We start from the raw sequence: 110,810 nt of genomic DNA, 5'->3' as shown, positions 1-110,810 counted from the left end.
CGCCGGGCTTGGTCACCACCAGGTCGGAAGCCGTCATCAGCCGGTCCATCTCGGTGGTGAAGCCGATGGGCAGCAACCGGCCGGCGTGCTGCGCGGCCAGCGCCTGCAACTGCGCATGGGCCTCGGCATTGCGGCCGGCCACGGCGACGAGCTGGAAGTCCTGGCCCGGCAATGCGAGTACCCGCCGCGCCATGCTGGGCAGGTCGCCCACGCCTGCGCCGCCCGAGACCATCAGCACCACGCCGCGCGCGGTGTCCAAGCCCAGGCTGCGTACGGCCGCCTCGCGCTCGGCGGTGGCCACGTCGAAGGCCGGCATCACCGGGATGCCCGTGACATGGATGCGTGCCGCCGGAAGGCCGCGGGCGCGCATGCGGAAAGCCACCTCTTCATTGGCCGCGAAGTAGCCGGCCAGGCCCGGCACGATCCACATGTTGTGCAGGTCGTAGTCGGTCACCTGCAGCCACAGCGAGGCCGCGAGGCGCGCGCGTTGCTGCTCGCGCGCCAGCAGCTCCGCCGGCAGGAAGTGGGTGCAGACGATGGCATCGGGCCGCTCACGGGCGATCTGGCGCAGCAGGTCGCGGGCGCTCAGCCGCTCGATGCCGCGGCGCAGGCGCTGCGAGGCGGCGCTGTGCGGCGTGGCGTCGGCCTTGCCGTGCAGGTACGACCACACGTCGGGCGCGCGATTGACGAGCCTGATGTACCAGTCGGTGTAGACCTTGCGGAAGCCCGCGGCCACATGCGCCATCGCGTCGATGTGCACGCATTGCCAGCCGGGCCAGTGCAGCTGCGCCGTGGCCGCGAGGGCCTGCGCGGCACGGACATGGCCGTTGCCTGCGCTGACGCTGAGGATGAGAAGCTTGCCGGGTTGCTGAGGTGTCATGGTTCGGTGTTCTGGCGGCGCGCCGCGCGCCGTCCCTGTGGGGCGCGTCCTCCCTGCCGCAGCGCGGGCAGGTCGAGCACCCGCAGTCCACCGTACTCTACGTGTATGACACCTTGTGACGAGAGCGCCATCAGCGACTCGTTGACCCGCTGGCGTGACAAACCCACGAGATACGCGAGTTCCTGCTGCGTGATACGCAGCATCTCGCCCACGCGCGGGAACAGCACCGGGTTGAACAGCGCCGCCAGGTTGCGCGCCACGCGGGCGTCGGTGTTGTTGAGGCGGTCGATCTCCACCGCCGCGATGAACTGGCCCAGCCGCTCGTTGAGCTGGTTCATGACGAAGCGGTTGAAGCCGATGGAATGGTCGAGCAGCCAGTGGAAGCTGTCCAGCGGCAGGCCGGCCACCACGCTGCGCCGCAGCGCGCTCACGTTGTAGCGGTAGGGTTCGCGCTTGATGGCCGTGCCCTCGCCGAACCAGCCGCCCGGCGACAGGCCGCTGTAGGTGACCTGGCTGCCATCGGCGCGGTCGTTGCTCATCTTGAGCAGGCCCTCGATCACCCCGAACCAGTAGGTGGGCGCGCGACCCACGCGGCAGACCTGCTCGCCCACCTCGGCCTCGCCCACCACCAGTGCGGACTCGGCCCGGCGGCGTTCCGCGGGCGCCAGCGCATCGAGCCAGGGAATCGCCTGCAGTTCGGCCTCGGTGGCAGGGCGCACCCGGTCGCGGATCCCACGGACAGTGGCCTTGACGCTGCGTTGGCTTCGTTCGCCCATGGGGAAAGTCCCGAGAGTGGAGTCCCTAGGATTGTCGTCACAACGACACCACGACGTCAAAGTGGCGCCTAAATTGCGCGGCGTGGAACCTCAAGCCAACACCTTCCCCCGCCTGCTGATGGCGCATGCGCGCCAGCGTCCGGATGCGCCCGCCGTGCGCGAGAAGGACCTGGGCATCTGGCAGACCTGGAACTGGTCGCAGGCCGCGACCGAAGTGCGCGAGCTGGCCTGCGGCCTGGCCAGCCTGGGCTTTGCGGCCGGCGCCAACCTGGCCATCGTGGGCGCCAACCGGCCGCACCTGTACTTCGCGGTGGTGGCGGCCCAGAGCGTGGGCGGCGTGCCGGTGCCGCTCTACCAGGACGCCGCGGCGGCCGAGATGGTCTTCATGCTGGACGACGCCGGCATCGAGTTCGTCTTTGCCGAGGACCAGGAGCAGGTGGACAAGCTGCTCGAATGCCGCGAGCTGCAGCAGGCCGCCAAGCCGGGCAGTGCCGGCCTGCGCACCATCGTCTACGACGACCCGCGCGGCCTGCGTCACTACGACCAGCCCGGCCTGATGAGCTACGAGCAGCTGCGTGCGCTGGGCCGGGCCTTCGATGCCGCCACGCCCGGTTTCTTCGACCGCGCGGTGGCGGCCGGCCAGCCCGACGACGTGGCCGTGATCCTCTACACCTCGGGCACCACCGGCCGGCCCAAGGGCGTGTGCCAGACGCACGCCAGCTTCATGTCCGCGGGCCGCGGCGGCGTCGAGACCGACCGCCTGGGCCCGGGCGACGACATCATGAGCTACCTGCCCATGGCCTGGGTGGGCGACCACCTGTTCTCGGTGGCGCAATGGCTGGTGGGCGGCTTCACGCTCAACTGCCCCGAGTCCACCGCCACGGTGATGAACGACATGCGCGAGATCGGGCCCAGCTACTACTTCGGCCCGCCGCGCACCTTCGAGGGCCTGCTCACGGCCGTGTCGATCCGCATGGAAGACGCCGCCGCGCCCAAGCGCTGGATGTATGCGAAGTTCATGGCCCTGGCCCGCCGCGTGGGCGCCGACATCCTGGCCGGCCGGCCGGTGGGCTTGGCCGACCGGCTGATGTATGGGCTGGGCAACCTGATGGTCTACGGCCCGTTGCGCAACGTGCTGGGCATGAGCCGCATCCGCGTGGCCTACACCGCCGGCGCGGCCATCGGGCCCGACCTGTTTCGCTTCTACCGCTCCATCGGCGTCAACCTCAAGCAGTTCTACGGCCAGACCGAGACCTGTGCCTATGTGTGCCTGCAGCGCGACGGCGACGTCAAGCTCACCAGCGTGGGCACGGCCGCGCCGGGCATGGAGCTCAAGATCGCCGACAGCGGCGAGGTGCTGGTGCGTGGCGTCTCCGTGCTCAAGGAGTACTACAAGCGCCCCGATGCCACGGCCGAGGTGCTCGATGCCGAGGGTTACTTCCACACCGGCGATGCCGGCGTGATCGACCACGAGGGCCACCTGCGCATCATCGACCGCGCCAAGGACGTGGGCCGCCTGGCGGGCGGCGCGATGTTTGCGCCGAACTACATCGAGAACAAGCTCAAGTTCTTCCCGCAGATCAAGGAGGCCGTGTGCTTCGGCCATGCGCGCGAGGAGGTCTGCGCCTTCATCAACATCGACTACGAGGCCGTGGGCAACTGGGCCGAGCGTCGCGCGCTGCCCTACGGGGGCTATGTGGACCTGGCGGGCAAGGCCGAGGTGCTGCAGCTGGTGCGCGAATGTATCGAGCAGGTCAATGCCGATCTGGCCGCGGAGGAGGGCATGGAAGCCACGCAGATCGCGCGCTTCCTGGTGCTGCACAAGGAGCTGGACCCGGACGACGACGAGCTCACCCGCACCCGCAAAGTCCGCCGCGGCTTCATCGCCGACAAGTACGCCGTGCTGGTCGAGGCGCTCTATGCCGGCAAGACCGAGCAGTTCATCGAGACCCAGGTCAAGTTCGAGGACGGTCGCACCGGCAGCGTGAGCGCCACGCTCAAGATCGTGGAAGCGCGCTGCTTCCCCTCCATGAAGGCTGCTGCATGAACGCGACGACCGCCCAGGAGCTGGCCATGGCCGCCAGCGCACCCGCCCAGGGACGCCGCATCGGGGACGTGATCCTCGACGTGCAGAACATCACCCTGCGCTTCGGCGGCGTCAAGGCGCTCACGGACATCAGCTTCGATGTGCGCGAGCACGAGGTGCGCTCCATCATCGGGCCCAACGGTGCCGGCAAGAGCTCGATGCTCAACTGCATCAACGGCGTCTACCAGCCGCAGGAGGGGCAGATCACCTTCCGCGGCCAGACCTTCCGCCACATGAACTCGCGCCAGGTGGCCGAGATGGGCGTGGCCCGGACCTTCCAGAACCTGGCCCTGTTCAAGGGCATGAGCGTGCTGGACAACATCATGACCGGCCGCAACCTCAAGATGAAGTGCGGCCTGCTCGCCCAGGCCTTCCGCCTGGGCCCGGCCGAGCGCGAGGAGATCCGCCACCGCGAGTTCGTCGAACGCATCATCGACTTCCTGGAGATCCAGGCCTGGCGCAAGACGCCGGTGGGCCGCCTGCCCTACGGTCTGCAGAAGCGCGTGGATCTGGGGCGCGCCCTGGCCATGGAGCCGCAGGTGCTGCTGCTGGACGAGCCCATGGCCGGCATGAACGTCGAGGAGAAGCAGGACATGAGCCGCTTCATCCTGGACGTGAACGACGAGTTCGGCACCACCATCGTGCTGATCGAGCACGACATGGGCGTGGTGATGGACATCAGCGACCGCGTCGTGGTGCTGGACTACGGCAAGAAGATCGGGGACGGCACGCCCGACGAGGTGCGCAACAACCCCGAAGTGATTCGGGCCTACCTCGGAGCGGAGCATTGAGATGGGGTTCTTCCTAGAGACTCTTTTCGGCGGCCTGATGGTGGGCATGCTGTATTCGCTGATCGCCCTGGGCTTCGTGCTCATCTACAAGGCCAGCGGCGTCTTCAACTTCGCGCAGGGCGCCATGGTGCTGTTCGCGGCGCTGGCCATGGCGCGCTTCGCGGAGTGGTTTCCCAAGCTGCTGGGCTTCGACAGCCTGCTGCTGGCCAACCTGCTGGCCTTCGTCGCGGCCATGGGCGTGATGGTGATCGTGGCCTGGCTGATCGAGCGGCTGGCGCTGTCGAAGCTGGTCAACCAGGAGCACATCACGCTGCTCATGGCCACGCTGGGCATCACTTACTTCCTCGACGGCCTGGGCCAGACGCTGTTCGGCAACGACATCTACAAGATCGACGTCGGCATGCCCAAGGACCCGATGATGCTGTTCGAAGGCACCTTCGAAGGTGGCCTGCTGGTCAGCAAGGAAGACCTCATCGCCGCGGGGGTGGCCGCCGCGCTGGTGCTCGCGCTGAGCCTGTTCTTCCAGAAGACCTCCACCGGCCGCGCGTTGCGCGCCGTGGCCGACGACCACCAAGCCGCGCAGTCCATCGGTATTCCGCTCAACCGCATCTGGGTGATCGTGTGGTCGGTGGCCGGCTTCGCGGCGCTGGTGGCCGGGATCATCTGGGGCTCCAAGCTGGGCGTGCAGTTCTCGCTGTCGCTGGTGGCGCTCAAGGCGCTGCCGGTGGTGATCCTGGGTGGCCTCACCTCGGTGCCTGGCGCCATCATCGGCGGGCTGCTGATCGGCGTGGGCGAGAAGCTGTCCGAGATCTACCTCGGCCCGATGCTGGGCGGCGGCATCGAGATCTGGTTCGCGTATGTGCTCGCGCTTGTCTTCCTGCTCGTGCGGCCCCAGGGCCTGTTCGGCGAAAAGATCATTGATCGCGTCTGAAGGACCGTCATGCTGTACAGAGAGAACGGACAGTTCAAGTCAAGCTATAGGGCCGACCAGCAGATCTTTCCGATCCTGCAGGACCGCGTCGCCATCCTCGCGCTGCTGGTGGTGGCCTTCGCCGCGGTGCCGGCGCTGGCGTCAGAATACTGGCTGCGCGCCATCCTCACGCCCTTCCTCATCCTCTCGCTGGCCGCGCTGGGGCTGAACATCCTGGTGGGCTACTGCGGGCAGATCTCGCTGGGCACCGGGGCCTTCATGGCGGTCGGCGCCTATGCGGCCTACAACTTTCATGTGCGCATCGAAGGCATGCCGCTGATCGCCTCGCTGCTGCTGGGCGGGCTGTGCGCCACCGGCGTGGGCGTGCTCTTCGGCATACCCAGCTTGCGCATCAAGGGCCTGTACCTCGCGGTGGCTACGCTGGCCGCGCAGTTCTTCACCGACTGGGCCTTCCTGCGCATCCAGTGGTTCACCAACAACTCGGCCTCGGGCTCGGTGAGCGTGGCAGGACTCAACGTGTTCGGCCTGCCGGTGGAGACGCCGGCCCAGAAGTACCTGCTGTGCCTGGCCTTCGTCAGCGTGTTCGCGCTGCTGGCCAAGAACCTCACGCGCAGCAGCATCGGCCGCGAGTGGATGGCCATGCGCGACATGGACGTGGCCGCCGCCGTCATCGGCATCCGGCCGGTCTACGCCAAGCTCACCGCCTTCGCGGTCAGCAGCTTCATCGTGGGTGTGGCGGGCGCGCTGTGGGGCTTCGTGCACCTGGGCGCGTGGGAGCCGGCGGCCTTCAGCATCGACCGCTCTTTCCAGCTGCTGTTCATGGTGATCATCGGCGGCCTGGGCTCGATCATGGGCAGCTTCTTCGGCGCGGCCTTCATCGTGCTGCTGCCCATCTTCCTGAACCAGTTGCCGGGGTGGTTCGGCCTGTCGATGTCGACGGCGCTCGCCTCGCACCTCGAATTCATGATCTTCGGCGCGCTGATCGTGTTCTTCCTGATCGTGGAGCCGCATGGCCTGGCTCGGCTGTGGTCCACGTTCAAAGAGAAATTGCGCCTGTGGCCCTTCCCGCATTGAGTTCCCGTCGTTCATGCCCAACCAGAAGGAGACAACCATGAAGCTGAAATCCCTCGTCCTGGCCGCAGCGGCCTTCGCTGCCCTGGCGGGCACGGCCGGCCAGGCCCTGGCGCAGGCCAAGGAGCAGTTCTTTCCGCTGCTGGTCTATCGCACGGGGCCCTACGCGCCCAACGGCACGCCGTGGGCCAATGGCAAGCAGGACTACATCAAGCTGGTCAATGCCCAGGGCGGCATCAACGGCGTGAAGATCGCGTACGAAGAGTGCGAGACGGGTTACGCCACCGACAAGGGCGTGGAATGCTATGAGCGCCTCAAGGGCCGTCCGGGTGTGGCGGTGTTCGATCCGCAGGCCACCGGCATCACCTTCGCGCTGACCGACAAGGTGCCGCAGGACAAGATCCCGCTCATCACGCTGGGCTACGGCCTGGGCGCGTCGCAGGACGGCAATGTCTTCAAGTGGAACTTCCCGCTCATGGGCAGCTACTGGACCGCGGCCGACATCCTGATCCAGCACCTGGGCAAGAAGGAAGGCGGGCTCGACAAGCTCAAGGGCAAGAAGATCGCGCTGGTCTACCACGACTCGCCTTTCGGCAAGGAGCCGATCCCGTTGCTGCAGGAGCGCGCCAGGCTGCATGGCTTCGACCTGTCGCTGATCCCGGTGACGGCACCGGGCGTGGAGCAGAAGTCGGCCTGGCTGCAGGTGCGCCAGCAGCGGCCCGACTTCGTGCTGCTGTGGGGCTGGGGCGTGATGAACTCCACCGCCCTGAAGGAGGCCGTGGCCACCGGCTACCCGCGCGAGAAGATGTACGGCGTGTGGTGGGCCGGCGCCGAGCCCGATGTGCGCGACGTGGGTGCCAACGCCAAGGGCTACAACGCGCTGGCGCTCAACACCTCGGGCACCGAGCCCAAGGTGATCCAGGACATCCTCAAGACCGTGCACGACAAGGGCCAGGGCACCGGCCCGCGCGACGAGGTGGGCTCGGTGCTCTACACCCGCGGCGTGATCATCCAGATGCTGACCGTCGAGGCCGTCAAGCGCGCGCAGGAGCGCTTCGGCAAGGGCAAGGTCATGACCGGCGAGCAGGTGCGCTGGGGCCTGGAGAACCTGGCGCTCGACCAGAAGAAGCTGGACGCGCTGGGCTTTGCGGGCGTGATGCGACCCATCAGCACCAGCTGCCAGGACCACATGGGCTCCAGCTGGGCCCGCGTGCACACCTGGGACGGCGCCAAGTGGGGCGGCATGTCCGACTGGTACCAGGCGGACGAGGCCATCCTGAAGCCTCTGGTCAAGACGACGGCGGACAAGTACGCGGCGGAGAAGAAGCTGACGCGGCGGGACGCCGCTGATTGTGGCGCCTGAACGGCGCCACAAACTGCGGTGCTCGGCGCACGCGCCGGCACTGAGGCACCCTCCCCTGCCCCTCCCGCCGGGCGGGAGGGGTGGCCTGCCAACCGGCTAGACGACGCGGGCGCTTTTGGTCGCCGTCCGCATCCCTGATGCCCGAAGGAACTTCATGAGCCAAGGCAATCCTCTCCTCGACGTCAACGGCATCGAGGTCATCTACAACCACGTGATCCTGGTGCTCAAGGGCGTCTCGCTGCAGGTGCCCGAGGGCGGGATCGTGGCGCTGCTGGGCGGCAACGGCGCCGGCAAGACGACCACGCTGCGCGCCGTCTCCAACCTGCTGGCCGGCGAGCGCGGGGCGGTGACCAAGGGCAGCATCACGCTGCGCGGCGAGCGCATCGAGGCGCTGTCGCCGGCGGCGCTGGTCAAGCGCGGGCTGGTGCAGGTGATGGAAGGGCGCCACTGCTTCGCGCACCTGAGCATCGAGGACAACCTGATGACCGGCGCCTACACCCGCACCGACGGCAAGGCCGCGGTGGCCGAGACGCTGGAGAAGGTCTATGCCTACTTCCCGCGGCTCAAGACGCGCCGCACCAGCCAGGCGGCCTACACCTCGGGCGGCGAGCAGCAGATGTGCGCCATCGGTCGCGCGCTGATGGCCAACCCCAGCATGGTGCTGCTGGACGAACCCTCGATGGGCCTGGCGCCGCAGATCGTCGAAGAGGTCTTCGCCATCGTGAAGGACCTCAACGAGAAGGAGCGCGTCACCTTCCTGCTGGCGGAGCAGAACACGCGCATGGCGCTGCGCTTCGCCAACTACGGCTACATCATGGAAAGCGGCCGCATCGTGATGGATGGCCCCGCCGACAGCTTGCGCGAGAACGAGGACGTGAAGGAGTTTTACCTCGGCATGGGCGGCGCCGACCGCAAGAGCTTCCGCGACGTCAAGAGCTACAAGCGCCGCAAGCGCTGGCTGGCCTGAGAAGGTGTGAACGGACCCGTCATGCCCGCTCGGCCATGCCGGATCCATTCACACCTTCTGAGACCCGACGCCACCCCCGACCTTGCCGCCAGCCTGTCATGACCGACTTCTACGACGACCTCGAAACCCGTGCGCCTGAAGTGCGCGAAGCCGCCCTGCTGGCCGCGTTGCCGGCACAGATCCGCCACGCGCAGCAGAAGGCGCCCGCCTTCGGCCGCATCCTGCAAGCGGTGGATGCGGCCGCGGTCGACAGCCGCGCCGCCCTGGCCCGCTTGCCCGTGACGCGCAAGAGTGAGCTGCTCGCGCTGCAGCAGGCAGGGCGGGCGGAAGACGCCTTCGGCGGCTTTTCCGCCGTGGCGCGTGGCCCGGCCATGCCGCGCGTCTTTGCCAGCCCCGGGCCCATCTACGAACCGCAGGGGGCCCATGGCGACCATTGGCGCGTGGGGCGGGCACTCTTCGCGGCCGGCTTCCGTTCGGGCGAGCTGGTGCACAACAGCTTCAGCTACCACATGACCCCGGCAGGCGCCATGATGGAGAGCGGCGCCCAAGCGCTGGGTTGCAGCGTCTTCCCCGGTGGCACCGGCCAGACCGAGCAGCAGCTGGAGGCGATGGCCGACCTGCGCCCCGATGGCTATGCGGGCACGCCCAGCTTCCTCAAGATCCTGCTGGAGAAGGCGGCCGAAAAGGGCCTGCGGCTGCCATCGCTGACCAAGGCACTCGTGTCGGGCGAGGCCTTTCCACCGAGTCTGCGCGCACATCTCGCAGGCCTGGGGGTGCAGGGCCTGCAGTGCTACGCCACGGCCGACCTGGGCCTGATCGCCTACGAGACGCAGGCCCGCGAAGGGCTCGTGGTGGACGAGGGCGTTCTGGTCGAGATCGTGCGGCCGGGTACCGGCGACCCGGTGCCCGACGGCGAGGTGGGTGAGGTGGTCGTGACCACCTTCAATGCCGACTATCCGTTGGTGCGCTTTGGCACTGGCGATCTGTCGGCGGTCATGGCCGGACCCTGCCCGACGGGTCGTACCAACCAACGCATCAAGGGCTGGATGGGCCGCGCCGACCAGACCACCAAGATCCGTGGCATGTTCGTGCACCCGGGGCAGGTGGCCGACATCGCGCGGCGCTTTCCTGAGATCGGACGCGCACGGCTGGTGGTCGAGGGCGCCACGGGCGACGACCGCATGACGCTCAAGGTCGAATGCGGCCATGCACCCGAAGGGTTGCAGGAGCGGGTGGCCGCTGCCATCCGCGACGTGACCAAGCTGCGTGGCGATGTGCTCCTCCAACCGCCCGGCAGCCTGCCCAACGACGGCAAGGTCATCGAGGACGCGCGCAACTACGAATGAACGCACAAAGGCCGCCTGGTGTTTGCCAGGCGGCCTTGCTGAGGGTGGATGTGCCGTCGAGCAGGAACCCGTCTTTCTACGCGCGGGCGTCAGGCGTCTGCCAAGGCGGCGGCGAACAGCTTCACCATCTCCCGGTTGAAGGCTGGAATGTCCTTGGGATTGCGGCTCGTGAGCAGCTGGCCGTCGACGACGGCCTCCTGGTCGACCCAGCGCGCGCCGGCGTTGGACAGATCGTTCTTCAGCGACGGCCAGGACGTCATCTGCTTGCCCTTGACGGCGCCGGCATCGATCAGCGTCCAGGGGCCGTGGCAGATGGCGGCGATGGGCTTGCCGGCGTCGGCGAAGGCCTTGATCAGCGCGATGGCCTTCGGCTCCAGCCGCAGGGCGTCGGGATTCACCACGCCGCCGGGCAGCAGCAGCGCGTCGAAGTCATCGGCCTTGGCGCCATCGAGCGCCACATCGACCGGGAACTTGTCGGCCTTGTCGTGGTGATTCCATCCCTGCACTTGGCCCTTCATCGGCGAGACGATCTGCGTCTTCGCGCCCGCCTGGTCCAGCGCCTTGCGAGGCTCGGTCATCTCGACCTGTTCGAAGCCATCAGCGACGAGGATGGCGACCTTGAGGTCCTTGAGGGAATCGGTCATGGGGTGTTCCTTTCGTGTGTGGGTGGGAGTACGAAGGGTTCACCCTAGGTGCCTGCGCGCCGAGCCCCATCGGCCGGAGGCCGCAACCCATGTCGGACAGGTCGACGGGCGTGGGGGCCCGCAGATCAGTAACGCATCTCGATCAGCCGCTCGCGCATGGCCTGCAGCGCCGCGCGCATCCGATCCACCTCGGCTGGCGCGCAGACCGAGAGGATCTCGTCGGTGAGGGCGCTCACCGCCTTTTCCGCCCGTGCGTAGAGGCGCCTTCCCTTGGCTGAGATGGCCACCATCACCGCCCGGCCGTCGTGCTCGGCACCTCCCCGCGTCACCAGGCTGCGCTCCTCCAGCCCGTGCAGCATGCGCGTCAGCCGGGTGCGCTCGTAGGCTGTCCACTGGGCCAGTTCCTGCATGGCCATGGGCCCGCGGCTGTGCAGCGTGCCCAGCGTGCGCCATTCGGTGGTCAGCAGGCCGTAGGGGCGCAGCACATCCTGCAGGGCGCGGTCTCGCCGGTACACCACCTGGGTGCAGAGAAAGAAGATGTGGTCTTCGAGTTCCATGGGGCCGTGCCTCCGGTCGCGGCCCCGCCAATGTAGCCGCGACAGTGGCGCCCGCCATCCTCTTTGTGTGCATATGCACGCAGTGGCACGCTCTTTGCTCGATTTGACCTGACGACGTGTCCAGCCCAGGGTCCGTGCGCCAGATCCGTGCATCCGCACGCAGATGGCGCCCGGCGACTTGAACCGCCCCGCAGCGACGGCGCCACAACCTCAACCGACTGTTTGTGGAGAAGCCACGCATGCATGACACCGCCGCCTTCCTGGCCGCGCTGGGCGATGTGCCCGCCATTTCCGATCCCGACGTCGTCCGGCGCAAGAGCCGCGACATGACGGCCAACTTCAGCCCCGTGATGAAGGACGACGCCCTGCGCCACGTCGCCGACGTGCTGGTGCAGCCGCGCGACCGCGCGGACGTGCTGCGCGTGGCCTCGGCCGCGGCGCGCACCCGCATGCCGCTGGTGATGCGCGGGGCCGGCACCTGCAACTTCGGCCAGGGCATTCCGCTCGCCGGTGGCGCCATGGTCGACATGACGGCGCTCGACCGCGTGCTGGGCACCGACGGTCCGCGCGTGCGGGCCGAGCCCGGCGCGCGCATGGCGGCCATCGACGAGGCCACGCGGCCCGGCGGCTGGGAGCTGCGCATCCATCCTTCCACCAAGCGCGTGGCCACGCTGGGCGGCTTCGTCGGCGGCGGTCATGCCGGCGTGGGCAGCTGCGCCTGGGGCATCCTGCGCGACTGCGGCAACATCCTCGGTCTCGAAGTGGTGAGCGTGGAGGACGAGCCGCGCACCGTGCAGCTGCGCGGCGATGCGGTCAACCGCGTGCACCATGCCTACGGCAGCAACGGCATCATCACCGCCATCGAGATGCCGCTGGCGCCCGCCTGGGCCTGGCGCGAGGCGGTGGTGGTGTTCCCCGAATTCATGACGGCGGTGGAGTTCGCGCATGCGCTCTCCACCTCCGACGGCATCGTCAAGAAGCTGGTCAGCGTTCTGGGCGGCCCCATCTGGCGCATGATGCGCATGCTCAAGGACCTGGGCGGCGCGGACAACGACGGCATGGTGCTGGCCATGGTGGCCGAGCCCTTCATGGAAGCCTTCGAGGCGTTGGTGGCCGAATTCGGCGGCCAGCTCGCCAGCGTGGCGGCCGAGGGCCAGGGGCCGTACCGCGTGCCCATCTACGAGCTGGCCTGGGGCCACACCCGCCTGCATGTGAATCGCGACCATCCCGAGGTGGTGAGCAACGTGGGCCTGTACCTCGACCCGGACCTGGTGGGCGCCATCCGCCGCAGCCACCGCCGCTTCGGCCATCTGCTGGGCATGCATTTCGAAGCCAAGCGCTTCGACGGCAAGCTGAGCTTCCAGGGCTCGCCTTTCTTCCGCTACGAGGGCGACGAACACCTGGCCGAGGTCATGCGCGGCATGGCCGAGGACGGCGCCATGGTGGCCAACAACCACACCTTCCTGGTCAAGGAAGGCGGCATGAAGTCGGTCGACGCCGAGGACCGCGCCTTCAAGCAGGCCATGGACCCGCACGGGCTGATGAACCCCGGCAAGCTGCGCTTCGACGAGGCCGCCGCGCGCGAGAGCACCGGAGGCGATCTGCCCAGCGCCGGCTGGCGTTTCCGTGGCGCCCAGGCCGCCGAGCCCGCCGACGCCTGATGCGCGCGCCCCTCCCATCCATCATCCCCGTCCGAGGACTTCTGCCATGAACGCCCCCCACACCCTCACCCGCCGCAAGACTCTGGCCGCCCTCGGCGGCGCGGCGCTCGTCTCCGGCATGCCCGCCTTCCTGCCGCGCGCCAATGCGCAGGGCCTGACCAAGGTGAGCTTCCAGACCGGCTGGCTGGCCCAGGCCGAGCACGGCGGCATGTACCAGGCCGCCGCCACCGGCATCTACAAGGAGCATGGCCTGGAGGTGGAGATCCGCCCCGGCGGTCCGCAGGTCAACACGGTGCAGCTGTTCATGGCCGGCAGCTCCGACTTCGCCGAGGCCGACGGTTTCCGCGCCTTCGCCTATGCCAAGGACAAGCTGCCGGCCGTGGCCATCGCCGCCTTCTTCCAGAAGGACCCGCGGGTGCTGATGTCGCACCCGGGCACCGGCAGCGACACGCTGGCCAGCCTGAAGGGCAAGCCGCTGTTCGTCGCCACCACCGGCCGCCAGACCTACTGGCTGTGGCTCAAGGCCAAATACGGCCTGACCGACGACCAGCTCAAGCCCTATGCCTTCAGCCTCGCGCCCTGGCTGGTCGACAAGCAATCGACCGTGCAGGGCTACCTGACCAGCGAGCCCTTCAACGCCCGCAAGTCCGGCGTGGAGCCCGTGGTGCACCTGCTGGCCGACCAGGGCTTCGACAACTACGCCAGCGTGGCGATGGCCACGCCCAAGATGGTCAAGGAGCAGCCGGAGTTGGTGCAGCGCTTCGTCGATGCCACGGCCAAGGGCTGGAAGAGTTACCTCAATGGCGACCCGGCGCCGGGCAACGCCCTGATCAAGAAGCACAACCCGCAGATGGGCGACGACGTCATCGCCTATGCCATCGGCGCCATGCGCCAGTACGGCATCGTCGAGACGGCCGAGGCGCAGGCCGGCGGGGGCATCGGCGCCATGAATGCGGCGCGCTGGCAACGCTTCTACGATGCGATGGTCGCCGCCGGCGCGCTGGCGCCGGGGCTGGACGTCAAGACCGCCTACACGATGCAGTTCGTGAGCGGCAAGCGGGCGTGAAACACCCCCATGCCGCTTCGCGGCTCCCCCTCTCTTGCGCCTTCGGCTTGGAGGGGGCGCACCCCGCGGCCTGGCATAGCCAGTTCCGCGGGTGCACGGGCATGGCCTGCTCCGCGGCCCTTCGATCCTTGCGGCCATGCTGACAGCAACGGAGACTCGATCGACATGACCCACGCCTTCTTCACGCCGCCCGAGGGCGGCACCTACGCCCTGCGCCACGTGCGCGCCCCGCGTTGCCTGATCGACGACCCGTCAGCCGACCGCCTTGCGCCGGCCGGCGATGGCGATCTCGTCGCGCTGGACCTGGCCATCGAGGCCGGCCGCATCGCCGCCATCGCGCCCGCCGGCAGCCTGGCGCCCGAACGCGGGCCGCACCTGGACGACTCGCTGGCGCTGCCCTGCTTCGTCGACCTGCACACCCACCTGGACAAGGGCCACATCTGGCCGCGCAAGGCCAACCCGACCGGCGACGGCGCGGGCGCCTCACGCGCGACGATGGAGGACCGCACGAAGAACTGGCATGCCGAGGATGTGCGCCGGCGCATGGACTTCGCGCTGCGCACGGCCTATGCCAAGGGCGTGTCGGCCATCCGCACGCACCTCGATTCGCTGGCGCCGCAGGCAGACATCTCCTTCCCGGTGTTCCGCGAGATGCGCGAGCGCTGGGCGGGCCGCATCGCGCTGCAGGTGTCGTCCATCGCGCCGGTGGACATCTTCCTGGGCGACGAAGGCGTCCACCTGGCCAACATCGTTGCCGAAAGCGGCGGCAACCTCGGTTGCGTGACCAAGTCGCAGCGCCACCCGGCCGAGGCCACGCCGCCCGAGATCGACGAGGGCATCGCGCGCCTTCTGACGCTGGCCACCGAGCGCGGCCTGGACGTGGACCTGCACGTGGACGAATCCACTGACCCGCGCGCCCGCTCGCTGATCCGCATCGCCAGGGTGGCCATCGCGCAGGGCTTCAAGGGCCGCATCCTGTGCGGGCACTGCACCGCGCTGGCGCTGCAGACGGACGCGTTCATCGCCGAGACCATCGCCGCGTGCCGCGAGGCCGGCATCGCCATCGTGAGCCTGCCGACGGTCAACATGTACCTGCAGGACCGCAGCGTGGAGGCCACGCGCACGCCGCGCTGGCGGGGTGTGACGGTCATGCACGAGCTCAAGGCGGCCGGCGTGCCGGTAGCCGTGGCCGGCGACAACTGCCGCGACCCGTTCTACGCCTACGGCGACCACGACATGCTGGACACCTACACCCAGGCGGTGAAGATCCTGCACCTGGACCATCCCTTCGCGGACTGGATCCGCGCCGCCAGCGCCACGCCGGCGCAGATCATGGGCCTCGACGGCTTCGGAATGCTGCGCGTGGGCAACCCGGCCGACCTGACGGTGCTGCGTGCGCGCAGCTATTCGGAGCTGCTGGCCCGCGCGCCCTTCGACCGCGCCGTCATCCGCGCGGGCCGTGCCATCGACACCACGCTGCCCGACTACCGCGAACTGGACGACCTCGTCATGCCGCGCTGAGCGGCGCGACCGCTGTCGCCGCACCGGCGTCGCGCACGCCTGGCAGGGCGCGCAGGTGGGTGGCGATGGCCTCGATGGCATGGCGCACCTTGGCCGGCTGGCCGTCGCGCTGCGGCGTCACGGCCCACACGGGCAGGGCGGGCGGCTGCCACTGCGGCAGCACGGGCACCAGGCGGCCGGCCTGCAGGTCGTCTTCCACGTCCGCCCGAACCGCCAGCACCAGACCCAGACCGCTGGTGGCCATCTGGTGCAGGCTGAGCTGGTTGTTGCTGGTCACGCGCACGGGCAGGGTGTGCTCGGCCAGAGCCCCGGCCGGGCCGGTGAGCGAAAGCGCCAGCGTGCGGCCGTCGCGCGGGGCGCCCACCCATTGATGAGCGGGCAGGTCCGCCGGCGTGTGCGGCACGCCGGCCGCGGCCAGGTAGCCCGGCGCGGCGCAGATCAGGCTCTGGAAGTCGCACAGCCGCCGTGCCGCCCAGCCCGAATCGGGCAGCCGGCCGGCGCGCAGGGCCAGGTCGATGCGCGCGTCCACCAGGTCGATCATGGCGTCGTCGACCTGCAGCCGCAGCTGCAGCGCGGCATGGGCCGCCAGGAGGGGCGCCAGCGCGGGCGCCAGATGCCGGGCAAAGCCCACGGGCGCCGAGACGCGCAGTTCGCCTTCCGGCGCCTCGCGCGCCAGCGCGAGCTGGGCGCGGGCCAGTTCGGCCGCCTCGACCATGCGCTGGCAGTGGGTGGCAAAGCGCGCGCCGGCATCGGTGAGTGTCAGCTTGCGCGTGGTGCGGTGGAGCAGGGTGACGCCGTGGGCCTGCTCCAGCGCGCGCAGCTGCTGGCTCACGGCCGAGGTGCTCACGCCCAGGCGGCGGGCGGCGGCGCTGAAGGAGCCGCTGCGCACCACCTCGGCGAAGAGCGCGAGCCGCTTGAGGTCGTCCATTGTGAAGCTGGGCTGAATGAAGTTGTCTGGATTCTCAGACTTCTGGCTGGATCGTGAAGTCCATAAGCTTCAGGACATCGTCATCCACACGGTGCCTCTCGCGCGCCATGAAAGGAAAGAACCATGAACGTCGCCCTGATCGGCGCCACCGGCTTCGTCGGTGCCGCCCTGCTCGAAGAACTGCTCGCCCGCGGACATCAGGTCCGCGCGCTGGCGCGCACGCCGTCCAAGCTGGCCGCGCGTGCTGGCCTGACGGTCGTCCAGGCCGATGTGCTGGATGCCGCCCAGGTCGCCAAGGCCGTGGCTGGCAGCGACGCCGTCGTCAGCGCCTTCAACCCGGGCTGGGAGCACCCCGACTTGTACAACCAGTTCCTCGCCGGCAGCAAGGCCATCGCCGAGGGTGCGAAGCAGGCCGGCGTGAAGCGCCTGATCGCCGTCGGCGGCGCGGGCAGCCTGTTCGTGGCGCCCGGCGTGCAACTGGTTGACACACCCGAGTTCAAGAACCATGTGCCGGCCAACGTGGTGCCGGGCGCCCAGGCCGCGCGCGACGAACTCACGCGGCTGCAGAAGGAAGAGGGCGCGCTCGACTGGACCTTCGTCTCGCCCGCGCCGATGCTGGCGCCCGGCGAGCGCACGGGCCGCTACCAGTTCGGCGGCGACGCCGTGCCGATGAAGGACGGCCAACTGGCCGGTATCACTTCGGCCGACCTGGCTGCGGCCATCGTTGACGTGCTGGAGCAGGGCCGCTACGTGCGCGAACGCTTCGTCGCGTACTCCTGACCCGGCTGCGGCCGCGGCGCCCTCAGCGCACCAGCGGATTGGGCGTGGGCGCCTCCACCCGGCGCAGCAGGTTGCGGTCGGTGTGGTGGAACGGCTCGGCCTGGCCCGCGATCTGCAGCACCGTGTCCTCTTCGTAACCCCAGGTGCCGTCGTCGTTGATCGTCACCTTGATGCGGAATTCGGTGGTGCGGAAGGCCTCCTGCAGGAAGGGCGCGGAGCAGATGCCCCAGGTCTCCAGCCCCTGCGTCGCGACCAGCTCGAAGCTGCGCGCATCGGCGGCCACGGTGCCGGCCGCCATCGCCACCTGGCCGCGCGGGATGGTCAGGGTGTGCATCACGCAGCCGGTGGCGGGCTCCCACAGCCAGTAGCCCACCTGCTCGTGGTAGGTCTTGACCTGGTCGGGCTTGGTGATGTGCGTGTGGTAGCGCAGGCCATAGAGCAGCTGGGGCCCGTTGGTCACCGGGTCGATGGGCTGCAGGCTGATGCGCTCGACGAAGGCCTGCTTCTTCGGCCCTTCGGCCTTGGGCTTGACGTCGAGCCCGCGGGTGCCCTCCCACACGCCGGCCATGGGCCCGAGCGGGCCCAGGTTGGCCAGGGTGTGCAGGTCGACGTCGCGGGGTTCGGTGTAGATGTCGCGGGCGGGAGCGTTCATGGCGTTTGTCGTGTTGCGGACGGAAAAGCGGCCGGGACTGTAGCGCGAGCACGCCCCGTGCCCGCCGCGACCTGCCCATGTCCTGTGATCGAACGGCCGCGGAGCAGGCCATGCGCGAACATCCGCGGAACCGGCTCCGCCGGGCCGCAGGTTGTGCCCCCTCGAAGGGAGGAGGCGGAGCGCGAAGCGCGCAGCCTGGGGGTGAGCTCAACCTTGTTTCCAGGGCAGGCCGCGCTTGCGCCAGCCGCCCTTGTTGCCCCTGTGGCCGTCGGCGTCCGGGTCGCCCTCGAAGCCTTCGAGGATGTTGTAGGCTTCGATGCCCAGCTCGGTGGCGCGCCGGGCCGCGGCCACGGAGCGCACGCCGCTGCGGCACAGCAGCACCACCTTGCCGCCCGGCGGCACGGCCGCGCGCAGGGCCTCGTCGAAGCCGGCGTTCATCGCCATGCCGGGCCACTGCTTCCAGGCTACAGCCACGGCGCCGGGGACGAAGCCCACCCATTCGCGCTCGGCGTCGGTGCGCACGTCCACCAGCACGGCCTGGCCGGTGGTCATCCAGCGGGCGGCGAGTTCGGGCGTCACGTCGCCCGCATAGCCCTCGGCGGGGCGGGGCTGGTTGTCATCGTGGGAGGCAGGGGCTTGGGTCATGGTCGGCAGTCCGGAAAAAGGGCGGCTGCTATTGTTCCTCCAAGCCCGCGGACCGCGCCGCCGCGGTCCTTTCCCGCCAACGCCTTGCGCCTGCCGCGCGTTGAAAGCCCACCATGCCGAACCGCCCCTGCCGACCTCTCATGCCTGCGCTGCTGGCCGTCTTCATGGCCGGAGGCGCCACGCTCGCCACGGCGCAGAGCACCGACACCCGCAAGCCCGGACCCTTCGAGCGCGCCCAGCAGCAGCGTTACGCCAACACGCCGTCGATGCGGGCGATCCAGCAGGGGGCGGACTTCAACACCCAGCAGCCGCCACCGCCGGTGGTGACGTCTCCGCCGCCGCGCTGGCACCCGCACCGGCCGCCCGTGGTGATCTACGAGGACAGCCGCTACGCCCCCTGGGGCAATGCGCCCGAGGCTGCACCGCAGCGCCCCGCCAGCCGGCAGGACACGCCGCAGATCTGGTACGGCGGGCCGCTGCAGCAATAGCCAACGCCCGCCTTGGCTACAGTGGCGCCTCCTGCAACCCTGGAGACGCGCCGCATGGCCTCGTCCACCCCTTCCTTCGACTTCGACCTCTTCGTCATCGGCGGCGGCAGCGCCGGCGTGCGCGCAGCCCGCATGGCCGGCCAGCGGGGCGCCCGTGTGGCCCTGGCCGAATGTGCCGAGCTGGGCGGCACCTGCGTCAACGTCGGCTGCATTCCCAAGAAGCTCTACAGCTACGCGGCCGGCTATGCCGAGGCCTTCGAGGAGGCGCCGGGCTATGGCTGGCACATCGACAGCGCGCCGCGCTTCGACTGGGGCCGGCTCAAGACCGCGCGTGCCAAGGAGATCCACCGGCTCAACGGCGTCTACCAGGGCCTGCTCGACGGCGCCCGGGTCACGCTGCTGCGCGGCTGGGCGCAGCTGGTGGACGGCCACACGGTGCAGATCGAGGGTCAGCGCCACACCGCGCGCCATGTGCTGATCGCCACCGGCGGCGCGCCCTTCCTGCCCGACGTGCCTGGCAAGGAACTGGTGAAGATCTCCGACGCCATGTTCGACCTGCCGGCCTTTCCACGCCGGCTGATGGTGATCGGCGGCGGCTACATCGGCTGCGAGTTCGCCTCCATCTTCCGCGGCCTGGGCGCGGAGGTGACGCTGCTGCACCGCGGCGCCCACATCCTCAACGGCTTCGACCATGACGTGCGCGAGTTCCTGGCCCGCGAGATGGGCCGCGCCGGCATCGACCTGCGCATGAACCAGGAGGCCGCGTCCTTCACGAGGGGCGAGGGCGGCGAGATCGTCGCCACGCTGGCGCGCGGCCAGCGGGTGGCGGCCGATGTGGTACTGGTGGCCACGGGCCGCCGGCCGCTCACGGCTGGCATGGGCCTGGAGGAAGCGGGCGTCAAGCTCGACGAACGCGGCGCCGTGGTGGTCGATGCCGAATACCGCAGCAGCGTGCCTTCGGTGCTGGCCATCGGCGACGTCTCCACGCGTCTGCAGCTCACGCCGGTGGCGCTGGCCGAGGCCATGGTGGTGGTGGATCGCCTGTTCGGCGAAGGCCGCCGCACGATGGACTACGAGTACATCCCGACCGCCGTCTTCACCCACCCCAGCGTGGGCACCTGCGGCCACACCGAGATGGAGGCGCGCAGCCGGTTCGGCGAGGTGCGCATCTTCAACAGCGAGTTCAAGCCGCTGCGCCACACGCTCTCCGGCCGCGGCGAGCGCTGCTTCATGAAGCTGGTGGTGGATGCGAAGAGCGACCGTGTGGTCGGGCTGCACATGGTGGGCGCGGACGCGGGCGAGATCGTGCAGGGCTTCGCGGTGGCCATGCGCGCCGGTGCCACCAAGGCCGACTTCGACCGCACCATCGGCATCCATCCGACGGCGGCAGAAGAGTTCGTGACGATGCGCGAGCCCACGGTCGGCTGAGGGTGCGCCGGGCCGCGCGCCGGACGTCGGCGACCGCAGGCCACGGAAGCGTCATGAGGCGCTGGCATGTGCATTGCAAAATGCCCGCATGCCCTACATGCCGCCATTCATCGCCCCCACCCGCTTCACCGACCCCGACGCGGCGCTGGCCCAGGTGCAGCGCATCTACCAGGAGGGCCTGGCGCACCTGCGCGAGTCGATGCAGCGCTTCGTGGCCGGCGAGACCCTGCCCGGCCGGGTGCGGGCCTGCTACCCCTTCGTGCGGGTGCACACCCACACCAACACGCGCTATGCCACGCCTGCCACCTCGGGCCTGAGCTACGGCTTCGTGGCCGGTCCGGGGCGCTACGAGACCACGCTGAGCCGCCCCGACCTGTTCGCCCGCTACTACCGCGAGCAGTTCCGGCTGATCCTCGCCAACCACCAGATCGAACTCGAGATCGGCACCGGCAGCGAACCGATCCCGATCCACTTCTCCTTCGCCGAGAACGAGCACATCGAGGGCAACCTGAGCGCCGAGCGCCGCGCCCTGATGCGCGATGTCTTCGACCTGCCGGACCTGGGCGCCATGGACGACGGCATCGCCAACGGCACGCACATGACGCGTCCCGGCGAGGCAGAGCCGCTGTCGCTCTTCACCGCCGCGCGGGTCGACTATTCGCTGCAGCGCCTGCGCCACTACACGGGCACGGCGCCGGAGTGGTTCCAGAACTTCGTGCTCTTCACCAACTACCAGTTCTACATCGACGAGTTCGTGCGCCTGGGCCATGAGGCGATGGACGACGAGGCGAGCGAATACATCGCCTTCGTCGAGCCGGGCAACGTGGTCACCCGCCGCCGCGGCCTCACGGCCGAGCAGTCGGGCGACCTCGCCGAGCGCATCGGCGCCATGCAGGGCACGCCGCCCGGGCGGCTGCCGCAGATGCCGGCCTACCACCTGGTGCGCGCCGACCGCAGCGGCATCACCATGGTCAACATCGGCGTGGGTCCGGCCAATGCCAAGAACATCACCGACCACATTGCCGTGCTGCGTCCGCACGCCTGGATGATGCTGGGCCACTGCGCCGGCCTGCGCAACACGCAGCAGCTCGGCGACTACGTGCTGGCACATGCTTACGTGCGCGAGGACCATGTGCTGGACGAGGAACTGCCGCTGTGGGTGCCCATTCCCGCGCTGTCGGAGATCCAGCTCGCGCTGGAGCAGGCCGTGGCCGAGGTCACCGGCTGCAGCGGTGCCGAGCTCAAGGCCATCATGCGCACCGGCACCGTGGCCACCACCGACAACCGCAACTGGGAGCTGCTGCCGGGCAACGAGCCCCAGCGCCGCTTCAGCCAGAGCCGCGCCGTGGCGCTGGACATGGAAAGCGCCACCATCGCCGCCAACGGCTTCCGCTTCCGCGTGCCCTACGGCACCCTCCTGTGCGTCAGCGACAAGCCGCTGCACGGCGAGATCAAGCTGCCCGGCATGGCCAACCACTTCTACCGCGAGCGGGTGGAGCAGCATCTGCGCATCGGCATGAAGGCCATCGACATCCTGCGAGTGGAAGGCACCACGCGCCTGCACAGCCGCAAGCTGCGCAGCTTTGCGGAGGTGGCGTTCCAGTAGCAGCCCGCCGGTTCAGGCCGCTGGCGTGAGCCAGTGGCCCGTGCCTTCCAGGTACGGCGAAGGCCGGGCGCTGCTCCAGCGCAGCGGCAGCGCCCCGCGTCGGCGCCAGCCGCTGACGATCAGCAGGCGCAGCACGCGGTCGACGCCCTCGAAGCCCAGTGCCTCGGGTGTGCCCGTCAGTACCTCTGCGCGCGCGGACAGCTGCAGCAGGTCGCCCCGCTCGAAGTCCACGAAGAGCAGTCCTGCCCACGGGTGCAGCAGCAGGTTGCCCAGGGTGTTGAAGAAGCGGTTGCCGTCGAAGTCCGGCACCGCCAGGCTGCCATCCGCCGCCACCTGCACGAAGCCCGGCCGGCCGCCGCGGTGGGACACATCCACGCCCTCGGCCGGCCGGGCCGGGTCGGTGGCATGCGGATGCGCGCTGGCGATGAACAGGGTGTCGGCCTGGGCGATCAGCGCGCGGGCGGACGCATCGAGGCCGGTCAGCGCCTCGGCCGCGGGCGGCGCGTGCGCAACGGTGTGCGGCGATGCTTCACGGGCCTGGATGTAGCGCGGGCAATTGCCGAAGCTCTGGCCCACGGCCAGCTCGAAGCCCGCGCCATCGACGGCAGTCACCCGGCCGTTGAGCCGGTTGCGCCGCCGCGTGTGCGGCTCGATGCCGAGCAGGCCCAGTGGCGCGTCCGGCCGCAGTGCCGTCGCCATCGGGTCGGCGCCATCGGGCAGGGCGTCGATGCGCAGGCTGCGCGGATCGGGTGAGTGCATGAAGCCCGGCGCGCCGGTCAGCAGGCTGGCCCACGGGCGCTGACGTTCGTCCAGGCTACCCACCACCACGAACGGCAATTGCGCGAAGAAGTCGCGGTGCTGCTGCGGCATGTGGTCGCGGATCACGCGCGGCCCCAGGGCGGCGAGCTGGGCATCCACGCCCTCCTGGCGTTGCAGGGCGATCTCGCCGTCGTGGAAGGTCATGGTGTGTCCCTCCGGGTGCTCAGGCCAGCAGGCCGATGCGCGAGCGCGGCATGGGCAGGAAGCCCGGCAGGGCCTCGATGCGGGCCAGCCAGGCCCGCACCTGCGGATAGGCGTCCAGCGCCACATGGCCTTCGGGCGCGAGGGCCACATAGGCGTAGTGGGCAATGTCCGCCAGGGTGGGGCGGGCGGCGGCCAGGAAGTCCTGCGTGGCCAGGTGGGCGTCCATCACCTGCAGCAGGGCATGAGCCCGGGCCACCGCGGCTTCGTCCGTGGGACGGCCCATCAGCAGGGCGATGCGCGCGGCGGCCGGGCCGAACGCCAGGGGTCCCGCCGCCAGCGACAGCCAGCGCTGCACCTGGGCTGCGCCGACCGGGTCGGCCGGCAGCCACAGGGTCGGATCGGGCGCATACCGGGCGTTGAGGTAAACGAGGATGGCGTTGGAGTCCGCCAGCACCACGTCGCCGTCCTGCAGCACGGGCACCTGGCCGAAGCGGTTCATCGCCAGGAAGGCCGGACGCTTGTGCTCGCCGGCCTTCAGGTCCACGACCTGGCTGTGCCAGGGCAGGCCCAGCAGCGACAGGAACAGGCGCACGCGATGCGCATGGCCCGACAGCGGGGCATCGTGGAGCACGAGGGCAGGGACGGCCGAGGCCGGCTCGGAGGCGGGGGTGTGTTCAGGCATGCGCCCATTGTTTTTTGATACGGCCGACGGATCAATGCGAATCCATGGAAGACATTGCTCCGATTTCCGGTGTAATCGCCGCATGGATCGACTCAAGGCCATGCAGGTGTTCGTGCGCATTGCGGAGCAGGGCAGCCTGACGCGGGCCGCGGATGTGCTCGGCAGCTCCCTGCCCGCGGTGGTGCGCACGCTGGCTGCGCTGGAGGCGCACCTGGGCGTGCGGCTCTTCCAGCGCAGCACGCGGCGTGTCGCACTGACCGAGGATGGCCGCCGCTACCTCGACAGCGCGCGCGAGGTGCTGGCCGCCGCCGACGCCGCCGACCGCGCACTGACCCAGGAGGCGGGCGAAGCGGCCGGCCAGCTCACGGTCACGGCGCCGGTGCTGTTCGGCCACATGTACGTCGCGCCCGCCATCGTGGGCTTCATGCGCGCGCATCCGCAGGTGCGCTGCCGCGTGTTGCTGCACGACCGGCCGGTGAACCTGGTGGAAGAGGGCATCGACGTCGGCATCCGCATCAGCCGGCTCGAGGATTCGTCACTGGTGGCGCAGCAGCTCGGCAGCATCCGGCGCGTGGTCGCTGCCAGCCCGGCGCTGCTGCGCGAGCGTGGCGTCCCCCGGCATCCGCGCGATCTGGCGAACGCGCCCGCGGTGCTCGGCCAGCTCGACGGTGCGCCCCACTGGTCCTTCGACGTGCCGGACCGGCGCGTGCCGATGCAGGTTCCGCTCGACGTGCGGCTGGCCTTCAACCATATCGCACCGGCCGTGGAGGCCTGCGCCGCGGGCATGGGCTTCGGCCGCTTCTTCTCCTACCAGGTGCTGGGCCATGTGCGGGATGGGCGCCTGCAGCTCGTGCTGGAAGACTTCGAGCCTGCGCCGCGGCCGGTGAGCGTGATCTACCCACATGCGCGCCTCCTGCCGGCCCGCACCCGGGCGTTCGTCGAATGGATGAAGAAAGCCTTCGACGGGCTTCGGCTGTGAGCGCCGCGCAGGCGCCATCGCCGCCCGGCGGATGAAGGCTCAGGCTCTCGGAAGGTGCGAATGAATCCGACGTGGCGGGCTCGCTCACCCCTTCTCAGTTCACGGCGCCACCGAACTCGGCGATGAAGGCTTCTGCAAAGGCGGCGCTGCCCGTGATCGACAGGCGGAAGCTGCGCAGCGCCGGGCCCTCCTGCCGCTCCTCCAGGTCGGCGTCCCAGTCGCCGCCCTCCTCCACCGGGCTGCGACGGCCACGGAAGCGGCGCGCGGCCCAGTCCATCACCGTCTCGATCTCGGCACGCACGGCGGCCTCGCGCTCGGGGCCGACGGTGGCCAGGGCTTCGAACAGGCTGCTGTCGTCGCCGCCGTCGCTGTGGTCGAAGAGCAGGTAGTCCAGCGTCATGGCTGCGGGTCCTCGGACGCAGAGGGCGCCGAGGGCGCAGCGGTGGCTGCCGCTGCAGCCGCGGGAGAGCCGCCGGCCGACTTGGCTGCTGCGGCGCGCAGCTTGTCCTTCTTGCTCGGCCGCTTGCCCTTGATGCCGCCACCCGCCGCCGGCGCATCGGCCGGCGCCGTCTCCTGCGGCTCGAAGCCCGCGATCTGCTCACGCGGCACGCGCAGGTCCTGGCGCTTCTCGATCAGGCGGAAGTGCGCCTCGGCCGCGGCCGGCACGAAGCTCACGGCCACGCCGCTGGCGCCGGCGCGGCCGGTGCGGCCGATGCGGTGCACATGGTCGGTGGGCGAGCGGGCCAGGTCATGGTTGACCACCGCCGGCAGCTGCGCGACGTCGATGCCGCGCGCCGCCAAGTCGGTGGCCACCAGCACCTGCAGCCGGCCGGCCTTGAAGTCGGCCAGCACTTGCGTGCGCTTGCCCTGGCCCAGCATGCCGTGCAGCGGCTCGGCCGCGAGGCCGCCCTTGCGCAGCTTGTCGGCCACGGTCTCGCAGGCATGCTTGGTGGCGACGAACACCAGCACCTGCGGCCAGGCTTCGGTGGCGATCAGGTGACGCAGCAGCGCGGTGCGGCGGCCCTCGTCCACCGCGATGGCGCGCTGGGCGATCTGCGGCAGCTCGGCCACCGGCGCGGGCGCCGTCACGGCCACGGGGTCGTGCAGCAGCGCATCGGCCAACTGCACGGTGCGCGGCGCGAAGGTGGCCGAGAACAGCAGGTTCTGTCGCTGCGCCGGCAGCGCGTCGAGGATGGCCTGCAGTTCGTCGGCGAAGCCCAGGTCCAGCAGGCGGTCGGCCTCGTCCAGCACCAGCACGGCGCAGTCCGAAAGGCGCAGCGCGTTGTGGCGCGCCAGGTCGAGCACGCGGCCGGGTGTGCCGATCACCAGGTCCACGCCACCGCGCAGGGCCATCAGCTGCGGGTTGATCGAGACGCCGCCGATGGCGCGCACCACCTTCGGCCGCTCGGGCAGCGTGGCCGCCAATGCGGCCACGGTGTCGGCCACCTGCGCCGCCAGCTCGCGCGTGGGCACCAGCACCAGGGTGTGCAGCGCGCGGCGCGAGCGGTGGCGTGGCGCCTCGTGCCAGCGCTGCAGCAGCGGCAGCACGAAGGCTGCGGTCTTGCCCGAGCCGGTGTGGGCCATGGCGCGCAGGTCGCGGCCCTGCAGCACCACGGGAATGGCCAGGGCCTGGATGGGCGTCGGCGCGGCATAGCCCTGCTCGGCAACGGCCTGCAGGAGTTCGGGGCGCAGGCCCAGGTCGGCGTAGGTGGAGGAGGAAGACACGATGCGAGGAAGGGCCGGAAGAGCGCCGAGGAAGGGCTGCGGATTGTCCGCCTTCAGGCCCGGCCTGCGGGCGTGTCGGTCAAGGCGCCGTGTGCGCGATGACGGCACGGGCCTTTGCCACAATGCCGCGTGCCTGCCGATCCGACCCCCTCCACCGCCGCCTCGACCGCGCCGCTGCTGCAGGCCCGCCACCTGCGCAAGCGCTATGGCGAGGCCACCGTCGTCGACGACCTGAGCTTCGAGATCGCGCCCGGCGAATGCCTGGGCGTCATCGGGCCCAACGGCGCCGGCAAGACCACCACCATCCGGATGTGCCTGGGCCTCACCGCACCCGATGCCGGCGAGATCGAGGCGCTGGGCGGCCTCCAGATGCCGCGCGATGCGCGCGCCATCAAGGCGCAACTGGGCGTGGTGGCGCAGTACGACTCGCTGGACCCGGACTTCAGCTGCGCCGAAAACCTGGTGGTCTATGCGCGCTACTTCGGCTTCTCGCGCCGCGAGATCGCACCGCGCGTGCCTGCGCTGCTGGACTTTGCAGCGCTGTCGCACAAGGCCGACGCCAAGCCGGGCGAGCTTTCGGGCGGCATGCGCCGGCGGCTGTCGCTGGCGCGCGCGCTGGTCAACGACCCGAAGCTGCTGATCCTGGACGAGCCCACCACCGGCCTCGATCCGCAGGCCCGCCACCTGATGTGGGAGCGGCTGCAGACCCTGCTGCAGCAGGGCAAGTCCATCCTGCTGACCACCCACTTCATGGACGAGGCCGAGCGCCTGTGCCACCGCCTGCTGGTGGTGGACCATGGGCGCAAGATCGCCGAGGGCCGCCCGCGCGAGCTGATCGCCGAGCACCTGGAGCCGCATGTGGTCGAGGTCTACGGCCAGGGCAGCGCCGGGTCGGCCCAGGCGCTCGCCGAATCGCCCGCCTTGCGTGCACTGGCGCAGCGCACCGAGCTGAGCGGCGAGACCGTCTTCTTCTACACGCGCGAGGCGCGTCCGCTGCTGGAGGCCCTGGGTACGCACGAGGGCCTGCGCACCTTCCACCGGCCGGCCAACCTGGAGGACCTGTTCCTCAAGCTCACGGGCCGGCAGATCCGCGAGGGAGGTTGAGGCCATGAACGACAACACGAAGCTGCCTTCCGTCTGGTCGCCGCCGGCCGTCACGCGCCGCTGGTGGCCCGTCTTCCTGCGCAACCTGCTGGTGTGGCGCAAGCTGGCCGTGCCCAGCCTGATCGGCAACATCGCCGAGCCGCTGATCTGGCTCGTGGCCTTCGGCTACGGCATGGGCGCGCTGGTGGGGCAGGTGAAAGTGGGGGGCGAGTCGGTGCCCTACATCCTGTTCCTGGCCAGCGGCTCGATCTGCATGAGCGCGATGAACGCGGCCAGCTTCGAGGCGCTGTATTCGGCCTTCTCGCGCATGCATGTGCAGAAGACCTGGGACGGCATCATGAATGCGCCGGTGGGTCTGGACGACGTGGTCTTCGCCGAGATGCTGTGGGCCGGCTTCAAGTCGCTGTTCACCGTCACGGCCATCCTGCTGGTGATGCTGGGCCTGGGCATCAGCCACAGCCCGAAGCTGCTGGTGGCCTGGGTGATCCTGGCGGGCGCGGGCATCGTGTTTTCGTCCATCGCGCTGATCTTCAATGCGCTGGCCAAGGGCTACGACTTCTTCACCTACTACTTCACACTGTTCATGACGCCCATGATGTTCCTGTCGGGCGTGTTCTTTCCGCTGGAGCAGTTGCCGGAGGTGGTGCGGGCGGTGGCGGCCTGGCTGCCGCTGGCCAATGTGGTGGCGCTGGTGCGGCCGCTCTTCATGGACCAGTGGCCCGCGCAGCCGCTAGTGCACCTGGGCGTGTTGGCCGCCTATGGCATCGCGGCCTTCTGGCTGGCGCTGGGGCTCACGCGTCGCCGCTTCCGCAGCTGAGCCTCGCGCCCCGCCCACCCCATCAGCGGCTGCTGCCGCCCGAGGTTCCGCCGCTTCCCGAGGCGCCGCCCGAACCCGAGCCGGCGCCCATGCTGCCCGAGCCAGAGGTGCCGGAGCTTCCGGAGCCCATGCCACTCGTGCCCGCGCCGGTACCTGCGCTGCCCGACCCCGAGCCGCTGCCCAGACCGCCGGGGCCGCCTGTGCCCGTGCCGGTCGGCCCCTTGCCCCCGCGGTTCCCCATGTCGCCGCTGCTGTTGCCCGATCCGCCGGTGGTGCCGGCATGGGCGCCCGAAGCACCGCTGCCACTGCTGCTGCCCTTGCGCCGGTCATCGTCGCGGTTGCCCATGCGCCCGGTGCTGGAACTGCCGCTCGCGCCGCCGCCGGACTGCTGCACCGTGCTACCGCCGGACGAACCGCCGCTGGTGCCCATGCCCCCTGACGAGGACGTCTGCGCAAAGGCCAGACCCGCACTGCACAGGGCGGCGGCGATCAGCATCGGACGAAAGGGGCGGAATGAAATGCGTGTGTCTTGCATGAGAGTCTCCTTGGGTGGGACGGCGCCGCAGCGATGCGGTACCGGCTCCGGACCCTCCAGCGACATGCCGGTCCTGGCCCAGGAACAACTCCACCGTGAGCCGGCTTGTTCCTGCGCCGGGTGGGGCCAGGCCGACCTGGGCGTAGGCCAAGGCGCCCCTCTGGCGCACGAAAAAAAACAGCGCCCCGTGGGCGCTGTCAGCACAAGACGTGATGGCGGTCCGGCTTATCCGGCGGCCTTCACCTTCAAGCGCCACGCATGCAGCAGCGGCTCGGTGTAGCCGCTGGGCTGCTCGACGCCCTTGAACACCAGGTCCTGCGCCGCCTTGTAGGCGAAGGAGGTGTCGAAGTGCCCGGCCATGGGCCTGTAGAGCGGGTCGCCGGCGTTCTGCTGGTCCACCACGGCGGCCATGCGCTCGAAGGTGGCGTTGACCTGCGCCTTCGTCACCACGCCGTGCAGCAGCCAGTTGGCGATGTGCTGGCTGCTGATGCGCAGCGTGGCACGGTCTTCCATCAGGCCCACGTCGTGGATGTCGGGCACCTTGGAGCAGCCCACGCCCTGGTCGATCCAGCGCACCACGTAGCCCAGGATGCCCTGCACGTTGTTGTCCAGCTCCTGCTGCTTCTCGGCGTCGCTCCAGTTGGGCGTGGCGGTGATCGGCACCTGCAGCAGGTCGTTCAGGATCGCGTCGCGCTCGGCCTCGGCGTCGATCTTCTCCAGCTCCTTCTGCACGTCGGCCACGCTGACCTGGTGGTAGTGCAGCGCATGCAGCGTGGCGGCGGTGGGCGAGGGCACCCAGGCGGTGTTGGCGCCGGCCTTCGGGTGGCCGATCTTCTGCTTGAGCATGTCCGCCATCAGGTCGGGCATGGCCCACATGCCCTTGCCGATCTGCGCCTTGCCGCGCAGGCCGCAGTTCAGGCCGGTGAGCACGTTGTTGCGCTCGTAGGCGGCGATCCACTTCGTGCCCTTGATGTCGCCCTTGCGCAGCATCGGGCCGCCCTGCATGGCGGTGTGCATCTCGTCGCCGGTGCGGTCCAGGAAGCCGGTGTTGATGAAGGCCACGCGCGCCGGTGCGGCGGCGATGCAGGCCTGCAGGTTGACGCTGGTGCGGCGCTCCTCGTCCATGATGCCCAGCTTGACGGTGTTGGCCGGCAGGCCCAGCAGCTGCTCGACGCGGCCGAAGAGCTCGTTGGCGAAGGCCACTTCGGCCGGGCCGTGCATCTTGGGCTTGACGATGTAGATGCTGCCGGTGCGCGAGTTGCGGATGCCGTTCTGGCCCTTGCCCTGCAGGTCGACCATGGCGATGGCGGTGGTGACGACCGCGTCCATGATGCCCTCGGGAATCTCCTTGAGACCGTCGGAAGAGCCCCACAGGATCGCCGGGTTGGTCATCAGATGGCCCACGTTGCGCACGAACATGAGCGAGCGGCCGTGCAGCGTGACCTGGCCTTTGCCGTCGGGCGCGGTGTAGACGCGGTCGGGGTTCAGGCGGCGCACGAAGGTCTTGCCACCCTTGGCCACTTCCTCGGTCAGCGTGCCCTGCTGGATGCCGAGCCAGTTGCTGTACGCCAGCACCTTGTCCTCGGCATCGACCACGGCCACCGAGTCCTCCAGATCGAGGATGGTGGACAGGGCCGATTCCAGCACCACGTCGGCCACGCCGGCCGCGTCGGTCTTGCCGATGGGCGTGCTGCGGTCGATCTGGATGTCGAGGTGGATGCCGTTGTGCCTGAGCAGCACCGACGAGGGGTTCGCCGCGTCGCCCTGGTAGCCGACGAAGGCCGACGGGTCCTTCAGGTGCGTGCTGCTGCTGTGCAGGGCGATGACCAGCTGGCCGTCCTTCACGCTGTAGCCGGTGGCGTCCTTGTGCGAACCGTTCACCAGCGGTGCGGCCTGATCGAGCACCTCGCGGGCGAAGGCGATGACCTTGGCGCCGCGCACCGGGTTGTAGCCCTTGCCCTTCTCTGCGCCATCGGTCTCCGGGATCGCATCGGTGCCGTACAGCGCGTCGTACAGCGAGCCCCAGCGCGCGTTGGCGGCGTTGAGCGCATAGCGGGCGTTGAGGATGGGCACCACGAGCTGCGGGCCGGCCTGCAGGGCCAGCTCGGCATCGACATTCGCAGTCGTGGCCTTCGTGCCCTTGGGCTGGGGCAGCAGGTAGCCGATCTTCTCCAGGTGGGCGCGGTAGGCCGGCATGTCGGCGATGGGGCCGGGGTGGGCCTTGTGCCAGGCGTCCATCTCGCTCTGGAGGCGGTCGCGCTCGGCCAGCAGGGCGGCGTTCTTGGGCGCCAGGTCGGCCACGATGGCGTCGAAGCCCTGCCAGAAGGCGGCGGGCTGCAGGCCGGCGGCGGGCAGCACCTGCGACTCGATGAAGCGGTGCAGTTCGGTGGCGACTTGCAGTCGGTGGACGGTGGTGCGTTCGGTCATGCGTGTTCTCGGGTGCGGCGGGGCCGCGAATGGGTTGCACGGGGGCGGGCGGTCGGCGTCAACGCACAAGCATGCGGCCAACGCTCGGGCTCCACTGTATTAGAGACAGGGCCGCAGATTAATCGCCGGATGAGGCGTTGATTCGTGACAAGAATGAGGGTAATTGCCGCGCGGGCGCGCGGCATTGGACCGGTGCAGGCTCACACCGCCGGACCCGCGCGCCGCGACTTTCAGGCTGAAGGAGGGGCCAGACTGGCGTCGATCCAGCCTTCGATGTCTTGGGCGCCGGCAGGCTCGGCCGTGAAGAGGAGCCGAAAGAGAAGCGGCGCCACCAGCCTGTCCATCACACGCTCGACGGGTGGCGCGGCCACGCCGCGCGCCTGGGCACGGGCCAGGAGCACCCCGATCTGCATCGCCAGGAAGCTCGCGCACCGGCAGGACGGGGGCTCCTCCGGCGACTGCGCGGACAGCACATCGCGCAGCATGCCGCGGCCGGGCTGCGAGGACATCTCCTCGTTGTACTGCTCGGCCCAGGCCAGCAGGTCGCCCCGCAGCGAGCCGGTGTCGGCCGGTTCGCCCTCGGGCCGCATGCGCTCGACCGACACATCGGCCAGCAGTTGGGCGAGGTCGCCCCAGCGGCGATAGATGGTCGATGGCGTGACCCCCGCGCGTGCGGCCACCATCGGAACGGTGAGCGCCTCGCGACCATGTTCCGCGGTCAGCTCGCGTGTGGCCCGGTGCACCGCCTCCTGCACGCGCGCGCTGCGGCCGCCGGGGCGGGGCGCGGTGCGGTTTCCAGGGATCGATGAAGCCATGCTTCCAATATTAACGCAAAGAATTTGCGTTAATGATCCGTGGCGCGCACAATCCGCAAACGCAAAGATTTTGCGTTAAAGGAGCTTTTCGATGCCTGCCCCCGCTCTTGCCCCGTCGGCGCCGGCCGCTGTTCGCCGCCTTCCGTCGCGCGCTGCCTTCGCACTGGTCGTGGCACTGGTGATCACCTTCCTGGCCGCGTCGAGCGCGCCCTCGCCGCTGTATGCGCTGTATCGGGAGGCCTGGGGCTTCTCGGCGCTGGTGCTCACCGTGGTGTTCTCCAGCTACGCATTCGCGCTGCTCGCGGCCCTGCTCGTCTTCGGCGCGCTGTCCGACCACCTGGGTCGGCGTACCGTGATCCTGGCCGCGCTGGTGCTGGAGATCGGGGCCGTCGTGCTCTTCTGGCAGGCCGGGTCGGTGGGCTGGCTGATCGCCGCCCGCGTGTTGCAGGGCATCGCCACCGGCATGGCCACGAGCGTGATGAGTGCGATGTTGCTCGACCTGAACCCGGTCCGTGGCGCGCTGTTCAACAGTCTCTCGCCCATGATCGGCATGGCGGTGGGCGCGCTGGGCGCCAGTGCGCTGGTCCAGTTCGCGCCCGAGCCCATGCACCTGGTCTACGAGGTGCTTCTGGTCGCGCTGGTGCTCCAGGCGCTGCTGGCGCTGCGCCTGCCGGAAACCGTCACGCCGCGGCCGGGTGCCTGGGCCTCGATGGTGCCGCGCGCGCACGTGCCGCCGCCTGCCCGCGCGCTGGTCCTGCGGCTCATGCCGCTCAATACCGCCGGGTGGGCGCTGGGCGGCTTCTACCTGTCGCTGGGGCCGACCCTGGCACGGCTCGTGACAGGCCGGGCCACGCCGCTGGCCGGCGGCGTGCTCATTGCCACGTTGGTGCTGACGGGAGCCGCCGCGATGTACGTGGTCCGCCAGCGGCCCGCGCGCCGCGTGCTGCGTGCCAGCGCCGCACTGCTGGCCGTGGGCCTCGCCGTCACCCTGTTCGGCGTGCATGCGCAGCAGGCCCTGCCCTTCTTCGGTGGCACGGTGGTGGCGGGCATGGGCTTCGGCGCCAGCTTCAATGCGGCCGTGCGCAGCCTGGTGCCGGTGGCCACGCCTCACGAGCGGGCCGGTCTCATGTCCAGCTTCTTCGTGCTGAGCTACCTGGCCTTCAGCGTGCCGGCCATCCTGGCGGGCCTGGCCGTGGGCACCTTCGGCCTGCATGCCACCACGCTGGGCTACGGCCTCGTGCTGGTGACGCTGGCGTTGCTGGCATGGAAGACGACGCACGAGCGGGCCTGACCCCGGGCCGCAGCAGGAGGCGCACGCCCGGCGCAGCCCTGCCAGCGCCGCTCCCGGCCACTGAGCGCCGATAACATCGGCGGTTTTTCGGAGCGCGCATGAACCCCGGCCAGGTGCCCATCGACCCCATCGACACAGGCGATGGCGTGCCACGGGCCAAGGCCGCCCGCTCCGCTGCCGCCGACGCGCTGCGCCGTGTTGGACCAGGAACGACCGCATGACCGACACCGCCCCACAGCCCTTGCCCTACACCGGGATCCGGGTCGTCGAGTTCACCCACATGGTCATGGGCCCCACCTGCGGCCTGCTGCTGGGCGACCTGGGCGCCGAGGTCATCAAGGTGGAGCCGGTGGCCGGCGACGACACCCGCCGGCTGCTGGGCGCCGGCGCCGGCTTCTACCCGGCCTTCAACCGCAACAAGAAGAGCGTGGCGCTCGACCTGAAGACGCCCGAGGGCCTGGAGGCCGCACGGCGGCTGGTGGCCACGGCCGACATCGTGAGCGAGAACTTCCGCCCCGGCACCATGAAGAAGCTGGGCCTGGACTACGAGACGCTGCGCCGCGACAACCCGCGCCTCATCTACGTGAGCCACAAGGGCTTCCTGCCCGGCCCCTACGAGAACCGCACCGCGCTCGACGAGACGGTGCAGATGATGGGCGGCCTGGCCTACATGACCGGCCGTCCCGGCGATCCGCTGCGCGCGGGCAGCAGCGTCAACGACATCATGGGTGGCCTCTTCGGCGCCATCGGCGCGATGGCTGCACTGCGCCGGCGCGAGCAGACGGGCGAGGGCGGCGAGGTGCAGTCGGCCCTGTTCGAGAACAACATCTTCCTGGTCGCCCAGCACATGCTGCAGTTCGCCGCCACGGGCGTCGCGGCCGATCCGATGCCGGCGCGCATCTCCTCCTGGGGCATCTACGACGTCTTCACGGTGAAGGACGGCCAGCAGATCTTCCTGGCCGTGGTGAGCGACAAGCAGTGGCCCATCTTCTGCCGCGCCTGCGGCCTGGAGGACCTGCTGGCCGACACGCGCCTGGCCACCAACAACGACCGCGTCCGCGCCCGCTCCTGGATGATGCCGATCCTGCGCGAGCGGCTGGCTGCCCGCAGTGCGGCCGAACTGACCGCGCTGTTCGAGCAGCATGCACTGCCCTTCGCGCCCATCGCCCGGCCGCACGAACTCTTCGAGGATCCGCATCTGGTGGCCAGCGGCGGCCTGGCGCCGGTGCGCATGAACGACGGCCACATGGCCCAGGTGCCGCTGCTGCCCTTGACGATCGACGGCGTGCGCCCGCCCCTGCGCCTGCAGCCGCCGGCCATCGGCGAGCACACGCGCGAGCTGCTGCGCGCCGCCGGCTATGCCGAGGCGCAGATCGAGGCCATGGTGGCAGCCGGCGCGGCCGCCGCCACGGCCGGCTGACCGACCGGTTGGCAAGGGGGCGCGACATGGACCGCCTCAAGCAGATGGAGACCTTCGTGGCCGTCGCCACGCGCGGCAGCCTCACGGCCGCAGCCAAGGCCGAGGGCGTGGCCGCCGCCATCATCGGCCGGCGGCTCGATGCGCTGGAGGAGCGCCTGGGCGTCAAGCTGCTGCTGCGCACCACGCGGCGCCTCACGCTCACGCACGAGGGCAGCGCCTTCCTGGAGGACTGCCAGCGCCTGCTGGCCGAAGTGGCCAATGCCGAGGCCAGCGTGAGCGCGGGCGGCGTCAAGGCCAGCGGCCATCTGCGGGTGACGGCGCCGGCCGGCTTCGGCCGCCGCCATGTGGCGCCGCTGGTGCCGCGCTTCCGCGAACTGCATCCGGAGGTGACCGTGTCGCTCAACCTCAGCGACCGGGTCATCGACCTGGCTGGCGAGCATTTCGACTGCGCGGTGCGCGTGGGCGACCTGCCCGATTCCTCGCTGGTGAGCATGCGCCTGGGCGACAACCGCCGCCGCTGCGTGGCCACGCCGGCCTATCTGCGTCGGAACGGCGTGCCGCGACATCCCTCGGACCTGGCGCGCTTCGATTGCCTCACGCTCAGCAGTGACGCCTCGCAGACGCGCGGCTGGGCCTTCCAGGTGCCGCGGCAGGATGGCGAGGGCGTGGAGGTGGTGCACCTGAAGCCCTCGGGCCCGCTGGACTGCACCGACGGGCAGGTGCTGCACGACTGGTGCCTGGCGGGCCTGGGCATCGCATGGCGCAGCACCTGGGAGGTGGAGGCGGAGATCGACGCTGGCCTGCTGGCGCCGGTGCTCGACGAATTCGCGGCGCCACCGAACGGCATCTACGCCGTGTTCCCCGAGCGCCGGCATCTGCCGCTGCGGGTGCGGCTGTGGCTGGACTTCCTCAAGGCCCAGTACGGCCGGGCCGACTACTGGGGGCGCGTGGGCTGAGGTGATCTGCGTTGGCTGCATCTCCCCTTGGGGAGAGGGGAGTGGATGCCCGGCGAATGCGCGGGCGACCGCCTATTTCTGCTTCTGATAGGCCTCGTGCGCCGCCTGGCCGCGGTCGGTGTCCTTGCGGCCGCTTTCCAGGTCGTCCAGGGCGCGCTTGCCGCGCTCGGTGGGCTGGCCGTCGCGCGCCTCCTGGCTGTCGGCGGACTGGTCGCGCTCGTGCGGCATGCGCGGCGCGTGGCCGTGGCTCTGCTTGGTGCGGGTCTGGCCTTCGCCAGCGGGATCGGGCTTTTCGGTGGGAGCGTTGCTCATGGGGGCGGTCTCTTGCTTTGGCGGGCGCGGTCGCGCCGCTCTTCGGCCCGATGGTGGCGCAGCGGCCCGCCGCCGCGGTAGGACGCCCCGGCCAGCCGCTGTAGGCCGGCTCAGTCGCGGGCGGCGTTGCCCAGGCGCCGGACCTGCGCCTGGTACTCCCGCTCCACGCGCGCGATGCGGCCTTGCCGCGCGTCCTCGCTCACCCACTGCGCCAGACGGGCATGGCGCAGCGCCAGGTCGCGCTGCATGCGCGCGGCCTCCAGCAGCGCGCTGTCGTCGGCGGGCTCGTAGCCCAGGTCGGCCTGCAGCGAGCGCAGCACCGCCCGCTCCGCGTCCGCGCCGGGCGCGCGGCCGTAGTCCAGCAGCAGGTTGCGCAGCCCGGCCTGCTGCTCGGCCGGCAGGTCGCGCCGTACGACGATCTGCGCGGGCGGGGTGGGCAGCGAGGTCCACAGCACCTGCAGTCGCCCCGCCTCGGCGGGAAACAGGGCCTGGAAGCGCTCGAAATCCGTGCTGTTGGTGGTGGCCACGTCGGCATCGCCATTGGCCACGGCCAGGGCGTTGTCCTGGTGGTTGCCCACCGTCTCGGCCTTGAAGCTGGTCTCGATGTCGACGCCATGCGGCAGGAAGAGCTCCGACTGCGGCACGATGAAGCCCGACACCGAGCGGCGGTCGCCGCGCGCGATGTGCCAGCGTTGGGGGTTCTGCAGCACGGCGTCCAGCGAGGCCGGGCCGCCGTTCAGGCGCCCCAGCAGCAGCGCCCGGTGCTCCACCTGCCGCGGGTCGCGCCGTCGGCGCACCTGCGCCAGCACCTGCATCGGGCCGTTCGTCACGGCGTCCAGCGCCATCTTGCCGGACAGCAGCGCGAAGTCGACGCGGCCGTGCTGCAGGGCGCGGTCCAGCGTGTCGTACTGGAAGGCGCTGAACACCGTCACCGGCCGCCGCAGCGTCGAGGCGATGGCCAGCAGCAGCGGCTCCCAGCGGCGGCGGCTCTCGACCGCGTCGCCCATCGGCAGCAGGCCGAACACCAGGGCGGCGGGCGCACCGGCGCGCTCGCCGCCGGGCCGCGCACCGGCCGCGAGTGCCGGCGCCAGTACCGCGCCGGCGCCCAGGGCGAGGGCACCGACCAGCAGCCGGCGGCGGCCTTCAGCGCCCGTCATCGCGCAGGGCGGCCATCTGTTCGGCGAAGGCCGCGTCCAGCCGCTGCAGCCGTGCCTGGCGGGCTTCCTCGTTCACCCATTGCGCGGTCATGGCGTTCTGGCGCGCCAGCTGGTAGGCCAGGCGGGCCGCCGGCACCAGCGAGCTGTTGTCCGCCGGCAGGAAGCCCGCCAGGTCGTGCAGGGACTTGAGCACCGCCCGCTGCGCCTCGCCGCGCGCGCCCGGCGCCTTGCCGTAGGCCACCAGGAAGGCCTGCACCTGGCCCCGCAGCGCGGGCGGGTAGCCGTTGCGCATGACGATCTGCGCATGCGGGATCAGGTCGGATTCCCAGATCACCCGCAGCCGCCGCGCCTCGGCCGGGAACTGCAGGCGGAAGCGCTCGAAATCCGCGGTGTTGTTGGTGGCCACGTCGGCATCCCCATTGGCCACGGCCAGGGCGGTGGCCTGGTGGGTGCCCACGGTCTCGCTGCGGAAGCGCTCCATGGCGATGCGGTTGGGCAGGAAGAGCTGCAGCTGCGGCACGATGTAGCCCGACACCGAGCGCGGCTCGCCGCGAGCCAGGCGCCAGCGCTCCGGCTCGGCCAGCAACGCCTCCAGCGAGGGCAGGGGCCCGCCCTCGCGCACCAGCAGCAGCGCGCGGTAGCCGGGCAGGCCGTCGTGGCGCGTCACCTGCGCCAGCACGCGCATCTGGCGCAGCGTCACGGCGTCCAGCGCCATGCGGCCCGAGAGGAAGGCGATGTCCACCTCGCCGCGCTGGATGGCCTGGTCCAGCGCCTCGTACGAGGTGACCGACAGCACCGTCACCGGCCGTCCGATGGCCCGCCCCATGTCCGCCAGCAGCGGCTCCCAGTCGTTGCGCGACTCGAAGGCGCCGCCCAGCGGCAGGATGCCAAAGCGCACCGGCGCGGCCGCCGGCGTCGGCGCAGTCGGCGGCAGCACCTGCTGCGCAGCCGACAGGCTGGCGGCCAGGCCGATCCACAGCGCGGCCAGGGCCTGCGCAGCCCGCCTCAGGGCGACGCCGGCGACAAGGCAAGGGCGCCGGAGGCGCCTCTGAGGCTGGCAGTCGGGACGGGCGGCGGCGAGGGGCGCGGGCATGGCTGACTGAACGGGTTAGAGCGAATGCGCAGTCGTGGTGCGGCTGCGGACAATTCACAATTAGAAAACATTCGACGTTTTTTCTGTGACGTTTCTCACATGAGCGCCCTGCCGGGCCGTTCCCAGCCAATGCGCACGGCCGCCGAAGCCGCCGACGGTCCGCCCCGGGCCGCCGCGGCGCGGCCCGTGCCGGCGGCGCACACCGGCCCCGCCACCAGCGCGCCACCGCCGCCGCGGCAGGGGCGCGGGGCGCGTTTCTCGCTGGCGCGGCTGTCGCTGGGCCAGCAGATGGTGCTGCTGGCCGTGTTGCCGGCCACCCTGGCCATGATGGGTGCCATCGGCGTGCTGATGCGCCAGTACCTGGACGGCATGACCGAGCTGGTGCGGGCGAATGCCCAGACCGTGGGCCTGCAGCTGGCCACCGCCGCGCAGGCGCCGCTGGCGCAACTGGACCGCCGCGCCCTGCTGCGGCTGGCGCAGTCCGGCATCGCCCAGCCGCATGTGCAGCAGGTGCAGGTGTGGTCGGACGACGGCGAGATCCTGGCCAATGCCGAGACGCAGGACCGCGCGCGCGGCGCCGGCCTGCGCGCCGTGGTGCCGGTGCCTGCGCTGGACGGTCGCGGTTCTGGCGGGCAGGTCATGGTGGAGATGAGCCTGGATGCCGTCGGCAGCGCCCGTCGGGCCGTCTGGCTCAACGTGCTGCTGGCCCTGGGCGCCAGCCTGGCGGGCGTGGCCCTGGCGGCCGGCTGGGCGGCGCGGCGCATCAGTGCGCCCATCCGCCGCCTGGCGCGCGCCGTCGACCGGCTGGGCGCGGGCGAGGAGGCCCATGTCGCCATCGAGGGCGCGGCCGAGGTGCGCCGGCTGCAGCACGGCTTCAACGCCACCGCCCATGCCCTGGCCGAGGGCCGCCGGCTGCTGCAAAGCCGCATCGAGACGGCCACGGCCGAGCTGGCCCGCAAGAACGCCCAGCTCGAAGTGGCCAGCCAGGCCAAGACCCGGCTGCTGGCCGCCGCCAGCCACGACCTGCGCCAGCCGCTGCATGCGCTCACGCTCTTCGCCGACGGCCTGGCCAATGGCGAGACCGATGCGGGCAAGCTGCAGCGCATCGCCCACATCCGCGAGTGCGTGGACTCGCTGGACCGGCTCTTCCTGGAGCTGCTGAACCTGTCGCAGCTGGACGCCGGCGTGCTGCAGCCCCAGTGGGCCGACTTTCCGCTGGATGCGGTGTTCGACGAGATCAGCCGCAACTTCCGCCCCGTGGCCGAGCAGCAGGAGCTGCGCCTGGTGGTGCGCAAGACCGACCTGTGGGTGCGCTGCGACCAGGTGATGCTCACGCGCGTGCTGTCGAACCTGGTCTCCAACTCGCTGCGTCACACGCCCGGCGGCGGCGTGCTGGTGGCGGCGCGGGGGCGCGGCCGCTCGGTGCGGGTGGAGGTGTGGGACACCGGCATCGGCATCGCGCCCGAGCATCAGTCGCGGGTGTTCGAGGAGTTCTACCAGGTCGATCCGCAGCAGTCGCGCGGCACCCGCGGCATGGGCCTGGGCCTGGCCACGGTGCAGCGGCTGGCGCGGCTGCTCAACACCCGGGCCGAGCTGCATTCGGTGCCCGGCCGCGGCACGCGCGTGCGGCTGCTGCTGCGGGCGGCGCATCCGCCGGCCCATGCCGTGGTGCGCCCGGCCGCCACGATCACCCAGCCGCTCACCCTCTCGGCGCCGTCCGGCGACGTGCGGCTGGACGGCCTGCGCATCCTGGTCATCGACGACGAGGCGGGCATCCTCGAAGGCCTGCAGGTGGTGCTGGGCGCCAGCGGCGCCACCGTGATGGCCGCGCAGGGCCGCGAAGAGGCCCTGGCCCTGGCCGACGCCTGGGAAGTGCCGCCCGACGTGGTGGTCAGCGACCTGCTGCTGCGTGCCGGTGACAACGGCCTGGCGGTGCTGGAGGCGCTGCGCCGGCATCCCAAGGGCATCGGCGACGACACCGCCTGCCTGCTGGTCACCGGCGAGACCAAGCCCGAGCGCCTGCGCGAGGTCGCCTCGGCCGGCGTGGCCGTGCTCTACAAGCCGGTGTCGCCCCGGCTGCTGCGCCAGGCGATCCAGGCCCAGGTGGTGGCGCGCGGCATCGCGCCGGACGGCGGCCCGCCTGCGCGAGCGGTGTAGGCCATCGGATATAGCGCCGGCCGCCTGCGGCGCCGGCAGCCCGCCTCGCTAGTCCCTCCGCCTTATCGCCCTCGGCGCGGGCGCTTCGTACAGTGGGCGGCCGCCCGTTCCTGCCCCCTCCATGCCCGTCTGCTCCCCCTTCCGCCAGCGCCTGCGGGCCGCCCTGCTGGGCCTGGCCCTGCTCGCCAGCCTGGGGCCGGCGCATGCGGCCGGCTGGACGGTGCTGCTGGCCGACGACGCGCCCGGCCATGCCGAATTCGCCCGCGAGCTGCGCGTGGCCCAGCCCTCGGCCGAACTGCTGCGCCTGCCGGCGGGTGCAGCGCCGGATCCGACCGAGGCCGAGGACGAGCGCACCGCCGCCAATGCCGGCGTGCGCACCCGCAGCCTGCGGCCCGCCGCCATGCCCGAGCGGCTGACCGTCGCCGTGGGCGCGGCGGCGGCCCGTGCGGCGCTGGACCGCGGCGGCAGCGAGCCGCTGCTGCTCGCCATGCTCAGCCGGCTGGACTACGAGGGCCTGCGTCCCTTGCCCGCCTTGCGCATGCCGGGCCGGCGCATCGGCGTGCTGCTGCGCGAGCCCTCCTTTGCCGACCAGCTCGCCCTGATCGACGCCGTGCTGCCCGGGCGCCGCCGCCTGGGGCTGGTGGCCACCGCCGAATCCGAGCCCATGCTGCGCGAACTGCAGCGCGCTGCGGCCGGCGGCGAATGGTCGCTGCAGGTGGAGCAGGCGCCCGATGCGCTGTCGCTGGCCGGCGCCCTGCGCGCCGTGCTGCCGCGCTGCGAGGCCCTGCTGGTGCTGCCCGACGCCATCGGCAGCAGCCAGGCCGCCACGCTGGCGGTGCTGCATGCCGGCGCCAGCGCGGGCGTGCCCGTCTTCGGCAGCAACGAGGGCATCGTGCGATCGGGCGCGCTGGCGGCGGCCGTCTCCACCCCGGCGCTGCTGGCGCGCCAGGCCCAGGCCATGGGCCGGCGGCTCGCCGCGGCGGGCGGTGTGACGCCCATGCCCGTGGTCGAGAGCGCCTCGCCCGCGGTGGCCCGGGTGAATCCCAATGTGGCCCGCAGCCTCGGGCTGGGGGTCCCGACAGAGCAGGCGTTGACTGAACGAATGGCCGGACAGAGATGAGAGCACCCCCCCATGCCGCTGCGCGGCTCCCCCCCTCTCTGGCGCCTTCGGCTTGGAGGGAGGGCGCACCCAGAGGCCTGGCGAAGCCAGTTCCTCGGGTGCCCTGGCGTGGCCTGCTCCGCGGCCTTCTGACCATTGAGGGTGCGCGGGTGTCCGGCGCGGTGGATCGTTGAAATGATCGTGGGCTCGCTTGCCGGCGGCGATCCGCGGCCGGCTGACACGGCATCCGGCCGGCTGCTCGTGGTGCGCGGCAGCCTGCAGCGCGACCTGGTGCGGCTGGGGCTGCTGCCCTGCGCGGTGGTGGCGCTGCTGCTCACGGGCTGGCTCACCCACAGCCGGCTCGCGATGCTGGACGACGTGTTCGCGGCCGAGGGGCGGGCCATCGCGCGGCAGGTCGCCGCCATGTCGGACCTCAGCCTCTATGCCGGCGACGTGGCCGCGCTGCAGAGCGTGGCGCAGGCCGCGCTGCGCGGCGGCCAGGCCAGCCGGGTGGAGATCAGCAATGGCGCCGGCATCCATGTGGTGGCCGCCGGCGCCGATGCCACCCACCCGGACCGCCTGCGCAGCTTCACCGCACCCGTGCTGCTGCGCGAGGCCTCGCGCACCATGGCCTTCGCGCCGCCGGGCGTCACCGCGGCCGGCGATCAGGCCATCGGCAGCGTGGTGGCCCTGCGCGACACCACGCAGCTGCGCCGCGCCCGCATCCAGTCGCTGCTGACCGGCATCGGCATCGGCCTGCTGGCGCTGGGCGGCGCCTGGCTGGCGGTGCGGCACATGGCGCGCGACATCGCCCGGCCGCTGCGCCGCGTGACGCAGACCGTCGCGGCGCTGCAGGCCGGCCAGTTCGACGCCCGCTGTGCCATCGCCGGGCGCACCCCGCGGCGCGGCCGGCCCATGCACGAGTTCGCCACCCTGGCCGACGACGTCAACCGCATGGCCGAGCAGTTGCAGCGCCACAAGCAGGCCAGCGACGAGCGTGTGCGCGAGGCCACGGCCGTGGCCCTGGAGCGCATGACCGAGGCCGAGCAGGCCGCGCTGTCGCGCTCGCGCTTCCTGGCTGCGGCCAGCCACGACCTGCGCCAGCCGCTGCATGCCATGGGCCTGTTCATCGACGGCCTGCTCACCGGCGCGGCCGAGACGCAGCGGCCCGCCCTGCTGCGGCTGCAGGAGAGCACGGCCTTCATGAGCCTGCTGCTGGACGACCTGCTGGAGATCTCGCGCCTGGACGCGCGCGTGCTCACGCCCGAGGTGGTCGACCTGCCGCTGGCGCCGCTCTTCGATGCGCTGGCCGCGCAGCATGCGGCCCATGCGGCGGCCGCCCGCGTGCGCGTGGCGTGGCGGGCCCGCGGGCTGGCCGTGCGCAGCGACGGCGGCATGCTCCAGCGCGTGGTCGGCAACCTGGTGGCCAACGCCATCCGCCATTCACCGCCGGGCGGCACCGTGCTGGTCACGGCGCGGCGGCGCGGGGGCGACCGGGTGCGCATCGAGGTGCGCGACCGGGGCGTGGGCATCGCGCCCATCCACCAGCAGCGCATCTTCGAGGAGTTCTACCAGGTGGCCAACGTGGAGCGCGACCGGCGCCAGGGCTTCGGCCTGGGGCTGGCCATCTGCGCCCGGCTGGCCACGCTGCTGGGCAGCCGCATCGGCCTGAACTCGGCGCTGGGCTGCGGCAGCACCTTCTCGCTGGCGCTGCCGCAGGCCCAGGCCGCCCCGCAGGTCGCGCCCGTGCCCGCGGCCTCGGTACCGCCCGGGGAACCGTCGCTTGCCGGCCTGCGCTGCCTGCTGGTGGACGACGACGCGCACATCCGCATCGCCACGGCCGAGCGGCTGGCCCAGTGGGGCTGCGAGGCCGTCTGCCTGGCCAGCGCGCGCGACGCCGTCGCCTGCCTCGGCGCGCCGGGCGAGCGCTTCGACCTGGTGCTGTGCGACCTGCAGCTGGCCGAGGGCGAGGACGGCCTGGACGTGCTGGCCGCCGCGCGCCGGCTGCAACCCGATGCGCTGGCGGTGGTCATCTCGGGCGCGACCGGTCCGCAGGCCCTGCAGCGGTTGCGCGCCGCGGGCGCGACCGTGCTGACCAAGCCCGTCGCGCCCGCCCGGCTGCGTGCGCTGCTCGCCACGTTGAAATGACGCCCCGATCCCCCTTGGAGCCCACTGCATGCGCGATCCCAGCGAACTGAGCGGCATCCGCCCCTTCATCGCCACGCCCTGCCATGGCGCGCAGGTGGGCAGCCTGTATGCGCGCAGCCTGCTGGGCCTGGCCAACCTGGCCTGGCAGCACGGCTTCGCCATGCAGACACGGCTGCTCGACGGCGACAGCCTGATCACCCGCGCCCGCAACCGGCTGGTGGCCGAGTTCATGGCCGACGCACGCTGGACGCATCTGTTCTGGATCGATGCCGACATCGGCTTCGAGCCCGAGGCGGCGCTGCGCCTGCTGCTGGCCGGGCGGCCGGTGGTGGCCGGCATCTATCCCTACCGCACCTCGGCCTGGCCGCAGCAGGGCCTGCCCCAGGCGCTGCCCGCGGGCAGCCGGCAGGCCGACTTCGACGCCCGTTACGCGCGCTATCCGCTCAACGTGGGCGACACGCCGGTCACGGCCGATGCCGACGGCTTCGTGCCGGTGCTGGACGCGCCCACCGGCTTCATGCTGATCGAGCGCCGCGTCTTCGAGCGCATGGCCGAAGCCATGCCCGAGCTGCGCTACACGCCCGACCCTGGCGACCATGCCAACGCGCACCTGCCGCACCACCGCTTCTTCGACGTCATGGCCGAGCCCGGCGGCGGCCGCTACCTGAGCGAGGACTACGCCTTCTGCCGCCGCTGGCAGCAGCTGGGCGGCACCGTCTGGGCCGACCTGCAGTCGCGGCTGTCGCACCAGGGCCAGCAGGTGCAGGTGGGTGACCTGGGGCGGGCGCTGGCGGCGCGCATGGGGCCGACCCCGCCGCCCGCGCCGGGCGACTGAAGCCGCCGCGCGTCCGTCACACCACCAGGTGCGCCTCCAGCGCCTCGCGGCCCAGGGCACGCATCTCGCCCTGCAGCACGCAGCGGCCATGGTCCAGCACCAGCACGTCGCTGGCGATGGCCTCCAGGAAGCTCAGGTTCTGCTCGACCACGATGAAGCTGCGGCCCTCGGCCGTGGCCTCGTGGATGCACTGCGCCATGCGGTCGATGTTCTCGGGCTGCACGCCTTCGGTGGGTTCGTCCAGCATCGTGAGCGGTGCTGCCAGTGCCATCGTGCGCGCGAAGGACAGCAGCTTGCGCTCGCCGCCGCTGAGCGCGCCGGCCCGTTGCGCCAGCCGTTCGCGCAGCCGGGGAAAGCGTGCGAAGAGCGTGTCGTAACGGGCATCGCGGCGGCGGCCGATGTGCAGCCACAGGTTCTCCTCGACGCTGAGCTCGCCGAACACCACGTTCTCCTGCGGCGCATAGGCGATGCCGGCCGCCAGCCGCGCATGCGGCGGCAGGGCGCGCAGGTCCTGTCCGGCCCATGCCAGCGTGCCGCCGGCCACCGGCAGGAAGCCGGCCAGCGCCTTGAGCAGCGTGCTCTTGCCGACGCCGTTGCGCCCCAGGATGCCCAGCACGCGACCGGGCGCGGTGCAGCCGGACACGCCGCGCACCACCACCGTGTCGCCGTAGCCGCACTGCAGATCGTCGAACTGGAGGACGGGAGGTTTCTTCATTTGCGGGCTCCGGCATAGACGGCGCGCACCGCCGGGTCGGCCTGGATCGCTGCCATCGGCCCGTGGGACAGCAGCCGTCCCTGGTGCAGCACCAGCACGTCGCCGCCCAGGGCGGCCACGGCGGCCAGGTCGTGCTCGATCAGCAGCGCTGCCGCGCCCAGTTCATGCACGGACTCGCGGATGACATCGATCATGCGGTGGGTCTCCGCCGGCGAGAGGCCGGCGCAGGGCTCGTCCAGCAGCACCAGCCGGGGCTCGGGCAGGAGCGTCATGACCAGCTCCAGTGCCTGGCGCTGCCCTTGCGACAGCTGGCCGGCGGGCAGGGCCTGCTGCGCCTGCAGCTCGGGAAAGCGCGCCAGCAGCCGGTGCAGCAGCGGCGTGTGCCAGCCCAGCGGCGCTGCGCCCAGCGCCGCCAGGGGCGCCAGGCGGCCGGCCCACAGGGCGACCTGCAGGTTCTGCGCCACGCTCAGTGCCGGGAAGACCGACGGGATCTGCAGCTTGCGGCCCACGCCGTGCCGGGCAACACGCCAGGCGTTCAGGCCGGTGATGTCGGCCTCGCCGAGCTGCACCGTGCCGCCGCGCACCGGCAGGCGGCCGGTCATGGCGTTGAAGGCCGAGGTCTTGCCGGCGCCGTTGGGTCCGATCACGGCCCGGATGCCGGGGCCCTCCAGCGCCAGCGAGAGGCCGTCGAGGATGCGCACCCCCGACTGGCTGCAGCGCACCGCGTCGAAGCGCAGCGCCGGCACGCCGGCCGGGCTCGCGGATGGCGGCGCGGCCACCGGGCGCGCGGGCGCGGGGGCGAGCCAACGGTCGGTCCAGCGCGCGGCCAGGCCGGCCAGCCCCTCGGGCAGGAAGCGCACCACGGCGATGAACAGCAGCCCGACCGCCACCTCCCAGTAGGCGAAGGCATCGCGCAGCTCCGACGACAGCCAGCCCACCGCCACCGCGCCGAGCAGGGCGCCCAGCGGGCTGGCCTTGCCGCCCACCGCAGCCCAGATCACGAACTCGGTGGACAGCACGAAGCCCATCGCCTGCGGCGTGACGATGCCCTGATGCGCCGCGAACAGCACGCCGGCCACGCTCGCCAGCAGCGCCGACAGCGCATAGGCCTTGGCCTTGATGCGGTCGGTGGCATAGCCGAAGAGCTGCATCCGGTCCTCGCTCTGCGCGATGCCCGACCACAGCGTGCCGATGGGCCGCCGCAGCCACAGCCCCAGCAGGCCGGTGGAGACCACGGCCGCCGCCGCCACCAGCCAGTAGAGGTGGCCGAAGCGGTCCAGGCCCGGCAGCTCGGGGATGTCGCCCAGGCCGTTGAAGCCGCCGGTGACGCTGCGCCACTGCAGCGCCGCCAGGCTGCCCAGCATGGCCATGGCGAGCGTGATCAGCGAGAAGTAGGGCCCGCTGCGCAGGCTGCGGGCGAACAGCAGCCGCGCCACGACCCAGGCCAGCAGCGCCGGCAGCAGCAGCGCCGCCGCCAGCGCCCCGGCGCCCGTCGGCGTCGCGAGCCCGGCCTTGAGCGCACCGCCGGCCAGGTAGGCACCGAGGCCGAAGTACAGCGCATGGCCCAGCGGCAGGAAGCCCAGCCGGCCCCAGCACAGGGCCACGCCCTGGGTGGCGATGCCGTAGATGAGGAACAGCGCCACCTGGTAGGCCAGGAAGTCGTTGCCGGCCAGCGGCAGGACCACGAGACCGGCAGCCAGCACGGCGGCGGGCGCAAAGGCGCCCAGGCGGCCGAGCGCTGCCGGCCCGCTGCGGGCGACGGCGGGACGGGCCAGGTCAGCGGCGGGCAAGGAGTCCATCGGGTTTGAGCCACAGGAAGAGGATCGAAAGCACCAGCACCACGGCGTAGCCGCTGGTCTGGCCGGCAATGCTGCTGACCACCGCCTGCGTGCCGCCGATGGTGCCGACGCCCCCCAGCAGCCCGCCCAGCGAGCCCAGCCCGCCCACCACCAGCACGAAGAAGGCGTCGAGCAGGTAATCCACGCCGATGCCGGGCTCCACGCGCACCAGCGGCGCCAGCAGCACGCCCGCCGCGCCGGCCAGCACCACGCCCACCACGAAGGTGCGCGAGGCCAGTCGGCGCGTGTCGATGCCCAGCGCCTGCGCCAGCACCGGGTTGCCCGTCATGGCCCGCACGCGCAGGCCGGCGGTGCTGCGGCGCCACCACAGGCCGATGGCGACCAGCAGCAGGGCCACCAGCAGGATCAGGCCCAGCCGGTAGGCCGGGTAGGCGGTGGCGCCCAGCATCAGCGGCTGCGCCAGCGGCGTGTCGAGCGTCTGGTAGCCCTTGCCCCAGATCGCCTCCACCGTCTTGCGCATCAGCATGGCCAGCGCCCAGGTGGCCAGCAGCGTGTCGAAGGGGCGGGCATACAGCGGGCGGATCAGCCAGCGCTCGACCGCCCAGCCCAGCGTGCCGCACACCACCACGGCCAGCGGAAAGGCGGCGGGCAGCGGCCAGCCCCAGCCCTGCACCGTGACCACGCAGTAGGCGCCGAGCATCACGAACTCGCCGTGCGCCATGTTCATCACGCCCAGCAGGCCGAAGACGATGGCCAGCCCCAGCGTGGTGAGCGTCAGCGTGGCCAGCTCGTAGACGATGTTCAGTCCGTGCAGGACCAGGCTGCCGTCCACCGTCACACCTTGCAGCTCTGGCCCGAGGCCACGCGCGGGAAGGTCTTGACCACGCGGAAGCCCTGCGCGTCCACATCGGCCAGGTAGATGTCCTGCTCCACATGGCGGTGGTGCATGGTGACCGCGCCGCGCGGGCCGGTGTAGCTGGCGCCTTCGCTGGCGGCGTCCATCTTCGCGGGATCGAGGCTGCCGGCCTTGCGGACGATGGCGTCCATCATGAGGAAGCCTTCGTAGGTGGATTCGGCCAGCCCGTTGAGCGCGGGCGCCTGCGCGCCGAAGCGTGACGCGTAGGCCTGGGCGAAGGCCTTGGCGCCGGGGGTGTCTATGCGCGCGAAATAGCCGGAGCTGGAGTACAGGTTGCGCGCATTGGCCACGCCGATGCCCGCCAGCGTGTTCTCTTCGATCAGCGTGCCCAGCCGCAGCACCTTGTCGGCCAGGCCGAAGCTGGCGAAGGCCTTGTTGAAGTTGACCGAGGCACCGCCGACCAGCGACACCAGCACCGCGTCGGCGCCGCTGTCGCGGATGCGGGCCAGCGTGGCGTCGAAGTTGTCCACGGTGAAGGGCAGGTATTCGTCGCCCACCACCTGCGCGCCGGTCTGGGCGATGTAGGTCTTGGCGGTGGCATTGGTGTTGCGGCCCCAGATGTAGTCGTTGCCCACCAGGTACCACTTGGTCGGCTTGCGTTCGGTGGCCAGCCAGGGGATGACGGGCTGCAGCTGCTGCTGAGGCGTCTCGCCGTTGACGTAGGTGGCGCGGGCGCATTCGCCGCCCTCGTAGATCGGCGTGTAGAAGTAGGGCACCTGCCCCTTGAAGAGGCCGACCAGCGCGCCACGCACGGCGCTGTCGTGCATGCCCACCACGGCGGCGGCGCCCGAGCCCTTCCACAGCTTGAGCGCGGTCTGCGCGGCCTCGGCCGGTGGCAGTCCGGCATCGCCGAACAGCAGCTCCAGCTTGCGCCCGAGGATGCCGCCACGGGCATTGAGCGTCTCGGCGGCCAGCTGGGCGCAGGCCTTGGCCGAGGGGCCGAACAGGCCGGCCGGCCCGCTCTGCGGGATGAGCACGGCCACCTTGAGCGGTGTTTCGGCCAGCGCGGGCGGCAGGGCCAGGGCAGCGCCGGTGGCTGCGCCGCTGCGGATGAAGTCTCGACGGTTCATGGAATCCTCCTCGTGAAGCCAGGGAAAGGGATGGCGCGCAACGACCTTCTCAGTCGAGCGGCGGCAGGGCGGGCGGGGGCAGCACGCGCTCGATCGCGGCGCCGATGGCGAGCACGCGGCGGTCGCTGCCGGCCGGGCCGTCCAGCGCCAGGCCCACGGGCAGCCCGTCGGGCCCCACGCCGGCAGGCAGGCTCAGCCCGGGAATGCCGGCATTGCTGCCCGGATCGGTGTTGCGGATGTAAGTCAGGAAGGCCGGCTGCGGCGTGCCCAGGAATTCCACCCCGCCGCCGGCCAGCAGTGGTCGCGCGGTCAGCGGCGCGGTGGGAAAGGCCAGCGCCTCCACCTGCGCCTGCGCGAAGGCCTCGCGGTAGAGCGCCTGCAACCGCTCGCGGGCGGCCAGGGCCTCGCGGTAGGCAGCCTCGGGCACGCCGTCCTTCAGCAGCGGCTGCAGCAGGCCGGCCACGTCGGGGCTGCCGATGCCGGCGAGCAGCGCGGGCAGGTCGACGTCGTGCCCGGCCTCGCGCAGGTAGCCGGGCATCTGCGCCATGAATTCGTAGAGCGCCACCGGGAAGCCGACGGCGTCGTTGAGCGCGTCCAGCTCGGGCAGGGCCACCTCGACCAGCACCACGCCGGCGCGCTCCAGCGCCTGCCGGGCCTGCGCCATCACGGCGGTGACCGAGGCATCGCAGGCATCCCAGAAGCGCTGCGTCGGCAGGCCCAGGCGCAGGCCGCGCAGCGGGATGTCGGCCAGCGGCGTGGCGTCCTGCGCCATCACGGCGTCCAGCAGGGCCAGGTCGTGCACGCTGCGGGCCATGGGGCCGGCGGTGTCGCGGGTGGCCGAGATGGGCGCGATGCCGCCGCCGGGAATGCGCCCCACCGTGGGCCGCAGGCCGGCGATGCCGCACAACGCGGCCGGCAGCCGCACCGAGGCGCCGGTGTCGGTGCCCAGGGCGGCGGGCACCAGCCCGGCACTCACCACCACGGCGCTGCCGCCACTGCTGCCGCCGGGGATGCGATCCGGCGCCCAGGGGTTGCGGATGCGGCCGGTGACGGCGTTGTCGCTGGAGATGCCGAAGGCCAGCTCGTGCATGCCAGCCTTGCCCGCTACGACGGCGCCCGCTGCGCGCAGGCGCCGCACCACCTCGGCATCGGCGCGCGGGCGGCGGCCGTGCAGCGCGCCCGTGCCGGCGCCGGTGGGCAGGTCGGCGGTGCCGATGTTGTCCTTGAGCGCGAGCGGGATGCCCGTGAGCGCCGGCGCGTCGCCGTGCGCCAGGGCTGCGTCGGCTTGCGCGGCCTGGGCGAGGAAGGGCGTCGGGTCGAAGGCCACGTAGCCGTTGAGGTGGGCCAACTGCTGCGTGCGGGCGGCGAGGGCCTGCGCCAGCTCAGCGGCGCTGAAGTGCTTCTGCGCGAGGCCCTGCTGCAGCGCGGCGATGCCGAGCCGGTGGAGCGGTTGCGGGTTTTCCATAGGCGGAGGGTGGGCGCACGGGGGTGCCGCGGGAGGGCCGGCACGCGTACGCTCGAAGGAGTTGATGCAGCGGAAGGCTACCCAGCAGCCGCTTGCCAGGCACCCGTCGAGATTGACGGGACGCGCAGTGGCGAAGATGGCTGCATCTGGCACGACCGTTGCTGCATCCGCTGCCACCGGCAGCGGCCGGCGTCCGACCCGCACCCTTTCACGCCCAGCACCAGCGATGTACCTCTCGAATGACCAAGTGGCGGCACTGTCCGAGTGCTACCGGGTGCTTGCGAGCGCGGACGACCTGCACGAGCTGCGGCACCTGCTGGCCCCCGCGCTGGCGCGGGCGCTCAGGGCGCAGTCGCTGGTGTCGCGCGACTACGACGCCGGCAGCCGCCGCTACGCCATCAGCTTCGCCCACAACCTGGATGAAGCGCACGCCCAGCGCTACGAGGCGCATTTCCAGTTCTGCGATCCGATCACGCCCGTGCTCCAGCCGCTGCGCTGCGGCGGCTTCGCGCATGCGCTGCCGCGGGCGCAGCTGGTGCGCACCGAGTTCTACAACGACTTCCTGCGGCCCTACGAGATGCACCGCGGGCTCAACCTCTACGCCTGCGACGGCGACACCTTCGTCGGCGACATGCTGGCCTTCCGCAGCGAACGCCAGCCCGAGTTCGAGGACGGCGAACTGGCCATCCTGCGGATGCTGGAGCCGTCGTTCACGGCGGCGCTGCTGCGGCTGCGCAAGGTCCGCACGGCGCCGCTGGCGACCGTGATGGACGACGCAGCGCTGCTGGGCGTGCTGGCCCGCCAGTCGCTGACGCCGCGCGAGGCGGAGGTGGCGCTGCTGGTGTTCCGCGGCTGTGCCGACAAGGAGATTGCCCGCAGCCTGCAGCTGCAGCCGACCACGGTGCGCTACTACCTCAACAACGCGGCCGAGAAGCTCGGCGCCCGGGGCCGGACGCGGCTGGCCCACCGTGTCTCGCAGCTCGCTGCGGCACCGGCGGCGGGTGGCGTCCGGACGCACTGACGCCGACGCCGCACGTCCGCACGCGGCGGCACAGCCCACCCGCGGCGCGGTCTTGTGCCCGCATCGGCCCGGTGCGCCACGGGCCCCTTCCATAATCGACCGGATGCCGATCCTGCACGCCGACGACCTGCTTCGCATCCACACCTACGCGGCCATCGAACCCGGCCCCCGGCTGTTGGTGATGGGCGGCGTGCACGGCGACGAGACGGGCGGCACGGCCGGCATCGAGCGCCTGAAGGCCGAGCTCGACAGCGGCGCGCTGGGCCTGGCGCGGGGCCGGCTCACGCTGGTGCCGGTGGCCAATCCGCTGGCGCGGCGGCTGATGCAGCGCGAGGGCGAGCGCAACCTCAACCGCGCCTTCCGCCCCCGCACCGAGCCGCGCGACTACGAGGACCGGCTCACCAACCTGCTCGCGCCGCTGATCGCGCAGCACGAGGTGCTGCTGGACCTGCATTCCTTCGAAAGCCCCGGCGAGGCCTTCGCCATGATCGGCCCGCGCGACAACCCGGGCCCGCTGGAGCCCTTCGCCCGCGCCGAGGAAGAAGGCCGCCTGGCCCTGCACATCGGCACGCCCACCATCGTGGAAGGCTGGCTGGACGTCTACGCCGCGGCCATCGCGCGCCGCGCGGGCGGCGTCGCGCCGTCCGAGGACGAGATCGACTACGGCCGCGGCACCAACGAGTACATCCGCAACTGCGGCGGCTACGGCGTGACGCTGGAATGCGGGCAGCACCGCGACCCGATGGCGCCCGAGGTGGCGTGGCAGGCCATCCGCCGCACGCTCGCGTTGCTGGGCATGGCGCCGCTGCCCGAGGGCCTGGCCGCGCATCCGCCGGCACGGCCGCGCCTGCTGCGGCTGCGCGATGTGACCGACCGGCTGCACGAGGGCGATGTCTTCGTGCGCGAGTGGGCCACCTTCGACGCCGTGAAGGCGGGCGAGCTCATCGGCCATCGCCACGATGGCAGCGAGGTGCGGGCCGCCGCGGACGGCCACATCGTGTTCCCGAACCCCGTCGCGCGGGTGGGCACCGAGTGGTTCTACTTCGCCACGCCCAGCGAGCGCCTGCTGGGTTGAGGCCCGTGCGGCTGGCGCTCAGGCGGCCGGCCGCAGCCGGGTCACCAGCGTCTGCAGCGCATGCCGCACGGTCGCCGCGCGCACGGCGGCGCGGTCGCCGGTGAACAGGCGCCGCTCCGTCCAGCACTGGCCGTCCAGCGACCAGCCGAACCACACGGTGCCCACCGGCTTCTCGGCCGAGCCGCCGCCCGGGCCGGCCACGCCGGTGACGGCCACCGCCGCCTGCGCGAGCGAGTGCGCGAGGGCGCCTTCGGCCATGGCCCGCGCCACCGGCTCGCTCACGGCGCCGTGGGCGGCGATGACATCGGCCGGCACCCCCAGCATCTGCGTCTTGGCCTCGTTGGAATAGGTGACGAAGCCGCGTTCGAACCAGGTGCTGGAGCCGGCCAGGTCGGTGCAGGCGCCGGCGATCAGGCCGCCGGTGCAGCTCTCGGCGGTGGCCAGCATGCGGCCGCTGGTGCCCAGCAACTCGGCCAGTTGGCGCACCAGCGCGGGCAGGTCGGGCGGCTCGTCGGCGGCGGGCGGGACGGGGGCGATGATCATGGTCGTCGGCCTGGAAGTCGGAATGCGGAAATCGGCGCGATCACCAGAACGCGCGCGCCAGCGCGATCACCAGCAGCGTGCAGAAGGCCGCCACCAGGTCGTCCAGCAGGATGCCCAGGCCCGATAGGGCCCAGCGCGGCGCCGTCGGGTCGTGGGGGATGAGCCGGTCGGCCCAGCCCACCGGGCCGGGCTTGGCGGCGTCGAACAGGCGGAACAGCGCAAAGGCCACGATCTGGGCCAGCAGCCCGGCCGGCAGCACCAGCCACAGCACGAGCCAGATGGCCGCGATCTCGTCCCAGACCACGGCGCCCGGATCGGGCACGCGCAGATTGCGCGCCGCCACCGTGCAGGCCCACCAGCCGACGGGCCAGGCGGCCAGCGTCACCACGCCGAGCGCGAAGGGCGACAGCACATGCGCCAGCACGACGAACACCGCCCATCCCCACAGCGTGCCGGCCGTTCCCGGCGCCACGCGCGAGAGGCCGGCACCGAAGCCGAGGGCGATGGCATGGGCCGGATGCGCGCGCAGGAAGGCCCAGGTGGGCCGCACCGGCGGCAGGGGCAACACGCCGGCAGGGGCAGCGGAGAAGGCGGGCGCGTCGGGGGGAGAAGACGGAGCAGCGGACATGAGCCGCCGATGGTAGACCCGGCCTCGCGGGATGCCCAGCCTGTCGCCTGCGTCGGTCGGACTGGCTCCCTCTCCCGCGAGGGGCGAGGGGCTCTGGATCCGCAGGCCGCGTGTGACGGCCCGCGAGGCGGCCCCTTCAGCCTGCGGCGACCGTCTGCGCGCTGCGCCCGGCCAGTTGGGCCAGCAGCGCGCCGGGGTCGGCCGGCAGCCGGTCGCCGCGCCAGGCCACGTGCTGGTCGGTGCGCACCAGCAGCAGCGCATGGGCATAGGCGGCGGGCAGCGGGCCGGCGGCCACCGGGTCCACCACCGTGAGTGGCATGCCCAGTGCGTCGGCCGCGGCCTGCAGCGGTGCCACGTCCACCGCCGGGTCCAGCCGCAGCAGCGTGTAGCCCGTGCCCAGGAGGTCGTAGAGCGAGCGGCCGTCTGCCAGCCAGAAGTGCGGCGCGCGGCAGCCGGGCACCGTCGAGGGCGTGAAGTCGCCCATCGAGTAGGCGGGCGGCTGGGCGCCGTCGTCCACGATCAGCGGCGAGCCGGCGTAGAAGTAGCCGAAGTTCAGGCCCGCGCAGCAGAACTGCTGCACGTTCAGGTCGTAGGCCTCGCGGCCCACGCGCGCGCGCTCGGCGTCGGCCTCGGGGCCCTGGGCTTCGATGTTGGGCGGCACGGCGCCGCGGGCGCGGATCATCTTCTGCGCATGGTCCATGGCGAAGTGCGACACCTGCTCGGTGATCGGCTGGCGCTCGGCCTGGTAGGCGTCGAGGATGGCCTCGCCACCCCAGCCATGCAGCCGTGCCGACAGCAGCCAGGCCAGGTTCACGGCATCGGCGATGCCCGCGTTCATGCCGTAGCCGGCGTAGGGCACCCACAGGTGCGCCGCGTCGCCGGCGATGAACACGCGGCCGTTGCGCAACCGGTCTGCCACCAGGCGGCGGCCCACCCAGTCCTCGCGGCTGATGACCTCGTAGTGGAAGTCGGGGCCCACGCCCAGGATGGCGCGGATCGACCAGTCCCGGTCCACGGCGTCGAAGTCGGCCTCGTGCGGATGCAGGTGGTTGTGTACCAGCCAGTCCTGCTGCCCGTCGATCGCGAAGACGGTGCCGCAGCGCTCGGGGTTGACGGCATAGCAGCACCAGGCGTCCTTGTCCGTCAGCAGGGCCTTGAGCCCTGGCGCGCGGATGAAGGTGGACTGCACGCGCTGGATCACCGGCGTGCCTTCGAGCTTGGCGCCCATGGCCTTGCGCACGCCGGAGCTGCCGCCGTCGCAGCCCACCAGGTAGCGGGCGCGCAGCGGGCGCGTGGCGCCGCTGTCCAGGTCGAGCAGTGTGGCCGTCACGCCGTCCTCGTCCTGCACGAACTCGGCCACCTGGGTGCGGTTGAAGAGCTGCACGCCCGGCTGCGCCGCGGCATGGTCCAGCAGGATCGGCTCCAGGTAAATCTGGTTGATGCGGTGCGGAGGCTCGGGCGTGGGCCACCAGCCGTCGGGGCCTGCGGTGTCGGTGTAGCGCGTGCTGCGGCCCGGGATGGGGATGCGCGTGAGTTCGGTGCCGGTCACGCGGGTGCGGAACACCACGTCGTTCGGATAGTCGGGCGGCAGGCCCGCATCGCGCAGGCGCGCGGCCACGCCCAGGCGGCGCAGCTGCTCCATGGTGCGGGCCGACACATGGTTGCACTTGACGCTGGGCGGCTCGCCATAGCGGCGCAGTTCGGCCACGGCCACGCGGTGGCCGCGCTGCGCCAGGTCGGTCGCCAGCGTCAGGCCGACGGGGCCGCCGCCGACGATCAGCACGTCGGCGTCGAAGAGGGAGGATGAAGAGGCGGAAGAAGTCATCGTTGCAGTCTTGTCAGTCCAGCTTGATTTGGGCGGTTTTGATGACCTGGCCCCACTTGCGCGTCTCGCTCTGGATGTAGCGCTCGAAGGCCTGTGGCGTGTCGGGCGCCGGCTCCACGCCCTGGGCGCGCATGGCGGCCTGGTTCTGTGGATCGCGCAGCGCAAGGTTGAAGGCCTCGTTGAGCTGCGTGACGATGGCCGTCGGCGTGGCGGCCGGTGCTACCACGCCGAACCAGCCGGTGGCGTCGTAGCCGGGTAGGCCGGCTTCGGCCAGCGTGGGCACGTCGGGCAGCGAGGGCAGGCGCTGCGGACTGGTGACGCCGAAGGCGACCAGCTTGCCGGCACGGATCTGCTGCAGCGCGGCCGGCAGGTCGACCATGGCCAGCGGCACCTGGCCCGCGATGGCGTCGATGGCCGCCGGGCCCGAGCCGCGGTAGGGCACGCCCACCACCCTGGCCTCGGCCATCTGCTCGAACAGGGCCGTGGCCAGGTGCATGGCGGTGCCGTTGCCGCCGTGGCCCACCGACAGCCCGCCCGGCTTGCTGCGGGCCAGCGCGATCAGCTCGCGCAGGTTGCGCGCCGGCACCGAGGGGTGGCCCACCAGCACGAAGGGAATGGCCGCCAGCATGCCCACGGGCTTGAGGTCCTTGAGCGGGTCGAAGGGCATCTGGGCATACAGGCTGGAATTGGCCGACAGCGCGCCGGCCGCGCCCACGCCCAGCGTGTAGCCGTCGGCCGGCGCCTTGGCCACCAGCGTGAGGCCGACGTTGCCGCCTGCGCCGGGGCGGTTGTCCACCACCATCTGCTGGCCCAGCTTCTCGTTGAGGCGGGGCGTGAGCAGGCGCACCACGGCATCGGTGCTGCCGCCGGGCGGGAAGGTGACGACCAGGCGGATGGGCTTGTCGGGCCAGTTGCCCTGGGCGCGGGCGGCCAGCGGCGCGGCCAGCAGCGCCGCCAGCGAGGCCAGGCTGGCGCGCCGCGTCAGGCCGGCGGCATGTTCTGTCGTCATCGATCTGTCTCCTGTTTTTGTCGAGGCCGCATTGAAGCGCGTCAACATTCATTCGTAAATCGAGAAATTCGAATGAAAATTTCAGGTCACCTGATGAATCGTTCCTTCACGCCCACCATCCGCCAGCTGCGCGCCTTCGTCGCCGTCTACCAGTCGCGCCGGCTGGGCACGGCGGCGCAGCGGCTCTTCGTCACCCAGTCGGCGGTGAGCATGCTGCTGCGGCAACTGGAGGAGGGGCTGGACACGCGCCTGTTCGACCGCACCACGCGCTCGCTGCAGCCCACCGCGGCGGCCACCGACATGCTGCCCACGGCCGAGCGCATCCTGCGCGACGTCGATGCGCTGGCCGGCGGCTTCCGGGACCTGGCCACGCTGGAGCGCGGACGTGTCGCGGTCGCCATCACGCCCACGCTGGCGGGCTTTCTGTTGCCCGAGGCGGTGCGCCGTTTCGGCGAGTCGCACCCCGGCGTGCGGGTGGTGGTGGACGACTGCGCGCCCGACCAGTTCGTGGCCCGCGTGCTGGGCGAGCATGTGGACTTCGGCCTGGGCACACCCGAGCGGCCCGGCGCCGACATCGAGACCGAACCGCTGCTGCGCGACCACCTGGCCTTCGTCTGCCGGCGCGACCATCCGCTGGCCGGCCGCCGCAGCATCCGCTGGACCGACCTGGCCGGCCATCCCGTCATCACCTCGCGCGGCGGCTACGGCGTGCGCCAGACGGTGGACGTGACCGCCGCGCGCGCCGGCGTGGCGCTGGAGGTGGCGGGGGAGGTGAGCTTCCTGTCGACCGCGCTGTGGATGACGGCCAGCGGCCTCGGGCCGTCGGTGATGCCCTCGGCCTTCGCGCGGGCGCGCGGCGATGCGGACCTGGCCGTGATTCCGCTGTCGGCACCGCGGGTCTCGCGCGACATCTCGGTGGTGACGCGCCGTGGCCGCTCGCTGTCGGCGGCCAGCCGCAGCTTCATCGAGATGCTGCGGGCGCAGTGGGGCTGAGCGTCAGCCGAAGTGGTCGAAGGACGCGAAGCGCTGGTCCACCGGCCGGCCTTGCGCATCCACCACGCGCAGGCCGGGCTCGGCCTCGATGCGGCCGATGCGCGTCACCGGCACGCCGGCCGCACGCGCCGCGGCTTCGACGTCGGCCGCGCGCCCTGCCGGTGCCGTGAACGCCAGCTCGTAGTCGTCGCCGCCGGCCAGCGTCAGGCTGCGCTGCATCGCGGCGTCCAGCGCCACCGCGCCGCGGGCGGCCAGCGTGCCGGCCACGGCGTCGGCGTCGAGCCTGGCTCCCACGCCGCTGGCGCGCAGCACATGGCCCAGGTCGCCGGCCAGGCCGTCGCTGATGTCGATGGCGCTGGTGGCGATGCCGCGCAGCGCCAGGCCCAGCGCGACGCGCGGCGTCGGCTGCTCCATGCGGGTACGGGCCGCGGCGAATACCGTTTCGGGCACCGAGAGCCGGCCGCGGAACACCTCCAGCGCCAGCCGCGCATCGCCCAGCGTGCCGCTGACCCAGAGCTCATCGCCCACGCGCGCGCCGCTGCGCAGCAGGGCCGCGCCGCGCGGCACCTCGCCGAAGACGGTGATGCACAGGTTGAGCGGGCCGCGCGTGGTGTCGCCGCCCATCAACTGACAGCCGTGTGCATCGGCCAGGGCGAACAGGCCCTGGGCCAGACCGGCCAGCCATGCTTCGTCCACCGAGGGCAGCGACAGCGCCAGCGTGAAGGCCAGCGGTCGCGCGCCGCAGGCGGCCAGGTCGCTCAGGTTGACGGCCAGTGCCTTGTGGCCGAGCCGCGCCGCATCGACCGTGGAGAGGAAGTGCCGGCCCTCGACCAGCATGTCGGAGGAGACGGCCAGTTGCATGCCCGGTGCCAGGTCCAGCAGCGCGCAGTCGTCGCCCACGCCCAGCGCCACTGCGCCATCGGGCACCGCCGGGCGCTGGAAGAACTGGCGGATCAGATCGAATTCACCCATGTCGATCAGCCCACCGGCGTGCGGAAGCGCTCGGCCGCCTGGCGCACCACCTCGGCCAGCAGCCGTTCGCGGCCCTGGCGCTCGCGCAGCCAGCGGGCGTCGTTCTCGCTGGCTTCGACCGAGCTGCGCAGCCGGCCGAAGGCGCGGGTGGCGTCGAGCACGGCGGCATGCGGCTCCAGCATGGTCATGGTGCGCAGGATGTGCTCGCGCAGCGGCATGTGCTCGCCGTTGGACGGGTCCACGTACACCGCGTCCAGGCCGAAGCGGCAGGCCTGGAAGCGGTTGTAGGTGTAGACCAGGTAGTCGTCCTCGCTGGGCACGAAGGGCTGCTCCTGCAGGAAGTACGCGGCCAGCGTCTGCACGTAGCCGGCCAGCGCGGCGGCGCGCTCCACCGTGAGCGGCGTGTCGAAGACGCGGATCTCGATGGTGCCGTACTCGGGCTTGGGCCGGATGTCCCAGTAGAAGTCCTTCATGCTCTTGACCACGCCGGTGCGGGTCATGCGCGCGAAGTAGCCCTCGAACTCCTTCCACGACAGCGTGAAGGGCGCGCGGCCCGACAGCGGGAAGGCGAAGACGGAATTGAGCCGCGCCGAGTCGAACTGCGTGTCCTGCCCCTGCACATAGGGACTGGAGGCCGACAGCGCGATGAAGTGCGGGATGTAGCGGCTCATGCGGTGCAGCATCAGCAGCGCCGAATCGGCATCGGGGCAGCCCACGTGCACGTGCTGGCCGAAGATGGTGAATTGCTTGGACAGGTAGCCGTACAGCTCCGACAGCTGGCGGAAGCGCGGCTTGTCGTAGATGCGCTGCTCGTGCCACTGCTGGAAGGCATGCGTGCCGCCGCCCAGCACCGCGATGTTGAGCTTGCCGGCCACCTTGACCAGCGCGTCACGAAGCGGCCCCAGCTGCTGCAGCACCTCCTCGGCCGAATGGCAGACGTCGGTGGAGATCTCGATCATGCTCGAGGTCATCTCCGGCACCACGCTGCCGCGCAGGTCGAACTGGGCCATGCCGCGCAGCATGTCCTCGGCATAGGGTGCGAGGTCGTAGTCGTGGGTGTTGACCAGCTGAAGCTCCAACTCCACGCCCAGCGACAGCGCCTTGGAGCTGCGGAAGGGCTCCAGCGGCACCACCCGCGCATCGGCCTCGCGCTGGGCGCGCGTCGGCTCGGCGGTCGGGGGCGAGAAGGGCGAAGGGGGGGTGTCCAGAGGGCTCATGGCTGTTCCTTCGGCGTCGAAGCGGCCGGGCGGGCGCTCATCGCTGCGTGTCCTCGGGGGCGGTGAAGGCCTCGGGGGCCCAGGGCCGCGAGCTTTCTTTTGCGCCATAGAGGGCCACGGTGGCCAGCACCGCGCCCAGCACCTCCATCAGCAGGATGGCCGGCAACGCGACCTGCGTGATCAGGTGGCCCAGCAGCGGCGAGGCGGTGACGAAGCCCGACGCAATCAGCAGCGCGATGGACGACAGCGGCGCCATCGCGCAGCCGATCCACAGCGCCTGGCGCCAGCTGGTGCCGCTGCCCGGATTGGCCAGCGCCACGCCGGCGATCTTGGCCACGGCGCGCGCACCGATCAGCGCCAGCACCACGGTGGCCACGGTGAGGTTCCATTCCGCCTGCGCCGCGACGATGGAGACCAGCACGAACATCAGCATGGTCACCAGCGAGGCCGCGGTGCCCAGCTGGCGCGGCCAGACCCAGGGCCGCGGATTCAGCCCCTTGAGCAGCACGCCGCCGATCAGCGCCGCCAGCGGTGCCGCGCCGCCCCAGGCGCTGGCCACGGCCGCGCCGGCACCGATGATCGCCAGCAGCAGGATCGAGGTGTTCTCGCTCGTCGGGCTCATCACCCGCAGCGCCGAGCGCAGGGCCAGCGCCATCACCGCGCCCACCACGAAGGACAGGCCCAGCACCGTCAGGATGGGATGGAAGTTCTCCATGAAGCCTTGCGGCGAGTTCTCGAGCCGGCCCGCGAAGACATAGGCCAGTGTCAGCGCATACAGCGTGTTGAGGGTGGACAGCGCCAGTGCCCGCTCGGTCACCGGGCCGGAGGCGCGGATGTCGATCACCACGCGGGACAGCACGGCCGGCGAGGCCGCCACCGCGATCAGCGCCAGTGGGGCGATCACCGAGGGCGGCACGTCGAAGGCGCGCAGCGTCCACCAGACGGCGGCGAAGGTCAGGCCCGATTCGGCCAGGCTCTGCGCCAGCACCATCGGGTTGCGGCGGAACCAGCCCAGCGGCAGGCGCCCGCCCGCCTCGAAGAGCACGATGGCCACGCCCAGCTCCATCAGGTAGAGGGCCGTGCCCTGCAGCGGCCAGATGGCACCCTCGAAGCCGGCCAGGCCCACCACGGTGCCCACCAGCGAATAGCCCACCACCTTGGGCAGGCCCATGTAGCGTTGCACGAGATGGCCGGCGGCGGCTGCTGCGGCGATCAGCAGGGCCCACCACACGGTGGGCAGGCCAGCTGTCGGTCGCATCCAGCTGGACAGGAAGCCCAGCAGGTCGGAAGGAAGAAGATTCATCGAGCTGGCAAAGGTCTGCGAAGGGCCGGACGGCATCGGCACCGCGCAGCGGCGTCCTGGTCGTCCGTTCCTTCTGACTGGGCCCGCGGCGCCAGCGCGCGGTCGGGTCCCGGGGTCATCGGCGCCGCAGCGCCGGGCGATCCTCAGTGCAGGATGCGCGGGCCGGGGTCGGAACCCGTTCCGGCGTCGAGCACGAAGGCGGCGATGGGCACGTCGAAGCGTTCGGCGTCCTCGCTCACCACGAAATAGCTGCCGCGCATCGTACCGCTGGCCGCCTTGAGCTGGCAGCCGCTGGTGTAGCGGAAGGACTGGCCCGGCGACAGCAGCGGCTGGCGCCCCACCACGCCCAGGCCGCGCACCTCCTGCACATGGCCGGAGATGTCCTCGATCACCCAGTGGCGGGCGATCAGCTGGATCGGGAACAGCGCCACGTTGGTCACGGTGATCGTGTAGGCGAAGGCGTAGAGCCCGGTTTCCGGCGAGGACTGCTCGGGCAGGTAGCGAGGCTCGACCTCGACGCGCATCGGGTGCTGGGGCATGGCGCGGAATGTTAACAACGCGGGTCTTCCGGCCGGGTCCGCGGGTCAAGGGCGGGCCTGCGGCGAGAATCCGCGTCCATGACGACGAGCCGCCCCACGACCCACCGCATCGCCCCGTCCATCCTCTCGGCCGACTTCGCCCGGCTGGGCGCCGAAGTGAGCGACGTGATCGCCGCCGGCGCCGACTGGATCCATTTCGACGTGATGGACAACCACTATGTGCCCAACCTCACCTTCGGCCCGATGGTGTGCGAGGCGCTCAAGCCGCACGCCAAAACGCCCGACGGCCGGCCGGTGCCCATCGACGTGCACCTGATGATCCAGCCGGTCGACGCCCTGGCCGCCGCCTTCGCCAAGGCCGGTGCCGACTACATCAGCTTCCACCCCGACGCCTCGCCGCATGTGCACCGCAGCATCCAGGCCATCCGCGCGGCCGGCTGCAAGCCGGGGCTGGTGTTCAACCCGGCGGCCTCGCTGGAGGTGCTGGACTGGACGCTGGACGAGATCGACCTGGTGCTGATCATGAGCGTCAATCCCGGCTTCGGCGGCCAGAGCTTCATCGACTCGGCGCTGCGCAAGATCGAGCTGGTGCGAAAGCGCATCGACGCCAGCGGCCGCGACATCCGGCTGGAGGTGGACGGTGGCATCAAGGCCGACAACATCGCCCGCGTGGCCGCCGCCGGCGCCGACACCTTCGTGGCCGGCAGCGCGATCTTCAACGCGCCCGACTACCGCACGGTGATCGACACCATGCGCGCCAACCTGGCCCGCTGAACGCCTTTCCATCTCCGGAGTCCGCCGTGACGCTCGAAGCCATCCTGGCCTACCTGCACCTGCTCGCCATCCTGACGATGGTGGTGTTCATCTCCAGCGAGGCCGCGCTGTGCCGCATCGAATGGCTCAACGCCAAGGCGGTGGAGCGGCTGGCCAAGGTCGACCTGATCTACGGCATTGCCGCCATCGCCGTGCTGGCCACCGGCTTGGTGCGCACCTTCCTGGGCGTCAAGGGCAGCGCCTGGTACTGGACCAACCCGCTGCTGCACGTGAAGGTGACGCTGTTCGTGATCGTGGGGCTGATCTCGATCTTCCCGACGCTGACCTTCCGCCGCTGGGTGCGCGCGCAGCGCCAGGGCGGCGCACTGCCCGGCGCCGAGGAGGTGCGCCGCACCCGCCGGCTGGTGATGGTGCAGGCGCACCTCATCGCGCTGATCCCGCTGTTCGCCGTCTTCCTGGCGCGCGGCTTCGGCAAGTAGGCGACGGCGCCCGGCAAAAAAGCCCGGCGTCGGCCGGGCTTCGTGGTCGTGGACGCGGGCGCCCGCCTCAGGCGGCCTTGGCGCTCAGGCATTCCTTCATGAAGGCCTTGCGCTCGTCGCCCTTGAGGGTCTTGGCCTTGGGGTCGGCGTTGCAGCTCTTCATCTTGTCCTGCTGCGTGGCGGCCTTGGCCGGCTTGGCCGACAGGCACTGCTTCATGAAGGCCTTGCGCTCGTCGCCCTTCTTGTCGCCGGCGTCGGCGTTGCAGGTCTTCATCTTGCTCTGCTGCGCGGTCGGCGCCTTCTCGGCGGCCGCTGCCGCCGGGGTGGGCGTCTGGGCGAAGGCGTTGAACGACAGGGCGGCGCCCAGGGCGATCAGGGAAGCGAGCTTTTTCATGGGTGGTTGTCCTTCCGGCTCAAGCGGCGCCCCTCGGGCACCGGCCCGGCGGCGCCAGGCTTTCATGCAACGCGGTTCACAAAGGTTGCGATGACGACGAACGATGAAACGAAAGTTTGCAATCGCACCAGCGCGAGGCGAGGCGAGGCGATGCGGAGCGCGGCGCGGCGCGGCGAGCGGCCTGACGTGCCGCCGGGTCAGCCCGCGCCGGTCGATCCGCCTGCGCCGGCCGGTGCCGTTCCGCGGCCGATGGCGTGCGCCCATTCCAGGGCCTCGGCCTGGGCCTGGTTGAACAGGGCCGGCGAGAGGTCGGGGTGGGCCTGCAGGGCCTGGGCCAGCCCTTGCAGGTTGCCGCTTTCGCTGGCCTGCGCCAGGGCCAGCAACTCGCCCAGCAGCCCGGCGCCGTCGCGCAGGGCCTGGTCGATGGCCGGGGCCAGCCGCAGCGGGCCGAGGATGTCTTCCATGGCCAGCCCCACCACGGCGGGCATGAGCGACATCATCCCCACCATGAAGGCACCATCTGCCAGGCCCGCATCGCGCGGACGCAGCAACTGGGCCGCCGATTCCATGAGCCGGCCGCGGGTGGCGGCCATCAGCAGCAGGGGGCTGGCCGTGCCACCCCGGGCATCGGCGGCAAACAGCAGCAGTTGCACCCAGCGCTGCAGGTGGCGGCGGCCCAGCACCTGGATCACGTCGCGCAGCGAGGTGACCGCGCGCGTGGCCCCGGCGCCTGCGGCGTTGGCCATGCGCAGCAGGTTCATGGTCAGGCCGGGCTCGGGCTTGAGCGTTTCCTCCAGCGCACCGCTGTCGGCATCGGCGCCCAGCTGACCCATCAGCCGGATCAGCGTGTGCTGCGAATGACCCAGGCGGCGGCCGGCGATGATCGTCGGCCGCGCGAAGTGGTAGCCCTGGAAGAGCGAGAAGCCCAGCGCCAGGCAGGCGTCGAACTGCTCGCGCCGCTCCACCTTCTCGGCCAGCAGCAGGACCGCCGGTGCCGCCGCGCGGAGGCGCCGCACCAGCGGAGCCACGGCATCCGCGGCGAGGGGCAGCAGGTCGACCTTGACCACGCGCGCCAGCGGCAGCAGGGCGGCCGTGCGGGCATCGAAGTCCACCACGTCGTCCAGCGCCAGCGTGAAGCCCGCCTCGCGCAGGTGCAGGCAGCGCTGCAGCACGGCTGGCGTGGCGGGGACCGACTCCAGGATCTCCAGCACCACCGCCTGGCGGGGCAGCAGCTCCAGCACGTCGCTGAAGAGCAATTGGGTGTCGACGTTGATATAGGCGGGATGACCGTCCAGGGCATGGGCCATGCCCAGTTCGGCGAAGGCGTTGACGATCACCGTGGCCGTGGCCTGGGCGCCGTCGAGCACCTGGGCACCCGCGGCATGGCCACTGCGGAACAGCAGTTCATAGGCGTGCAGTTGCTGGTCCCGTCCCAGGATGGGCTGGCGGCCGATGTAGAGGGCCTCCGCGGCGTCGTGGCGCATCTTTTAGTGAATTTTTCTTAAAGGATCGTAAGCGTTTGCGCCCGGGGCGGCCTGGCACGCCCGCCTAAAATCCTTCGATGCTTACCGTCAAACAGGACCTTCTGGCGGCGCTGGCCCAGGTGCTCGAGCAATTCGAGCCGGGCGCCGGCAGCCGGGCGGCCTTCGAATCCCCCAAGGTCGCCGCCCATGGCGACCTGGCCTGCACCGCGGCCATGCAATTGGCCAAACCCCTCAAGAAGAACCCTCGCCAGCTCGGCGAAGAGCTGCGCAATGCGCTGCTCGACACGCCTGCGTACGCGCGCTGGGTCGATGCCATCGAGATCGCCGGCCCCGGCTTCCTCAACATCCGCCTCAAGCCGGCCGCCAAGCAGCAGGTGGTGCACGAGGTGCTCGACGCCGGTGCCGCCTTCGGCAGCCAGCCGGTGCGCCCGGACGAGAAGGTGCTGGTCGAATTCGTCTCGGCCAACCCGACCGGACCGCTGCACGTGGGCCACGGCCGGCAGGCCGCGCTGGGCGACGCCATCTGCAACCTGCTGACGACGCAGGGCCAGGCCGTCCACCGCGAGTTCTATTACAACGACGCGGGCGTTCAGATCGAGACGCTGACCAAGAGCACGCAGCTGCGCGCCAAGGGCTTCAAGCCGGGCGACGACTGCTGGCCCACCGACCCTGACAACCCCGCCAGCAAGGCCTTCTACAACGGCGACTACATCCAGGACATCGCCGACGACTTCCTGGCGAAGAAGACCGTCCGCGCCGACGACCGCGAATTCACCGCCAACGGCGACGTCAACGACACCGAGAACATCCGCCAGTTCGCCGTCGCCTACCTGCGCAACGAGCAGGACAAGGACCTGCAGGCCTTCAAGCTGCGCTTCGACCAGTACTACCTGGAGTCCAGCCTGTACACCAGCGGCCGGGTCGAGGCGACGGTGAACAAGCTGATCGAGGCCGGCAAGACCTACGAGCAGGACGGCGCCCTGTGGCTGCGCTCCACCGACTACGGCGACGACAAGGACCGGGTCATGCGCAAGAAGGATGGCACATACACCTATTTCGTGCCCGACGTCGCCTATCACATCGCCAAGTGGGAGCGCGGCTTCCACAAGGTGGTCAACATCCAGGGCACCGACCACCACGGCACCATCGCCCGGGTGCGCGCCGGCCTGCAGGCGGCGGGTGTCGGCATTCCCGAGGGCTACCCCGACTACGTGCTGCACACCATGGTGCGCGTGGTGCGCGGCGGCCAGGAGGTCAAGATCAGCAAGCGCGCCGGCAGCTACGTCACGCTGCGCGACCTGATCGAATGGACCAGCACCGACGCCGTGCGCTTCTTCCTGCTCAGCCGCAAGCCCGACACCGAATACACCTTCGACGTCGACCTGGCCGTGGCTCAGAACAACGACAACCCGGTCTTCTACGTGCAGTACGCCCATGCGCGCATCTGCTCGGTGCTGGACAGGGAAGGCGTGGACGCCGCGGCGCTCAAGGGCACCGAACTGGCGCCGCTGGCCACCGAGGCCGCCCAGCCGCTGATGCTGCTGCTGGCCAAATACCCTGAGATGCTGGCCGCCGCCGCGCGCGACTTCGCGCCGCACGACGTCACCTTCTACCTGCGCGAACTGGCCGCGGCGTACCACAGCTATTACGACGCCGAGCGCATCCTGGTGGACGACGTGCCCACCAAGCGCGCCCGCCTGGCGCTGGTCGCCGCCTGCGCGCAGGTGCTGGCCAACGGCCTGTCGGTGCTGGGCGTCAGCGCGCCGCGCAAGATGTGAGAGCCCGCACAATCCCACCCCGGCGCGCCGGTGGCGCTGCAGCAGCAAGGCAATCCATGAGATCCAGACAACAGGGCAATTTCGCCATCGGCCTCATCGTCGGGCTCGTGCTCGGCCTGGGCGTGGCGCTCGGCGTGGCGGTGTACGTCACCAAGGTGCCGATCCCGTTCATGACCAAGACCCAGCCCCGCGCCGCCGAGCAGGACGAGGCCGAGGCCCGCAAGAACCGCGACTGGGACCCCAATTCGCCGCTGTATGGCAAGCAGCCGTCCAAGCCGCCGGCCACGCCGGGTGCGCCGGCCGGCGGCAATCCGCCCGTGACCACCGCCCCGCCGGTGCCGGCCATCGCCGCCCAGCCTGGCACCCCGCCCCAGGCCGCCACGCCGCCGACGGCCGTCACGCCGGCCATGCCGCGCGCGCCGCAGGCAGCCAATCCGCCGCCCTCGGCCGATCCGCTGGGCGACCTGGCCCGCGCGCGCGCCGGCCTGCCCGCCAGCGGCGGCGATGCGGCGTCCGACCCCTTCGTGTACTTCGTGCAGGCGGGTGCCTTCCGCACCAGCGACGACGCCGAGGCCCAGCGCGCCAAGCTCTCGCTGATGGGCGTGGAGGTGCGCGTCACCGAGCGTGAGCAGGCCGGCCGTCCCGTCTTCCGGGTGCGCGCGGGTCCGTACAGCAAGAAGGACGACGCTGACCGGCTGAAGGAACGACTGGACGGCGCCGGCTTCGACGCCGCCCTGGTGCGCGTCCAGCGCTGAGTGCCTTGCCCTGTTGCCGTCGGGCGCGGCAGATCGCCGGAACTCGCTGCCGCCCGACGTGCTCTGTGTCTGCATCCCTGTTGGAGAAATCGCTTGAAACGTCGTGACTTTTCGCTGGCCGCCGCGGCCGTGACGCTGGCCCCCCTGGCCCCCCTGGCGGCCCATGCCCAGACCCCCGCCTCCGCCTTCAAGGCCGGCAAGGACTACGTGACGCTGGGCAAGCCGGCCCCGGTCGATGCGCCGGCCGGCAAGGTCGAGGTGGCCGAGTTCTTCTCGTACAACTGCCCACACTGCGCTGCCTTCGAGCCCAAGCTCGAACCCTGGATCAAGAAGCTGCAGCCCTACGTGGCCTTCCGCCGCATCCCGGTGCCCTTCGTGGGCAACGACGTCGAGACCAAGCAGAAGCTCTACTACACGCTCGAGGCCATGGGCAAGGTCGACGAGTTCCAGATGAAGATCTTCCAGGCCATCCACGTCGACCGCCAACGCATCTTCGGCGACGCCGCCGTGATCGAGTGGGCCGGCAAGCAGCCTGGCCTGGACGCCAAGAAGTTCGAGGAAACCTTCAAGTCCTTCGGCGTCGCCGGCAAGGCCAAGCGTGCCAGCCAGATGACCGAGGCCTACCAGGTGGCCGGCGTGCCCGCCTTCGGGGTGGCCGGCCGCTACTATGTGGACGGCGACTTGGCCGGTTCGCTCGACCGCGCCCTGCAGATCGTGGAGGCCCTGGCGGCCGAATCGCGCAAGGGCTGAGCCGACGCCCCGCCCCAGCGCCCCGGCCCGCTTCGGCGGGCCTTTTCATTGCGGGTGTGCCGCGCGCCCTGCCGACGGTGCGCGCTACCGGAATGCAAGCGCGGGACATTCACCGCGGCCGCCGGTTTGAGACAAAGCCGGGCCTACAATCAAGAGCAAGTTCCGTGCCTTTATGACCCATCCCTCGCACTCCACGATCTCCCTTCCCTGGCGCCGCCTCGGCCGTGCCATGGTCCTCGTGGCCGCGCTGGGCCTGGCCGCCGCGGCCCAGGCCGAGAAGGCCGACCGCAACCAGCCGATGAACATCGAGGCCGACTCGCTGCGCTATGACGACCTGAAGCAGACCAGCATCTTCACGGGTCGGGTGGTGGTCACCAAGGGCACGCTGCTCATCCGCGGCACCCGCGTCGAGGTCCGGCAGGACCCGGAGGGCTACCAGTACGGCGTGGTCACCGCCGACCCGGGCCAGCGCGGCTACTTCAAGCAGCGCCGCGATGGCGGCAACGACGAGTGGATCGAGGGCGAGGGCGAGGTCATCGAGTACGACGGCCGCGCCGACACCGTCAAGTTCATCCGTCGCGCCGTCATGCGCCGGCTGACCGGCACCACCGTCACCGACGAGACCTCCGGCCCGCTGATCACCTACAACCAGACCAACGACACCTTCACCGTCAATGGCGCCCCGCCGCCGCCGGGCGGCACCCAGCAGCCGGGCGGCCGCGTGCGGGCCATCCTGTCGCCGCGCAGCACCGAGCCCACGCAGGTGCCGGCCCCCGGCCCGCGCACCGGCGCGCCGCTGCGCCAGAGCGGCTCGCTGTCGGGCCAGAACGGGGGCAGCCGGTGAGCGTCGCGGTGCCGGCGGGCGGCAGCCGGCTGCAGGCGCGTGGCCTGCAGAAGAGCTACGGCAGCCGCAAGGTGGTCAAGAACGTCTCGCTCGACGTGCAGAAGGGCGAGGTCGTCGGCCTGCTGGGCCCCAACGGCGCCGGCAAGACCACGTCCTTCTACATGATCGTCGGCCTGGTGCGGGCCGATGCTGGCCAGATCAGCATCGACGGCGAGGCCGTGGAGCACATGCCCATCCACCGCCGGGCGCGCATGGGCCTGTCGTACCTGCCGCAGGAGGCGTCGATCTTCCGCAAGCTGACGGTGCAGGAGAACGTGCGCGCCGTACTCGAACTGCAGGAAGAAGCCGATGCCCGCGGCCGCATGGCGCCCCTCTCGCGCGATCGCATCGAGCAGCGCCTGTCCGAGCTGCTGGCCGACCTGCGCGTCGACCACCTGCGCGACTCACCCGCCCTGGCCCTGTCGGGCGGCGAGCGGCGCCGGGTGGAGATCGCCCGTGCGCTGGCCACGCAGCCGCGCTTCATCCTGCTGGACGAGCCCTTCGCCGGCATCGACCCCATCGCCGTGATCGAGATCCAGCGGATCATCAGCTTCCTCAAGGAGCGCGGCATCGGCGTGCTGATTACCGACCACAACGTGCGCGAGACGCTGGGCATCTGCGACCACGCCTTCATCATCAGCGACGGCCAGGTGCTGGCGCAGGGCACGCCCTCCGAGATCGTCGACAACGCCGAGGTGCGCCGCGTGTACCTGGGCGAACACTTCCGGATGTAGCCAGGGTGCCTGTTTCCGCGTTCCGTCCTACCGGCATCTCTCCTGTGCTGCCCATGGTTGCGCAATCCGTGGGAGGCCGGCCATGAAGCAGGGCCTGTCGCTGCGCGTCTCGCAGCATCTGGCGCTCACGCCCCAGCTGCAGCAGTCGATCCGGCTGCTGCAGCTCTCGACGCTGGAGCTGAGCCAGGAGGTCGAGCAGATGCTCGACGACAACCCCTTCCTGGAGCGTCTGACCGAGGAGGCGCCGCGCGAGGAGTTCGGCCTGGAGGCGGCCGACGCCCCGGTGCCCCGCGACGAGCGCGAGGACGGCACCGACTACGCCGCGACGGCCAGCGCCAGCAGCACGTCGAGCAGCAGCAGCGACACCGCCGTGGCAGAGGCCGACGCGCCCGCCACCGAGAGCGTCGACGCCGAGCCCGACTGGGACGGCGACGGCACCGTGGAGTTCTCGCCCGACGACAGCGAATGGGGCGGCGACGCCCCGGCGCGCAACAACAGCAGCAGCCAGGACGACGACGAGCGCGCCGACGCCACCGAGCTGGCGCGCAGCCAGGAGTCGCTGCAGGCCCACCTGCACCGCCAGGCGCTGTCGCTGCGCCTCACGCCCGAGGACTCGGCCGCGCTGCGCTTCCTGATCGAATCGCTCAACGACGACGGCTACCTGGAGGATTCGCTCCCGGCCCTGGCCTCGGCCCTGGCCGGCGACGACAACGACGAGTTCGACGAGTTGATCCACCACTTCCAGGTGGCGCTGGGCCTGCTGCAGAGCCTGGACCCGCTGGGCGTGGGCGCGCGCGACCTGGGCGAATGCCTGGCCATCCAGCTGCGCGCCGGCGCCGACGCGGACGACAGCGACGAGGAAGACCAGGTCCGCAAGGTCGCCCTGGCCATCTGCAAGCAGCCCATGGACCTTCTGGCCAAGCGCGACTTCAAGCGCCTGGCCGTGCTCACCCGCAGCAACGAGGACCTGGTGCGCCAGGCGTCGCAACTGATCGCGCGGCTGGAGCCCAAGCCCGGGCGGCGCTTCGTCGATGTGGAGCGGCACGTGATCGTGCCCGACGTCATCGTCACCCGCAGCGGGCGCGGCAGCAACATCAAGTTCCGCGTGCAGCTCAACCCCGACGTGATGCCGCGGCTGCGCGTGCACGACATCTATGCCGGCGCGCTCAAGTCGCACAAGGGCGAGGGCAGCCAGGCCCTGAGCCAGCGGTTGCAGGAGGCGCGCTGGTTCATCAAGAACATCCAGCAGCGCTTCGACACCATCCTGCGCGTGTCCAACGCCATCGTGGAGCGGCAGAAGAACTTCTTCATCCACGGCGAGCTGGCCATGCGCCCGCTGGTGCTGCGCGAGATCGCCGACGAACTGGGCCTGCACGAGTCGACCATCAGCCGGGTGACCACTGCCAAGTACATGTCCACGCCCTTCGGCACGGTGGAGCTGAAGTATTTCTTCGGCTCGGCCCTGGGCACCGAGACGGGCGGCAATGCGTCCAGCACGGCCGTGCGGGCGCTGATCAAGCAGTTCGTGGGCTCGGAGAACGTCAAGAAGCCGCTGTCGGACAGCCAGATCTCGGACATGCTCAAGGAGCAGGGCATCGAATGCGCCCGCCGCACGGTGGCCAAGTACCGTGAGGCGCTGCGCATCGCGCCGGCCAACCTGCGCAAGGCGCTTTAAAGAGCCGCCGCGTTCCTGGCCCGTGCGCGGGCCGGGGCTTCCGATCGGCGTGCCGGCGAATCGCGGTGGCCGGCCACCTCATTTTTTCGGACGACGAAGCCGTGAACGAACTGATCCTTTTCCTGCCCTGCGCCGCCGGCGTGGAAGACCTCCTGGCCGCCGAGGTGCATGCCATCACCGGCCGCAGCGGCGACGACCTGCGGGTGCTGCGCGGCGGTGTGCGGGTGATGGGCGCCTGGCGCGACGTGCAGGCGCTCAACCTCAAGAGCCGGCTGGCGCAGCGGGTGCTGGTGCAGCTGGCGCACCGGCCCTATCGCAGCGAGGCCGACCTGTACGAAGCCGCCTCGGGCATCGCCTGGGAGATGTGGTTCCAGCCGCGCCAGACCTTCAAGGTCGAGCTCACGGCGCAGGGCAGCCCGCTCCAGAGCCTCAACTTCGCCACGCTCAAGATCAAGGACGCCATCGCCGACCGCTTCCGCGCCCGCGCCGGCGGCGTGCGGCCCAGCGTGGAGACGCGCTTTCCCGACGTGCGCGTCTTCGCCCACCTGACGGCCGAAGAGGTCACGCTCTACATCGACACCAGCGGCGAGCCGCTGTTCAAGCGCGGCTGGCGCGTGGACAAGGGCGACGCTCCGCTCAAGGAGACCCTGGCTGCGGCCATGCTGGCCGCCAGCGGCTGGTGGGATCCGGAGACCGGTGCCGTCTCCGACCAGCCGCTGTACGACCCCTGCTGCGGCAGCGGCACCATTCCCATCGAGGCCGCGCTCCTGGCCGCCGGCGTGCCGGCCGGTGCCTCGCGGCGCTTCGGCTTCGAGGCGCTGCTGCTGCACCGCGCCGAACTCTGGCGCGCGATGCGCGAGGAGGCGCTGGCTCCCGCCGACGCGCGCGCTGCGGGCTCGGTGCGGGTCTTTGGCAGCGACGTGTCGCACCGCATGGTCGACTTCGCGCAGCGCAATGCCGAGCGCGCCGGCGTGGCCGACCGGCTGCAACTGCGCGGCGGTGACGCGCTGCAGCGCATGCCCCCGGTCGAGGGCGGCGGCGTGATCCTGCTCAACCCGCCGTATGGCGAGCGCATCGCCGTGGGCGGCGTCGCCGGCGCCAACGCGGGGCGGCGCGGGCCGGGCGGGCGCGAGGTGGCGCAGACCGAATCGGGCGCCGACGGCGGCGATGACTTCTTCCCGCAACTGGCCACGCACTGGAAGCGCAATTTCGCGGGCTGGACGGCCTGGGTGCTCACGCCCGACATGAAGCTGCCGCAGCGCATGCGCCTGAAGGAGTCGCGCCGCGTGCCGATGTGGAACGGCCCCATCGAATGCCGGCTGCTGCGCTTCGACATGGTGGCGGGTTCGGCGCGCACGGCGCCAGCGGCATGACGCCGCGTCAGGGACGCGCGCGGTGAGCCGCATGGCGGCGGACATGGGCGGGCCGGTCTCGTCGGCTGCGGGCGGTGCCGAGGTGGATGCCGCTGCGCAACCCGAAGTGACCGCCGTGGTCATCGACACCAACATCGTGCTCGACCTCTTCGTCTTCGACGATGCTGCCGCCAGGCCGCTGCGTGCGGCGCTGGAGGCCGGCCAGCACCGGTGGCTGGCGACGGCCCCGATGCGTGTCGAGCTGGCCCGCGTGCTGGACTATCCGCAGATCGCGCCGCGGCGGGCCTTCTACGGCCTGTCGGTGGACGACGTGCTGGCCTGTTTCGACCGGCATGCGCAGCTGCAGCCGCCTGCGGCCAAGGCGCCCTTCACCTGCGCCGACCCGGACGACCAGGTGTTCATCGACCTGGCCGTGGCGCACCGGGCGCGGCTGCTGAGCAAGGACAAGGCCGTGCGGGCGATGCGCAAGCGGTTGGCGGGGCTGGGCGTGGAACTCTGGCCCTGAGTCGCTGCGCTGGCTGTGTGGGTTGCGTGGGTTTCGTCAGATGTGTGGGTTGTGCGGACGCACCTGCGATCGGGGCGCTAACCCGGCAGAGGGTGCCGGCATGCGCGCTCCCGGTGCACGCTCGCGCTGACCGGCTTGTCGCGCAAGCGGGGTGCTCGCTCTCCACCGACGCGCCTTGCACACTGCACGGCGCCGCGAATGGCACCTCCGCACGCACACCGGCACCCTCCGCCTTGACGCTGCGCGCGAACGGCCGGGTTCGGCCGCCCGGGTCCTAACTCCGTTCGCCCTGAGCTTGTCAAAGGGCAGAAGGGCGCGGGGCGCATGTGCCCGGCGCTGCTTGACTCGCCTGTGTGCTGCCCATATGGGCGAGGCTTCGACAGGCTCAGCCCGAACGGGTTGGGTTGACCGGCCGGCATTGTCTCCAGGACCCCAGGACCCCAAGGGCCCACGACCCCACGACCCCACGACCCACGACCCACGACCCACAACCCCACAACCCCACAACCCCACAACCCCAAGGGCCCCAGGACCTCAGGACCTCAGGAGCCGAAGGACGCAAAGGACTCGAAGGACTCAAAGGACTCAAAGGACCAGGACCCAAAGAATGCCAAGGCCCGGAAAACGGGAGGGCTCGGGCGCAGCGTCGAGGCGGAGGATGACGGTGTGCGTGCGGAGGTGCCATTCGCGGCGCCGTGCAGTGCGCAAGGCGCGTCGGTGGAGAGCGAGCACCCCGCTTGCGCGACAAGCCGGTCGGCGCGAGCGTGCACCGGGAGCGCGCATGCCGTCGTCCTCTGCCGGGTTACCGTCCCAGCCGCTGATGCCGCTGATGCCGCTGATGCCGCTGATGCCGCTGATGCCGCTGATGCCGCTGATGCCGCTGATGCCGCTGATGCCACGGATACGCATGGCGATCCCGACGTCGCCAAGCCCCCGTAACGGCGAAGCTCAGAGCAGCACCGGCAGGTCCGGCAACTCGTTCATGCGCCGCGGCGCCTCGGCGTCGTCCTCGGCCGGAAAGTGCGTCACCAGCAGCGCCGAGACCTCTTCCAGCGCCTGCGTCAGCCCGTCCTCGAAGCGGCCCTCGCGGAAGGCGCCCTTCATGCGCTGCGCCATGGCGGCCCATTCGGCGGCGTCCACATGGGCGTCGATGCCGCGGTCGGCCAGGATCTCGATGGCATGGTCGGCCACCAGCAGGTAGATGAGCACGCCGTTGTTCTGCGCCGTGTCCCACACCCGCAGCTTGCCGAACAGCGTGACGGCTCGGTCGCGCGCACTGGCGCCTCGGCGGATGTAGCTCCACGGCAGGCCGGCCTCGACGCAGATGCGCACCTGGCCCGTGTGGCGCGCCTCGCTGGCCGCCACGCGTCGGCCCAGGCGCTCCACGGCCTCGGGCGGCAGCAGGCGCCGAACGTCGTGCTCGTCGTGCCAGCGGTGGCGCCACAGGCGCGCCAGGCGGGCCATGAGGCCGGGGCGCGGGGTCTGGGGAGTGTCGGTGTTCGTCGTCATCACCAGTCTCCCGAGGCGCCGCCGCCACCGAAATCGCCCCCACCGCCCGAGCTGAAGCCGCCGCCGGAACTGCCGCTGCTCCAGCCGCCGCCTCCACTTCCACCACCGGACCAGCCGCCCGACCAGCCGCCGCTGGAGCCGCCGTGGCCCCCAAGGCCGGAGCCTGCGCGGTGGCCCGTCACGAAGGCGAGCACCAGTGCGGCGACCGTCGCCAGCGCGGCCACCACCAGGCTGGTGGTGACGATGAACACCGCCACGCCAGCCAGCCCGCCGGTGGCCAGCGGCCCCAGCTTGTTGCCCAGCAGGCTGCGCAGGAGCGGGCCGCCCAGCACCACGCCGAAGAAGACAAAGACCGCCAGGTCCTCCCAGTCGACGTCCAGCAGGCCTTGCCTCTGCACAGTGTGCGACTGGGGCATCGGGAGCGGCAGGGCCTCGTTCTCGATGCGCGCGATCAGCGCATCGGCGGCGGCCTCCAGGCCGCCGGCGAAGTCGCCGGTGCGGAAGGCCGGCTTCATCTGCTGATCGACGATGCGGGCCGCCGCCAGATCGGGCACGGCGCCTTCCAGCGTCTTGGCCACCTCGATGCGCATGCGGCGCTCGTCCTTGGCCACGATCACCAGCACGCCGTCGCCGACCTCGCGGCGGCCGATCTTCCAGGCATTGGCCACGCGGTTGGCATAGGCCGCGATGTCCTCGGGCGCCGTGGCCGGCACCATCAGCACCACGATCTGCGAGCCCTTGCGCTGTTCGAACTCGGCCAGCTTGGCATCCAGCGCCTGCGCCTCAGTGGTCGTGAGCGTGCCGGTCTGGTCGATCACGCGTGCCGTAAGCGCAGGCACCGGCAGCAGGCCCTGCGCCCAAACGGCCGCCATGAAAGCCATGTTCAGGCACAGCGCGGCCAGTACAGCCCAGAAGGCATGCCAGACCGCGCCGCGCCCCAGGGGCGCAGCGAAGGCGGGGAACACCGCGGAACCGGCTTTGCCGGGCCGCTGGTGTTGCCCCCTGGAAGGGGGTTGGCGGAGCGACACGAAGTGCGCGAAGACTGGGGGTGGGCCTATTTTTTGTTGAAGTCCACCACAGGCGGCTTGGAGATCTCGGCCTCGTTCTGCACGCTGAAGTTGGGCTTGGGTGCGTAGCTGAAGACCTTGGCCGTCAGGTTGGTGGGGAAGCTGCGGGCCAGCACGTTGTAGTCCTCCACCGTCTGGATGTAGCGGTTGCGGGCCACCGTGATGCGGTTCTCGGTGCCCTCGAGCGTCACGCGCAGGTCGCGGAAGCCCTGGTTGGCCTGCAGCTGCGGATAGCGCTCGGCCACCACCATCAGCCGCGACAGAGCGCTGGAGAGTTCGCCCTGCGCCTGCTGGAACTTGTTGAAGGCCTCGGGGTTGTTCAGCGTCTCGGGCGTGACCTGGATCGAGGTGGCCTTGGCCCGGGCCTCGACCACGCGCGTGAGCGTCTCCTGCTCGAAGTTGGCCTCGCCCTTGACCGAGGCCACGATGTTGGGCACCAGGTCGGCGCGGCGCTGGTACTGGTTGAGCACCTCGCTCCAGGCGGCCTTGCTGGCTTCGTCCAGGCGCTGGAAGTCGTTGTAGCCGCAGCCCGAAAGCAGGGTGGTGGCGGCAAGAAGAAGGGCGCAAAGCCAACGGGTCATCGAACCTCCTTGAAAAGCATGGACGGCGGTGCGGCTGGGCGGACGGCAAGGAAGCGCCGTGCGCCGCGCACCCCCGTGGAGCGGCGACAGTAGCATAGGCCGATGGCCCTCGACCCCCTCCAAGCCCTGCAGGCCGCCAGTCGGCCGATGGCGCGTCCGCCTGCCCTCCAGACACTGCTGATCGCCGGCGCCACCGGCCTGCTGGGGGCCGAGCTGGTCCATCGCCTCGGTGGCGGGGGCGGCTATGCCCGCGTGGGCGTGCTGGCCGGCCAGCCCTTGCGCGAGGGGCTGCGCGGCATCCAGCCGGTGGTGGTGCCGGACGACCGGCCGCCCGCCGAATGGCCTCGCCTGCAGGTGGACATCGGCATCGTCGCCTTCGACCCGCCGCGGCTGCACCATGGCCGCGAGCGGGCGCTGTGGGCGGCCGACCCCGCGCAACTCCTGGCCATCGCCATCTGGCTGCGCGCCTGCGGTGCACACACGCTGGCCGTGGTGCAGCCGCACGACGCGGGCCGTCTGCCCGATGCGCTCAAGCGCGGCCTGGCCAACCTCGACGAGCATGCGCTGGCCGGGCTCGGCTTCGAGCGCCTGCTGCTGTTTCGCGCCGCGCGCAAGCCGACGGACTTGGTGCGCGGCCTGCTCCCCGGGCTGGCGCACTGGATGCTGTCGAGCCTGCGTTTCATGGTGCCGGCCACCGACCGGCCGGTGCGCGCCGTCAAGGTGGCCGAGCTGCTGGACGAGGCGCTGCGCATCGCGCCGCCCGGCATGCATGTGGCCGCGCCGGAGGTGGTGTGGGCCGCCTCGCAGCAGGACGCCCGCACGGTCGCCGCGCGCTGGCTGCTGGGCGAGGCGCCCGATGGCAGCGACGCGCCGCGGCCCGCCCGTGATGCCTGGAAGTCGCCTTAGTCAGGCGACGCCGCCGAACCAGCCCCTCAGCCGAAGCGCAGCGTGCGCAAGCCCACGCTGCGGTCGATCCACACCACCGCCGCCAGCGTCAGCACGATGCTCACCGTGGACACGGCCGCGGCCGTCGGGTCGAAGTCCCAGCGCAGGTAGTCGAAGAGCTGCAGCGGGAGCGTGGTCATGCCCACGCCCTTGAGCAGCAACGACATGTTGAACAGATCGAAGGAGATCACGAAGGCGAACAGCGCGCCGGTGATCAGGCCCGGCTTGATGAGCGGCAGCGTCACGCGCGCGAAGGCCCGCACCGGGGAGGCGCCCAGGCTGCGTGCCGCCTGCTCCAGCGAGGCGTCCTGGTTGTAGAGCGCCGAGGCCACGTTGGTGAAGACGTAGGGCAGCGTCACCAGCACATGGCCCACCACCAGCCCGAACACCGTGCGCGTGCCGATGCCTGTCGCGTACAGGAAGAACAGCAGGGCAATGGCGGTGAGGATCTCCGGCAGCATCAGCGGCATCATGAGCAGCAGGCGCAGCGCCTCGCGCGTGCGGGTGGCATGGCGCACCACGTACAGCGCCGCACCGGTGCCGATCAGCGTGGCGCCCACGGTGGCCGCAGCGGCCAGCGCTAGCGAGGTGCCCATGGCCCGCATGAAGCCCTCGTTGGCGAACAGCGCGCCGAACCAGCGCAGCGACAGGCCCTGCGGCGGGAAGGTCAGGAACTCGCCCGCATTGAGTGACATGAGCACGATCACCACGATCGGCAGCAGCAGGAAGGCGTACACCGCGCCGATGAAGACGCGCAGCAGCGCGTCCATCACGCGGTCGGCTGCCATCGATCCGTGGTTCATGCCAGTCCCCTAGAAAGCCGGCGCGTCAGCCGCGCATAGGCGGCCACCGCGAGCATGCCGCAGGCCGTGAGTACCAGCGCCTGCGCGGCGCCAGCCGGCCACTGGAAGTTGTCGATCAGGCTCTGCACCACCAGCACCGACACCGTCTTGACCTGCGCCCCGCCCAGCATGACCGGTGTGACATAGGCGCTGAGCGTGAGCACGAAGACCAGCACCGTGCCGGCCTGGATGCCGGGCCACGACAGCGGCAGCGACACGCGCAGGAAGGCGCGCAGCCGCGAGGCACCCAGCGAGCGCGCGGCGGCCTCCAGGCTCGGGTCGATGCCCTGGATCACGCCCACCAGCGGCAGGATCATGAAGGGCAGGAACACGTGGACGAGCGCGATCGTCACGCCCAGGCGGTTGTTCATCAGCTGCAGGCCGGTGTCGATCCAGCCGAGGTCGATCAGCGCGCGGTTGATCACGCCGTTGCCCGACAGCAGGATCAGCCAGCCGAAGCTGCGCACCACCACGCCCACCAGCAACGGCGAGAGCACCAGCACATACAGCAGCCCCGCCCAGCGCGAGCGGCTGCGCGCCAGGTGGAAGGCCACCGGATAACCCAGCAGCAGGCAGATGGGCGTCACCGTCAGGCCCAGCAGCAGCGTGTCGCCCAGCACGCCGAGCAGGTAGCCGTCGGTCAATACGCGCGTGTAGTTGCCCAGCGTGAAGCCCGCGCCGTAGGGCGCCCCGACGGCCGGCGGGCGCAGGCTCATCAGCACGATGTTCAGGTAGGGCAGCAGCAGGAAGACGCCCAGCAGCACCAGCGCGGGGGCGATCAGCCAGAAGGCGCGGCTGCGCGGCGCGGACGCCGCCGTGGCGGCGGGCAGCGCGGTGGGCGCGGCGAGCGTTGACGCGCTCATCCCGGAATGACCCAGGCATGCCCGGGCTCGAAGGCCAGGCCGCAGTGCGCGCCTTCGGGCATGCGTCCGCCGGGTGGCGTCTGCACCAGCAGGGTCTGGCCGCCAGCGGCCTCCACCACATGCTCGACCGTGCTGCCCAGGAAGTAGCTGCGTGCCACACGGCCCGCATAGGGGCCGTCGGCACGGAAGTGGATGGCCTCGGGCCGCAGCGTCACCTGCACGGCCTGGCCGGGTTCGAGCGCTTCGTGGAAGGCGGCCTCGACCGGGCCCAGGGCGGTGTCGACCGCATGCACCGGCCGCGGACCGGGCCCGGGCACGATGGCGCGCACGCGCCCTTCGATGAGGTTGGAGCGGCCGATGAAACGGGCCACCTCCACACTGAGGGGCCGCAGGTAGATGGCCTCCGGCACGTCGAACTGCTGCAGCTGGCCGCCTAGCATCACGGCCACGCGGTCGGACATGACCATCGCCTCGGCCTGGTCGTGCGTCACATAGAGCGTGGTGATGCCCACGCGGCGCTGCAGGTCGCGGATGAACACCCGCATGTCCTCGCGCAGCACGGCGTCCAGGTTGGCCAGCGGCTCGTCCAGCAGCAGCAGGCGCGGCTCGATCACCAGGGCGCGTGCCAGCGCCACGCGCTGCTGCTGACCGCCGGAGAGCTGGCGCGGAAAACGCTCGGCCAGCGCCCCCAGCTGCACCATGCCCAGCACCGCCTCGACCCGGCGCGCGATCTCGGCGCGCGGCACGCCGCGCATCTCCAGGCCGAAGGCCAGGTTGCGCCGCACCGTCAGGTGCGGAAAGAGCGCGTAGTTCTGGAACACCATGCCGATGTCGCGCTTCTCGGGCGGCAGGCCGGTGATGTCCTCACCGTCGATGCAGATGCGCCCGGCCTCCGGATGCTCGAAGCCGGCCACGCAGCGCAGCGTGGTGGTCTTGCCGCAGCCGCTCGGGCCCAGCACGGAGATGAACTCACCCTCGCGGGTGGCCAGGTCCAGCGAATGGATGGCCACATGGCCGGCATAGCGCTTGTGCAGCCCCTCGATGGACAGCCGCGTGGTGCGCCGGCCGGCTGTGCGCGCGGTGGACATCGCCGCCTCGGGCGGCGCGGACAGGACCGCGCTCACTTGATTTCCCGGTTCCAGCGATCCGTGATCGCCGGCAGCTGCGGGTTCACCTTCGCCCAGTCGAACTGCACGATGGAGGACATGGCCTTGCCGCTGATCGGCACGTCGGCGGCCAGCGCCGGCTCCAGCTTCACCTGCGTGTTGGTGGGCGAGGTGAAGAACTCCTTGGCCATCGACTCCTGCACCTCGGGCCGCAGGATGAAGTTGAGGTACTGGTAGGCCGCTTCCTTGTCGGGCGCGTGCTTGAGGATGTTGAAGGACTGCTCGAAGGCCACCACGCCTTCGCTGGGCACCACCATCTCGACCGGCACGCCCTTCTTCTTGAGCGCCACGATCTCGGGGAAGTCGATCACGGCCACGGTGACGTCGCCGCGCGTGAGCATGGTCGACAGCGTGCCGCTCCAGTCGGCCTGCTGGAAGGGCAGCAGCTTCTTGATCTCGACGAAGGCGCGGTCGATGGCGTCCTGCGAGCCGCCGTAGATCTTGGCGGTCATCAGCAGGAACAGCATGGCCGCCGTGTTGCCGATCTGGTAGAGGCCGATCTTGCCCTTGAACTCGGGGTTGTTCCAGAGATCGGCCCAGGACTTGGGTGGCGTCTTGACCAGGTCCTTGCGGTAGCCGATGCCGATGGTGGAGACGATGCCGCGCACGCCGTTGTCGCCCGGGTTGCGCATGTTGGGGTAGACATGGGCCAGGTTGGGCACCTTGGCGGCGGGGATGGGCTCGAAGTAGCCCTCGCCGCGCACCACGCTGGCGATGTTCTCGTTGACCATGAGCACGCTGTAGGGCGGCTTCTCGATGCCGGCGGCGCGCAGGTTGGCGATGAAGTTCTTGCCCAGGCCCACATCCAGCGTCGGCTTGACGCCGCTGATCTTCTCGAAGGCGGGCATCAGATCGGTGCGCCAGAACTTCTCCCAGCGGCCACCGTAGGTGTTGATCACCAGCGGCGCGGCTGCGAGGGAGGGGAAGGCGGGCAGGCCGAGGGCGGCGGCGGTGCCCAGGCCACGGGCCAGCAGGTCGCGGCGGTTGATCGGAAAGGTCATGACAGCACTCCGGAACATTGAGGGAAGAGGGCGCGGCCTTCAGGCCACGGCGGCAGGCTCGGCGGGCTTGCGGTAGTCGTAGTTGCGGTTGAGCCGTTCGAGCAGGTAGTCGCCGTAGCGCACCGGCGGGTGCTGCGGCGGATGGGCCGCATCGGTGCAGGTGGGCAGGCATTCGATGAGCGTGTCCATCGACGGATCGAGGAAGTAGGGCAGCGAGTAGCGGTCGCCGCCCGAGCGGTTGATCACGCGGTGCGGCGTGGAGACCAGGCGGCCGTTGGTCCAGCGCGCCAGCATGTCGCCCACGTTGAGCACATAGGTGTCGGGAATGGGCGGTGCCTCGATCCAGTCGCCGCCGCGTGGGCGCACCTGCAGGCCGCCGGAGTTGTCCTGCGCCAGCAGCGTGATGATTCCGTAGTCGGTGTGCGGGGCGGAGCCGATCTGCTCGTCCTCGGCGGGCGGCTGCGGCGGATAGTGCAGGGCGCGCAGGAAGGTGGTGGGGTGGGCGAAGTGGTGGTCCAGTGCCGTGGCCGGCAGGCCCAGCGCCAGCGCGATCAGGCGCACGATGTGGCGGCCCAGCGCATCCACCTCACGCACGTAGGCCAGCATGGCGGGCTTGAAGCCCGGCAGCCAGTCGGGCCACTGGTTGGGGCCCTGCATGGGCAGGCCCGCGAGCAGGCCGGGGTCGTCGGGCGGCAGCTCGTGCATCAGCATCAGCGACTCGCTCATGTTGGGCCGCGTCACCTTGGCCACGGTGGAGGTGACGATGGTGGAGCTGGCCATGCCCATGTAGCCGCGGTGGAAGGCGTTGATGGCCAGAGACTGCTTCTGCGCCAGCGTCGATGCATGGAAGTCGCGCGATGCGGCGAAGGCGGCCTCACGCGTGGCGGGCGCCACGTTGTGGCCGGCGATGTAGGCGAAGCCGATCTGGCTCAGGGCCTCGAACAGTTCGCGTGCGCGCTGCTGCGCGGCGGGGGCATCGGCGTCGAGGCTGCCCTGCAGGTCGACGATGGGAATGTGCTTCATGACAGGGTCTTGTCCAAAGGGTTGAGGGCGCGCTGACGCCACACGGCCAGCAGGTCGGCCGAGGTCATCACCAGCCCCAGGTGCAGCGACACCATGGCCAGGGCGGCCTGCTCCAGCGGTTCGTCGGTGCCGCGCACCAGGTCCTGCAGCACGATCACGCGGTAGGTGCGGTTGTTGGCATCGAAGGCGGTGTTGAGCACGCAGCAGTCGGTGAAGCCGCCGTCGAGCACCACGGTCTCGATGCGCTGGTTGCGCAGCAGGAAGTCCAGGTCGGTGGGATAGAAGGCCGACAGGCGGCGCTTGTTCTCCACCTTCAGGTCACCGGGCTCGACGCGCGTGACCCACTCGGTCCAGGGCGAGCCCTCGATGGCATGCGCGTCGGCATTGGGGATGGTGCCCACATGCAGCGGAAAGGTGCGCCGCCAGGCGGCCGGGATGCCGCCGATGTCGTCGGCGCCGCCCTCGCGCAGCACCGACTTGATGTGCACGATGCGCCCGCCCAGCGCGCGCACCTGGTCGTGGAAGGCATCGATGGGGGCCACCACGTCGCGCGCCCGCGGGGCGGGGCAGGGGCAGTCGGGCGAATCGTCCAGGTGGCCGCGGTGCATGTCGATGGAGAGCACGGCGGTGCGGGACAGGTCCAGGTAGTCGGCGAACTGGCCCGGGTCCAGCTCGCGCGGCTGGTTGTAGACATAGGCGCGCATCAGCGTCGCTCCTCTCGCAGATAGGGTTGGCCCAGGGCGCCCGGCTCGTCGTGCACGGCCTGGCCGCCGCGGCGCGCCAGCGCCACCCACACCATCACGCCCAGCGTGACGACGTAGGGCGTCATCAGCACGAAGTACTGCGGCAGCTGCACGCCGGCGGCGGCCAGCTGCGGAATCAGCGCCTCGATGCAGCCGAAGAGCAGCGCACCCGCCAGCGCCCGCCAGGGCGACCAGCGCGCGAAGATCACCAGCGCCACCGCGATCCAGCCGCGCCCGCCCGTCATGCCCGCGATCCACAGCTTGGTGCCCACCACCGAGATGTAGGCCCCCGCCAGCCCCACCAGCGCCGAGCCCGCCACCACCGCGCCGAAGCGCCACAGCGGCACCGAGATGCCGGCCGCATCGGCGGCCTGCGGGTTCTCGCCCACCGCGCGCAGCCGCAGGCCGGGCGTGCTGCGATTGAGCCAGTGCACCGCGGCCCAGAACAGCAGCGGCACCAGGTACACGATCAGGTTCTGGTTGAAGAGGCGGCCCACCAGCGGCAGCTCGGACAGCAGCGGGATCGGCAGTGCCCCGAAGCTGCTCACCGGCTTGTTGGTCCAGTCGAACACCGTGCCCAGCAGGCTGGTCAGGCCCTGGCAGAAGAAGACCAGCGCCAGCCCGGCAATGACCTGCTGGATGCGCAGCACGATCACCATGAAGGCGAAGAGCAGCGACACGACGGCCGCCGCCAGCATGGCCAGCGGCAGCGCGATGGCCGCGTCGTGAAAGGCCAGCATGGCGCCGATGCCGGCCAGCGCGCCGACCAGCATCAGCCCCTCGGCGCCCAGCGACAGCACGCCCGCGCGCTCGCTCAGGATCAGGCCGAGCGCGGCCAGCGCATAGGGCACGGCGAAGTCGGGCGCATTGCCCAGCCAGTTGGTGGCGATGGCGAGCAGGTCCATGTCAGCTGCCTTTTGCGGATGCGATCCGCCGCAGGCGATGGCGGATGAAGAAGTCCGACGAGGCGACGCAGATGACCAGGATGGCCTGGATCAGCTGCACCATCGCGAAGGGGATCTGGTAGAAGACCTGCAGGTTGCGGCCCGCCACGAAGAGCATGGCGATCAGCACCGCCACCACGCTGGCCGCGAGCGGGTTGTTGCGCGCCAGGAAGGCGATCAGGATGCCCGAGAAACCGTAGCCTACGTAGAAGGCCTGCGTGAGCCGGCCTTCCTGCCCCGTCACCACGACGAAGCCGGCCAGCCCCGCCAGCGCGCCCGACAGCAGTACCGCCGTGAGCACCATGCGCGCCACCGGCACACCCAGGGCCCGCGCCACGCGCGGGTTGGCGTCGACGAAGCGCAGGTACAGGCCCGCGCGGCTCAGGCCCGTGAACCAGGTGGCCAGCAGCGCGGCCAGCACGGCCAGGCCGATGGCCGCGGTGCTGACGTTGCCGAACCATTCGGGCAAGCGCTCGAAGGCGCGGAACTGCGGCGAGTAGGGAAAGGAATCCTTCGGATCCTTCCAGGCGCCGTAGACCAGGTGCAGCAGGAAGTTGCCCGCCACGTAGTTGAGCATCAGCGAGGCGATGATCTCGTTCACGGCCAGCCGCAGCTTGAGCAGCGCCGGCGCCAGCGCCCAGAGCATGCCCATCGCCATGGCCACGGCGCCCATTAGCGGCAGCCGCAGCGCGGCCGGGCCGATGTCGAACATCGACACCGCCGTCGCGCCGATGGCGCCGAAGATCATCTGGCCTTCCAGCCCCAGGTTCCAGAAGCGGGCGCGGAAGGCGATGGCGGCGCCGATGCCCACCAGGACCATGGGCGCGGCCTGGAAGAGCACGGCCAGCAGGCTCTGCCGATCCACCAGCGTCTGCATGATGAACTCGTTGAGCAGCTCGTCGGCCGGCACGCCCGCGGCCACCAGGATCGCGGCCGAGATGGCCAGCCCGACGACCACCGCCAACGCGAGGATCAGCGCCTGCCGGGGCAGGCCCATCTGCTGGCGCAACTCCAGCGTGTAGCGGCGTGCGAAGAGCGGCACGTGCCGCGCGCGTGCTTCCGGGGCGGCAGCGTCGAGCGCGGCATCAGTCATGGTTCACCATGGCTTGGCCGACCGCCTGGCGGTCGGCGGGTTGATCGAATTCGGCCACGATGCGTCCGCGCGCCATCACGCCCACGCGGTCGGCCAGCGCGAGCACCTCGTCCAGGTCCTCGCTGATGAGCAGCACGGCCGCGCCAGCGTCGCGCGCGGCGCGCAGCCGCGCATGCACCTCGGCACCCGCGCGCACATCCAGGCCGCGGCTGGGGCTGTGGGCCAGCACCAGCCGCGGCGCGCGGCCGAACTCGCGCGCCAGCACCAGCTTCTGCGCATTGCCACCCGACAGCAGCGCGGCCTTCTGGTTGAGGTGCCGCACGCCCTGCACGTCGAAGGCCTGCACGGCCTCGCGCGTGTCGGCGGCCATGCGGGCGCGGTCCAGCCGCCAGGCCGGGCCGTAGCGGCCGGCCTGTACCTGGCCGATGCCGAAGTTCTCCACCACCGACAGGCCGCCCGCGAGCGCGAGGCCGTAGCGGTCCGCCGGGATGGCGGCGAAGTGCGGCAGGCGGCCAGTCGCGGCCCCGCCTTCGCCTGCCAGCGCAATCGTGCCTTCCAGCCCCTCGGCCATGCCCATCAGCGCCTCGGCCAGTTCGCCCTGGCCATTGCCGCCGACGCCGGCCAGGCCGTAGATCTGGCCGGCGTGCAGGGTCAGGTCCACGCCGTCCAAAGCCTGCCGGCCGTTGGCGTGCAGGCGCAGGCCGCGGACGGTCAGCAGCGGCGCGCCGCCCATCGCGGGCTCCCTGGCCGCCGTGCTGGCCGCGACCGACTGGCCGACGGTCAGGCGCACCAGCTCTTCGATGGGTGTGGCCTTGGGGGCCACCGTGGCCACCGTACGGCCGCCGCGCATCACCGTCACGCGGTCGGCCCAGGTCTTCACGTCGGACATCTTGTGCGTCACCAGCGCCACCGCGGCGCCCTGGCGCGACAGCGCATGCACCGTGGCCAGCAGGCGCTCGGCCTCCTGGTCGGTGAGCACGGCCGTGGGCTCGTCCAGGATCAGGATGCGCGCGCCCGCCAGCAGCACCTTGAGGATCTCCACGCGCTGCTGCTCGGCGATGGAAAGGCGCTCCACGCGCGCGCGCGGGTCGATGGCGAAGCCCAGCTCGGCCGCCCGTGCGGCGATCTCTTGCTCCAGCTGCACCATGCGCCGCCGGTGGCTGCCCTCGGCGTGCGCGAGCGGATGCCCCAGCAGGATGTTCTCGGCCACCGTGAACGGCCGCACCAGCTTGAAGTGCTGGTGCACCATGCCGATGTGCAGCGCCGCCGCCGCGCGCGGCCCTGCCAGCCGCACCGGGTTGTCGTCCACCAGCAGCTCGCCCTGCTCGGGCGCATACAGCCCGGCGGCGATGTTCATCAGCGAGGACTTGCCCGCGCCGTTCTCCCCCAGCAGCGCATGCACCTCACCCCAGCGCGCAGCAAATGACGCGTCCATCAGGGCCTTGAACCCATCGAAGGACTTGTGGATACCGACAAGGCGCAGCGCGTCAACAGTCATCAGCGTATGAAGAGAAAAGGGACTGCCGGCAGCCGCCGCGGAACTGGCTTCGCCAGGCCGCAGGCGGCGCCCCCGGATGGGGGTTGGCGGAGCGCAAAGCGCGGAGCCTGGGGGAGAGTCACTTCTGCGTGACCACGCCCTTGACGAACCAGTCCATCTTCCAGAGGTCCGCATCCGACAGCACGGCGCCTGCGGCCACGCGCTCCTTGCCGTCGCGGTCCTTCAGCGGGCCGGCGTAGACCTGCTTGCCCTTCAGGATGGCGTCGCGCTCGGCCTGGATGACCTTGACCTTGTCGGCCGGCACGGCCGCGCCGAAGCCGGCGATGTCGGTGCCGCCGCCGCTCATCGGGATGAAGGCGCCGTAGGGCTCGGGCTTCCAGTTGCCTGCGATGATCTTCTTGAGCTCGGGCACCAGGAAGCGGTCCCACACCCACACCGACGAGCACAGCGTGGCCTTGGGCGCGAACTGCCGCAGGTCGCGGTGGTGGCCGGTGCCGTACACGCCGCGCTCCTGCGCCACGATCTGCGGCGTGGGCGAGTCCACGTGCTGGCCGATCACGTCGGCGCCCTGGTCGATCAGCGCGGTGGCGGCGGCGCGTTCCTTGACCGGGTCGTTCCATGTGCCGGTGTAGATCACGTTCACCGTGGCGTTGGGGTTCATCTTCTGCGCGCCGAGCGCGAAGGCGTTGATGGTCCAGTTCACCACGCCGAAGGGGTTGGCGGCCACGAAGCCCAGCTTGCCCGTCTTGCTGGCCGCGCCGGCGGCCATGCCGCACAGGTACTGGCTCTCGTAGGTGCGGCCGTAGAAGGATTCGAGGTTCGGCCCGTTGGTGGTGCCCGAGCCGTTGAGGAAGGCCACCTTGGGGTACTTGGCGGCCAGATCCTTCATGGCGTCGGACTGGCCGAAGGCGGTGCCGATCACGATGTTGGCGCCGCGCGAGATGAAGCGCTCGGCCGCCGGCTTGATGACCGAGGCGTCCTCGCCCACGTTCTCCACGAACTGGATCTTCTGGCCGAGGGCCGCCTCGATCTTCACGCGCGCCTCGTCGAAAGCCTGCGTCCAGCCACCGTCGTTCTTGGGGCCGTAGTACAGCATCGCGATGACGGGCTTGCCGCTCAGGCTGAAGCCGGCCTGGGCATAGGCGGTGCCGGCCGACAGCAGCACGGCGGCGCCGGCCAGGGCCACGCTCATGCGGGGAAAGCGCTTGGACAACATGGAGACCTCCAGGAGGAAGGAAGAGGGGGGAGAGGAAGCGGAAGGGTGAAAAAGCACGAACAGTGCCGCCCCGGCGCCGGCCGGTCGGGCGGCGGGCGCGTCACATCATGAAGTTGATGCGGAAGACGTTGCCCTCGGGGTCGAGCAGCACCGCCTGGTACCAGTTGTAGTAGGTGACGTACGGTGGCTTGATGAGCGTGGCGCCGGCCTCCAGCGCGACGGGCACCATGCGGTCCACGTCCTCGCGGCTGTCGACGTCGATGTTGAGCAGGAACTTGACGCCCTTCGTGTCCGAGAACTCGGCCAGATGCAGCAGCTCGTAGGCATCGAGGGCGTTGAAGCCCAGGCTGCTCTTGCCCGTGTCCAGCCCGCGGAAGATGGGCGAGCGGATGGCCTCGATCTCCGGGAAGCCGAACACGCGCTGGTAGAAGCCACTCAGCGCGACCACGTCCTTGGCGAAGACGTTGACGTAAGACAGGTGTGCCATTACTTGGTGCCACCGAAGGTGGTTTGCTTCACGAACTTGGACGTGAGGTGATCGCCGGAGGAAATCGGCGCGTACTTGGCCTTCTCGCCCGGCGCCAGGCAGGTGGGCAGGCACTCGACCATGGCGTCGTAGTTGGGCTGGTGGAAGAACACCAGCGACTGCCGGCGGTTGGTCTGCGCCACCTCGAAGGGCGGGTTGACCACGCGGTGCATGGTGGAGACCCACTGGTCGTTGGTCCACTGCATCATCAGGTCGGCGATGTTGACCACCAGGCCGCCTTCGACCAGCGGCACGTCCACCCACTCGCCCGCCTTGTTCTGCACCTGCAGGCCCTTGTCGTCGGGCAGCACGATGGTCAGGCTGCCGTAGTCGCTGTGCGCGCCGGCGCGCAGCTGGCCGGGCAGCGGCGCCTCGCGCTGGGGCGGGTACGACAGCACGCGGAACATGCTGATGTGCTTGTCGATCTTGTCGTCGAAGTAGGTCTCGGGCAGTTCGAGCGCCAGCGCGAAGATGCGCATGAGCGAGCGCGAGAGATCGCTCATGGCCTCGAAGTACTGCTCGTAGGCTTCGCGGAAGCCGTCGATGGGCGGCCAGCTGTTGGGCTCGAAGTGCGGGCCGGCGGCGGGGCCGCGGTGGTACTCGTCATTCGGCACGTTGGAGGGGCCGATGGAGAAGGATTCCTTCAGGTCGCCGGGCGAGGCCTCTTCGAGGCTGTACGACAGGCCTTCTTCGCCCACCGCGCTGTAGCCGCGCACTGCGTCGTCGCGCGGACGGTCCACCTTGCGCTTTTCCCCCAGCGGCATGTCGAAGAACTGCCGCGAGAGGGCCGAGACGCGGGCGATGAGTGCCGGGTCGATGCCATGGTGCGTGATCACCAGGAAGCCGATGCTGCGGCAGGCCTCGTCCACCTGGCGGGCCAGCGCGGCCTTCTCCGCGGCCGTGCCCGAGAAGTAGGGCGCGAGGTCGATGATGGGAACGGTCATCAGGGTCATGGGGCGTCTCGATGCACGGAAGAGGTACTGCAGAGCCCGTTTGCAACGACCGTGCCAGTTGGACCAAATGGACAAACGCCGGCCGGGCTGCGTACGATGCGCCGCATGCACGCCATTCGGCCGCGCTGCGGTGTCTTGGTGCAGGTCAAGACAAATGAGCGGTGCGCGAAGCCCGTTGCTGGTGCGTGCAGGCTGGTACGCGATTCGCAATGGCCGGTACAGGCGGGCCGTTGCCGACCCCAACGACACACGCCCACAACAATGAAAGGAAAGGGAAGCCCGATGGCCAGACCACCCGCGGCGAAGAAGAAGGCGCCGGCCGAGGTGCGCAAGCGCAAAGCAGAACCCGTGGGCACGAAGGCGGCGCCCGCAGCCGGCAAGCGGGCCGCACGCCGGCCGCGGCAGGCCGAGGACAAGCGCAGCGTGATCCTGTCGGCCGCGCTCGGCCTGTTCTCGCGTTATGGCCTACACGGCACCAGCGTCGACCAGGTGGCCGCACGCGCCGATGTCTCCAAAAGCAACCTGCTCTATTACTTCGCCAACAAGGAAGAGCTGTATGTGAGCGTGCTGCGCGAGCTGCTGCAGGTGTGGCTGGAGCCGCTGCGCGGCTTCAGCGCCGAGCAGGATCCGCGCGAAGCCATTGCCAGCTACATCCGCCGCAAGCTGGTGATCTCGCGCGACCAGCCCGATGCCTCACGTCTGTTCTGCCTGGAGATGATCCAGGGCGCGCCGCTGCTGCACGAAGAACTGGCGCTGGAGCTGCGCACGCTGGTGGAACGCAAGTCCGAAGTGATCGCCGAATGGGTGCGCTCGGGCCGGCTGCGGCCGGTGGCGCCGCATCACCTGATCTTCGGCCTCTGGGCGCTGACGCAGCACTACGCCGACTTCGCCGTGCAGGTGCAGGCCATCGCCGGCCGCACGCTGCAGGACGCGGCCTTCTTCGAGGAGACGGTAGAGAACGTTCAGCGCCTGGTGCTGGATGGAATCAGTGCGCCCCCAGCCGAGGCCATGGCGGCGCCGCTGGCCGCTTGAGGCCGAGTCTGCTCAGTGCGCGGCGGCTTGCGGCAGCAGGTCGTGGTAGCGCCGGTCGAAGTACACCAGGCCATGGGCGGCGTTGCCCAGGCGCACCGCATCCACTTCGCAGAACAGCACGTCATGCGTGCCCACCTCGGTGCGATTGACCACGCGGCACTCGAAGGCGGCTGCCGCTTCGGCCAGCACCGGCACGCCGCTTCGGCTCATCTGCCACTCGGCCGCGGCGAATCGCTCGTCCATGGGCGTCTTGCCACCGAACAGGTTGGACAGCTGCTGCTGACCGGCGCCCAGCACGTTCACGCACAGCACGCCGTTGGCCTGGAAGATGGGATACACCGAGGCGCTGCGGTTCAGGCAGACGAGCAGCGTGGGCGGCTCGTCGGTCACGCTGCACACGGCCGAGGCGGTGAAGCCCGCACGCCCCGCGGGACCATCGGTGGTGATGACGTTCACGGCCGCGCCCAGGCGGGCCATGGCGTTGCGGTAGTCGCCGCGTTCGGGTGGCGTGGCGGCCAGGGCCTGCAGGGCCGCGGCAGCGGTAGGAGCGGGGGCGGTGGACATCATCATCGGAAGCCGGAAGAGAAGAAGGGTCAGTGCTGACGCGACAGGAAGCCGAGCAGGGCCGCGTTGAACGCGGCAGGAGCGGTCACGCTGTGCGCATGGCCGCCGTGCGGGCTGTGATCGAGCAGGGCCTGAGGCAGGCCCTCGGCCAGGCGCTGGGACATCGTCCACGGCACCAGAACGTCGTCCTGCGCGCAGGCGACCAGCGCGGGCACGGCGATCTCGGACAGGCGTGCATCCACGTCGAAGGCGCGCAGCGCGCCGATGCGGGCGCGCATGTTGGCCTCGCCGGGGAAGTGTGCGAAGGCATGGTCCACCTCGGCCTGCACGTCGGCCGCATGGGCCGCGGCCCAGTCGGCGGGGTACAGGAAGATGGGTTGCGCTTCCACATAGGCGCGCGGCCCGCAGGCGCCCAGCAGCGAAAGGCGGGCGTCGAAGCAGCGGGTCGAATGCGGATTGGGCCGCGACCAGGCATTGACCAGCACCAGGCTGGCCACGCGTTGCGGCGCGTCCAGCGACAGCTGCAGGCCCACCAGGCCGCCCAGCGCATGCCCCAGCAGATGGCAGCGCGCGGTGCCGGTGGCGTCCATCACCTCGGCCACGTCGCGCGCCATGTCGGCGATGCTGTAGCCGGCGGGCAGATCGCCAGGGCTGCGGCCGGTGCCGCGCTGGTCGTAGGCCACCACGCGCCAGCCGGCTTCGACCAGTGCCGGGATCTGCGGCCGCCAGAAGCCGGCCGAGCCGCCCAGGCCCGAGGACAGCAGCACGCTGGGCGCGCCGGGGCGGCCTTCGCCGTGCACCTCGTGGTACAGCGCCATGGTGCGGCTCAGGCCTTCTTGCCGACGTGGGCGATGGAGGCGATCTCCACCAGCGCGTCGGGCTTCACCAGCCCGCACTGAATGCAGTAGCGCGCGGGCTTGGTGCCCGGGAAGTACTCGGCATACACCGCGTTGACTTTGGCGTAGTTGGCCCAGTCGGTGACGAAGATCATGTTGAAGGTGACGTCGTCCATCGTGCCGCCAGCGGCCTCGATGACGCCCTTGATGGTCTCCAGCACATGGCGCGTCTGGGCGGTGGCATCGCCGACGTGCACCACGTTGTTGTCCTTGTCGAAGGGCAGCGTGCCCGAGACGTAGACGACGCCGTCCGCCAGCGTGCCGGGCACGAAGGGCGCGATGGGGGTGCTGGTGCCGGGAGGGATGATGGCTTCCTTGGGCATGAAGGGACTCCAGAGTGGGATGAACGAGGGATCAGGCCGCGGCCGTCTCGGGCTTGGCAGGTGCGGCGGCGGTGGCGGGAGTGAGGGCCTGGCAGAACGCGTCCACCGTCGACACCCAGCCGAAGAAGGTCTCGACGTTGTAGACCGTGGCCTGCTGGATCGCGGCGCCGCCCAGCTCGTGGGTGGCGTCTTCCAGCATCAGCGAGAAGTACTCCAGGTGGAAGGCGTCGCGCAGCGACGACTCCACGCACACGTTGGTGGCGATGCCGGTGAACACCAGGCTGCGGATGCCGCGGGCGCGCAGGCTGCTGTCCAGCGTGCTGTTGAAGAAGCCGCTGTAGCGCGTCTTGGGAATCACGATGTCGCCGGGCTGGGGCTTCATCGCGTCGATGAGTTCGTAGTCCCAGCCGCCCTTGGCCAGGAAGCGGCCCTGCAGTTCGGGCTTGGCGCGCATGGTCTTGAGCGCGTTGGACTTGTGCCAGTTGGGCGAGCCGGGGCCGCCGGCTTCCACATACTTCGCGTCCCAGCCGTTCTGCAGGAAGACGATGAGCATGCCCGCGGTGCGCGCCGCCTCGATGGCACGCACGATCCCGGCGATGGTGCCCTGCGCGCCCGAGATGTCGAAGCCGGCCGAGTCCACGTAGCCGCCGAGTGATGCGTAGGCGTTCTGCATATCGACCACGATCAGCGCGGTCTGCGCGGGCACGAGCGCCAGGGGCTCGGGGCGCGAAGGAATCACCGTCGGTGCCGGTGCGCCCGGCGCCTGGGGCGGCCCGACCGGCGTGGTCGAGCGCAGGGTGGCATTGGTCTTGGTGCTGCTCATGGTGCCGCCTTCCGTCAAGCCGCCAGGGCCTCGGGCGCGCCCACCTGCGAGGGCACGGGCGTGTCGACGTCCACACGGCTCTTCATCAGCGGCTGGATGCGCTCGCCAAAGTCCTCCACGCCCTGCACGAAGTCGTCGAAGGTCAGCAGCACGCCCTCGGTGCCCGGCACCTCGGCCATCTCGTCGAGCATGCGGGCCACGCTGGCGTAGGAGCCCACCAGCGTGCCCATGTTGATGTTCACCGCCGAGGGCGAGGTGGCATCGGTCATCTGGCGCACGTTGGTGTCGCCGCCCGATTTGGTGTCGGCCGCGCCCTGCTGCGCCATCCAGGCGATGGCGTCGGTGTCGGCGCCGGCCTTGTAGTGCTCCCACTTGGCGAAGGCGGCTTCGTCGGTCTCGGCGGCGATCACCATGATGAGCACGTAGGTCGTCACGTGGCGACCGGTCTTGGCGGTGGCCTCGATCAGCTTCTGCGCCGCCGGCGCGAAGGCCTTGGGCGTGTTCACGCCCTTGCCGAAGCAGAAGTTGTAGTCGGCGTACTTGGCCGAGAAGGCCATGCCGGCATCGCTCTGGCCGGCGCAGATCACCTTCATGGGCGCCTGCGGCTGCGGGCTCAGGCGGCAGTCGTCCATCTTGAAGTGGGCGCCCTTGAAGTCCGACTGCCCCTTGCCCCACAGGTCGCGCAGCACCTGGATGTATTCGGACAGGTATTCGTAGCGGGTGGCGAAGAACTCGTCGCCGGGCCACATGCCCATCTGCGAGTACTCGGGCCGCTGCCAGCCGGTCACCAGGTTCAGGCCGAAGCGGCCATTGGAGATGCTGTCGATGGTCGAGGCCATGCGTGCCACGATGGCCGGCGGCATCACCAGCGAGGCGGCGGTGGCGAAGAGCTTGATCTTCGTCGTCACGGCCGCCAGGCCCGACATCAGCGTGAAGGACTCCAGGTTGTGGTCCCAGAACTCCGTCTTTCCGCCGAAGCCGCGCAGCTTGATCATGGACAGCGCGAAGTCCAGGCCGTAGTGCTCGGCCTTGAGGGTGATGGTCTTGTTCAGCTCGAAGCTGGGCTTGTACTGCGGCGCGTTCTGCGACAGCAGCCAGCCGTTGTTGCCGATGGGGATGAAGACGCCGACTTTCATGTGGGTGGACTCCAGGATGGGATTGCCGGCGGGTTTGCATGCGCTGTGCCAATGCCGTTTTCCTGTTCCACATCAAGGACTTGATCGAAAAAGGCGGTGCATGTTTTGACCAAATGGTCCAAAACGGTTCGCCGCGCTGGGCGAGTGCGCGGCAAGGTGGTGCGCCGCATGCCGGGCCGTGGTGCGTGCGCAGCGGCAGAATCGCGGCTGCCATGCCCAGCAAAACCCGATACCCCGCCGCCCTGGGCGGCACCGCCGACGACCTGGAGGCCGCCTTCTACGACGCGCTGCAGCGCGGCGACGCCGATGCATTGATGGCCTGCTGGGCCGACGAGGAAGACGTGTTCTGCGTCCACCCCGGCGGGCCGCGCCTGGTGGGCGTGGCCGCCATCCGCAGCGCCTTCGAGCAGATGTTCGCCAACGGCGGTGCCGTGCATGCGCGGCCTTCGCATGTGCGCCGCGTCGAAGCCCTGGGCACCAGCGTGCACAACGTGCTCGAGCGCATCGAGGTGCTCACCGCCGAAGGCCCGCGCCATGCGTTCGTGCTGGCGACCAACGTGTACCTCAAGACCGAGATGGGCTGGCGACTGGTGGCGCACCATGCCAGCCCTGGCACCTCGCGCGAGCCCGACGACGCGGTGGAAGTCCCGGGCCTGCTGCACTGACCCTTCGGATGCAGGCCTTCGTCGCGCCCCGCTGGCTGCCGGGCGGCAATGCGCAGACCATCTGGCCGGCCCTCTTCGGCCGCCGCTACACGGGCGCCGCCCCGGTGTACCGGCGCGAGCGCTGGAACGCGCCGGACGGCGACTTCGTCGATGTGGACTTCCAGGACGCGGCCGATCCGGCCATGGCGCCGCTGCTTGTGCTCTTCCACGGCCTCGAAGGCTCGTCGCGCAGCCACTATGCCGAGGCGCTGGCGGCGGTGGCGCGCGAGCGTGGACTCGGCTTCGCAGTGCCGCATTTCCGCGGCTGCAGCGGCGAGCTCAACCTCGGACCGCGGGCCTACCACTCGGGCGACCATGAAGAGGTGGGCTGGGTGCTGGCGCGTCTGCGCGAACGCAGCCCGGCCGGCGTGCTGGCCGTGGGCGTCTCGTTGGGCGGCAATGCGCTGCTGCGCTGGGCCGAGGAGGCCGGCGACAGCGCGGCGGCCGTGGTGCAGGCCGTGGCCGGCGTGAGCGCGCCGCTGGACCTGGCCGCCGGCGCCGATGCCATCGGACGCGGCTTCAACCGGCTGGTGTACGAGCGCATGTTCCTCTCGACCATGAAGCCCAAGGCGCTGGCCAAGCTGGTGCAGCATCCGGGCCTGTTCGATGCCCACCGACTGCGCGCCGCGCGCCGCCTGCGCGACTTCGACGACCTGTTCACCGCGCCCCTGCACGGCTTCAAGGATGCGGCGGACTACTACGCCCGCGCCGCCGCGGGGCCGCGGCTGGGCGACATCCGCATTCCCGCGCTGGTGCTCAATGCCCGCAACGACCCGTTCGTGCCCGGCGAGAGCCTCCCGGTGCCGGCGCGGGTGAGCAATCCGCGGGTGACCCTCTGGCAGCCGCTCCACGGCGGCCATGTCGGTTTTCCGCAGGGGGGGTGGCCGGGGCATGTGCAGACGATGCCGCAGGCCGTGGTGGACTGGCTGCTGGCGCATCGCTGACCTCTCGCGGGTGCACGAGGCCGGCTCCCGTCGGCTGCCAGTCCGACCTTCAGCCTCGATAGCGCTGTCGGCCTCGGCTCACCCGCGATGGCGGCATGGGCGACACCGCATGGCAACTTCGGCGCGGAGAATGCCGCCATGGATGACATCGTCAAACAGGCACTGGCCAAGTGGCCCAACGTGCCCCACTGCTACGGTTGGCTGGGCCTCGATGCACGCGGCCAGTGGTACATGCGCGATGACCCCACGCAGGCGGCCGGCCCCTTCCCCCAAAGCAAGGGATCGCTGCTGCGGCATGACAAGCTGATCGATTTCATCCAGCGCAACTACGAGCCGGATGCCCAGGGCCAGTGGTTCTTCCAGAACGGGCCGCAGCGGGTGTACGTGGAACTGGAGGCCGTGCCGCTGGTGTGGCGCGTGATGGACGACTTTTCGCTCCAGGCGCACACCGGACTGGCGGGGGAATTGCAGCGCGTGCTGCTGGATGCGGAAGGGCGCCTCTATGTCGCAGCACCGGTCGGCCTGGGCATCGTCCATTCGCAGGACATGGGCCTGGCGGCCGACGCGCTCGAGCAGGGCGTCTGGCCGGCGCCCGAGGAAGTGTCGGCCTCCGAACTGCCGACGCGTTTCGGCTTCGTCCGCAGTCCGGCAGCGGCCCGAAGCAAGGCTTGACGCGCGGCGAGCAGGCGCCGCGAGACGCGCCTTGCGCTAAGCCGAAGCGCGGGCACATCGCCGCTGCTGCAGCGCCACCAACGAAAAAGCCGGCGGATGCCGGCTTTCGAGGAGGCCCGAAGGCCTGGGGGTCTGCGCTCTTTATTGCTTGGCCGGCATCGCGCCCGCTGCCGCAGGGGCTGCGGCCGACGTGGCCGATGCATCGCCCGCCGGCGCAGCGGCGGCCGGCGCAGCAGGCTCCTCGAACTTGGCGCCGCCCGAGTTGGCCATGTAGGCCGCCGCACGGCTGATCTCCACATCGCTGAAGTCGCCGCCACCCTGGGGCGGCATGGCGCCCTTGCCCTTGAGCGCATGCTCGGTCAGCGTGGCCAGGCCCTGGCCGATGCGAGGGGCCCAGGCCGCGGCATCGCCGAAGTGCGGCGCGCCAGGAATGCCGGGGCTGCCGTGGCAGGCGGCGCATTGGGTCTTGAAGACGGTCTCGCCGTTGGCGAGCGGGCGGTTGGCGTCGCGGATCTCGACCATGCCCACTTTGCGGATGCGCTCGGCGACATCGCGGTCGCGGGCGTCCTGGCTGACGCCGTAGAGGTTCATGTTGTCGCCGGTGGCCGCACCGGAGGGCTTGAGCCCGGACACCACGAAGAAGACCAGCCCCGCAATGATGAGGATGGGGGCCACGAAGCCGAAGAGGACCGCGAGCATCAGCTGCTTGGGATTCTTGATCGGGCCCGTATGCGCCTCTTCGGTGGCCGGAGCCGGGTTTTGCGCGCTCTCGCTCATCGCTGTCCTCGGTATCGGGGGCTATTGGAAAACAGCGTTCGATTATAGGGACGGGGGGTGTGCGGACAGGCCCCGGCTGACCCGGGATAACCCCCGCACACCCCCCGAAAGAAGGACTCCTGATGCAGATCAGCGAACGGCCCGCAGGCCGCCATTGAACTTGGCGTCCGTCCTGGCCAGCGATGCGCCAGCCTACTGGGCGCCGGCCTGCTGCGTGCTGCTGGTCCAGCCGCCGCCCAGCGTCTTGTAGAGCGTGACCTGGTTCTGCAGCAGCGTCAGCTGGGTCTGCACGGCCGTCTGGCGGGCCGTGAACTGCGAGCGCTGCGCATCCAGCAGGTCGAGCGCGCTGGCCACGCCGTTGCGGTAGCGCAGGTCCGACAGGCGCAGGCGGGTGCCCTCGGCGTCGGCCTGGGCACGCGCGGCGCGGGCCTGCTCGCCCAGCGTCTCGCGGCCCGCAAGGGCATCGGCCACCTCGCGGAAGGCCGTCTGGATCGTCTTCTCGTACTGGGCGACGGCAATGTCGCGGCTGACGCGCGCCGAAGCGAGGTTGGCCGAGTTGGCGCCGGCCGTGAAGATCGGCAGCGTCAGGCTGGGCGCGAAGCTCCAGGCCCGCGTGCCGTCGCCGTTCCAGAGGTTCGAGAAGTCGGAGCTCACCGTGCCGATGGAGGTGGTCAGCGCGATGCGCGGGAAGAAGGCGGCCCGCGCCGCGCCGATGTTGGCATTGGCCGCGATCAGCTGCTGCTCGGCCGCCCGGATGTCCGGCCGTTCGGTCAACAGGTCCGAGGGCAGGCCGGCCGGCACGTCGGGCATGGCGCGCACGCTGGCCAGGCCGCCGTTGTCGCCGGCCAGGCCTTCCAGTGCACTCGCAGGCACAGGGGCACCCAGCAGCAGCGCCAGGGCGTTCTCGTCCTGGCGGCGCAGGCGGATCTGCTGCGCATAGGTGGCGCGCGCGCTCTCGGCCAGCGAGACGGCCGACTGGTAGTCCAGCTCGGACGCCACGCCGTTGTCGAAGCGCAGCCTGGTCAGCTTGAGCGTCTCCTCGCGCGTGGCCAGCGTCTGGCGGGTGATGGCCAGCAACTCTTCGTCGGCGGCCAGCGTGAGCCAGCCGTTGGCCACCTGGGCGACCAGGCTGATCTGGGTGGCGCGGCGCGACTCCTCGGTGGCCAGCGCACGGGCCTGCGCCGCGGCGCTCAGGCTCTGGATGCGGCCGAAGAAATCGATCTCCCAGGCCGTCACGCCCAGGCCCACCGAATAGCTCGACGACACCTTCGGGGCGGACGAGCTGTAGGCGCGGGCCGAATTCGGCTCGGAGCGCGATCCCGAGGTGGTCAGCCCCACGGTCGGGAAGAGGGCCGCGCGTTGCACGTCGAACTGGGCGCGAGCCTGCTCGATGTTGAGCACGGCCACGCGCAGGTCGCGGTTGTTGTCGAGGGCCGTCTGGATCAGCCCCGCCAGCCGCGGGTCGGAGAAGAAGGCCTGCCAGGGCACGTCCACCGCCGCCTTGGCGCCGCCCGGCTGGGCCGGGTCGCCCGGGAAGGTGGTGGGCACCGGCGCGGCCGGCTGCTCATAGGTGGGGATCAGCGAGCAGCCGCTCATCAGCAGCGCGGCGGCCAGCGCCAGCGGCGCCAGGGGCCCGAAGGGCAGCGTCATCATCGTCTTGGACTCAGCCATGGTTGTCGGCTCCGGATTCTTCCTGAATGCCCGCTTCCTGGGCATGGCGCTTGTTCATGTCCTGCTGGCGCTTGCTGCCCTTGAAGATCGTGCGCACCACCACGAAGAAGATGGGCACGAAGAAAACGGCCAGCGCCGTGCCCGTGAGCATGCCGCCCAGCACGCCGGTGCCGATGGCGCGCTGGCTGGCCGAGCCCGCGCCCGAGGCCAGCACCAGCGGCACCACGCCCAGGCCGAAGGCCAGCGAGGTCATCACGATCGGGCGGAAGCGCAGGTGGGCGGCTTCCAGCGCGGCGGCGATGGCACTCTTGCCCTGCGCCTGCAGGTCCTTGGCGAACTCGATGATCAGGATGGCGTTCTTCGCCGACAGGCCGATGATGGTGATCAGGCCCACCTGGAAGTACACGTCGTTCGAGTAGCCGCGCAGCAGCGTGGCCAGCAGCACCCCCAGCACACCCAGGGGCACCACCAGGATCACCGACAGCGGGATCGACCAGCTTTCGTACAGCGCCGCCAGGCACAGGAACACCGCCAGGATGGCGAAGCCATACAGGATGATGGCCTGCGAGCCGGCGAGCTTTTCTTCGCGCGACTGGCCCGTCCATTCGAAGCCGAAGCCCGCGGGCAGCTGGCCGGCCAGCTTCTCCATCTCGGCCATGGCAGCGCCCGAGCTGTAGCCGGGCGCGGCCTCGCCGCTGATGCGCATCGCGGGGTAGCCGTTGTAGCGCACCGTCTGCTGCGCGCCCTTGATCCAGCGCGTGGTCGCGAAGGAGGCGAAGGGCACCGGCTGGCCTTGCGTGTTGGACGCGTTCAGCCGCAGCAGGTCCTCGGGCTGCATGCGGGCCGGGGCATCGGCCTGCACCACCACGCGCTGCAGGCGGCCGCGATTCGGGAAGTCGTTGATGTAGCTCGACCCGAGCGCGGTCGACAGCGCGGTGTTGATGGCATCGAAGCCCACGCCCAGGGCCTGTGCCTTGTCGCGGTCGATGTCGATCTGCAGCTGCGGCGCATCCTCCAGGCCGTCGGGGCGCATCGCGGTCAACACCGGGCTCTTCATGGCCATGCCCAGCAGCTGGTTGCGGGCGTTGACTAGCGCGTCATGGCCCTGGCCCGACCGGTCCTGCAGCCGGAAGCTGAAGCCGCTGGCCGAGCCCAGTTCGGGGATCGGCGGCGGGTTGAGCGGGTAGATGAAGGCATCGCGCACGCCCGACAGCGCACCGAAGGCCCGGCCGGCCAGCGCGGAGGCCGAGTTCGCCTCGCCGTCGCGCTCCTTCCAGTCCTTGAGCGTGACGAAGGCGATGCCCGCGTTCTGGCCCTGGCCCGAGAAGCTGAAGCCCAGCACGCCCACGATGCTCTGCACCTGCGGCTGCTTGAGCATGAAGTTCTCGACCTTCTCCATCACCGCCTCGGTGCGCTCCAGCGTGGCGCCCGGCGGCAGCTGCACGTTCACCAGGATGTTGCCCTGGTCTTCCTGTGGCAGGAAGGAGGTGGGCAGGCGCGAGTACACGAACACCACGCCGCCGATGATGGCCAGGTAGATGATCAGGTAGCGCGCCGCGCGGCGCAGCAGGCGCGACACGAAGCCTTCATAGCCCTTGGCCGTGCGCGAGAAGCCGCGGTTGAACCAGCCGAAGAAGCCGCGCTTCTCGTGGTGGTGGCCCGCTTCGACCGGCTTGAGCAGCGTGGCGCACAGCGCCGGCGTGAGCGACAGTGCCATGAAGGCCGAGAAGGCGATCGAGGCCACCATCACCGCCGAGAACTGGCGGTAGATGTTGCCCGTTGAGCCGGCGAAGAAGGCCAGCGGCACGAACACCGAGATCAGCACCACCGTCACGCCGATGATGGCGCCGGAGATCTGCTGCATCGCCTTGCGCGTGGCCTGCAAGGGTGGCAGGCCTTCCTCGCTCATGATGCGCTCGACGTTCTCCACCACCACGATGGCGTCGTCCACCACGATGCCGATCACCAGCACCATGCCGAACATGGTCAGCACGTTGATCGAGAAGCCCAGGGCCAGCAGCGTGCCGAACGTTCCCAGCAGTGCCACCGGCACCACCAGCGTCGGGATGAGCGTGTAGCGCCAGTTCTGCAGGAACAGGAACATCACCAGGAACACCAGCACCACGGCCTCGACCAGGGTCTCGACCACCTGGCTGATGGAGATGCTGATGAAGGCCGAGCTGTCGTAGGGAATGGAGTAGCTCACGCCCTGCGGGAAGAAGCGCTTGAGCTCGTCCATCTTGGCGCGCACCGCCTTGGCGGCCTGCAGCGCATTGCCCGATGGCGACAGCTGCACGCCCAGGCCCACGGCCGGCTTGCCGTTCAGGCGGGCCGAGGTGGCATAGCTCTGGCCGCCGATCTCGATGCGGGCCACGTCCTTGAGCCGCACGGTCGAGCCGTCGGCATTGGCGCGCAGCACGATGTTGCCGAACTGCTCCACCGACGACAGCTGGCCCTTGACCACCACCGTGGCCGCGATGGCCTGGCCGGTGACGTTGGGCAGGTCGCCGATGGTGCCGGAGGCGACCTGGGCGTTCTGGTTGCGGATGGCGGTGTTGACGTCGCCCGCGCTCAGGTTCAGGCCTTGCAGCTTGGCCGGGTCGATCCACACGCGCATCGCCGTCTCGCTGCCGAAGAGCTGCACCTGGCCGATGCCGGGCACGCGCTGCAGTTCGGGCTGGATGTTGCGCGCGGCGTAGTCGCCCAGCTGCGTGGTGTCCACGGCCGGGTTGGTCGACGACAGCATCGTGAACAGCAGGAAGTTGTTGCGCGACTTGTCCACGCGCACGCCCTGCTGCGTCACGGCCGAGGGCAGGCGTGGCGTCGCGCGCGACAGCCGGTTCTGAACGTCCACCTGCGCCAGGTCGGCGTTGGTGCCGGGCTCGAAGGTCACGGTGATCGAACCGGTGCCGTCGGCCTGCGCCACCGACTCCATGTAGATCAGGCCGGGCGAGCCGTTCATCTCGCGCTCGATGACCGACAACACGCTGTCTTCCAGCGTCTGGGCCGAGGCGCCGGGATAGGCGGCGTTGATGACGATGGCCGGCGGGGCCACCGGCGGGTACTGGGCGATCGGCAGCTGCGTGATCGCCACGCCGCCCATCACCAGGATGAACAGAGCGATCACCCACGCAAAGATGGGGCGATCGATGAAGAACTTGGCCATAGAAGTGCTCGCGTTCCTTCTTCGTGATCAGTCGGGGTTGCGGGCCGGCGTCATTGCTTGGCCGGTGCGGCCGCGGCCGCGGGGGCCGATGCGCCAGCGGCCGGGGCTGCGGCGGCGGTCGTCGGCGGCTGCCAGGGCACGGCCTTCACCGGCGTGCCGGGCGGCAGCATCTGCAGCTTCTGGAAGCCGTCGACCATCACCTGCTCGCCTTCCTTGAGGCCCTCGGTCACGATCCAGCGGTTGTTCCTGCCGGCGGTGATCTTCACGTTGCGCTTGGACAGCTTGCCGTCCTGGCCCACGATGGTCACGGTGTCGCCCTGGTCGGTGCGCGTGACGGCCTGCTGGGGCACGCTGATGGCCTTGTCGACCTGGGCCTGCTCGGTGCGCACGCGCACGTACATGCCCGGCAGCAGCTCGCCCTTGGGGTTGGGCACCTCGGCGCGCAGGGTGATCTGGCCGGTGCTCGCATCCACCGTCAGGTCGGAGAAGAGCAGGCGGCCGCGCTGGGCGAACTCGGTGCCGTCCTCCAGCACGATGCGCACGTCGGCGGCGTCCGGGCCGCTGGCGCGCTGCAGCTTGCCCTGCGCCATCGCGCGGCGCATGCGCATCACCTCGGTCGCCGACTGCGTGAAGTTGACATAGAGCGGATCGATCTGCTGGATGGTGGCGAGCTGGGTCGCCTCGCCCTGGCCCACCAGCGCGCCCTCGGTCACCAGCGCGCGGCCGATGCGGCCCGAGATGGGGGCCGTGACGGTGGCATAGCCCAGGTTGATGCGGGCCGTCGTCACGGAGGCGCGGCCGGCCAGCACGTCGGCCTCGGCGGCCTTCTGCGAGGCGATGGCGTTGGCATAGTCCTGCTTGCTCACCGCGTTGGCCTCGACCAGGGGCTTGTAGCGATCGGCCAGTGCCTTCGCCTGGGCCGCGTTGGCCTCGGCGCGCGCCAGGGTCGCCTCGGCGCTGCGCAGCGTGGCCTCGTAGGGCGAGGCGTCGATCCTGAACAGCGGCTGGCCGGCCTTCACGTCGCTGCCTTCCACGAACAGGCGCTTCTGCAGGATGCCGGCGGCACGGGCGCGCACCTGGGCGACGCGCGTGGCCTCGAGCCGGCCGGGCAGTTCGGTCACCAGTCCGACTTCGCCCGGGGTGGCGACCACCACCCCGACCTCGGGGGCCGGCATGCCGCCGCCCGGAGGACCGCCGGCCGGTGCCGCGGCGTCCTTCTTGCCGCAGGCCACCAGGGCCAGGCTCAGAAGGACCGCGGTGGCGGCGAGGGTCAGGGGCGAACCGGGACGAAACATCGAACGACTTGCAACAACATGCGATGCAGGCATGCGAATCCTCTTGGAGTGGGATTGAAAAAGCGGAGGAAGCGGACGCGCCGCGGATCGATCATGCGTGCAGGCAGATCGGGGCGCCAGAAGCTTGCCGGGGCAGCAAGTTTACATACATTCTTGAATGTATAGTCGCGGCCCTCACGTTTCGGTTTATTTCGTTTTCTTGCCAAGGAGATGCCGTGGTACGGCGCACGAAGGAAGAAGCCCTGGCCACTCGCCATCGCCTGCTCGATGCGGCCGAGCGGCTGTTCCAGGCCCAGGGCGTGTCGCGCACGTCATTGCAGCAGATCGCCGAGGAAGCGGGGGCCACCCGCGGCGCCGTCTACTGGCATTTCAAGGACAAGGCCGACCTCTTCAACGCCATGATGGAGCGGGTCACGCTGCCGATGGAGAAGGGCGTGCGCCAGGCGGCGGCGCCGGCCGGGGTCGATCCGCTGGACCTGATCGAGCAGGGCATGACGCAGGCGCTGGCGCTCATCGCCGACGACCCGCAGGTGCGCCGCGTCTTCCAGATCGCGGTGCACAAGGTCGAGTACACGGACGAGATGGCCTCGGTGCAGCAGCGGCACCTGGGCGCGCGCGATGCGTGCGTCATGGACTTCGAGAAGGCCCTGCGGCTGGCTGCGCGCATGCGCGGGCTGCGGCTGCCGGTGCCGGCCCGCACCGCGGCGCACGGCCTGCATGCCCTGATGTCGGGCCTGATCGACGACTGGCTGCTGGAGCCGGCCGCCTTCGACCTCGTGCCCGCGGGCCGTCGGCTCTTCGGTGTCTATCTCGCCGGCCTCGGCCTTCCCCGCGGTGGGGAGGCGGCCGATGCGGCGGCGCCCGTCCTGCCGGCGGGGCGCGCCGAGCACGCCAAGCGCAGAAGATCGGTCATAATGCCGGGTTCGCGGCCGAACTCGGCGCGACTTTCTCGCCGTATTTCAACGGATAGAATTCGGCCCTCCGAAGGCTGAGATCCAGGTTCGATTCCTGGCGGCGGGACCAGACACAAAGCCCGGCTACGTTTCTGACGTAGCCGGGTTTTTCTTTTGTTCTCGCCGATGCGAAGGACCGCGCCCCGGCCCCGGGGCCGACATGCGGCTTCTCGAAGATAAATGAACCAACAAGTTCATTTATGCTTCGGCGATGCGGATGTTCATGCGTTCCCGAGCCCCGGAGCCCGTTCGTGCGGCGGGCCGATTTCAACCGGATGCACAGGCATCGGCTTCGGCCGTTGATGAAGCCGCATGTCGGTCGACAGCCTCGACCTGATCAAGACCTTCCATGAAGTTGCCAGCCGTGGCAGCTTCTCGAAGGCGGCCGTCTCGCTGCAGCTGTCCAAGGCAACGGCCAGCAAGTACGTGGCGGAACTCGAGCGGCGGCTCGGCGTGCGGCTGCTGCACCGCTCCACCCGCGCGATCAGCCTGACCGATGCCGGCCAGCGTCTGCTCGAGCGCAGCACCTACCTCGTTTCCTACGCAGAGGAAATGATGGACGAACTGCGCGAATTCGGATCGCTGCCCAAGGGAGGGCTCACGCTGAGCGCACCCTACGGCCTGATGTTCGGCGGCTTCAGCGACATCATCGCCACCTATGTGCGCAGCTACCCGGACGTGCGGCTCACCCTGCGCTTCACCAACGAACCGATCGATCTCATCCGCGAGGGCGTGGACCTGCACTTCGGCAGCGGCACCATCGCCGACCAGCACCTCATCGCGCGCCGCGTGATGAAGTTCGACCTGGTGCTGTGCGCTGCGCCGGCCTATTGGGAGCGTTTCGGCAGACCGGCCACGCTCGAGGAGCTGACCCACCACAACGTGCTGCAGTACAGCGCCTGGGCGGCGGCGAGCCTGGCGCCGGCGCGTCGGCCGGACGCGCCGGTCGCCCATCGGCTTGGCGTCATCGAGGTCAACGACCCGGTGGCCGTGGTCCAACTGGCGTTGCGGGGCGTCGGCATCGCGGTCGCTCCCAAGCCCGCCGTGGCGTCCTTCCTGGCGAATGGGGAACTGGTACAGGCCCTGGACGAGCACATGCCCAAGGACCTCTGGGTCTATGCGGCCTATTCCGAGCGACGCCACAAGAGTGCGGCGCTGTCGGCGATGCTGCGCCTCCTGGATCGCTTCGGCCTGGATGTCCAGTGAGCGTGGCGGGACCGCGCTCCGGGTTTCGAAGGATGCCGAAGGTCAGGGTTCAGTCTGCGTGCGCGACGGCCGTGACGGGTGGCCGCTGCGCCGCGGCCCGCGGGTGGGAGCCGGCGCGCACCGCGCCGTCCATGCCGCAGCGGTAGCGGCGCAGCCAGTCTGCATCGACCGTGGGCCGTGCCGGTGCGCGCAGGGCCGCGATGGTGCGCAGATGGCCCGCGTCCCATGGGTCGAGTTCCTCGCCCTCGCTGCCGGCCAGGTCCACCCATTCGGCATCCACGGCCGCCACGCAGCCGATGCCCTCGGGCCACATGGGGCGGCCGAGCGCACGCACCAGATCGGCGAGCCGTTGGCGTTCCTGGTGGGCGTCCGGCGTGCAGGGCCAGGCCACGAAACAGTCCTCGGCCAGCACGGCCACGCGGCGGGGGTCCGTCACGGCCTGGCGCAGGCGGCGCAGCAATTCCCGGCTCGCGCCGGTCGCCACGTCCTCGCCATAGGCGGCGCGGATGGCCCACAGGTCCGGCAGCGTCACCAGCGCCGCGCGCGAGCCCGACAGCTCGCCGCCCGGGCGCGCGCCGTCCGCCCGCGCAGTGGCGCTCCCATACCGCGCCGGCACCGGCGGGAACAGGCAGCGCCGCCCCGCGACGCGCTCGTCGGTGCCTGTTCGCAGCAATGGCAGGGCTTCCAGCATGGCTGTCAATGTAGGAAGCCCCCAGGTCGCTGCCGAGCGGAAACGGCTCCGAAATGACAAGTCGCTGACATCTGCCCACCGCGCCCGTCGAAGGCGCCGCGGCGCCCAGTCAGAGATATGTCAGCCAGTTAACACCTGATGCGCGATGCACCATCGCGGTGAAAGAGGCGCCGCCCAATACTCGTGCCGCCATCAGGAGAGCGGGGATCTGGAAGGGCTGAGGAGGTGGGTGGCCGACGCAGGGCATGCATGCAAGCAATGCCCGGCGCCGGCGTGCCGTGCCTTGGGCTCCTGGCCGCCAAGCCGATGGCAATCCGGCTTGAATCTGTCCAAGGAGAACGTCAGTTGTTTGAAAAGGTCGTGCCCGTCAACAAAGAGCGCCATGCGCAAACGCGCATCAAGGAAATCACGGGCTTTTCCTTCGCCTCCAAGTTCCACATCGCCTACGTCACCATGCACGAGTTCGCCCGTGCCGCGGCGATCTATCCCATCGTCTTCCTCGAAGACAAGGAGAAGGACGAGTTCCGGCCCGTGGCCCTGCTGGGCCTCGATGCGGGCACCAACCTCTTCGTTGGTGCCGACGGCAAATGGGACGCCTCCTATGTGCCGGCGATCATCCGCCGCTATCCCTTCGCGCTGGCCTCGTCCGACAAGGAAGGCCAGTTCACCATCTGCATCGACGAGGGCAGCGAGCTGGTGAGCAGCACCGAAGGCAGCCCGCTGTTCGACGACAAGGGCGAGCCCACGCAGGTCATCGAGAACGTCAAGCGCTACCTGTCCGAGCTGCAGCAGATGGACGCGCTGACCCGCGAGTTCGCCAAGTTCCTGGCCGCGCACAACATGCTCACGCCACTGAACATGCGCGTGCGCGAGTCGGCCGGCATCAAGAACATCGCCGGCTGCTACGTGATCAACGAAGAGCGCCTGAACAACCTCTCGGACGAGCGCTTCCTGGAAATCCGTGCCAAGCGCTACCTGCCTGCGATCTATGCGCAGCTGATCTCGCTGGCCCAGATCGAGCGGCTGGTCACGCTGGCCGACAAGCGCGCCGGCAAGTAAGAAGACGCGGGCCGTGCGCAGGCGGGCGTCGACAAGGCGCGGCATGAAGCCGCGCGCAGGCTGGGTCGCGATGCTGGCCGCGGGCGCCTGCGCGCTCGCGCTGCCGGGCGCGGCGGCGCAGTCGGCCGCCGCTTCGGCGGCCGATGCACGCACGCTCACGCCCCGCCGCTTCATCCAGCTGGTGGTGGACCGCAATGCCGAGATCGCCTATGCACGCCTGCAGGCCCGCATCGCCGACCGCGGCCTGGCGGCCGAGGCCTCGCTCTATCAGCCGACGGCCTTCGGCTCGGTGCGCCACGAAAGCCGGCGCCGCCAGCGCACGGCCGAGGAGCAGCTCTCGTCCCTGGCCGCCCGCACCTCGGTGCTGGACGAGATGGTGAACACCGCCGAGGCCGGGCTGCGCATGCGCGCCTCCACCGGCGCGGAGATCAGCACCAGCCTGCAGCGCTCCCTGCGCCGCAACAACCTCATCGAGGCCCTCTACAACGATGGCAGCGACCGCGAGGCCACGGCGCAACTGGTGGTCACCGTGCGCCAGCCGCTGCTCAAGGGCCGCGGCACCGATGCCGTCGAGGCCGACCTGCGCGTGGCCGAACTCGAGCGCGAGGTGGGCTACTGGACCTTCCGCCAGCAGCTGCTCAAGATGGGCAGCGAGGCCCTGTCCGCCTACTGGCAACTGCAGCGTGCGTATCGCTCGCACCCGCTGCGCCAGCGCCTGCTGGACAACGCCCGCGAAGCGCTGGCCGATGCGCGCGAGCGCGCGGCCGCCGGCCGTGTGGCCGTCACCGTCGAGGACGAGGCCCGCGCCCTGCTGTCGATGCGCGAGAGCGAGTTGCTGCGCAGCAGCCAGGCCATCGTCGAGGCCGAGGCCCGCATCCGCACGCTGCTGGACCTGCCGCCCGAGGACGGCGCCTGGGCCCTGCCGGCGCTGGCGCCGGTGCCCGGCGACGAGGCCGCAGCCGCCGGGGCCTGGGAGCGCCGCCTCGACCAGTGGCCGCCCTTCCAGATCGCCAGCCTGCGCGTGCGCCAGAACCAGCACCGGCTGGATTTCGCGCGCAACCAGGCCCAACCACAGCTGGACCTGCAGGCCAACTGGGGCTCGCACGGCCTGGGCCGCAATCCCCATTCGGCCATGAACCCCGTGCCCCACAACCGCTACCCCGACTGGTACGTGGGCCTGTACTACGAGCAGCCGCTGGGCGGTACCACGCGCCCCGAGGCCCAGTACCAGGGCCAGCAGCTCAAGCTGGAGCAGGCCGAGCTGGAGGCACGCAACGCCCGCATCGGCTTCGCCAACGACTGGCGCAGCCGGTCCGAGGCGCTGCAGCTGGCCCGGCGCGATGTCGAGCAGCTGCGCGCCGACCTCGACAGCCGCGCCCGCCTGCTGCGGGCCGACGAGTCCGGCCTGCGCGACCAACTGGTGCCGCGCGCCCGCGTGCTGCGCCGCGAGGCCGAGACGCTGGAGAGCGAGCTGCGCCTGATCGAGGGCGAGGCCCGGCTGTGGACGGCCCTCACCCTGTTCCAGCAGTCCGAAGGGCTGCTGCTCACCGTCTACGGCGTGGACGTCACATGGCAATGAAACGACGCCCCGGCACCGATCGCCTGCGGGGCCGGCACGCCGCCGCCCTCGATGTGCGCGCCGCGGCCTTCGGCCTGCTGCTGCTGGCCGCCAGCGCCGCGCTGCATGCGCGCGAATTCACCGGCCTGGTCCATGCGCGGCACGACCTGCTGCTGAGCGTGAGCGTGCCCGGCGTCGTGGCCCGCGTGCCCGTGGCCGTGGGCCAGCGGGTGGAGGCACGCACGCCGCTGCTCTACATCGACGAGCGCATCCAGGCCACCGAGGTTCAGCGGCGCCGGGTGATGCTGGACGACCTCTCCGAGCTGCGTGCCACCGAGGAGCGCGTGCGCACCCTCGCGCCGCTGTACGAGGACACGCGCAAGCTGCTCAACGCCCGCGGCGCGGTCAGCCGCGACGAGGTCGCGCGGCTGGAGCTGGACCTGGTCACCGCGCGCGGCCGCGTCGCCCAGTTGCAGGCGCAGAAGGTGCGCGAGCGTGTCGAGCTGGCTGCGGCCGAGCAGGAGCGCGAGTTGCGCCGCCTGAGCGCCCCCGTGGCCGGCGTGGTCACGCGCGTGGACACCGACGTGGGCGAATGGGCCAAGCCCGGCGACGCGCTGATCCAGCTGGTGGATGCCGACAACTGCTACCTCAAGCTCAACCTGCCGCCGGCCGCCGCGCTGCCGCTCAAGGCCGGCGCCGAGCTGCCGGTGCGCTTCGACCCGGCCACGGGCGTGGCACCGGTGCGCGCCCGTGTCAGCTACATCGCGCCCGTCATCGACGCCGCGAGCGGCCTGGTCGAGGTGCGGCTGGGCTTCGCCAACCCGAAGGGCGCGGTGCCCGCGGGCATCAAGGGCATCGTGGACCTTCAGGAAGGGAGCCGCTGATGGGCGCGGCCGACCATCCCCACACGCTCGGCGCGCCGGACGCGCTGGGGCTGGTGCAGGCCCTGCAGGCGCTGCGCCGCCGCTCCAGTGGCGAGCCCGGCTTCTGGGACGAGTACGCCGCGGGCCTGCGTCACCTGTGCCGCGCCCGCCGCGTGTGGATCGCCGGCCGCGTCGATGCCACCGCCGATTCCGTGCTGGCCGACGGCAGCGGCTGGCAGTGGCTGGGCGCCGCCGCCGAGGCGGCCCTGCCCGTGGCGGGCGTGATCGAGGCCGCCACGCTGGCCAGCCTGCAGGCCCTGGCGCCGCGTGCGGCCGACAAGGGCTTTGCGCTGATGCCCGTCACGCACGAGGGCGTCGCGTTGTTCCACCTGGCCGTGCGGCAGGCCGGCGAGCGGCCGGTGCTGGCCCTCATCGAGATTCCCCAGCGCGAGCGCGCCAGCCTCAACGAACTGGCCCTGCGCGCCCAGCTCGTGGCCGACATGCCGGGCGTCGGCGCCGCGGCCGGCGCGCCGGTGGGTGAGGGCGTCCCGGCCGCCTCGCCCACGCTGCCCGCCCTGCTGGCGCTGGCCACCGAGGTGCAGCGCGAGGCCCACGGCAGTGCCGCCCGGCTGGCCCTGGTCAACGGCCTGGCCGCCCTCTGCGGCGCCTCGCACGTGGCCCTGGGCTGGGTCGACGAGGGCCGTGCGCAGCTGGCCGCCATCAGCCACCTGGACCGCTTCGAGGCCGGCACCGACCTGGTCGCCCTGGTCGAGGCCGCCATGGACGAGAGCCTGGCGCACGAGGGCGTGCTGCAGGCCGACCAGGCGCCCGTGCTGCAGCGCCTGGGCGAGGCCCTGGGCCTGCCCGCGGCGTGCGCCATGGCCATCGGCCCCGAGGACGGCCCGCCCGAGGCCGTGCTGCTCTTTGCGCTGCCCGAAGGCCGCGGCGTGGACGAGCCCGGCCTGGCCCGGGTGCGTGGCATGGCCGCGCTGGTGCTGCCGCGCCTGGCCGAGCTGCGCCAGCGCGAGCGCTGGTGGGGCCTGCGTGCGCGCGACGCCCTGCGGCTGCGCCTGGCGTCCTGGCTGGGGCCGCGCCATGTCTGGCCCAAGGCCGTGGCCGTCGCGGCCGGCC

Annotated in this window: 107 protein-coding genes and 1 tRNA gene (2 of these 108 only partly in view); 50 read left to right on the top strand and 58 right to left on the bottom strand. The window is 70.8% G+C overall.

The features are described 5' to 3' along the window. Positions 1-880: the 5' portion of an MGDG synthase family glycosyltransferase gene (locus ACT54X_RS13755; protein ID WP_476347029.1), read on the bottom strand. It extends 269 nt beyond the left edge of the window; the window shows 880 of its 1,149 coding nt (coding positions 1-880); its start codon is at positions 878-880; its stop codon lies beyond the left edge, outside the window. Further along, positions 877-1,656, bottom strand: coding sequence for a Crp/Fnr family transcriptional regulator (locus tag ACT54X_RS13750; protein ID WP_294367733.1), 780 nt, complete (start codon positions 1,654-1,656; stop codon positions 877-879). Before ACT54X_RS13750 ends, ACT54X_RS13755 begins: the two co-directional genes overlap by 4 nt. Positions 1,657-1,774: 118 nt before the next feature. Between ACT54X_RS13750 and ACT54X_RS13745 the strand changes: the two genes are divergently transcribed. From ACT54X_RS13745 to ACT54X_RS13715, 7 genes are all read left to right on the top strand, one after another. Further along, positions 1,775-3,703, top strand: a complete 1,929-nt coding sequence (locus ACT54X_RS13745; protein WP_476347114.1) for an AMP-dependent synthetase/ligase — start codon at positions 1,775-1,777, stop codon at positions 3,701-3,703. Continuing rightward, entirely contained in the window at positions 3,700-4,533 is an 834-nt protein-coding gene (locus ACT54X_RS13740; RefSeq protein WP_017760820.1) for an ABC transporter ATP-binding protein, read from the top strand. Before ACT54X_RS13745 ends, ACT54X_RS13740 begins: the two co-directional genes overlap by 4 nt. Position 4,534: 1 nt before the next feature. Continuing rightward, the gene (locus ACT54X_RS13735) at positions 4,535-5,464 is read left to right on the top strand and encodes a branched-chain amino acid ABC transporter permease (RefSeq protein ID WP_294367735.1); all 930 of its coding nucleotides are present in this window, start codon (positions 4,535-4,537) and stop codon (positions 5,462-5,464) included. 9 nt (positions 5,465-5,473) lie between these two features. After that, positions 5,474-6,538 (top strand): branched-chain amino acid ABC transporter permease, encoded by a 1,065-nt coding sequence (locus tag ACT54X_RS13730; protein WP_294367736.1) that lies wholly within the window; start codon positions 5,474-5,476, stop codon positions 6,536-6,538. Positions 6,539-6,575: 37 nt separating this feature from the next. Beyond that, positions 6,576-7,898, top strand: coding sequence for an ABC transporter substrate-binding protein (locus ACT54X_RS13725; RefSeq protein WP_294367737.1), 1,323 nt, complete (start codon positions 6,576-6,578; stop codon positions 7,896-7,898). Between the two features lie 154 nt (positions 7,899-8,052). Continuing rightward, positions 8,053-8,865 (top strand): ABC transporter ATP-binding protein, encoded by an 813-nt coding sequence (locus ACT54X_RS13720; RefSeq protein ID WP_114801495.1) that lies wholly within the window; start codon positions 8,053-8,055, stop codon positions 8,863-8,865. A gap of 98 nt (positions 8,866-8,963) precedes the next feature. Continuing rightward, positions 8,964-10,211 carry a phenylacetate--CoA ligase family protein gene (locus tag ACT54X_RS13715; protein ID WP_476347025.1) on the top strand — a complete coding sequence of 416 codons (1,248 nt, stop codon included), beginning with the start codon at positions 8,964-8,966 and terminating at the stop codon, positions 10,209-10,211. Positions 10,212-10,300: 89 nt separating this feature from the next. Here ACT54X_RS13715 and ACT54X_RS13710 read toward each other — a convergent pair whose 3' ends face one another. Further along, the gene (locus ACT54X_RS13710; protein WP_294367760.1) at positions 10,301-10,855 is read right to left on the bottom strand and encodes a type 1 glutamine amidotransferase domain-containing protein; all 555 of its coding nucleotides are present in this window, start codon (positions 10,853-10,855) and stop codon (positions 10,301-10,303) included. Between the two features lie 125 nt (positions 10,856-10,980). Beyond that, positions 10,981-11,412 carry a MarR family winged helix-turn-helix transcriptional regulator gene (locus ACT54X_RS13705; protein WP_294367762.1) on the bottom strand — a complete coding sequence of 144 codons (432 nt, stop codon included), beginning with the start codon at positions 11,410-11,412 and terminating at the stop codon, positions 10,981-10,983. Positions 11,413-11,651: 239 nt separating this feature from the next. Between ACT54X_RS13705 and ACT54X_RS13700 the strand changes: the two genes are divergently transcribed. From ACT54X_RS13700 to ACT54X_RS13690, 3 genes are all read left to right on the top strand, one after another. Then, positions 11,652-13,073, top strand: a complete 1,422-nt coding sequence (locus ACT54X_RS13700) for an FAD-binding oxidoreductase (protein ID WP_294367767.1) — start codon at positions 11,652-11,654, stop codon at positions 13,071-13,073. 46 nt (positions 13,074-13,119) lie between these two features. After that, entirely contained in the window at positions 13,120-14,139 is a 1,020-nt protein-coding gene (locus ACT54X_RS13695) for an ABC transporter substrate-binding protein (RefSeq protein WP_294367768.1), read from the top strand. 165 nt (positions 14,140-14,304) lie between these two features. Beyond that, the gene (locus ACT54X_RS13690; protein WP_294367770.1) at positions 14,305-15,660 is read left to right on the top strand and encodes a cytosine deaminase; all 1,356 of its coding nucleotides are present in this window, start codon (positions 14,305-14,307) and stop codon (positions 15,658-15,660) included. Here the strand turns inward: ACT54X_RS13690 and ACT54X_RS13685 are convergent. After that, on the bottom strand, positions 15,647-16,588 hold the full coding sequence (locus ACT54X_RS13685; RefSeq protein WP_294367772.1) for a LysR family transcriptional regulator: 942 nt from the start codon (positions 16,586-16,588) through the stop codon (positions 15,647-15,649). The genes ACT54X_RS13690 and ACT54X_RS13685 overlap by 14 nt on opposite strands. Before the next feature lie 123 nt (positions 16,589-16,711). Here ACT54X_RS13685 and ACT54X_RS13680 point away from each other — a divergent pair, with 123 nt between their 5' ends. Beyond that, a complete protein-coding gene (locus ACT54X_RS13680) occupies positions 16,712-17,368 on the top strand; it encodes an NAD(P)-dependent oxidoreductase (RefSeq protein ID WP_294367774.1) in 657 nt (218 codons plus the stop codon). 22 nt (positions 17,369-17,390) lie between these two features. On the opposite strand, the gene ACT54X_RS13675 is transcribed toward ACT54X_RS13680, so the two are convergent. Further along, positions 17,391-18,020, bottom strand: coding sequence for an FABP family protein (locus ACT54X_RS13675; protein WP_294367783.1), 630 nt, complete (start codon positions 18,018-18,020; stop codon positions 17,391-17,393). 207 nt (positions 18,021-18,227) lie between these two features. After that, on the bottom strand, positions 18,228-18,665 hold the full coding sequence (locus ACT54X_RS13670; protein ID WP_294367785.1) for a rhodanese-like domain-containing protein: 438 nt from the start codon (positions 18,663-18,665) through the stop codon (positions 18,228-18,230). A 140-nt stretch (positions 18,666-18,805) separates the two neighbouring features. Between ACT54X_RS13670 and ACT54X_RS13665 the strand changes: the two genes are divergently transcribed. The 3 genes from ACT54X_RS13665 (at position 18,806) to ACT54X_RS13655 (ending at position 22,187) form a co-directional block, all read left to right on the top strand. Next, the gene (locus ACT54X_RS13665; protein WP_476347022.1) at positions 18,806-19,153 is read left to right on the top strand and encodes a hypothetical protein; all 348 of its coding nucleotides are present in this window, start codon (positions 18,806-18,808) and stop codon (positions 19,151-19,153) included. A 54-nt stretch (positions 19,154-19,207) separates the two neighbouring features. Next, complete coding sequence (gorA, locus tag ACT54X_RS13660; RefSeq protein ID WP_294367791.1) at positions 19,208-20,581, top strand: glutathione-disulfide reductase; 1,374 nt, start codon at positions 19,208-19,210, stop codon at positions 20,579-20,581. Between the two features lie 88 nt (positions 20,582-20,669). Further along, positions 20,670-22,187 (top strand): AMP nucleosidase, encoded by a 1,518-nt coding sequence (locus ACT54X_RS13655; RefSeq protein ID WP_294367795.1) that lies wholly within the window; start codon positions 20,670-20,672, stop codon positions 22,185-22,187. A gap of 12 nt (positions 22,188-22,199) precedes the next feature. Here ACT54X_RS13655 and ACT54X_RS13650 read toward each other — a convergent pair whose 3' ends face one another. After that, positions 22,200-23,150: a flavin-nucleotide-binding protein gene (locus ACT54X_RS13650; protein WP_476347019.1), complete on the bottom strand. Its 951-nt coding sequence runs from the start codon at positions 23,148-23,150 to the stop codon at positions 22,200-22,202. Positions 23,151-23,169: 19 nt separating this feature from the next. After that, positions 23,170-23,832, bottom strand: coding sequence for a glutathione S-transferase family protein (locus ACT54X_RS13645; RefSeq protein ID WP_476347018.1), 663 nt, complete (start codon positions 23,830-23,832; stop codon positions 23,170-23,172). Positions 23,833-23,914: 82 nt separating this feature from the next. Here ACT54X_RS13645 and ACT54X_RS13640 point away from each other — a divergent pair, with 82 nt between their 5' ends. Further along, complete coding sequence (locus ACT54X_RS13640) at positions 23,915-24,811, top strand: LysR family transcriptional regulator (RefSeq protein ID WP_476347016.1); 897 nt, start codon at positions 23,915-23,917, stop codon at positions 24,809-24,811. A gap of 94 nt (positions 24,812-24,905) precedes the next feature. Here the strand turns inward: ACT54X_RS13640 and ACT54X_RS13635 are convergent, their stop codons facing one another. Together ACT54X_RS13635 and ACT54X_RS13630 are read right to left on the bottom strand one after the other, a co-directional pair. Further along, positions 24,906-25,211, bottom strand: a complete 306-nt coding sequence (locus ACT54X_RS13635) for a hypothetical protein (protein WP_476347015.1) — start codon at positions 25,209-25,211, stop codon at positions 24,906-24,908. Then, a complete protein-coding gene (locus tag ACT54X_RS13630) occupies positions 25,208-26,536 on the bottom strand; it encodes a DEAD/DEAH box helicase (protein WP_476347013.1) in 1,329 nt (442 codons plus the stop codon). The genes ACT54X_RS13635 and ACT54X_RS13630 overlap by 4 nt, the downstream gene beginning before the upstream one ends. Before the next feature lie 129 nt (positions 26,537-26,665). Between ACT54X_RS13630 and ACT54X_RS13625 the strand changes: the two genes are divergently transcribed. Both ACT54X_RS13625 and ACT54X_RS13620 read left to right on the top strand, forming a co-directional pair. Further along, positions 26,666-27,640 (top strand): ATP-binding cassette domain-containing protein, encoded by a 975-nt coding sequence (locus ACT54X_RS13625; RefSeq protein ID WP_476347011.1) that lies wholly within the window; start codon positions 26,666-26,668, stop codon positions 27,638-27,640. A gap of 4 nt (positions 27,641-27,644) precedes the next feature. Beyond that, positions 27,645-28,457, top strand: a complete 813-nt coding sequence (locus ACT54X_RS13620) for an ABC transporter permease (RefSeq protein ID WP_476347009.1) — start codon at positions 27,645-27,647, stop codon at positions 28,455-28,457. A gap of 22 nt (positions 28,458-28,479) precedes the next feature. Here ACT54X_RS13620 and ACT54X_RS13615 read toward each other — a convergent pair whose 3' ends face one another. The 3 genes from ACT54X_RS13615 to ACT54X_RS13605 all read right to left on the bottom strand — a co-directional run bounded on the left by ACT54X_RS13615 (position 28,480) and on the right by ACT54X_RS13605 (position 32,234). After that, a complete protein-coding gene (locus ACT54X_RS13615) occupies positions 28,480-28,992 on the bottom strand; it encodes a hypothetical protein (RefSeq protein WP_476347007.1) in 513 nt (170 codons plus the stop codon). 225 nt (positions 28,993-29,217) lie between these two features. Then, a complete protein-coding gene (locus ACT54X_RS13610) occupies positions 29,218-31,419 on the bottom strand; it encodes a malate synthase G (RefSeq protein WP_476347005.1) in 2,202 nt (733 codons plus the stop codon). Positions 31,420-31,649: 230 nt separating this feature from the next. Continuing rightward, positions 31,650-32,234, bottom strand: coding sequence for a TetR/AcrR family transcriptional regulator (locus tag ACT54X_RS13605; protein ID WP_294367821.1), 585 nt, complete (start codon positions 32,232-32,234; stop codon positions 31,650-31,652). Between the two features lie 91 nt (positions 32,235-32,325). Between ACT54X_RS13605 and ACT54X_RS13600 the strand changes: the two genes are divergently transcribed. From ACT54X_RS13600 to ACT54X_RS13585, 4 genes are all read left to right on the top strand, one after another. Next, complete coding sequence (locus ACT54X_RS13600) at positions 32,326-33,525, top strand: MFS transporter (RefSeq protein WP_476347003.1); 1,200 nt, start codon at positions 32,326-32,328, stop codon at positions 33,523-33,525. 98 nt (positions 33,526-33,623) lie between these two features. Further along, positions 33,624-33,746, top strand: coding sequence for a hypothetical protein (locus ACT54X_RS13595; RefSeq protein ID WP_354321602.1), 123 nt, complete (start codon positions 33,624-33,626; stop codon positions 33,744-33,746). Beyond that, positions 33,743-34,945, top strand: coding sequence for a CaiB/BaiF CoA transferase family protein (locus tag ACT54X_RS13590; RefSeq protein WP_294367826.1), 1,203 nt, complete (start codon positions 33,743-33,745; stop codon positions 34,943-34,945). Before ACT54X_RS13595 ends, ACT54X_RS13590 begins: the two co-directional genes overlap by 4 nt. A gap of 26 nt (positions 34,946-34,971) precedes the next feature. Next, positions 34,972-35,901: a substrate binding domain-containing protein gene (locus ACT54X_RS13585; protein WP_234193204.1), complete on the top strand. Its 930-nt coding sequence runs from the start codon at positions 34,972-34,974 to the stop codon at positions 35,899-35,901. A gap of 72 nt (positions 35,902-35,973) precedes the next feature. Here ACT54X_RS13585 and ACT54X_RS13580 read toward each other — a convergent pair whose 3' ends face one another. From ACT54X_RS13580 to phnD, 3 genes are all read right to left on the bottom strand, one after another. Then, positions 35,974-36,213 carry a hypothetical protein gene (locus ACT54X_RS13580; protein ID WP_294367829.1) on the bottom strand — a complete coding sequence of 80 codons (240 nt, stop codon included), beginning with the start codon at positions 36,211-36,213 and terminating at the stop codon, positions 35,974-35,976. A 110-nt stretch (positions 36,214-36,323) separates the two neighbouring features. Further along, on the bottom strand, positions 36,324-37,370 hold the full coding sequence (locus ACT54X_RS13575) for a phosphate/phosphite/phosphonate ABC transporter substrate-binding protein (RefSeq protein WP_476347000.1): 1,047 nt from the start codon (positions 37,368-37,370) through the stop codon (positions 36,324-36,326). After that, positions 37,357-38,463 (bottom strand): phosphate/phosphite/phosphonate ABC transporter substrate-binding protein, encoded by a 1,107-nt coding sequence (phnD, locus tag ACT54X_RS13570; protein ID WP_476346999.1) that lies wholly within the window; start codon positions 38,461-38,463, stop codon positions 37,357-37,359. The genes ACT54X_RS13575 and phnD overlap by 14 nt, the downstream gene beginning before the upstream one ends. A 99-nt stretch (positions 38,464-38,562) precedes the next feature. Between phnD and ACT54X_RS13565 the strand changes: the two genes are divergently transcribed. The 4 genes from ACT54X_RS13565 to ACT54X_RS13550 all read left to right on the top strand — a co-directional run bounded on the left by ACT54X_RS13565 (position 38,563) and on the right by ACT54X_RS13550 (position 44,702). Continuing rightward, positions 38,563-40,620, top strand: a complete 2,058-nt coding sequence (locus ACT54X_RS13565) for an ATP-binding response regulator (RefSeq protein WP_354321598.1) — start codon at positions 38,563-38,565, stop codon at positions 40,618-40,620. Between the two features lie 121 nt (positions 40,621-40,741). Then, on the top strand, positions 40,742-41,740 hold the full coding sequence (locus ACT54X_RS13560) for an ABC transporter substrate binding protein (protein ID WP_476346996.1): 999 nt from the start codon (positions 40,742-40,744) through the stop codon (positions 41,738-41,740). Positions 41,741-41,914: 174 nt separating this feature from the next. Further along, positions 41,915-43,867, top strand: coding sequence for a sensor histidine kinase (locus ACT54X_RS13555; protein ID WP_476346995.1), 1,953 nt, complete (start codon positions 41,915-41,917; stop codon positions 43,865-43,867). A gap of 28 nt (positions 43,868-43,895) precedes the next feature. Further along, positions 43,896-44,702: a hypothetical protein gene (locus ACT54X_RS13550; protein WP_476346993.1), complete on the top strand. Its 807-nt coding sequence runs from the start codon at positions 43,896-43,898 to the stop codon at positions 44,700-44,702. 16 nt (positions 44,703-44,718) lie between these two features. Here ACT54X_RS13550 and ACT54X_RS13545 read toward each other — a convergent pair whose 3' ends face one another. Genes ACT54X_RS13545 through iaaH form a run of 5 tightly spaced genes read right to left on the bottom strand, consistent with a single transcriptional unit; the run spans position 44,719 to position 50,667 of the window. After that, positions 44,719-45,417 (bottom strand): ABC transporter ATP-binding protein, encoded by a 699-nt coding sequence (locus tag ACT54X_RS13545; protein ID WP_294367846.1) that lies wholly within the window; start codon positions 45,415-45,417, stop codon positions 44,719-44,721. Further along, positions 45,414-47,216, bottom strand: coding sequence for a branched-chain amino acid ABC transporter ATP-binding protein/permease (locus ACT54X_RS13540; RefSeq protein WP_294367847.1), 1,803 nt, complete (start codon positions 47,214-47,216; stop codon positions 45,414-45,416). The genes ACT54X_RS13545 and ACT54X_RS13540 overlap by 4 nt, the downstream gene beginning before the upstream one ends. Then, positions 47,194-48,048, bottom strand: coding sequence for a branched-chain amino acid ABC transporter permease (locus ACT54X_RS13535; protein WP_294367849.1), 855 nt, complete (start codon positions 48,046-48,048; stop codon positions 47,194-47,196). The genes ACT54X_RS13540 and ACT54X_RS13535 overlap by 23 nt, the downstream gene beginning before the upstream one ends. 2 nt (positions 48,049-48,050) lie before the next feature. Beyond that, a complete protein-coding gene (locus tag ACT54X_RS13530; RefSeq protein ID WP_476346990.1) occupies positions 48,051-49,202 on the bottom strand; it encodes a substrate-binding domain-containing protein in 1,152 nt (383 codons plus the stop codon). Between the two features lie 49 nt (positions 49,203-49,251). Beyond that, complete coding sequence (gene iaaH, locus ACT54X_RS13525) at positions 49,252-50,667, bottom strand: indoleacetamide hydrolase (RefSeq protein ID WP_476346988.1); 1,416 nt, start codon at positions 50,665-50,667, stop codon at positions 49,252-49,254. A gap of 226 nt (positions 50,668-50,893) precedes the next feature. On the opposite strand from iaaH, the gene ACT54X_RS13520 reads away from it, so the two are divergent. Both ACT54X_RS13520 and ACT54X_RS13515 read left to right on the top strand, forming a co-directional pair. Beyond that, positions 50,894-51,688: a helix-turn-helix transcriptional regulator gene (locus ACT54X_RS13520; protein WP_294367862.1), complete on the top strand. Its 795-nt coding sequence runs from the start codon at positions 50,894-50,896 to the stop codon at positions 51,686-51,688. 103 nt (positions 51,689-51,791) lie between these two features. Continuing rightward, positions 51,792-52,763, top strand: coding sequence for a succinylglutamate desuccinylase/aspartoacylase family protein (locus ACT54X_RS13515; protein WP_476346986.1), 972 nt, complete (start codon positions 51,792-51,794; stop codon positions 52,761-52,763). 18 nt (positions 52,764-52,781) lie between these two features. Here ACT54X_RS13515 and ACT54X_RS13510 read toward each other — a convergent pair whose 3' ends face one another. The 4 genes from ACT54X_RS13510 to ACT54X_RS13495 all read right to left on the bottom strand — a co-directional run bounded on the left by ACT54X_RS13510 (position 52,782) and on the right by ACT54X_RS13495 (position 56,768). Beyond that, positions 52,782-53,306 (bottom strand): CinA family protein, encoded by a 525-nt coding sequence (locus tag ACT54X_RS13510; RefSeq protein WP_476346984.1) that lies wholly within the window; start codon positions 53,304-53,306, stop codon positions 52,782-52,784. Positions 53,307-53,346: 40 nt separating this feature from the next. Further along, entirely contained in the window at positions 53,347-53,934 is a 588-nt protein-coding gene (locus ACT54X_RS13505) for a phosphatidylglycerophosphatase A family protein (RefSeq protein WP_476346982.1), read from the bottom strand. A 136-nt stretch (positions 53,935-54,070) separates the two neighbouring features. After that, positions 54,071-55,759, bottom strand: a complete 1,689-nt coding sequence (locus tag ACT54X_RS13500; RefSeq protein ID WP_476346981.1) for an FAD-dependent oxidoreductase — start codon at positions 55,757-55,759, stop codon at positions 54,071-54,073. 13 nt (positions 55,760-55,772) lie between these two features. After that, positions 55,773-56,768, bottom strand: coding sequence for a Bug family tripartite tricarboxylate transporter substrate binding protein (locus tag ACT54X_RS13495; protein WP_294367875.1), 996 nt, complete (start codon positions 56,766-56,768; stop codon positions 55,773-55,775). Positions 56,769-56,861: 93 nt separating this feature from the next. On the opposite strand from ACT54X_RS13495, the gene ACT54X_RS13490 reads away from it, so the two are divergent. Then, complete coding sequence (locus ACT54X_RS13490; protein ID WP_354321588.1) at positions 56,862-57,761, top strand: LysR family transcriptional regulator; 900 nt, start codon at positions 56,862-56,864, stop codon at positions 57,759-57,761. 3 nt (positions 57,762-57,764) lie between these two features. Here ACT54X_RS13490 and thiL read toward each other — a convergent pair whose 3' ends face one another. From thiL to apaG, 4 genes are all read right to left on the bottom strand, one after another. Next, positions 57,765-58,733 (bottom strand): thiamine-phosphate kinase, encoded by a 969-nt coding sequence (gene thiL / locus ACT54X_RS13485; RefSeq protein WP_476346979.1) that lies wholly within the window; start codon positions 58,731-58,733, stop codon positions 57,765-57,767. Between the two features lie 5 nt (positions 58,734-58,738). Continuing rightward, positions 58,739-59,863 carry a YbdK family carboxylate-amine ligase gene (locus tag ACT54X_RS13480; RefSeq protein ID WP_234193722.1) on the bottom strand — a complete coding sequence of 375 codons (1,125 nt, stop codon included), beginning with the start codon at positions 59,861-59,863 and terminating at the stop codon, positions 58,739-58,741. A 124-nt stretch (positions 59,864-59,987) separates the two neighbouring features. Beyond that, complete coding sequence (locus tag ACT54X_RS13475; protein WP_294367884.1) at positions 59,988-61,253, bottom strand: cation:proton antiporter; 1,266 nt, start codon at positions 61,251-61,253, stop codon at positions 59,988-59,990. A gap of 143 nt (positions 61,254-61,396) precedes the next feature. Next, the gene (gene apaG, locus ACT54X_RS13470) at positions 61,397-61,792 is read right to left on the bottom strand and encodes a Co2+/Mg2+ efflux protein ApaG (protein ID WP_017762174.1); all 396 of its coding nucleotides are present in this window, start codon (positions 61,790-61,792) and stop codon (positions 61,397-61,399) included. Between the two features lie 78 nt (positions 61,793-61,870). Between apaG and rpe the strand changes: the two genes are divergently transcribed. Beyond that, positions 61,871-62,566, top strand: coding sequence for a ribulose-phosphate 3-epimerase (gene rpe / locus ACT54X_RS13465; protein WP_294367887.1), 696 nt, complete (start codon positions 61,871-61,873; stop codon positions 62,564-62,566). Positions 62,567-62,592: 26 nt separating this feature from the next. Further along, positions 62,593-63,045, top strand: a complete 453-nt coding sequence (locus tag ACT54X_RS13460; protein ID WP_294367888.1) for a DUF2214 family protein — start codon at positions 62,593-62,595, stop codon at positions 63,043-63,045. Positions 63,046-63,112: 67 nt separating this feature from the next. Here ACT54X_RS13460 and ACT54X_RS13455 read toward each other — a convergent pair whose 3' ends face one another. Both ACT54X_RS13455 and ACT54X_RS13450 read right to left on the bottom strand, forming a co-directional pair. Continuing rightward, the gene (locus ACT54X_RS13455; RefSeq protein WP_294367890.1) at positions 63,113-63,439 is read right to left on the bottom strand and encodes a PsiF family protein; all 327 of its coding nucleotides are present in this window, start codon (positions 63,437-63,439) and stop codon (positions 63,113-63,115) included. Between the two features lie 197 nt (positions 63,440-63,636). Then, positions 63,637-64,923, bottom strand: coding sequence for an EAL and HDOD domain-containing protein (locus tag ACT54X_RS13450; protein WP_294367892.1), 1,287 nt, complete (start codon positions 64,921-64,923; stop codon positions 63,637-63,639). 77 nt (positions 64,924-65,000) lie between these two features. On the opposite strand from ACT54X_RS13450, the gene argS reads away from it, so the two are divergent. From argS to ACT54X_RS13410, 8 genes are all read left to right on the top strand, one after another. Continuing rightward, positions 65,001-66,701 (top strand): arginine--tRNA ligase, encoded by a 1,701-nt coding sequence (gene argS / locus ACT54X_RS13445; RefSeq protein WP_354320461.1) that lies wholly within the window; start codon positions 65,001-65,003, stop codon positions 66,699-66,701. Between the two features lie 56 nt (positions 66,702-66,757). Continuing rightward, entirely contained in the window at positions 66,758-67,456 is a 699-nt protein-coding gene (locus ACT54X_RS13440) for an SPOR domain-containing protein (protein ID WP_294367897.1), read from the top strand. Positions 67,457-67,549: 93 nt separating this feature from the next. Next, a complete protein-coding gene (locus ACT54X_RS13435; protein ID WP_294367899.1) occupies positions 67,550-68,206 on the top strand; it encodes a thiol:disulfide interchange protein DsbA/DsbL in 657 nt (218 codons plus the stop codon). A gap of 172 nt (positions 68,207-68,378) precedes the next feature. Next, on the top strand, positions 68,379-69,050 hold the full coding sequence (gene lptA, locus ACT54X_RS13430) for a lipopolysaccharide transport periplasmic protein LptA (protein WP_294367902.1): 672 nt from the start codon (positions 68,379-68,381) through the stop codon (positions 69,048-69,050). Further along, on the top strand, positions 69,047-69,823 hold the full coding sequence (gene lptB, locus ACT54X_RS13425) for an LPS export ABC transporter ATP-binding protein (RefSeq protein WP_476346974.1): 777 nt from the start codon (positions 69,047-69,049) through the stop codon (positions 69,821-69,823). Before lptA ends, lptB begins: the two co-directional genes overlap by 4 nt. An 82-nt stretch (positions 69,824-69,905) precedes the next feature. Further along, complete coding sequence (locus ACT54X_RS13420) at positions 69,906-71,498, top strand: RNA polymerase factor sigma-54 (RefSeq protein ID WP_476346972.1); 1,593 nt, start codon at positions 69,906-69,908, stop codon at positions 71,496-71,498. A gap of 101 nt (positions 71,499-71,599) precedes the next feature. Continuing rightward, positions 71,600-72,871, top strand: coding sequence for a THUMP domain-containing class I SAM-dependent RNA methyltransferase (locus tag ACT54X_RS13415; RefSeq protein ID WP_476346971.1), 1,272 nt, complete (start codon positions 71,600-71,602; stop codon positions 72,869-72,871). Between the two features lie 31 nt (positions 72,872-72,902). Beyond that, positions 72,903-73,376, top strand: a complete 474-nt coding sequence (locus ACT54X_RS13410) for a PIN domain-containing protein (RefSeq protein ID WP_354320469.1) — start codon at positions 72,903-72,905, stop codon at positions 73,374-73,376. A 585-nt stretch (positions 73,377-73,961) separates the two neighbouring features. Here ACT54X_RS13410 and ACT54X_RS13405 read toward each other — a convergent pair. From ACT54X_RS13405 to ACT54X_RS13390, 4 genes are all read right to left on the bottom strand, one after another. Further along, a complete protein-coding gene (locus ACT54X_RS13405; RefSeq protein ID WP_476346969.1) occupies positions 73,962-74,285 on the bottom strand; it encodes a hypothetical protein in 324 nt (107 codons plus the stop codon). A 39-nt stretch (positions 74,286-74,324) separates the two neighbouring features. Continuing rightward, positions 74,325-74,885, bottom strand: a complete 561-nt coding sequence (locus tag ACT54X_RS13400; RefSeq protein WP_476346967.1) for a TPM domain-containing protein — start codon at positions 74,883-74,885, stop codon at positions 74,325-74,327. Further along, entirely contained in the window at positions 74,885-75,757 is an 873-nt protein-coding gene (locus ACT54X_RS13395; protein WP_354320456.1) for a TPM domain-containing protein, read from the bottom strand. The genes ACT54X_RS13400 and ACT54X_RS13395 overlap by 1 nt, the downstream gene beginning before the upstream one ends. Before the next feature lie 182 nt (positions 75,758-75,939). Then, positions 75,940-76,533: a LemA family protein gene (locus ACT54X_RS13390; RefSeq protein WP_076507396.1), complete on the bottom strand. Its 594-nt coding sequence runs from the start codon at positions 76,531-76,533 to the stop codon at positions 75,940-75,942. A 102-nt stretch (positions 76,534-76,635) separates the two neighbouring features. Here ACT54X_RS13390 and ACT54X_RS13385 point away from each other — a divergent pair, with 102 nt between their 5' ends. Next, on the top strand, positions 76,636-77,439 hold the full coding sequence (locus tag ACT54X_RS13385) for a Rossmann-fold NAD(P)-binding domain-containing protein (protein ID WP_476346964.1): 804 nt from the start codon (positions 76,636-76,638) through the stop codon (positions 77,437-77,439). A 26-nt stretch (positions 77,440-77,465) separates the two neighbouring features. On the opposite strand, the gene ACT54X_RS13380 is transcribed toward ACT54X_RS13385, so the two are convergent. The 12 genes from ACT54X_RS13380 to ACT54X_RS13325 form a co-directional block, all read right to left on the bottom strand. Then, complete coding sequence (locus ACT54X_RS13380; RefSeq protein WP_476346962.1) at positions 77,466-78,281, bottom strand: ABC transporter permease; 816 nt, start codon at positions 78,279-78,281, stop codon at positions 77,466-77,468. After that, positions 78,278-79,183 carry an ABC transporter permease gene (locus ACT54X_RS13375; protein ID WP_294367926.1) on the bottom strand — a complete coding sequence of 302 codons (906 nt, stop codon included), beginning with the start codon at positions 79,181-79,183 and terminating at the stop codon, positions 78,278-78,280. The genes ACT54X_RS13380 and ACT54X_RS13375 overlap by 4 nt, the downstream gene beginning before the upstream one ends. Then, positions 79,180-80,307 (bottom strand): ABC transporter ATP-binding protein, encoded by a 1,128-nt coding sequence (locus ACT54X_RS13370; RefSeq protein ID WP_476346961.1) that lies wholly within the window; start codon positions 80,305-80,307, stop codon positions 79,180-79,182. Before ACT54X_RS13370 ends, ACT54X_RS13375 begins: the two co-directional genes overlap by 4 nt. Next, the gene (locus tag ACT54X_RS13365) at positions 80,304-81,350 is read right to left on the bottom strand and encodes an ABC transporter substrate-binding protein (protein ID WP_294367929.1); all 1,047 of its coding nucleotides are present in this window, start codon (positions 81,348-81,350) and stop codon (positions 80,304-80,306) included. The genes ACT54X_RS13370 and ACT54X_RS13365 overlap by 4 nt, the downstream gene beginning before the upstream one ends. 39 nt (positions 81,351-81,389) lie before the next feature. Continuing rightward, positions 81,390-82,373 carry an isopenicillin N synthase family dioxygenase gene (locus ACT54X_RS13360; protein WP_476346959.1) on the bottom strand — a complete coding sequence of 328 codons (984 nt, stop codon included), beginning with the start codon at positions 82,371-82,373 and terminating at the stop codon, positions 81,390-81,392. Beyond that, positions 82,370-83,077 (bottom strand): cysteine hydrolase family protein, encoded by a 708-nt coding sequence (locus tag ACT54X_RS13355; RefSeq protein WP_476346957.1) that lies wholly within the window; start codon positions 83,075-83,077, stop codon positions 82,370-82,372. Before ACT54X_RS13355 ends, ACT54X_RS13360 begins: the two co-directional genes overlap by 4 nt. After that, positions 83,077-84,021: an ABC transporter permease gene (locus ACT54X_RS13350; RefSeq protein WP_294367935.1), complete on the bottom strand. Its 945-nt coding sequence runs from the start codon at positions 84,019-84,021 to the stop codon at positions 83,077-83,079. The genes ACT54X_RS13355 and ACT54X_RS13350 overlap by 1 nt, the downstream gene beginning before the upstream one ends. Position 84,022: 1 nt before the next feature. Beyond that, entirely contained in the window at positions 84,023-85,153 is a 1,131-nt protein-coding gene (locus ACT54X_RS13345) for an ABC transporter permease (protein WP_294367938.1), read from the bottom strand. Then, positions 85,146-86,651: an ABC transporter ATP-binding protein gene (locus ACT54X_RS13340; protein ID WP_476346955.1), complete on the bottom strand. Its 1,506-nt coding sequence runs from the start codon at positions 86,649-86,651 to the stop codon at positions 85,146-85,148. Before ACT54X_RS13340 ends, ACT54X_RS13345 begins: the two co-directional genes overlap by 8 nt. Before the next feature lie 118 nt (positions 86,652-86,769). Next, positions 86,770-87,867, bottom strand: a complete 1,098-nt coding sequence (locus ACT54X_RS13335) for a BMP family ABC transporter substrate-binding protein (RefSeq protein WP_476346953.1) — start codon at positions 87,865-87,867, stop codon at positions 86,770-86,772. A gap of 100 nt (positions 87,868-87,967) precedes the next feature. Continuing rightward, positions 87,968-88,354, bottom strand: a complete 387-nt coding sequence (locus ACT54X_RS13330; protein ID WP_076507423.1) for a VOC family protein — start codon at positions 88,352-88,354, stop codon at positions 87,968-87,970. Continuing rightward, entirely contained in the window at positions 88,354-89,346 is a 993-nt protein-coding gene (locus ACT54X_RS13325; RefSeq protein ID WP_476346951.1) for an isopenicillin N synthase family dioxygenase, read from the bottom strand. The genes ACT54X_RS13330 and ACT54X_RS13325 overlap by 1 nt, the downstream gene beginning before the upstream one ends. Before the next feature lie 282 nt (positions 89,347-89,628). On the opposite strand from ACT54X_RS13325, the gene rutR reads away from it, so the two are divergent. After that, entirely contained in the window at positions 89,629-90,378 is a 750-nt protein-coding gene (gene rutR, locus ACT54X_RS13320) for an HTH-type transcriptional regulator RutR (protein WP_294367955.1), read from the top strand. A gap of 12 nt (positions 90,379-90,390) precedes the next feature. Here rutR and rutF read toward each other — a convergent pair whose 3' ends face one another. From rutF to rutA, 5 genes are read right to left on the bottom strand one after another with little or no spacing between them, the layout of a single operon-like run. Beyond that, positions 90,391-90,945 (bottom strand): NADH-dependent FMN reductase RutF, encoded by a 555-nt coding sequence (gene rutF, locus ACT54X_RS13315; RefSeq protein ID WP_476347111.1) that lies wholly within the window; start codon positions 90,943-90,945, stop codon positions 90,391-90,393. 26 nt (positions 90,946-90,971) lie between these two features. Then, positions 90,972-91,760 (bottom strand): pyrimidine utilization protein D, encoded by a 789-nt coding sequence (gene rutD, locus ACT54X_RS13310; protein WP_476346949.1) that lies wholly within the window; start codon positions 91,758-91,760, stop codon positions 90,972-90,974. Positions 91,761-91,768: 8 nt separating this feature from the next. Further along, complete coding sequence (rutC, locus tag ACT54X_RS13305; protein WP_294367964.1) at positions 91,769-92,161, bottom strand: pyrimidine utilization protein C; 393 nt, start codon at positions 92,159-92,161, stop codon at positions 91,769-91,771. A gap of 31 nt (positions 92,162-92,192) precedes the next feature. Continuing rightward, positions 92,193-92,984 (bottom strand): pyrimidine utilization protein B, encoded by a 792-nt coding sequence (gene rutB, locus ACT54X_RS13300; protein WP_476346947.1) that lies wholly within the window; start codon positions 92,982-92,984, stop codon positions 92,193-92,195. A 14-nt stretch (positions 92,985-92,998) separates the two neighbouring features. Next, positions 92,999-94,120, bottom strand: coding sequence for a pyrimidine utilization protein A (gene rutA / locus ACT54X_RS13295; protein ID WP_294367972.1), 1,122 nt, complete (start codon positions 94,118-94,120; stop codon positions 92,999-93,001). A 212-nt stretch (positions 94,121-94,332) separates the two neighbouring features. Between rutA and ACT54X_RS13290 the strand changes: the two genes are divergently transcribed. The 3 genes from ACT54X_RS13290 (at position 94,333) to ACT54X_RS13280 (ending at position 96,440) form a co-directional block, all read left to right on the top strand. Further along, positions 94,333-94,785, top strand: coding sequence for a YybH family protein (locus ACT54X_RS13290; RefSeq protein WP_076507440.1), 453 nt, complete (start codon positions 94,333-94,335; stop codon positions 94,783-94,785). Positions 94,786-94,793: 8 nt separating this feature from the next. Continuing rightward, on the top strand, positions 94,794-95,768 hold the full coding sequence (locus tag ACT54X_RS13285) for a YheT family hydrolase (RefSeq protein WP_294367980.1): 975 nt from the start codon (positions 94,794-94,796) through the stop codon (positions 95,766-95,768). A 138-nt stretch (positions 95,769-95,906) separates the two neighbouring features. Continuing rightward, positions 95,907-96,440, top strand: a complete 534-nt coding sequence (locus ACT54X_RS13280; protein ID WP_294367983.1) for a DUF2946 family protein — start codon at positions 95,907-95,909, stop codon at positions 96,438-96,440. Positions 96,441-96,581: 141 nt separating this feature from the next. Here the strand turns inward: ACT54X_RS13280 and ACT54X_RS13275 are convergent, their stop codons facing one another. The 4 genes from ACT54X_RS13275 to ACT54X_RS13260 form a co-directional block, all read right to left on the bottom strand. Beyond that, positions 96,582-97,217, bottom strand: coding sequence for a c-type cytochrome (locus ACT54X_RS13275; RefSeq protein ID WP_294367984.1), 636 nt, complete (start codon positions 97,215-97,217; stop codon positions 96,582-96,584). Between the two features lie 192 nt (positions 97,218-97,409). Then, on the bottom strand, positions 97,410-98,888 hold the full coding sequence (locus ACT54X_RS13270; RefSeq protein WP_476346943.1) for an efflux transporter outer membrane subunit: 1,479 nt from the start codon (positions 98,886-98,888) through the stop codon (positions 97,410-97,412). Continuing rightward, positions 98,881-102,054 (bottom strand): efflux RND transporter permease subunit, encoded by a 3,174-nt coding sequence (locus tag ACT54X_RS13265; protein WP_294367987.1) that lies wholly within the window; start codon positions 102,052-102,054, stop codon positions 98,881-98,883. The genes ACT54X_RS13270 and ACT54X_RS13265 overlap by 8 nt, the downstream gene beginning before the upstream one ends. A 50-nt stretch (positions 102,055-102,104) precedes the next feature. Then, entirely contained in the window at positions 102,105-103,382 is a 1,278-nt protein-coding gene (locus tag ACT54X_RS13260) for an efflux RND transporter periplasmic adaptor subunit (RefSeq protein ID WP_354320437.1), read from the bottom strand. Between ACT54X_RS13260 and ACT54X_RS13255 the strand changes: the two genes are divergently transcribed. The 3 genes from ACT54X_RS13255 to ACT54X_RS13245 all read left to right on the top strand — a co-directional run bounded on the left by ACT54X_RS13255 (position 103,373) and on the right by ACT54X_RS13245 (position 105,508). Then, positions 103,373-104,341: a TetR family transcriptional regulator gene (locus ACT54X_RS13255; RefSeq protein ID WP_476347109.1), complete on the top strand. Its 969-nt coding sequence runs from the start codon at positions 103,373-103,375 to the stop codon at positions 104,339-104,341. The two genes, ACT54X_RS13260 and ACT54X_RS13255, sit on opposite strands and share 10 nt — an antisense overlap. Then, positions 104,298-104,372, top strand: a tRNA-Arg gene (locus ACT54X_RS13250). Before ACT54X_RS13255 ends, ACT54X_RS13250 begins: the two co-directional genes overlap by 44 nt. 242 nt (positions 104,373-104,614) lie before the next feature. Further along, positions 104,615-105,508 (top strand): LysR family transcriptional regulator, encoded by an 894-nt coding sequence (locus ACT54X_RS13245; protein WP_294367990.1) that lies wholly within the window; start codon positions 104,615-104,617, stop codon positions 105,506-105,508. Positions 105,509-105,557: 49 nt separating this feature from the next. On the opposite strand, the gene ACT54X_RS13240 is transcribed toward ACT54X_RS13245, so the two are convergent. Next, the gene (locus ACT54X_RS13240; RefSeq protein ID WP_294367994.1) at positions 105,558-106,199 is read right to left on the bottom strand and encodes a hypothetical protein; all 642 of its coding nucleotides are present in this window, start codon (positions 106,197-106,199) and stop codon (positions 105,558-105,560) included. A gap of 360 nt (positions 106,200-106,559) precedes the next feature. Between ACT54X_RS13240 and ACT54X_RS13235 the strand changes: the two genes are divergently transcribed. The 4 genes in view from ACT54X_RS13235 to ACT54X_RS13220 are tightly spaced (at most 43 nt apart) and all read left to right on the top strand, a layout consistent with a single transcriptional unit that may run on beyond the window. Next, positions 106,560-107,258 (top strand): SapC family protein, encoded by a 699-nt coding sequence (locus tag ACT54X_RS13235; RefSeq protein WP_234193149.1) that lies wholly within the window; start codon positions 106,560-106,562, stop codon positions 107,256-107,258. Between the two features lie 43 nt (positions 107,259-107,301). Beyond that, entirely contained in the window at positions 107,302-108,837 is a 1,536-nt protein-coding gene (locus ACT54X_RS13230; protein WP_476346941.1) for a TolC family protein, read from the top strand. Then, positions 108,834-109,700, top strand: a complete 867-nt coding sequence (locus ACT54X_RS13225; protein WP_294368002.1) for an efflux RND transporter periplasmic adaptor subunit — start codon at positions 108,834-108,836, stop codon at positions 109,698-109,700. The genes ACT54X_RS13230 and ACT54X_RS13225 overlap by 4 nt, the downstream gene beginning before the upstream one ends. Beyond that, positions 109,700-110,810: the 5' portion of a hypothetical protein gene (locus ACT54X_RS13220; RefSeq protein WP_476346939.1), read on the top strand. It continues 770 nt past the right edge of the window; only the first 1,111 of its 1,881 coding nucleotides appear in the window; it begins with the start codon at positions 109,700-109,702; its stop codon lies off the right edge, out of view. Before ACT54X_RS13225 ends, ACT54X_RS13220 begins: the two co-directional genes overlap by 1 nt.

The sequence above is a fragment of the Pseudacidovorax sp. DMC4 genome, from assembly GCF_056314265.1.
This window is presented reverse-complemented; position numbering and strand designations above follow the sequence as displayed.

Coding starts and splice junctions, on each gene's coding strand:
- ACT54X_RS13715 (WP_476347025.1), top strand. CDS start 8,964: ATGACCGACTTCTACGACGACCTCGAAACCCGTGCGCCTGAAGTGCGC.
- ACT54X_RS13620 (WP_476347009.1), top strand. CDS start 27,645: ATGAACGACAACACGAAGCTGCCTTCCGTCTGGTCGCCGCCGGCCGTC.
- ACT54X_RS13540 (WP_294367847.1), bottom strand. CDS start 47,216: ATGGACTCCTTGCCCGCCGCTGACCTGGCCCGTCCCGCCGTCGCCCGC.
- ACT54X_RS13580 (WP_294367829.1), bottom strand. CDS start 36,213: ATGAGCAACGCTCCCACCGAAAAGCCCGATCCCGCTGGCGAAGGCCAG.
- ACT54X_RS13735 (WP_294367735.1), top strand. CDS start 4,535: ATGGGGTTCTTCCTAGAGACTCTTTTCGGCGGCCTGATGGTGGGCATG.
- ACT54X_RS13290 (WP_076507440.1), top strand. CDS start 94,333: ATGCCCAGCAAAACCCGATACCCCGCCGCCCTGGGCGGCACCGCCGAC.
- ACT54X_RS13650 (WP_476347019.1), bottom strand. CDS start 23,150: ATGACCTTCCACGACGGCGAGATCGCCCTGCAACGCCAGGAGGGCGTG.
- ACT54X_RS13610 (WP_476347005.1), bottom strand. CDS start 31,419: ATGACCGAACGCACCACCGTCCACCGACTGCAAGTCGCCACCGAACTG.
- ACT54X_RS13345 (WP_294367938.1), bottom strand. CDS start 85,153: ATGACTGATGCCGCGCTCGACGCTGCCGCCCCGGAAGCACGCGCGCGG.
- ACT54X_RS13440 (WP_294367897.1), top strand. CDS start 66,758: ATGAGATCCAGACAACAGGGCAATTTCGCCATCGGCCTCATCGTCGGG.
- ACT54X_RS13495 (WP_294367875.1), bottom strand. CDS start 56,768: ATGACGACAGAACATGCCGCCGGCCTGACGCGGCGCGCCAGCCTGGCC.
- ACT54X_RS13395 (WP_354320456.1), bottom strand. CDS start 75,757: ATGGCGGCCGTTTGGGCGCAGGGCCTGCTGCCGGTGCCTGCGCTTACG.
- ACT54X_RS13590 (WP_294367826.1), top strand. CDS start 33,743: ATGACCGACACCGCCCCACAGCCCTTGCCCTACACCGGGATCCGGGTC.
- ACT54X_RS13280 (WP_294367983.1), top strand. CDS start 95,907: ATGGATGACATCGTCAAACAGGCACTGGCCAAGTGGCCCAACGTGCCC.
- rutB (WP_476346947.1), bottom strand. CDS start 92,984: ATGAGCAGCACCAAGACCAATGCCACCCTGCGCTCGACCACGCCGGTC.
- ACT54X_RS13605 (WP_294367821.1), bottom strand. CDS start 32,234: ATGGCTTCATCGATCCCTGGAAACCGCACCGCGCCCCGCCCCGGCGGC.
- ACT54X_RS13490 (WP_354321588.1), top strand. CDS start 56,862: ATGAATCGTTCCTTCACGCCCACCATCCGCCAGCTGCGCGCCTTCGTC.
- ACT54X_RS13330 (WP_076507423.1), bottom strand. CDS start 88,354: ATGGCACACCTGTCTTACGTCAACGTCTTCGCCAAGGACGTGGTCGCG.
- thiL (WP_476346979.1), bottom strand. CDS start 58,733: ATGGGTGAATTCGATCTGATCCGCCAGTTCTTCCAGCGCCCGGCGGTG.
- ACT54X_RS13645 (WP_476347018.1), bottom strand. CDS start 23,832: ATGCCTGAACACACCCCCGCCTCCGAGCCGGCCTCGGCCGTCCCTGCC.
- ACT54X_RS13475 (WP_294367884.1), bottom strand. CDS start 61,253: ATGAATCTTCTTCCTTCCGACCTGCTGGGCTTCCTGTCCAGCTGGATG.
- ACT54X_RS13725 (WP_294367737.1), top strand. CDS start 6,576: ATGAAGCTGAAATCCCTCGTCCTGGCCGCAGCGGCCTTCGCTGCCCTG.
- rpe (WP_294367887.1), top strand. CDS start 61,871: ATGACGACGAGCCGCCCCACGACCCACCGCATCGCCCCGTCCATCCTC.
- ACT54X_RS13690 (WP_294367770.1), top strand. CDS start 14,305: ATGACCCACGCCTTCTTCACGCCGCCCGAGGGCGGCACCTACGCCCTG.
- ACT54X_RS13640 (WP_476347016.1), top strand. CDS start 23,915: ATGGATCGACTCAAGGCCATGCAGGTGTTCGTGCGCATTGCGGAGCAG.
- ACT54X_RS13510 (WP_476346984.1), bottom strand. CDS start 53,306: ATGATCATCGCCCCCGTCCCGCCCGCCGCCGACGAGCCGCCCGACCTG.
- ACT54X_RS13695 (WP_294367768.1), top strand. CDS start 13,120: ATGAACGCCCCCCACACCCTCACCCGCCGCAAGACTCTGGCCGCCCTC.
- rutA (WP_294367972.1), bottom strand. CDS start 94,120: ATGAAAGTCGGCGTCTTCATCCCCATCGGCAACAACGGCTGGCTGCTG.
- ACT54X_RS13675 (WP_294367783.1), bottom strand. CDS start 18,020: ATGAACGCTCCCGCCCGCGACATCTACACCGAACCCCGCGACGTCGAC.
- ACT54X_RS13350 (WP_294367935.1), bottom strand. CDS start 84,021: ATGGACCTGCTCGCCATCGCCACCAACTGGCTGGGCAATGCGCCCGAC.
- ACT54X_RS13740 (WP_017760820.1), top strand. CDS start 3,700: ATGAACGCGACGACCGCCCAGGAGCTGGCCATGGCCGCCAGCGCACCC.
- ACT54X_RS13225 (WP_294368002.1), top strand. CDS start 108,834: ATGAAACGACGCCCCGGCACCGATCGCCTGCGGGGCCGGCACGCCGCC.
- ACT54X_RS13530 (WP_476346990.1), bottom strand. CDS start 49,202: ATGAACCGTCGAGACTTCATCCGCAGCGGCGCAGCCACCGGCGCTGCC.
- ACT54X_RS13380 (WP_476346962.1), bottom strand. CDS start 78,281: ATGAACCACGGATCGATGGCAGCCGACCGCGTGATGGACGCGCTGCTG.
- ACT54X_RS13360 (WP_476346959.1), bottom strand. CDS start 82,373: ATGAAGCACATTCCCATCGTCGACCTGCAGGGCAGCCTCGACGCCGAT.
- ACT54X_RS13555 (WP_476346995.1), top strand. CDS start 41,915: ATGATCGTGGGCTCGCTTGCCGGCGGCGATCCGCGGCCGGCTGACACG.
- ACT54X_RS13745 (WP_476347114.1), top strand. CDS start 1,775: ATGGCGCATGCGCGCCAGCGTCCGGATGCGCCCGCCGTGCGCGAGAAG.
- ACT54X_RS13600 (WP_476347003.1), top strand. CDS start 32,326: ATGCCTGCCCCCGCTCTTGCCCCGTCGGCGCCGGCCGCTGTTCGCCGC.
- ACT54X_RS13710 (WP_294367760.1), bottom strand. CDS start 10,855: ATGACCGATTCCCTCAAGGACCTCAAGGTCGCCATCCTCGTCGCTGAT.
- apaG (WP_017762174.1), bottom strand. CDS start 61,792: ATGCCCCAGCACCCGATGCGCGTCGAGGTCGAGCCTCGCTACCTGCCC.
- ACT54X_RS13355 (WP_476346957.1), bottom strand. CDS start 83,077: ATGCGCGCCTATGTCTACAACCAGCCGCGCGAGCTGGACCCGGGCCAG.
- ACT54X_RS13420 (WP_476346972.1), top strand. CDS start 69,906: ATGAAGCAGGGCCTGTCGCTGCGCGTCTCGCAGCATCTGGCGCTCACG.
- ACT54X_RS13655 (WP_294367795.1), top strand. CDS start 20,670: ATGCCCTACATGCCGCCATTCATCGCCCCCACCCGCTTCACCGACCCC.
- ACT54X_RS13575 (WP_476347000.1), bottom strand. CDS start 37,370: ATGACGGGCGCTGAAGGCCGCCGCCGGCTGCTGGTCGGTGCCCTCGCC.
- ACT54X_RS13285 (WP_294367980.1), top strand. CDS start 94,794: ATGCAGGCCTTCGTCGCGCCCCGCTGGCTGCCGGGCGGCAATGCGCAG.
- ACT54X_RS13560 (WP_476346996.1), top strand. CDS start 40,742: ATGCCCGTCTGCTCCCCCTTCCGCCAGCGCCTGCGGGCCGCCCTGCTG.
- ACT54X_RS13750 (WP_294367733.1), bottom strand. CDS start 1,656: ATGGGCGAACGAAGCCAACGCAGCGTCAAGGCCACTGTCCGTGGGATC.
- ACT54X_RS13670 (WP_294367785.1), bottom strand. CDS start 18,665: ATGACCCAAGCCCCTGCCTCCCACGATGACAACCAGCCCCGCCCCGCC.
- rutR (WP_294367955.1), top strand. CDS start 89,629: ATGGCCAGACCACCCGCGGCGAAGAAGAAGGCGCCGGCCGAGGTGCGC.
- ACT54X_RS13450 (WP_294367892.1), bottom strand. CDS start 64,923: ATGCGCCACGACGCCGCGGAGGCCCTCTACATCGGCCGCCAGCCCATC.
- ACT54X_RS13585 (WP_234193204.1), top strand. CDS start 34,972: ATGGACCGCCTCAAGCAGATGGAGACCTTCGTGGCCGTCGCCACGCGC.
- ACT54X_RS13340 (WP_476346955.1), bottom strand. CDS start 86,651: ATGACTGTTGACGCGCTGCGCCTTGTCGGTATCCACAAGTCCTTCGAT.
- ACT54X_RS13685 (WP_294367772.1), bottom strand. CDS start 16,588: ATGGACGACCTCAAGCGGCTCGCGCTCTTCGCCGAGGTGGTGCGCAGC.
- ACT54X_RS13565 (WP_354321598.1), top strand. CDS start 38,563: ATGAGCGCCCTGCCGGGCCGTTCCCAGCCAATGCGCACGGCCGCCGAA.
- rutF (WP_476347111.1), bottom strand. CDS start 90,945: ATGATGTCCACCGCCCCCGCTCCTACCGCTGCCGCGGCCCTGCAGGCC.
- ACT54X_RS13545 (WP_294367846.1), bottom strand. CDS start 45,417: ATGAAGAAACCTCCCGTCCTCCAGTTCGACGATCTGCAGTGCGGCTAC.
- ACT54X_RS13550 (WP_476346993.1), top strand. CDS start 43,896: ATGCGCGATCCCAGCGAACTGAGCGGCATCCGCCCCTTCATCGCCACG.
- ACT54X_RS13400 (WP_476346967.1), bottom strand. CDS start 74,885: ATGACGACGAACACCGACACTCCCCAGACCCCGCGCCCCGGCCTCATG.
- ACT54X_RS13505 (WP_476346982.1), bottom strand. CDS start 53,934: ATGTCCGCTGCTCCGTCTTCTCCCCCCGACGCGCCCGCCTTCTCCGCT.
- ACT54X_RS13410 (WP_354320469.1), top strand. CDS start 72,903: ATGGCGGCGGACATGGGCGGGCCGGTCTCGTCGGCTGCGGGCGGTGCC.
- ACT54X_RS13265 (WP_294367987.1), bottom strand. CDS start 102,054: ATGGCCAAGTTCTTCATCGATCGCCCCATCTTTGCGTGGGTGATCGCT.
- ACT54X_RS13275 (WP_294367984.1), bottom strand. CDS start 97,217: ATGAGCGAGAGCGCGCAAAACCCGGCTCCGGCCACCGAAGAGGCGCAT.
- ACT54X_RS13635 (WP_476347015.1), bottom strand. CDS start 25,211: ATGACGCTGGACTACCTGCTCTTCGACCACAGCGACGGCGGCGACGAC.
- rutC (WP_294367964.1), bottom strand. CDS start 92,161: ATGCCCAAGGAAGCCATCATCCCTCCCGGCACCAGCACCCCCATCGCG.
- gorA (WP_294367791.1), top strand. CDS start 19,208: ATGGCCTCGTCCACCCCTTCCTTCGACTTCGACCTCTTCGTCATCGGC.
- ACT54X_RS13365 (WP_294367929.1), bottom strand. CDS start 81,350: ATGACCTTTCCGATCAACCGCCGCGACCTGCTGGCCCGTGGCCTGGGC.
- ACT54X_RS13240 (WP_294367994.1), bottom strand. CDS start 106,199: ATGCTGGAAGCCCTGCCATTGCTGCGAACAGGCACCGACGAGCGCGTC.
- ACT54X_RS13335 (WP_476346953.1), bottom strand. CDS start 87,867: ATGTTGTCCAAGCGCTTTCCCCGCATGAGCGTGGCCCTGGCCGGCGCC.
- ACT54X_RS13700 (WP_294367767.1), top strand. CDS start 11,652: ATGCATGACACCGCCGCCTTCCTGGCCGCGCTGGGCGATGTGCCCGCC.
- ACT54X_RS13615 (WP_476347007.1), bottom strand. CDS start 28,992: ATGCAAGACACACGCATTTCATTCCGCCCCTTTCGTCCGATGCTGATC.
- ACT54X_RS13705 (WP_294367762.1), bottom strand. CDS start 11,412: ATGGAACTCGAAGACCACATCTTCTTTCTCTGCACCCAGGTGGTGTAC.
- ACT54X_RS13520 (WP_294367862.1), top strand. CDS start 50,894: ATGTACCTCTCGAATGACCAAGTGGCGGCACTGTCCGAGTGCTACCGG.
- rutD (WP_476346949.1), bottom strand. CDS start 91,760: ATGGCGCTGTACCACGAGGTGCACGGCGAAGGCCGCCCCGGCGCGCCC.
- ACT54X_RS13720 (WP_114801495.1), top strand. CDS start 8,053: ATGAGCCAAGGCAATCCTCTCCTCGACGTCAACGGCATCGAGGTCATC.
- ACT54X_RS13385 (WP_476346964.1), top strand. CDS start 76,636: ATGGCCCTCGACCCCCTCCAAGCCCTGCAGGCCGCCAGTCGGCCGATG.
- lptA (WP_294367902.1), top strand. CDS start 68,379: ATGACCCATCCCTCGCACTCCACGATCTCCCTTCCCTGGCGCCGCCTC.
- phnD (WP_476346999.1), bottom strand. CDS start 38,463: ATGCCCGCGCCCCTCGCCGCCGCCCGTCCCGACTGCCAGCCTCAGAGG.
- ACT54X_RS13375 (WP_294367926.1), bottom strand. CDS start 79,183: ATGAGCGCGTCAACGCTCGCCGCGCCCACCGCGCTGCCCGCCGCCACG.
- ACT54X_RS13500 (WP_476346981.1), bottom strand. CDS start 55,759: ATGACTTCTTCCGCCTCTTCATCCTCCCTCTTCGACGCCGACGTGCTG.
- ACT54X_RS13665 (WP_476347022.1), top strand. CDS start 18,806: ATGCCTGCGCTGCTGGCCGTCTTCATGGCCGGAGGCGCCACGCTCGCC.
- ACT54X_RS13680 (WP_294367774.1), top strand. CDS start 16,712: ATGAACGTCGCCCTGATCGGCGCCACCGGCTTCGTCGGTGCCGCCCTG.
- ACT54X_RS13255 (WP_476347109.1), top strand. CDS start 103,373: ATGCAGGCATGCGAATCCTCTTGGAGTGGGATTGAAAAAGCGGAGGAA.
- ACT54X_RS13270 (WP_476346943.1), bottom strand. CDS start 98,888: ATGGCTGAGTCCAAGACGATGATGACGCTGCCCTTCGGGCCCCTGGCG.
- argS (WP_354320461.1), top strand. CDS start 65,001: ATGCTTACCGTCAAACAGGACCTTCTGGCGGCGCTGGCCCAGGTGCTC.
- ACT54X_RS13325 (WP_476346951.1), bottom strand. CDS start 89,346: ATGACCCTGATGACCGTTCCCATCATCGACCTCGCGCCCTACTTCTCG.
- ACT54X_RS13730 (WP_294367736.1), top strand. CDS start 5,474: ATGCTGTACAGAGAGAACGGACAGTTCAAGTCAAGCTATAGGGCCGAC.
- ACT54X_RS13515 (WP_476346986.1), top strand. CDS start 51,792: ATGCCGATCCTGCACGCCGACGACCTGCTTCGCATCCACACCTACGCG.
- ACT54X_RS13230 (WP_476346941.1), top strand. CDS start 107,302: ATGAAGCCGCGCGCAGGCTGGGTCGCGATGCTGGCCGCGGGCGCCTGC.
- ACT54X_RS13405 (WP_476346969.1), bottom strand. CDS start 74,285: ATGCGTATCCGTGGCATCAGCGGCATCAGCGGCATCAGCGGCATCAGC.
- iaaH (WP_476346988.1), bottom strand. CDS start 50,667: ATGGAAAACCCGCAACCGCTCCACCGGCTCGGCATCGCCGCGCTGCAG.
- ACT54X_RS13595 (WP_354321602.1), top strand. CDS start 33,624: ATGAACCCCGGCCAGGTGCCCATCGACCCCATCGACACAGGCGATGGC.
- ACT54X_RS13245 (WP_294367990.1), top strand. CDS start 104,615: ATGTCGGTCGACAGCCTCGACCTGATCAAGACCTTCCATGAAGTTGCC.
- ACT54X_RS13260 (WP_354320437.1), bottom strand. CDS start 103,382: ATGCCTGCATCGCATGTTGTTGCAAGTCGTTCGATGTTTCGTCCCGGT.
- ACT54X_RS13455 (WP_294367890.1), bottom strand. CDS start 63,439: ATGAAAAAGCTCGCTTCCCTGATCGCCCTGGGCGCCGCCCTGTCGTTC.
- ACT54X_RS13390 (WP_076507396.1), bottom strand. CDS start 76,533: ATGACCCGTTGGCTTTGCGCCCTTCTTCTTGCCGCCACCACCCTGCTT.